Raw genomic sequence first — 89,380 nt, 5'->3', positions numbered from 1 at the left:
CCTTCATGGCTCCACCTTGCTTTTTGGGTTCTAGATGTCCTTGCACTCTATGAAGTTGGATTAGCTTTTGCACATAGCTTTTTGCTACACCAAATTGCACGGCAACCTTTCTTATTGAAGTACCACCCTTTTCGTAAGTATTTACTATTTTTTCTCGTAAATCGATTGAGTATGCTTTCATTTTAAGTCTTGATGCACCAATACTATGTGTACCTCATTTACCTCGAAATTGCTGTAAATCTTTTAAATGTAAGCTCTAGTTATATGATCACCGCTTAATTACTTGTACTTCAAAATTTTTTGTGTCTTTGCGTCTTTGTATAAGTCCTAATTATAAATATTCAACCGGACATGATTAGTCAATCGTCACTTTCTTGCTGCTTTTAGTTTTTGCAAGCATCTCGGCTCAATGCTCTATTTCTTAAAAGTTTTGTCTTTTTGCTTACCAAACTTGACTTAAATCTAAAACAAACCCAGCTAGCAATGGTTCCCTACTCAGCGTCTTAGGGTTATCTAATACCTCAACCGTAATATTAGGACGATAAATAAAAACTTGGCGTTGTTTTCTATCAATTAACCAACCAAGTTGTGTGCCATTATCAATATACTCTTGTATTTTGTCTTGCAAAATTCGTAAGTTATCAGTCTCAGAACGCAATTCAATCACAAATTCCGGACAAATCGGTGCAAATTTTTTTCGTAGTTGTGCTGGTATTGCTTCCCAACACGTGCGTTTTATCCACGCGGCATCAGGCGATCTGACTGCACCGTTAGGTAAAGTAAACCCACCACTGGAACCAAAGCCTACACCTGTACCATCTTGCTTTGTCCACACCCACAACTGCCCAACTAAATTAAAATTGCGTTCATCGCTTTCAGAACCAGTAGGGGGCATAATCATTAATTCTCCAACAGCATTGCGTTCGATGCGAAAATCACGGTTGAGTTGACAAAAATCATAAAACTGATTGTCAGTCATGGCGATCGCAGGTTGCAATTGCAAAACAATTGGTACAATCTCTGTGACTACAGGTAAGTTGGTGGTCATAATTGCTTTGTGGCTACTTCACCTGCCTTAACTATAATCTCTTGGCAATCTAGGGTGGAATCAGGTTAACTTATGAAAACTGGAATTGTTGGCAGTGGTAATTTAAATATTAATTTTTCAAGACAGACAAATAATTAGTCAATCGACAMAGTTTCATCCAAATTTTGCAAACCGATCGCAATCTTACTATGTTTCTCAATTTGCCCCATTACTTGTTTTGCTCGTTGAATCACTACCGCTGGTAAACCCGCCAATCTTCCGGCTTCAATTCCATAGGATTTATCAGCACCTCCTGGTTGGACTTGGTGCAAAAAGATAATTTGGTCGGGTAATTCTTTGACTGTCACTTGATAGTTAGCCACATTCGACAAAATGCTGGCTAGTTCATTTAACTCGTGGTAATGAGTGGCAAAAATTGTTCGCGCCCGAATTTCTACTGCAATATATTCTGCCACCGCCCAAGCAATGGAAAGACCATCAAATGTTGCCGTTCCCCGGCCAATTTCATCTAACAATACTAATGACCTAGATGTAGCATGGTTGAGAATATTTGCCGTTTCATTCATTTCCACCATAAACGTTGATTGACCAGTTGCCAAATCATCCACTGCACCGACACGGGTGAAAATGCGATCGCAGATTCCCAATCTGGCAAATCTAGCTGAGACAAAACTACCAATTTGTGCCATTAACTGAATCAATCCCACCTGACGCAAATAACAACTTTTGCCGCTAGCGTTTGGCCCAGTGAGGATGATTAAATCAGGATTGTCATTTGTTATTTGTCCTTGGTCTTCTGCTAATGACAAATGACTAATTACTGATGACTCTTGACCCAATTGCGTCGAATTCGGTACAAAGAACCCCGCAGGTAAAGACTGTTCTACCACCGGATGACGACCATCAACTATGTTGATTTCTCTTCCTGACAAGATTTCTGGACGACAATAACCTTGCTGCACGGCCAATTCAGCTAGACCACACAACACATCTGCCGCCGCGACTGCACGAGATAAATGCCGAATTACTTCCGCCTGCGCTGCTACTTCTTCCCGTAATGCTATAAAAATCTCATATTCCAACTGATTTAAATCATCTCGGGCTGTGAGAATTCGTGCTTCCCGTTCTTTCAAGTCAGGAGTGATATAACGTTCTTCATTGGTCAGCGTTTGCTTGCGGATATAATTGGCGGGTACTTGGTCGGCTTTGGCGCGGGAAATACTGATATAATAACCAAAGGTTTTATTGAATCCTACTTTTAATGTGGGAATTCCCGTCTTTGCTCTTTCGTCAACTTCCAAATTAGCAATCCATTGTTGGTCTGCTTCTACAGTCACTTTCCTGTCATCTAACGAGGAATTTACGCCAGAACGAATCAATCCGCCTTCTTTTATATGTATTGGTGGCGACTCCACAAGATGGGCGTGTAACTTTTGTGCCAATTCTTCTAAAATTGACGGTACTTTTTGTAAAGCTTTCAAGAAAGGAGAACGCGTATCAGCAACTAAGTCGGATAGTTGCGGTAAGCGTGAGAGAGAATCTGCCAAAGCTGCTAAATCTCTAGCGTTAGCAGTACCAGAACCCGCCCTTCCCGTCAGCCGTTCTAAATCATAAATTTGCCGCAACAACTGGCGTAAATCTTGGCGTAGGGGTGTATTTTCCATCAATTCTTCGATGGTGTCTTGCCGCGCCCGAATGCCTTTAATATCGATTAGTGGTTGCAATAACCATCGTCGCAAAGCCCGCCCACCCATTGCTGTACTAGTTCTATCTAATGCCCAGAGTAGGGAACCGTGAAATGTGCCATCACGTACAGTTTGAGTAATTTCCAGGTTACGCCGAGTTTGATTATCTACTATTAAATAATCAGTAACCGTGTAAGTGCGGAGTCTTTGCAGGCAGACTGGGTTTTCTTTTTGGGTATCTTCCAAGTATTCTAGAAGACCACCAGCCGCACGAACGGCGAGGGGAAGATGGTCGCAACCGAGTCCTTCGAGCGATCGCACTTTAAATTTCTGTAATAATCTTGGTCTAGCCTCGCCTTGAGCAAAGGGAAGTTGCGATCGCAAACTATAACAAAATGATGGCGGCAAACACTCCGGTAGATGCGGCGAAGTTTCTCCTGGACGCAGCAAACTACCCAAATCAGGTGCATTTGTCGGAACTAACACTTCTGAAGGTTGCAAGCGCATTAATTCTTGTGTCAAATGTTCCAAATCGCTGCCTTGAGTGGTGAGGAATTCTCCTGTGGAGATGTCTGCATAGGCTAAGCCCCAATGATTTGCGGCAATTACTACTGCTGCCAAGTAATTATTGCGACTTGATTTGAGCATTCCCTCTTCCAACAAAGTGCCAGGAGTGAGGACGCGCGTTACCTCCCGCCGCACCAATCTCCCAGTAGCTTCTGCTGCATCTTCTACTTGGTCACAAATTACTACTGCATAGCCTTTTTCGACTAGCATCGTCGCGTAGCGTTCCCAAGCGTGATGCGGAACACCAGACATCGCCACCCGTCCTTGTTCCCCAGCTTGCTTGCTGGTGAGGGCTAATTCTAATTCTTGCGCTAGTTTGACAGCATCTTGGAAATAACATTCAAAGAAATCTCCCACTCGATACAGCAACATCGCGTGAGGATATTTATCCTTCGTCTCGACATAATGCAGGTACATTTGACTTAGCTTACTGCGGTCTACCTGTCGATGGTCAGAAATAAAAGTACTGGCATCGGCTTTGGTAGATGGAGTTTCAGAGTGAGAGGCAGTCATAGATGCTATCGAGTTACGCAGGGAAATTCCACAATATCTGATGGTAGCGTGATGTTAGAGGCAAAGAGCGATCGCTCAAGGATATTTTACCCTTCGTTATATTAGCTTGCTGATGCACCCATGATTGTAGTTAGTGTAGTGAAAAAGCGATCGCAGTATGGCGAAGCTTGACGTACTCTATCAGCGTCCAACAACTCTAAAAGCTTGGAAGCGTGTTTGATTTCGTGATATTCACCCTTTATAGTGGGACAAGTGGCGGCTTTTAAGCTTGGTTTTAAACTATCTTTGTCAATAATCTCCACATTAGCATTCTTGGAAATAGCATTTTCTTTAAATCCCTTTCCGTAAAATATTTTGAGAGTTGCCATATCACTAATAAACCAAGCTTCTATTGTTTGTACCATTAAATGGCAATGGCTATCATCAATACCTGGTGGTGCATCCCAATTATCCCTAAACTTAAGATGTTCCCAAGGAGACTGTGTAGTAACAGATGCTTCTGCATCAACAAGCAACACATTAAAGGCTTCTGGATGAGATTTCAAAGCATTCCTAAAATCACGGAAAGCGTTATTACGAGAACCGCATATAGTAATATCCCATTTAATTTGTTGACTTTTAGCTATTTCCACAAGTGCTTTGAAAAGTTTGCTAAATCCTTGTCTGATTAAAGCTTTCGTATTCTTTCCATCTCCACCACCTTCTATATAAATTCTCACCTCTTTTACCATCGATTTCCCCCAATTTCACCCATCCGCCAGAGGTCACCAAGAGTATAATTTTCTAGCCAGTTTTTCAGTTTATCAGGTTCAAGGCGGCGGAGGTGAGAGCCTTTTTCATCGCGTTCGCATACCAACACTGATTCAGGATATTCACTCAAAGCAGAAACTAAAGCATCAGAATGCGTAGTTACTATGATTTGAGTACGCCGCGATGCTTCTATTAACATTTCTGCAATAGTAGGTAGAATATCTGGATGCAAACCTAATTCTGGTTCTTCAATACATATAAGTGGCGGTGGAGTTGGATCAAGTAATAAAACCATTAAAAATAAATAACGAAGTGTACCATCAGATAAACGATTTGCAGGAATTGGTTGAATATAACCTTCTTCACGAATAAATATCTGTACTGTACCTGCGTATATTATTACATCCAGTTCCTCTGCTGTTTCATAATTTTTTTTTAAATTTTCTATAAGTTTTCTAGTTCCAATTTTGGATTTTAAATCATTTAGAAATAAACTTAAATTACTTATATCTTCTAGTAAAGGATGTTGCGGTAAATCAGTTTTTTGAGCATTTCTAGGTTCTGAATATCGCCCAATTTGCCAGTAACGATATAAACAAATATTTGAAAATTCAGTACTGATATAAGAGAGTTCTGGATATAAATCTGGGTCTGTTTTCTGGGATAAAATAGACTGGTCTGATTTGACATTAAGTGGATTAACATATAATTCTCCTCTCCGTAAATCTGGGTAAACACTGTTATAATGATAGTAAGAAATTACAATATTTTCACCAGCAGTCAGAGATTTATTTTCTATTATTTCGTCTATCAAATCTAGTCTTTGTCTCGTGACTGTGAACTTTAACTCATAGTGTAACGGTTGAGGTATTTTAGGATAACTTAAAGTAGCTTTTATTTTAGCTATTGGATTTTCCTGTCCACCCTTCCACAGAAATTCGCCAACCCCTCCACCTTGCCGAAATGGGGCGGGTAAGTCTGTTGGTGTTGCTTTTAAAATTCCAATTGCTTCAATTAAATTCGATTTACCTGAAGTGTTAGCACCAATTAAAACATTAAGCGGTTCCAGTTCAATCTCTTCACCTTCACTTCCATAGGAAAGAAAATTCTCTAATCGCAAGGTATGGATAAATCTTTTACCTTCCATCGCATTTTCCTATTTAGCTAATCATCTATATTTTATTAATCTCATACTTGCTAGTAACTCTGGAGAGAATTACTACAGTATTTAATGGTAACATGATGTTAGAGGTAAAGGGCGATCGCTCAATGACCAGATCCAAAACTGTACCTACTTCAATTTAGCTTTTATCAGGGGCGATCGCCCAAACCTTAAGCACTCAGTCAAGAGGCGATCGCTCCGCTAAAGCTTGGCAAACCCTAGCTAGATTCAACTACGATCAAAGCTGCAAAGCGTGTTTTATTTGACGGTGTTTGCCCTTCTTGGTATTGTAAATAGCTAACGAATATTATCAGCAGCAAGAAAGGTAAAGTAATCTTCTTACATAATTTAATTACCCTGTTTATTTTGATTTAATGTAGATAGATAGTTCTTAAACCGATCGCTAAGTTGTTCCACTGTCAAATTTTGAGTCCAATATTCCACTAAAGCGTGACCAAATGCCCAAGCATTCCGCTCAGGTGAAGCAGAGTTTTCTAACAGCAACGGCCACAAAGATAGCAATTCAAAATTGAGCAGGTTAGAGTTACCTGTATTCAAAAGTGAGAACAAATCATAAGCCATTTGGAGTTTACCAATTACAATTGGTAGCTGTTCCACCGGGATTTGTTCTGCTAGCAGATAAGCCAAGGTTGGAGATCCAGTTGATAGCGTAGAAATAAACTGGAGGACAGGACTTTTGAGCAGTGACGTTAATCCCTGCGTTGTTGCCATTTGAAAAGTGTAATGGTCGATAATTTTTGCAGCAGCAACGGTGCGGGCTTCCAGGTTACGCAAAAACCGAGCCAAACGCAGTTGCTTGCTAGGAGCGATCGCATTTACTAATCCCAAGGATAGCGCTTCTACTCCCCAAGCGACTCGACGTGTTTTGTTGTCAGCTGTAACCAGAGGGAGAACTAAATTACAGAAGTTTTCCAGCTGCTTATTACGGTACTCAGTGGCTTCACGAATCGCAATTTCCTTAGGACGATCGCCCCATTGCCAATCATAAGGCGGTTGCCATTCGCGGATTGGACGCAGACGATCTACCTGGGTGACAACTGCGATCGCTGGTAAATCTGGAATTTCTGTTTTCACGTCTTCGAGAAAGTCTACATCCATTTGTAAGGCAGGATCTAAAGCTGGGGTTACTAACAGCAGCAAATCTGCGTTGTCAGCATAATCAAGCACTAAATTTCGTAAATCTCTACGCTTGACTTGTTCGTAACCAGGTGTATCCCAAAGCGTCAGGCTTTCCCCGCTTTGAGAGTGCCATTGGTAATTTTGAATGCGATCGGTACTGGGCAAAACATCAACGGCTGCCAGATCTGCTTGAAATAAGGTGTTAATCAAACTGCTTTTTCCCGAACCCGTGCGTCCCACCAGCAGAATACTTACGGGTTTTTGTTCAACCGCCTCCGCAGGTTGGGCTTGAGCCAGGATTTGTTTGAGTGTTTGAGTTTTGGCTTTGGGTAGAGTTTGTGTAGTCGAGGATACTGAAATCGGTAAAGTGCTACCTCCGTAGAGCGCGATCGCTTGTCGGCATAAGTTTCTCAGGGCAGCTTCCCGCAATAATTGACTCAAATTCACCAATAATTGCTCAGTTGCGCGGTTACTGGAACCTTGGCTAACTTGTTTTGCCACCGCCGCCACGGGATTTAACAGCCACTGCGCCCAGTTCCAAGCTTTCCAGAATTTCCGGGCAGATGGTTCCAACTTGCGGTAAACTTCGTAGGCTTGGTATGCTTGCCCAACCGTTACCTGATTTAGCACAGGGGATAACTTTTGCATCCACAGATCCACATCGTCCACCGTTCCGCGAATTAGTCCGTAAGCTTGGGGAACGTAGATATTTAACAAGGGATATTGAATTTGCGGATTGTAGATATGCGCGATCGCTGCAACCAAATCTTGGCATCGCGTCCAAAAAGTTTGCCAATCTTCCCAAATCGGGCGATCGCTTTGTGCGGTTTGGAGAATTTCTTGCAAGGCTGTTTCTGCAAGCTTTGTGGTGTCGCTTCCCGGTGGTAGTACTGTATCTTCTGCTGTCGATTCTAATTCTTGCTGGACTTCGGCTAATACAGCTTCTACCTGCTGTAGGGCGGGTTGAGTCCATTTTACTAGTAACCAACGCCAGCTAACGAATAAAAGAGTGAACACACCCCAAATCCAATTAATGCCCCAGGCATGGATTTGTAAACCAGCGGATACTAGTAAGAAAATAATAATGAAAGCGATCGGAATTACTAATACAACCCATTGCCACAGCTTTAATCGCACCATTGCCCCATACCTTTTGAGTTTTGCTAAAAAACTACTCCTATAAAGAGTTTATCGTTTCCAATCTGGGCAGAATAAAGCGATCGCACTTCACGACTACCCATAATGCGCCTACTTTTAAGGATTGACATTGCTTTGTGTGCAGAAGCCAGCGGGGGATTTGAGTCTGAGGCGCTCAAATGTATGATTAATCAGAAGATGCAAACATTGGCTTGACTACTATGCGAATAGTCATAGCTGGCGATTAATAGTATATTTAGATAATATTATTCTCAATAATTTTATAATAATTTCGAGAATTGAAATAATTTATCAAAATTCTTAGCGACTAAATTTACATACAGACACTAATTATGCTAATGTGACACATAATTGTCGGTTCTGATGGGGAGCAGCCATCAGACGCAAGGGGGAAAGTTCGGTGTAAATCCGGCACTGTCCCGCAGCTGTAAAGAGACGAAGACAACGTGTCTCTAAGTCAGAATGCCCGCCGACTCACTTTAGACACAAAATACTTATCTGCGAGGCACAGATGATACATTTGATTAACAAATTTTATGGGTACAGATATCGATTTAACAAAGTACCCTCTGCAAGTGTTACTAGTTCGCTTCGCTGTTAGTAACGATACTCAATTTTGAGTTGTTTTATAATAATTTGGGTATTTATAAAGAATACTACAGAGTCTTTTTTGCTATCCAAATAGTATCCACCATGATTTAGGTATGGCAATGCATTGTAGCAAGCTAATTTAAGCCTAAATCTCAAAACTAAATCGCACAAATTAATATCTGCATTTACTGAAAACGAGGAGTTTCATGTCCACTTATCGTGTCGTTACTTGTTGTGAGTTTCTCTCAAAAATCTTCGTTTTTACCGCAATCCATGGGATTGTATGTGGGGGAGGCTGTGCGTACGCTAATCAAGTCCAACAAATATCTGAGTTTCCCAAGTATAAAGGTACTGCAACAGACTTACAACAAGTTGCACAAACAACGCCTGAAAATACCCCAGCGTCCATAGAAGAAAAAGAACCAGATATTGAATTAACAGTTATCGATAAACTACTCAATGAACCTGTTTACTCACCCTTTCGCCGCGAGGGGACAGTGAAAGATTCCACCCGTCCGGTTTACGTGATTACAGGCGAAGAAATAGAAGCCCAAGGTGCTAAAACTGTCAGAGAAGCGCTCAAATTTCTTCCAGGAATCTTGCCGGATGGTACTGTTGGCACAGAAGTAAATGCTTTAAGCGGTCAATTTATCCGAGGTTCTAACTCTGCACAAGTTTTGATTTTGCTTGATGGTAGACCAATTAATGAACTTGGTTCTGGTGGTTTTGACCTTTCAGAATTTACTACCAATATTGTTGAAAGAATCGAAGTATTACCAGGTGGTGGTTCTACCCTTTATGGTTCTGATGCAATTGGAGGGGTGATTAACATTATCACTCGTCGTCCTACAGAAAAAGTGACGACACAAGCAGGTGTTAATTTTGGCGCGTATGGACTAAATCAGCAGACTATCAATAGTAGCGGAAAAATAGGAGATATTGGTTGGGTTGTAGGTTATAACCGTACCCAAGCTGAAAATAACTACTCTTTTTCGATTCCAGAGGCGAATTTCGAGGGAACCAGAGACAATAATGATGTTCTCTACAACAACTTCAACGTGAAGTTGGAGGCGGATTTAGGTTCTCGTAATACCCTAACTCTCTCTACTTTATACTTAGGCAAAGACCAAGGAGTACCAGGAGGAGTCCCGATTCCCGAACCATTATACGGTCAAGGCTATTTTAACTCGTTGACTGATAGCGATCGCAAATACACAGATCAAGTTCTCACGGATTTAATTTGGAACTCAAAACTTGGAGGTGGGAATGATTCATTGCTAACAGCCAGAGTGTATGCAGATTTCCTCAACACTCGTTTTGATAGTCGCAATTCATCCCAAGCACGATATGATAACAGGCAAGCTTCTTATGGATTGCAAGCACAACACAGTTGGAAATTTGCTCATAATCAAACCTTAGTTTACGGCTTTGATTACCGCAATGTCTCAGCTACTAATAGTACATTTGACTTTTCTGTTGATACAAAAACAGTCACTTACGACGATAGTATTAGTCAAGGAGCGCTATTTGCTAGATATGAAATTAATTTAACTCCTAGTTTCACTGCAAACTTAGGTTTACGTCAGGACTTTAGTAGCTTGACAAATGGCTCTTTTACATCACCAAGTATTGGGACAAAATTTGCACTTACAGATTCTACCACCCTGAGAGCTAATTATATCAATAATTTCCGTGCGCCGAATCTTTTCAGCTTATATGCGAATGGTAGCACTTACGTTGGTAATCCTAATCTCCGTCCAGAGAAAGGCGATAGTTATGATATTGGAATTGACCAGAAGCTAGGCAATTTTGGTTTGTTGCGCTTAACCTATTTCAACAATACAATATCAGATTTAATCGCTTATAACTTTGTTGTTCCGGTAGCTACTTACGAAAATATTGGTAAAGTTCGCACTACAGGAATCGAAGCAGTTTTAAATTTGCAGTTGGCGAAGAATATCTATGCTTTTGTTAGTTATACAGCAAACGATCCGCAGATTTTGAAAAGTACAAATTCAGCTGAAGTTGATAAAGAATTACGATTTGCAGGTGCAGATAGTTTAAATGCAGGACTTTCTTATGAAACTTCTCAAGGTTTATATACTGGAATACTAATACATTCTTTGGGTGCGTATCCAATAAATAACACTAATACAGAATCTTTGCCTGGGTACACTACTTTTGATTTCAAAATGCGTGTACCTCTAAGTGATAACTTAATACTCACAGGTAGTGTAGATAATCTCTTTGACCAACGTTATCAGTTGTTTCCAGGTTATCCTGATGGGGGGAGGGTTTTTCAAGTTGGGTTGAGTTCTACGTTTTAAGAAAAATAATTTTTTATTATGCAGAGGAGAGTTTCAAATGGCTGAGTTTAATTGTTGGGTAACTCCAGTAAATAAGGTTGTAAGTGAGATTTTATCTACGGGGGGGTCTATTGAATATGAATATTTTGATTCGAGTACTGATGTTTTATCGTCACTACTCTACACCTTATTTCAGCAAAATTGGCAACAGGTAGGGGTAGGGCACATTGTCCAAGGAGGTGTGTTAGAATTAGAATTTAATGCTCCACCTAAAATTTGTATTCTCTATGATGGATATCTCACAGTAGTTGCAGAAGGCTGGCATTTGCATCTATGTATAGAGGCAAATTTAGGTGGCCCTCATTGTAAGACTCCTTTAGAATTAAGGCAACAACGTCAAGTTAGTCGCGCTGCATTTTATCGACGGTTTAATGCAGAAGGTATCCCTAGAAGTTGGGGTATTGATTTTTGGAATGGTGCAGACGAAAACCTTATGACTATTTTCTTGCCAAATCCGTATGTAGAAGGTGAAAATTTATTACCAGAAGGTAAGCCTAATTTATCAAAGTTAGCTCTTTATCAGGAATTACGAGAAATTTATGTATTGGGAAACAAACCAATTCCTTTTACTAAAAACCCATTGAAACTTTCTTATATTTCTGTTTGCACTTCTACTCGCTGTCTTCCTTCCCGGAAATGGCAACCCACATTTGACGCTTTAAAATCAGCAGTTGAAAAAGCAGGTGTAGATGTGAAAGTAAGAACATCTGGTTGTTTGGAAGTTTGCCAATTAGGACCAGTAGTATTTTATTCAGATGATCGGACTTGGTACACTCGCGTTAACTCAAATGTCGCTAAAACTATCGTCAATGAACATTTGGTTAAAGGTAATAAAGTATCTGAAAATATATATCCACCGGAGTTGGTTTAAATTAGGACTTATATCATCACCTCTTCGAGTTGTACTTAGCTTCGCAGAAATTAAATAGAAATTCTATATGTAACAGCTACAGGGCTGAATCAAAAAAGTTATTGAACATCACTATTTACTAAATCTTGTTTGACGCGATCGCCCCCGTCTGTATTTCGATCAAAACCTCTGGATTAGCCCTGCCTAAACCATTGGTACAAGCCTTTTGCTAACCCAAAATTCGGACAAGGGCAACAGTAGATACAATGATTGTTAAAACTGCCACGAAACTGTCCCTAGTACTGTAAACGGCGCGCCAGGAAACACAGTGCTTCTACCATAGGCACTTTCAAAATAGTTTACATCAAACAAGTTCTTGATATTCAGCCCGACTCGCCAGTTGTCACGGCGGTAATAAATCAGTGCATCGGTTCGCACATAACTGGGCAATGTGAATGTATTCTCCAAGTCTCCCTGTCTGTCACCTACAAAAAATAATCCCCCACCAAATCCAAAACCTTTCAAATCTCCAGTTTGAATTTCATAGGTTGTCCATAAAGAAGCACTATTTCGGGCAATATTACTCGGTTGATTCCCCTTATACTCTGGTCTGGTATCTTCAGTAATTTCCGGATCGATATAGGTATAACTGGCAATGATTTTCCATCCCGGCGAGATTTCTCCAGCGACATCAAACTCAATGCCACGAGAGCGTTGTTCGCCCACCTGGAGGCTATTTAGCGGATTCACCGGATCGCTAACAACAAGATTTTGCTTGGTAAGTTGGTAAGCCGCCAGTGTTGCTGCAAGTTTGCCATCCAAAAATTCACTCTTGACCCCAACTTCAAATTGTTCGCCCCTAGTTGGCTCAAATGGAGTATCGTCGGCATTTGTGTAAAAAGCGATAGAGGGTTGAAATGAACGACTATAACTGGCGTATAACGAGATTGGTTTAATAGGTTGGTAAACAATGCCAATGCGAGGGCTGAAAGCTGAATCTTCTTGATCGTTTGAGATACCAGCTACTGCATCCTCATAGGAGGCTTGTGCAAAATCAAAGCGACCACCTAGCAAAATCTTGAACTGATCTCCAATTGAAATCAAATCCTGGCCATAGACACCAATCAAATTTTGAGGAAATTCTTGGTCTTGAACTATTGTATCAAATTGAAGTGAAGGTCGGTCATAATTTGGGTTAAAGAAATCGATGGGTGGCAAGGCGGGTGTTGAATAGAATATCTTGCGGGTGAAATTAATCCTACTTAAATCCAAGCCGAAGAGTAAATCGTGCTTAACTATGCCAGTCTGGATAGTTCCAAGAACATCAGTTTGCAAATAATAATTCTGTGACTTAGCTTTATCAAATCTAGCAACACGATCCAATGTCCGATTGTCTGCTTGCAGTCCTAAATTATAGTCAAAAGCTTCCTGATAATTTTCAAGCTCAGTTCTGAATCCATTACGGATTGACCAGCGATCGCTAAATTTGTGTTGAAAGCGATAGCCGAGTACAACAACATCACGTTCTAGTTTCAAATCTGGGTCATCGACATAGCGGGAGCGGGGGACTCGTCCAAAAGGGCTATCAAAAACCGAACCATCGGCAGGAATACCTGAGTACGATACTTTGGAGGTATTAAGATACTCAGCTTCCAATGTTAGGCTTGTATTCTTACCAAAATCAAAACTAATGACTGGCGCTACAAAGACTTGCTCCGTTTTCACAAAATCCACAAAGCTACCAGAGTTTTGATATGCTGCATTCAAACGATAGCGAATCGTTTTGTCGGCGTTGAGTGGACCGGAAATATCAAATGTCGGACGGTAAAAATCAAAGTTACCAATTGTTCCTTCAACAGCATAATAAGGTTCAGAAAGGGGTTGCTTGGTTGTAATATTGAGAATACCACCTGGTTCCCCCTGACCATAAAGGACTGATGCTGGTCCCTTGAGAATTTCGATTTGTTCAATGTTAGCGACATCTGACTGGTGACTATAAGGGTTGTATCTCCTAAAACCATTGACAAAAGTATTACCAGTGTCGCCCCCATCAAACCCTCGGAAAAAAAGCTTTMACCACCCCCAGTTTGAGAACCACCGATTCCAGGAGTCACACCACTGACATTCTGAACTGATTCCCTTAATTGCGTAATTCGTTGATCCTTTAGTACTTGGTTTGGGATAACCTGAATCGACTGAGGAATGTCACGGATGGGCGTATCAGTTTTCGTCGCAGTTGTCGCATTAGGGACTTTATACCCATCTTGCTCACCTGTCACCACCAACTCAATCGGCTGATCGCTCTCTGCCGATTGAGTTGGTTGTGTCTGGTTTTGGGGCAGCTGTGCTTGAGGTGTTTGAGATGGCTGTTGTGGAGAAGTTGCCGTTGCTGTAGTTGCTACTGCAAAAACTAGCCCTGCATCATCATCAAATAACTCAACCGTTGGTAAAACTGCAACACCCACCACTGTCACTCGCACAGTATTTGCATCAATATTAGTAACAGTTATTTCAGTAATTCCCTCAACTGGTTTTTGGGAACGGAATGTAAAAGCATTGCCATCAGCTAAACGTAACTGCCCACCAGCTACATCTACAATAAAATTATTGCCCGTACTCCGATTTGTTAGTTGTAGTTGAGTACCAACAGGTGTCTCTAAAATAACCTCCACACCTTTAGAGGTAGGATTGGCTTTTACCCCCGTTATTTGAATTGTCGGCGTGGGTGTAGTTTGCGGTGTGGGCGACTGCACTAATAAATTTTGAGCGCTGGTGAGAGGAATTTCTAACTCGCTGAGTTGTCGGATTTTTTGATTAAGACCATGTTCATTCAAAACAGAGGTTTTTTGACTATTATTCTCAACTTTCATCTCTGCGGAAGCTACTTGAGTTACTAGAGTAGAGATAATCCCCACTAAAGTTGCTGCCAGCCATAAAGAAATATTGGACTGCCGACTTTCCACGCCACTCTCCACCCAGTTTTAATTAAAAGGTTTATTGCAGATATTTATTAATTGCAATCAAGCTTAGTTTAGAAGAGCGATCGCAGGTTTGTCTATCCAAAAACAAGCACACTATCCCGAAACAAGCTTTTTGCCAAAAAGACATTCACTCGGTGTAATCCCAAACCTGCGCTTAAAGGCAGCACCAAAGTGTCCGAGGTGAGCATAACCTACCAAATTAGCTACTTCGGCAACACTCAGCCTACCACTTCGCAGTAATTGTTCTGCTCTTTCCATACGTTTATCAGTCAGATAACTAAATACTGTTGTGCCAAACAGTTGACGAAATCCGCGTTGCAGGGTACTCTCGCTCAACCCTACCAATTGCGCCAATTCCAGTATTGAAGGTGGATTCTCCAAACGGGAGAGTAAGATATCCTTAGCGTGATAAATGCAGGCGATAGTTTCAGGTTTCTGTCGTAGCGATAGTTGCATTCCACCTCGATCCACTAATAGAGGAGTTAACTGCAAGCGGATCAGTTCCAGCACTCTTACCTGCAAGAACATCAACTTGGTGATTCCTTGATAAGGACAATAGATAATTTGTTGCACCACAGAGTTGACAGCACTAGTCTTCTTAGGCTCTAGTATTGTCTGCAAATCATTATCTTTCGCCAATAGGCTGAACTGGGAAGGAATTTCACCGCCAGCTATCGGGAAAAAGGTTCCCAATAGCTCAGGTGGCAGATGAATATTCATGCCCACACTCCGTGATTTTGGAGTTATCGACATCCATGAGCGTTGAACGCCAGCACCAGAGATCAGTGTATTGTCTGCGTTATTTCCTAAAAGCTGGACATAAAATTGCAGTGGATGATTCGATTCCGGTTCTTTCTGCGATATATCATCGTGATATTCACAGTCCCACATTGAAAGTAACACTTGAGGATACACTTCAATATCTCGCTCATAGCCCTTGCCGACTTGTTTAGGTACTTGACGATATAATTCAAATGGCTCTAATGGATTTTGCAGACTATTTTTGGCAGCTTCTGCCCACCATTCTAGCCACTCTGCTGTTGTAGTAGTAATAGTCATAGTTGGCAACTAGTAGATGGTAAACATTGATGCTAATTAGTTTCAATAATCTTACCGCGATTTATCCCTAACTCAAGAGACATTGCCTCATCATGTACGAAAAACAAACGCGATCGCAGCAAGCGATGTTGAAGGCAACCCCACACATTCAAGGTTTGAGAGTACGTAGGCTAGCAAGCACCGCAGGCATCGCCTAAAAGTATATGAACAATAAGCATTGTAGTAAGCGATGCCAAAGGCATCGCCTACATCTGTTTTTGAGTAATGCGTAGGCTAGCAAGCACCGCAGGCATCGCCTACAAAGCTTGGTAACTCATGGCGGTTTGCTTGTTGAATCTACTGAAATTATGAAGCGATCGCGCTTTTTGTTTACTGAATTTATGGAAATGAGTGCGCGATCTACTCAAATGAGTAAATAAAATCAACTTTGACTTATTCAAACCTCAGTTTGCTTATTCATTTTGGTGTTTTCCGCAAGTAAAATCAACTTTGACTTATTCAAACCCCAGTTTGCTTACTCATTTTGGTGTTTTCCGCAAGTAAAATCAACTTTGACTTACTCAAACCCCAGTTTGCTTACTCATTTTGGTGTTTTCCGCAAGTAAAATCAACTTTGACTTACTCAAACCCCAGTTTGCTTACTCATTTTGGTGTTTTCCGCAAGCGAAAAGGTATATTGAAAGTGCTAAATAGCAGAAACGCAGCATCAGTGCGTACATAACTTGGCACAAATGAGTTGTTTAAGTCTCGGTAGCGTTAGCGCAGCTCGCCGCAGGCATCGCCGATGTAGAATAACCCTAAGCTAAAATTTCAACTTCTTCATCCCCTTATTCCCGTAACTCTTTACCGCAGACACTAAAACTCCCACGAAATTGTTCCCAACACCGTCAACGGCGCACCTGGATAGATGACAAGTCTTGTCTGGCTGGTTTCGTAATATCTCTCATCAAAGAGATTCTTGATATTGATTGCAGCCTTCCAGTTATTGCGTTTGTAATAAAGTGCTGCATCCGTGCGGAAGTAGCTGGGTAACACAAAAGTGTTAGCCAAATCGCCCTGTCTATCCCCTACATAATACAGTCCCAATCCAAATCCTAAACCTTGTAAACTCCCGCGTTGGATTTCATAAGTTGTCCACAGACTAACAGTATTTTTAGCAACGTTGTTCAACAAATTGCCAGCTAGCAGTGGATTGTTGTCTTCAGTAATTTCAGCATCGGTATAAGCGTAAGCGGCAATAATTTTCCAACCAGGCAAAATTTCGCCTGCAACATCTAGTTCAATGCCTTGACTGCGTTGCTCTCCGACTTGAATGGAAAAACTGGGATTGTTGAGATCGGTAGTCAGGACATTGGTTTTTGTAATCTGGTATGCTGCCAGTGTTGCAGACAGTCTGTTACTCAAATCTGCTTTGATACCCACCTCATATTGTGTGCCTTGTGTAGGTTCAAATGTAGAACCGTTAGCTGAATTCCCAATAGCTGGAACGAAAGAACTGCTATAGCTGGCATAAAGCGAGATTGGCGGTATCGGCTGGTAGACTATGCCAACTCGCGGGCTAAAGGCTTGGTCAGATTGACTGATGCTAGTTCCGGCAAGCAAATCGTCATTTTTCTGCTCGGTAAAGTCGAAACGCCCTCCGACCAGTAGCTTCAAATTATCCAGCAGAGTAACCTGATCTTGAAGATAAATCCCTAATCTGTCTGTACGAAGTCGTGCCTTGAAAGTAGCTTCTAGAGGATCGGTAGGGATAACGCTGTTATTCACCGAACTAAAAATATCGAGAGGTGGCAAAATAACATCTCTAAAAATTACCGGGCCGTCGCTTCGGTTTAGCTCTATTCCCAAAAGCGGTTGGTGGATAATTGACCCAGTTGCAAACTTTCCTATGACCTCTGTTTGGAGACTGTAGTTGTCAGTTTCAAATTTACTATTCTCATAATATCTGACAAAGAACCGATCATCGATTAAGCTATCTGGTTCGGTGTAGAAATTATTTGACTTGTTTATGGTAATGGAAACAGCATTGCGAAGCTGCCAATTTTCACTAAACTTATGTTCTAATCTGTAACCAGCTCTGTAAACTATGTTTTTTGAATCATTTTCTCCAGGAATTCCTAAGAACCGACTAATCGGAATTGGGGCAGGTCTGTTGCCAACAGTGACAAGGCCTCGATCAAATCCGGTATCATTATTTAGATACTCGAAATCAAAGTTTAATGTTGTCTTAGTGCCGATTTTCCAGGTTAGAGATGGCGCGATGAAGATACGTTCAGTGTCAACAAAGTCACGAAAACTCCCAGAGTTTTGGTAAGCAACATTCAAGCGATATAACAGAGTTTTGTCTGTATTCAACGGACCAGAGATGTCTAAAGTCGGTCGATAAAAATCGTAGCTTCCGGCAGTAAATTCAGCCGCGTAATAGGGTTCGCTTAACGGCTGCTTCGTCACAAGGTTAATAATCCCACCCGGTTCAGCCTGACCGAAAAGCACTGAGGCTGGTCCCTTAAGTATCTCAACTCGTTCCAAGTTTGCTACGTCTGATAATGTGAAGAAGTCGCTATCGCGGAATCCATTTCTAAAATTTCCATCCTGCCGGAAACCACGAATGATATAGCTACCTGCATTTAAGCCTCCGTAGTTACCCCCTTGAGTAACCCCACTCACGTTTTGCACTGCATCCTGTAACCGCACTGCTTTTTGGTCTTGTAACACCTGTCGAGGGATGACTTGAATTGAGGCAGGAATATCGCGTAGGGGGGTATCTGTTCGGGTAGCAGTGGAAGCATCCGGTACGCGATACCCATCTTGCTCGCCTGTGACTACTAACTCAATTGGTTTATCACTTTCTGCTGATGGTGGAGTTGATTGTGTCTGATTTTCTGGCTGAATAGCTTGGGGTGACTGTTGTGGAGAAGTCGCCGTTGCTTGTGAACTTATACCAAAAACCAGCCCGACATTATCATCAAACAATTCAACCGTGGGCAAAGCTTTCTCACCCACTACCGTCAACCGCACAGTCTTTGCATCAAGGTTTGTTACTGTTACTTGGCTAATTCCTGCAATTGGTTTTTCTTGCTGGAAGGAGTTACCGAGCAGTAAACGTAATTGTGCGTTGGGAATATCGGCAATGAAGCTGTTGGCATTACTTTTGTTGACAACTTGCAACGCCTGAGCTTGAGATGTTTGTAAAATTACCTCAATCCCCGTGGAAGTTGCATTAACTTTAACGCCAGTAACTTCTGTAACTCCAACATTGCTTTGTGCTAACAAATCAGCTGCATTTGTAGAAAAACCTCTTTGAGCTTGCTTGATACCCGGAAATTCATTTCCCCAAGCAGGTTGCATCATTGGTAAAACTAGAGCGATCGCCCACAATTGCAAACTAACATACCTACAACCCGCAAGCATCCTCTGTAATCTTCTCATAACTAGCTCTACCAATAGACAGATATTCTCAAGTACCTCTTGAAGTCACCTTACGGAGTTTCAATAACCGTGTCTATCTGTAAAGCTGCAATTTTTTGTCACTTCAGCAACTTTTTTCCAAGTTGACATTCTTTTGGCGTAACTCCAAATTTTTTCTTAAAAGCTTGAGCAAAATAACCTAAATGTGCATACCCTACAGCGTTTGATACTTCTGCTACTTGCATTTTTGTCCCATTTAGCATGATTTTTGCTTGTTCCATGCGATAGTCATGCAAATAGCCAAAAACAGTAGTCCCAAAAATTTCTTTAAAACCTTGTTGCAACTTTCGTTCTCCTAAATGAACCATCTCTGCTAAATCGAGCAATGAGGGAGGATTATCTACTCGATAGATTAAGATATCTCTAGCATGATAAACTTTTTCAATATCTGCTGCTTTCAGATTAACTAATAGATGAATTGTTTGTTCTTTATACAAAAGTTGATTGAATTGTAGCGCCAGTAGTTCAATCACTTTACTTTCTAAATACATCCGCTTCATCATTCCCTGATAAGGAGCATCTAATATTTGTCGTAAAACAACAAACATTGCCGAAGTGATTTCTCCAACAGTGTGATGAAATCTCAACGGGTATTTATCTTTTAAAAAGGATTGTAACGAAGTAGGTAGAAATTCAAAGTTTTTGCTGAAACTTCTCAGCCAATCAGGATAAATATATATAGTTATATCTAAGCGATGCTCACCAGCCGAATGCTGCTCAATCTCATCTAAGTTTGGTAAATAAAATAAATAATTTTTGCCAACATACTCTATATAATCATCTGGAATTTCTTTGATTCCTGGAGTAATTGTTCGCAAATTACTGGAAAGGTGAAAATGAGAAATTAAAGGAAAAGGTTGTTCGTCATGATGACCMCAGACGCTTAAATCATGCTCAAAATATTCGTCTATAATAACAAGCAAAAGTCCTGGACGTAGCTCAACAGCACAAACAAAACCAGTAGAAAACCTATCTTTAGATTTAACAGCATAGTCAAATCCATTACATTTAAAAAGTTCCTTTTCCGTTTTTTCTAAATATTCTTGAAATAAGTTATTACTTTCTTCAAATGTTAGGATTTCCATCAAAATATCTCATCAATAAACTTGACTTACGAGAAAAACTAAGAAATATTCTCAATAAGTAAATTATAAACTGTACCTAACAAATATAAATCTAAGTGTAGCGATGCCTTTGGCAACGTCTTCTCCTTCTCCTATCAAAGACGCTACGCGAACGGAGATGTTAACGCGTAGCGTCTCCGTAGGAGTACGACGAACGCAACCGTAAATATGACTTTTTTAATAAATTGAGGGCGATCGCTTTACCATTGGCGTGTATTCTCAAGCTGAGGAAGAAAAAGGCGATCGCCATGCAAGCCAACACAAAACTGCCAACAAATAGTTAAATTTATTTAGGTAGATTTTCAATCTCATCTGCTGCATGATTCGCCTAGATGAGAATAATTGTATCTTTATAGAATTGCCTGACTGGAGTATGAAAAGCAAGAGCGATCGCTTCTCGTAACCAAAGAACCATGCTAACCTCGCCTAGTATTCATTGGGCGATTTTCTGATGGAGATACTATGCACCCACTCGATGCCGAAATCATTACTCTTTCATAAAACTGCCATGAAACTGTCCCTAGTACTCTAAACAGCGCGCCAGGAAACACAGTGTTTCTATCACTAGCACTTTCAAAATAATTCACATCAAATAAGTTCTTGATATTCAGCCCGACTCGCTAATTGTCACGGTAGTAAAAAATTGCAGCATCTGTCCGTACATAGCTGGGTAATGTAAACGTATTGGGTAAGTCTCTCTGGCGATCGCCCCCGTCTGTATTTCGAGCAAAACCTCTGGGTTAGCCCTGCCTAAAGCATTGGTACAAGCCTTTTGCTAACTCGCACAAGGCAACAGTTCGTTAAAACTGCCACGAAACCGTGCCCAGTACTGTAAATGGCGCGCCAGGATACACGCTGGTTCTACCAGTGGAACTTTCAAAATAGTTCACATCAAACAAGTTTTGGATATTCAGCCCGACTCGCCAATTGTCACGGCGGTAAAAGATTGTAGCATCTGTCCGTACATAGCTGGGTAATGTAAACGTATTCTCTAAGTCTCCCTGGCGATCGCCCACAAAAAACAAGCCACTGCCAAATCCAAACCCTTTCCAACTTCCAGTTTGAATTTCATAGGTTGTCCATAAAGAAGCACTATTTCGGGCAACATTATTCGGCAGATTTCCCTTGAAAGCAGGTCTGGAATCTTCGGTGATTTCGGGATCAATATAGGCATAACTGGCAATGATGTTCCAACCGGGCAAGATTTGTCCTGCAAGATCAAACTCAATGCCCCGGCTGCGTTGTTCACCTATCTCGAGGCTGAATCCTGGTCGGGCTGGATCAGATACGGCAATGTTTTGCTTGGTGATTTGGTAAGCCGCTACGGTTGCTGCAAGTTTGCCATCCAGAAATTCTGTTTTCACCCCGACTTCAAAAGCTTCACCTGTAGTTGGCTTAAACGGTTTTTCACCTGGGCTTGCGTCGAACCCATTAGAGGGTTGGAATGATTGACTATAACTGGCATATAAAGAAACTGGCGGCAGGGGTTGGTAAACCACTCCTACACGAGGGCTAAAAGCACTGTCTTTTGGTTCATTTAAAAACCCATTTACCTTGTTCTCATAGGAAGCATCTACAAAATCGAAACGTCCACCTAGCAAAATTTTTAACTTGTCTCCAATAGAGATTAAATCTTGGGCGTAGACACCAATCGAATTTTGAGGAATTTGTGTGTCTGTTGTTTTATTCTCAAATCGAATTGAAGGTAGGTCGTAATTTGGGTTAAAGAAATCAATGGGTGGTAAAGCAGGTGTTGGGCTGAATGTTTTTCGTATGTAATTAGTTCGACCTAATTCCAAGCCGAAGAGTAAATCCTGCTTAACTATGCCAGTCTGGATCGTTCCAAGAACATCAGTTTGCAAAAAATAATTCCGTGACCTAGCTTTATCCAATCTAGCGCGACGATTTAATGTCCGATTGTCTGATTGGAATCCTAAATTATAGGCAAAAGCCTCCTGATAATCTTCAAGCTCAGCTCTGAACCCATTGCGGATTGACCAATTATCACTAAATTTGTGTTGAAAACGATAGCCGAGCGCAAGATAATCACGATCTAGTTTCAAATTTGAGTCATCGACATACCGGGAGCGGGGGACTCGTCCAAAGGGGCTATTAAGAACAGAACCAACCGCCGGAATACCCCCGTACTCTACTTTTAAGGTATTGAGATACTGAGCTTCCAATGTTAGACTAGTATCCTTACCAAAATCAAAACTAATGACTGGCGCTACAAAAACTTGCTCTGTTTTCACAAAATCAACAAAGCTACCAGAGTTTTGATATGCTGCGTTCAAGCGATAGCGAATCGTTTTGTCAGCGTTGAGTGGACCGGAAATATCAAATGTTGGACGGTAAAAATCAAAGTTACCAATTGTTCCTTCAACAGCATAAAAAGGCTCTCTTAGGGGTTGCTTGGTCACGATATTAAGAATGCCACCCGGTTCGCCTTGACCGTAAAGGACTGATGCTGGTCCCTTGAGAATTTCGATTTGTTCAATGTTAGCGACATCAATCTGGCGACCCAGGAAGTCGTGCCGCTTAAAACCATCGACAAAGACATTATTAGCATCGTCCTGAAACCCTCGAAAGATAAAAGTTTCACCAGTCGCAGTTTGAGAACCGTTTCCGCCTGGAGTCACCCCACTGACGTTCTGAACGGCTTCCCTGGGTCGAGTAATTCGTTGATCCTGTAAGACTTGACGAGGGATAACCTGAATCGACGCGGGAATGTCGCGGATGGGCGTGTCAGTTTTCGTCGCAGTTGTCGCATTAGGCACCTTATATCCATCTTGCTCACCTGTCACTACTAATTCAATTGGTTCATCACTAGATGCTGATGGTTGAGTTGGCTGTGTCTGGTTTTCAGCCTGCTCGGCTGGGGGCTGTTGTGCCGAAGGTACAGTACTCGCAACGGTGAAAATCAAACCCTCATTTGGACTGTCATACAATTCGACAATTGGTAGAGTCGTCTCACCTGTCACTGTCACCCGGATAGTCTTGGCATCAAAGTTAGTTACCGTTATTTCAGTAATACCCGCAAGTGGTTTTTCTGATCGGAATGTGAATACATCGCCTGATGGTAGGCGCAGTTGAGCATTAGGAATATCAACAATAAAGTTATTGCCAGCACTGCTATTTACCAGTTGTAATTGTTGTCCAAGAGTTGTTTGTAAAATAATATCCACACCTTTATCAGTGGGATTTGCCTTAACTCCAGTAACTTGCACAACTTCTGATGTTGGCAACTGCACTCTTGTTTCGGCGCTGGTGAGCGGAAGTTTTACCTCACGGATGCTAGGGATATTAGCGATATTTTTTTTAACAGTTTCTGCCCAGCAAGGCCCAACACCCAATACTAGTAGCGCACTTACCATCAACACCATTTGTTGCAACTGATTTATGCTCATACCATATAAAAACTGATAAGTATTCTCAAGAATATTACTGGACAGACTAGTATGAGTTAAAAGAATTTTGAACGCTAGACGGACTTTTTTGAACGTTAGACGGACTTTTTCTGCTGTATCTGATATTCTTTGGGACTAAGACCAAATTTCTTCTTAAATGCGGCTGCAAAGTAACTCCGATTAGCAAAGCCGATGCTATACGCCACCTCAATCACGTTCATTTCCCCAGTATTGAGGAGTTGTCGTGCTTTTTCCAGGCGATAGTCGTGGAGGTAGGCAAAGGCAGTTGTGCCAAACACTTGACGAAATCCTTGCTTGAGACTGCGATCGTTTAATCCTACTTGCCTTGCTAATTCTATTAACGATGGTGGATTGTCAAGATTTCCTAGTAAAATATTTCTTGCATGATGAATTCGCTCAATATCATATAGTTTCAGTACATTAGAATTCTGCCTACCCTCTTTGATTTCCAACTCTTCTTGAACTGTCAATGTCGTCAACTCCAACGCCTTGCTTTCGAGATACATCCGCTTGGTTATTCCATTGTAGGGACAGCGCAAAATTTGCTGTAAAATGTTTTGCATGACTACTGTAGTTGTTCTAATGCCGCCATAACTGGACTGTTCTGTTGGACTAACAAGACATTTTAACGCTGAAGGAATTTCCCCCTCTACATTGCCTGCAAATGAGCAAAGTAGCTCTGGTGCCATCCAAACAGACACAGCCAAATGATGTTCTGGTAAAGCTGCATTCAGTTGTCTAGGATCTACGCCACTACCCGCTAAAAAGTACTGTCCTGCCCCCTCTGTTCGATGCTTTCCCGTGGGAACATCCCAAGTTTCATTGCTTCCTGACAAAGTGAAGCAGTACTGTATATCGTTGCCGTTGCCTCCACGTTCTGGGACTTTTACAACTAGACGGTCATTAAGTAGGTAGTCGTTGATCAGCAGTCCCAATCCCTCTCGTAACTCGATGGTTCGGCTGTATCCTTCGCCAAACTGGGGTGGATATTGCCAGAGTATATCAAATTCGTCTGAAGGATCATAGCGTCGTTTGGTTTGTTCAACTTCAAAATACAGTCCCCAGAAAGAATTCCGTGAAATGGTGATGGTCATTTTGGCATTGATCGCACTACTTGCAATAGTTTCTCATAAAAGTGGGGTGTGGCAGCGATAAGCGAGCGATTAGCCTTTTCTTACCAGACGCGATCGCGTGATATCATGTCTGCCTAATTAGTTATAATTCCTGCATCTGTGCAAAAAGAAGGAAAACTCTTTTTCCCCTTTACCCAACGGCAATACCACCGCATCACCACACCCGTCACCATCAAAACAGTGGAGGCCAACCCCACAAAATAGAATCGCCTGACTGGAGTATAAAAGGCAAGGGCGATCGCTCAGGTAGTTGTGATTGCTCTTCGCCTGTAACTCTATCAACCCCTACAAGCGATACACTTGTTAAAAATTTGTTGCTTTTGCAGATAGCACGCTGCAAAATATGCTCCAATGCAGAGGTCGGTTCTGATGGGGAGCAGCCATCAGACGCAAGGGGGAAAGTTCGGTGTAAATCCGGCGCTGTCCCGCAACTGTGAAGAGACCTTGGTCTGTGAGTCAGGATGCCCGCCGATGGTTAACTTCTGGTTCACACCATCTGCGAGGTACGGATGATGGCTATAGTTGCGCGGCTTTTTCGCGATGCGTGCGGCGGGCGCTTACGCCATCGCAAGCTGGTTTTTGGTATTGCTGTAGGCGTGAGCCAATTCTTGTTAATTGTCACTTTAATCATTGCTTGCCATAACACAGCAATCAATACATCTACAAATAATATCAATAATTGTATTCAAAAATACGAGCAAAATACTGATTACTTTCCAACTAAAATCAAAATTACTCATGCCATAGGCTTGACAGTAGAATATTACAAACATTATAAAGTAGTCACCATTAAGAATCCTTGGCAGAATGCTAAAACAACATTTAAATATGCTTTAGTCCAATGTGGAACTCCCACACCAAAAGGATTTAATCAAGCACAAGTAATTACAGTTCCGATTAATTCCATTGTCTCTTTATCTACAACTCATTTACCACATTTAGCTAAGTTAGGAGTAGTTGATAAACTGATAGGAATTAGTAATAGTAAGCAAGTGAATACGCGTGAGGTGGTAGAAAGAATCAAAGCAGGGAAAGTCACACAAGTAGGTAATAATGCCAATGTGGATATCGAGAAATTATTAGAATTAAATCCTGACTTGGTAACAACTTTTGGTACGGGTGATTCCCAAACTGATAACTATGCCAAACTCACAGAGGCAGGCTTGAAAGTTGGAATTAATGCTGAATATATGGAAGATACGCCATTGGGAAGAAGTGAATGGTTGAAATTTACTGCTTTATTTTTTAATAAAGAAGAACAAGCAGAAAAGATATTTCAAGAAATTACTCATAAATATGAACAAGTATCTCAAAAAGTCAAATCTGTAAAAAACCGTCCCACAGTATTTGTCGGATTTAACTTTAAAGGTACTTGGTTTATGCCTGGTGGTAAAAGTTATGTAGCTAAATATCTTGCTGATGCGGGTGCAAACTATCTCTGGAGTGATAATAAATTCTCTGGTAGTCTACCTCTATCTTTTGAAGTTGTTTTAGAACGTGCGGCAAACGCTGACTACTGGTTGAATTTTAGTCAATCTTGGCTGAGTTTACAAGATTTATTGGCTGAAGATAATCGCTATGCTGATTTTAAGGCAGTGAAAACAGGGAATCTTTATAATAATAATGCTCGTGTCAATGAAAGTGGAGGTAATGATTACTGGGAAGGCGGAATTAGTAACCCAGATACAGTTTTATCTGACTTGAGTAAAATCTTACATCCAGAAATATTGCTTAATCATAAACTATTTTATTATCACAAAATTAGTAAATAATGTTAATTAAAAAAATTAACTTTCAAAGTTCCATATTTAACCAAAAATCACCGTTGTTAAAAAGTATTTTTTTCTCAAGTTTACTGATAGGTTTACTATGTGCATTTTTATTGGACTTAGCTTTAGGCTCAGTTCATATACCTATCAATGAAGTAGTCAAAATTTTACTTGGACAACAACCAGAAAAAGCAACATGGGCTAATATTATTCTCAAATTCCGCCTACCTAAAGCTTTAACTGCAACTTTAGCGGGTGCAGCTTTAGGTGTGAGTGGCTTACAAATGCAAACTTTATTTAAAAATCCCTTAGCAGGGCCTTTTGTATTGGGTATTAGTTCTGGTGCGAGTTTAGGTGTGGCGTTAGTTGTATTAACAGCAAGTGCTACAACACCAACATTATTAGCAGATTTGGGAATCATTAGTGATTTTGGTTTAGTCATAGCAGCAAGTCTCGGTGCAGCATTAGTTTTAGGGATGATGTTAGTTGTTTCTCGCCGAGTGCAAGACACAATGACGCTACTAATTTTAGGTTTATTGTTTGGCTATGCTACTAGTGCAATAGTAAGTATTTTGTTGCAGTTTAGCTCAAAAGAACGTATTCAAAGTTATATCATGTGGACTTTTGGGAGTTTTGCTGGGGTGACTTGGAGACAGTTAGTTGTTTTAATTCCAGTGATAGTTTTGAGTTTATTGGGAGCGTTGCTACAGTCAAAATCTCTGAATGCTCTTTTACTGGGTGAATCTTATGCACGTAGTTTAGGTTTAACGGTGGAGAAAGCTAGGTTTTCTATTATTTCTACTGCATCTATATTAGCAGGTGCAATTACTGCTTTTTGTGGCCCGATAGCGTTTCTAGGTGTGGCAATTCCCCATTTGTGTCGTAGTTTTTTCAATACTTCCGACCATCGGATGTTAATTCCTAGTGTAATAATCATGGGTGCAATCTTAGCCTTAATTGCTGATTTGTTTTCTCAACTTTGGGTAAGTCAGATGGTTTTACCTTTAAATGCAATTACTGCTTTAATTGGTACTCCTGTTGTTACTTGGGTAATTCTGCGGCGTAATTCTCAAAAATCTTTTCCATCATGATTGATACTATGTCAGTTTAAAAACTTATCATTTAGACTGAGGTGGGGACACAAAGAGATTTTGATCGCAAGTCATTAGCAGGACATGATATTATATCCTTATTTAGGAGACTTCAAGAAATAAAAATAACTACTTAAAGTTGCTGAATGATGACTAATGACTGTTTTTTATTCAGTCTAAGCAGTGCAATCTTTTTTATTAAAAAACTTCTTAATAATTTAAATATTCAATTTGATTTTACATGCGATCGCCACTAGATTAATCACTTTGATTTTTCAACTTCTTTATGTAAACAGTAAGTGAATAATTTCAAAAATTAAAGCTAATTATTACAGTTGATTTATCTCAAAATTGCTGTAGGGTTTATGCACTCATGACGAACAATTAAGTCTTTGCGATTACATCTACTACAAGACGCTCCACGTAGCTTGCTTCCACGTTCACGTAGCGTCCCGCAGGGAAGTGATATGCTTTACTCGTAATGACGTAAAATCGTAATCTATACGTAAGTCTTGTGCTGTAAATATGCTATTACCAAAGTTGATTAGTTAGAAGAATTAACGCTGATTTTAATAACCGGGTTAATAAAAATGCCTTTTCTCTAACTCAGTGAATATTTTGTGTTAATATGTATATTTTTATATTTACTTCACACAATATTGATAATTCTTGCAATTGAATTAACTAAACTTTATGTTTTCATAGTAAAATTTATTTCTTAACTGTTGATCCATAAATACGGCATTCGTCTTCATTGTTTCTTAAATGCAATTTCATTGATTATACCATTGTAGTAACAGCATAAAAAACGGATATTAGAGAAGTAGTTACAAAATATATTTTGTCTAATCATGAATAAAAAATGGGCTGTTAAACGATTTACAATTAACCTGGCAGCGGAGGAGGCACAAAAGCTTGAGCAATATTGCTCAACTACAGGGAGACCAGCAACCGACGTAATTCGGGAGTTAATTCGCACTCTTTCTATTAATGAGGAAAAACTTTCTCAAAAATAGAGCGTGTTTGTAGAGGCAGGCAATAGGCAATATGGAAAGATTGATTGCCTCTTGCCAGTTGCCCTTGCCTATATGTATCTAACTTTTCACGGCATCTAGAAAACCTCACTTCTATTCCTCTCCTCTCATAGGGGAGAGGCTTTGAATTTCCCCCTTTCCTAGCAAGGAAGGGACTAGGGGGTTGGTTTCGCGTTGGTTTTTCTAGATAACGTGAAAAGTCAGATATCTATCTATTGCCCTTCATCAATATTGACATTTCATTTACTCTCGCCAGCAAAAAACTTACGTAAAAATGTTATGTCCTTTGGTACGTCCAATCACTTAAAAAACTTTTGGTGGAAATGCGCCCAGACATCAAATAAAACTTACTGTCTCCATCTGCAACTTGGGAAATGCGATCGCTCAAAATCAAACTGAGTTAGATGAAGCTTATATTTGGGCAAAATATTGGAAATAAATGGCTGATTTCACAAGAGTCGATGGAACATGAATATAGCAATTGAGCCGAACGCCAAGCTTCTAAACTATCAAATTACCGAGCAACTTTATACAAGTTTTAGAACGCTGGTTTACCGCGCAATTCGAGAGGAGGATCGACTTCCAGTAATTATCAAACTGCTTCAACAAGAGTATCCTACTAGCTTCAGCGAACTCCTCCACTTGAGCAATCATTATACGATTGCTAAAAATCTCGACCTGCCAAATATTGTTCGCCCCTACAGCTTAGAACCATACGGTAACAGCTATGCCTTGGTAATGGAGGATTTTGGCGGGATTTCTCTTCGAGAATGGATGAAAGCAGCAATAGAGAGTAACCCAAATTTATTGGAAGAGTTTTTAGATATTGCGATCGCTTTGAGTGAAATTCTCGATGGACTTTACCGCCATCGCACAATCCATAAGGACATCACACCTGCGAACATTCTGATCAATCCGCAAACTAAGCAAGTCAAGTTAACAGATTTTAGTATTGCCTCGCTTTTGCCTAGAGAAACGCAGGAAATTCAGCATCCTAATGTCCTAGAAGGTACCCTGGTTTACCTTTCTCCCGAACAAACTGGACGGATGAATCGCCAAATTGACTACCGCTGCGATTACTACTCGCTAGGAATTACATTTTATGAATTATTGACTGGACAGCTACCTTTTCAATCTGACGATCCGATGGAGTTGGTTTATTCTCACATTGCTAAGCAGCCGCCTTCCCTTTGGGAAGTCAAAAGTCAAAAGTCAAAAGCAGCTAGTGCGTTGGGTGGCTTTGGTGACTTGAAGCAACTGGCTTTTAAAAGTGAGGAGATCCCTAAAATTCTGTGTGATATGACGATGAAATTGATGGCGAAAAATGCCGAAGAACGCTATCAGAGTGCATTAGGGCTGAAACATGATTTAGAAGTTTGTCGGCGTCAACTACAGGAAACTGGACGGATTGAAACATTTGTATTAAGTAAGCAGGATATTTGCGATCGCTTTATCATCCCTGAAAAACTTTACGGCCGCCAAGCTGAAGTTGAAACTTTATTGAGTGCATTCGAGAGAGTCAGCCAAGGAAGCACTGAAATTATTTTGCTAGCAGGCTGCTCTGGAATTGGCAAAACCAGTGTAGTTAACGAAGTTCAAAAGCCGATTGTCCGACAACGGGGTTATTTTATTAAAGGTAAATTTAACCAGTTCTGCCGCCATATCCCATTCGCTGTATTTGTACAAGTCTTTCGAGACTTGATGACACAATTGCTCGGTGAAAGTTACACCCAACTCGAACAGTGGAAGCCCAAGCTTCTCAAAGCCTTGGGTGAGAACGCACAACTAATAATTGAGGTGATTCCAGAACTAGAAAGTCTGATTGGTAAACAGCCTCCTGCACCAGAACTCTCAGCGAGTGCAGCAGAAAATCGCTTCAATTTGCTGTTCTTGAAGTTAACTCAAGTATTCGCTGCACCAGAACATCCGTTAGTAATCTTCATTGATGATTTGCAATGGGTGGATTCTGCTTCTTTAAAATTAATACAGTTGTTGACGAGTGAAGCTGACATTGGCCATCTACTATTAATTGGTGCATACCGTGAGAACGAAGTTAAAAACACACATCCCCTACTACTAACGTTAGATGAAATTCAGAAGTTAGGCGCTATAGTCAATACAATTATTTTAAATCCTCTTGATGAAATCTCTCTCAATCATTTAGTTGCAGACACATTGAATTGTTCCCTGGAGTTAGCAACACCGTTAACAGATTTTATATTAAGTAAAACTAAAGGCAATCCTTTCTTTTGCACCCAGTTTCTCAAAGCGCTACATCAAAATCAACTAATTATATTTAACCCCCGCTACAACGGAAAAGACCCCCGCAATGCTAATAAGGAAAGTCAAGGGTGGTGGGAATGCGATATTGCTCAGGTGCAAGCGCTCTCTTTTACTGATGATGTAGTGGAATTCATGGCAATTCAACTGCAAAAGTTGCCAAAGCAGACTCAAGAAGTTTTGAAGTTAGCAGCTTGTATAGGCAACCAATTTGATTTGATGACTCTGGCAATTGTCTATAAAAAATCCCAGTTAGAAACAGTCGCAGACTTATGGCAAGCCGTGGAAGATGGGTTGATTATTCCTATCAATGAAGTCTACAAATTTTATCATAATTCGTCATTGGTCACTAGTCATTTGCAAAGGGCAAATAACAGAGGACAAATGACAACTTACAAATTTTTTCATGATCGCGTCCAGCAAGCGGCTTATTCACTGATTCCTGACTTGGAAAAACAAGCTCTAAGCATGAGCAAATCAGCAACTTCTAGCAGCAATGCCTCATTCATGCTGGATATGACAACGGTTCTCAAAGCTTTTCAAAGTCTCTCTAGCGAAATCGAATTAGATAAATTACTGAATACATTGCTTTGTATAGTCATTGAAAATACTGGAGCCGATAAGTGTGTGTTGCTACTGCTCAAAGAAAATAGATTGGTCGTCGAGGCAATTGCTCAAATTGGGCAGCAATCAACTATACTACAATCCATCCCGATTGAGGATAGCACAGACGTGCCCCGTAGCCTGATTTACGCTGTCAAATGCAACCTGCAACCTAGCGTCATTATTGATACACCTATGTATTCTACGCCGATCGCCGATCCTTATATCATGCGTCAGCAACCCAAAAGCTTGCTATGTATGCCGATTCTACACCAAGAGAAACTATTGGGGATTTTGTATTTAGAGAACAATCTCAATACTGCGGCGTTTACAAGCGAACGCGTGGAAATTCTGAATCTATTATGCACTCAAGTTGCAATCTCCCTAGAAAATGCTCGAGTGAATCAACAGGTACAAGATACTTTAAAAAACCTTGGTCAAACCGAACAATTTTTGCAGCTAATTATTGATAATATTCCCCAATCTATTTTCTGGAAAGACCGCAATAGCTTTTATTTATGGTGTAACCGCAACTTTGCTAAGGCTGCGGGTTTAAAATTGCCAGAAAATATTGTCGGTAAAAACGATTACGAGCTTCCTTGGACTGAAGAAGAATCAGATTGGTATATAGAATGCGATCGCCGCATTATGGAGTCTGGACAAGCTGAACTCAACATTATTGAAACATCGCAGCAAGCAGACGGCAAACAAATCTGGGCAAATACAAACAAAATTCCCCTACGAGATAAAGAGGGAAACGTTTTAGGCATTCTTGGCACAATTGAAGATATCACCGAACGCCAGGAAGCAGAACAATTACTACAACAGCAAAAGCAACAATTAGAACAAGCATTGCAAGAACTCCAAATAATGCAATTACAATTAGTGCAGAGTGAAAAAATGTCTGCTTTGGGGAATCTCGTAGCAGGTGTTGCTCATGAAATTAATAACCCGATTGGCTTTATTGCTGGTAATATCGAACCAGCTAAAGATTATGTTAAAGAATTGTTTGGGCTAATTGACCTCTATCAAGAAAAATTTCCTCATCCTGGTTTAGAAATTGAAGACGAAATCAATGCGATGGATTTAAATTATTTACGCGAAGATTTGCCTAAATTGCTAGATTCAATGAGATTGGGTGTTAGCCGAATCCGCAGTATTAGCAATAGTTTGCGAAACTTCTCTAGAGCCGATCAAGATTACAAAGTTCCCTTTGATATTCACGAAGGCATTGATAGTACTATTTTGATTTTGAGACACCGTTTAAAAGCTAATCAGAACCGTCCGGGAATTGAAATAGTCAAAGATTATGGCAAGTTACCTTTAGTAGAATGCTTTGCTGGACAACTCAATCAAGTGTTTATGAACTTGTTAGCAAATGCCATTGATGCACTTGAAGAATACAATATAGGGCGAAGTTTAGATGAAATTTTAGCTAATCCCAATTGCATCACTATTAAAACTTCTATAGCTGCTGATAGTAATCACGTTTTGATTAAAATTGCTGATAATGGTGTGGGAATGTCATCAGAAGTTAAACAAAAAGTATTTGACCATCTTTTTACTACCAAACCAGTAGGAAAAGGTACAGGATTTGGATTAGCGATCGCTCGTCAGATTATAGTAGAAGGACACGGTGGTTTACTCTCCTGCTATTCCGAGCCAGGAGAGGGTACAGAGTTTATTATTCAAATCTCTAGTTAACAAACTTAAAAGATAATAAATCATCTTTGTTTGATATTTTCTTTGATAATTTTATTTTGATTTTTAAGTAGGATAAAAGCAAGGATATTGGTACTGTATATACTAGTGCTGTAAATGGTTTTGGTACATTACTACTTGACCTAAAAGATATTTTTATTCAACCAGAAAGTACTATTAGCGATGAAAGTCTCAGCTAAGCGTTAGCGCTGAATAATGTTAGTTTACAGGCTAATTAAGTACCAGATATAAAACAGCAACCACCACTAATAGAAGCTACTGGATGGATGATTAATCAACGAGGACAGATGGAGTTAGTAGCAAATACTACATAAGTAAGCTAAATCACATCTAGTTTGCATATCTAAAATTGATATAAGTCTTGTGGAGTGGGCATTTTGCCCGCTCTAATTATACAAGTTAAATGTGGAACAGCTTACAACCTGATGGTGCAAGAAATGAAAGTGACTGCGGGAATTTATCCAAGTAAAAACAATCCCCCGTGAGTAGCTGATTGAAGTCGATGTAGCTGCCAATTATACAAAGACTAGCAGTAAAAGTCTGAGGTACTTGATTTGGAAGGGTTGGACTTGTCAGAATTAGGCGTACCTGGTACTGCCCATTCCCCAATTCCCAATAGCTTGCTAGAGCGAATCTTCAATTCAAAATTCAGATAAATTTGCTTCCCCTAGTTTTCCCCGATTGTTTAGTAATCTACAAAATATCGAACAGAGGTTATTTTATGATTCACCATATTTCTATTGCTGTTAAAAACCCCAAACATGTTGCCCAAGTTCTTGGAGAAATTTTAAAAGCACAAGCTGTTCCTTTTCCTCCTAACCCAGGAAGTTACATGGTTCTACCTTTCGATGAACATGGTACAGGCATTGAACTTTATCCTCTGGGTTCTCAAATAGAACCTGGTGAAGGCGATGAGGGAGCCGTATTTGTGCATACTGCTATCAATTCGAGGTTTACAGATATTCATGCAGCTATTTCTGTACCCACCAGCCAGAACGAAATTGAACAAATTGCTGTCCGTGAAGGCTGGCGTGCAGTGCGCTGTAACCGCGATTCTTTCTTTGATGTGATTGAGTTCTGGGTAGAAAACAGATTAATGATTGAATTCCTCACACCAGAAATGGCGTCTCAGTATTTGAAATTTGCCACTCAGAAAGAAAATCTGAAATATTTTTTGGCAGAGCCGGCGTTAGCTACAGTTTAATAAATATTAAAAACAATCCTATTTTTTTAAATCCCTGGCTTCTTTAAGAATTCAGGGATTTTTTTGATGCCAATAGTGTTGATCTACTCATTAGCATTGTTAACTTTTCCCCAACCCCCACTCAGCCAGCATCCACGAGGGTCTTAAGACTTCTGGTAAAAAGTCAGGTAATTGCGAGAGATAATAGTCCGGGTGGTAAGCTGTTCTACATTTAACTTGCATAATTAGAGCGGGCAAGATGCGCACTCCACAAGAGTTATATAAATTTTAGATATGCAAACTAGATGTGGTTTAGCTTGACTTGGCGGCGGCGGTAACTCTGTTAGCGGAGCACCAAACTCGGGCGATCACTTTTCAACTATTGTTTTAGCCAGTCACCGATGCCAATTTTGATACTGAGTCATCAGTCATCAGTCAATAACTTCAAACGGGATAATTTATTTGTTAAAGTTCCCTAACACTTCTCTGATTAATGTTAAGAAATATTTCGTTAATAGTATTTCTGACTAATGACGCAGATCGCAAAGGAGAAAACGAGTTACATTTATTTACAATGTCTTCAGTAGAAATTAATATATCTAACTCTGTTTCATCACTCTAGAAAACGAAAAATCAGATACCATTTTTAATCTAAAACAAAAAATGGCTTTGAGTTTTTATTTTCTAATGCAATGCCCAAAATTCTGACTTTTTGACGAAAGCCACTTGTCAGAAGGATTTAAAATTATTTCGCACAAGTGATGATAGAGTGCTAAACACATTCAAAAGGAAATTGCATGTGGATCGTCAAAATTGCTTTACGCCTTCCGTATACATTCGCGATCGCTGCTTTGATGATTGTGATCCTGGGTGTAGTCACGATATTTGGTACACCAGTTGACATTTTTCCATCAATCAATATCCCAGTTGTCAGCGTAGTTTGGACTTACACTGGTACTACTTCTGAGGAAATGGCACAGCGAATCGTCACAATTAGCGAACGCGCCATGACCACAACAGTTGGGGACATCGAACATATCGAGTCTCAATCTTTGAGCGGTGTTAGTGTCGTCAAGGTTTTTTTCCAACCCAACGCTAATATAGCTTCAGCAGTCGCTCAAATTACCTCTGTTAGCCAAACAATTCTCCGCCCTTTGCCACCCGGTATCACACCGCCATTCATCATTCAATACAACGCTTCTAGCGTGCCGATTATCCAGATGAGTGTCAGTAGCAAAAACTTGCCGGAACAAGCGCTCAACGACTATGCTACCAACTTCGTCCGTACGCAGTTAGCAACAGTGCAAGGGGCGAGTGTACCTTTGCCTTATGGTGGTAAACCGCGGCAAATTATGGTTGATATCGATCCCCAAGCGATGTTGGCTAAAGGCGTTTCTGCCCAAGACGTAACTAACGCTGTCAGTGCCCAAAACTTAGTCTTGCCGGCAGGCGGTATGAAGATAGGCACTCGTGACTTCGCCGTCCAAATTAACAATAGTCCGGATGTGGTGGCAGCCCTCAACGACTTGCCAATTAAGCAAGTTAACGGTAACGTGACTTACATTCGTGATGTCGCCCAAGTGCGAGATGGCTTTGCCGTCCAGACGAATGTTGTCCGTCAGAATGGCAAGCGATCAAGCTTACTTAGTATCCTTAAGAGTGGCAGTGCCTCGACTATTGATGTCATTGATCGCGTTAAAAAAGCCTTGCCTCGCATCCAATCTACCTTGCCCCCAGGACTAAATTTATCGTTTTTATTCGATCAATCTGTATTTGTGAAAGCTTCTATTCAAGGTGTTCTCAAAGAAGGATTGATTGCAGCCTGTCTCACCGCGCTGATGATTCTGATTTTCCTGGGAAGTTGGCGCAGCACTGTAATTGTAGCTGTATCGATTCCCCTCTCGATGCTGGTTTCGATTATTGTGATGAGTCGTTTGGGACAAACTTTCAACATCATGACCTTGGGTGGTTTGTCCTTGGCTGTTGGTATTCTCGTAGATGATGCCACGGTAGAAATTGAAAATATCCACCGAAATCTCGCACAAGGCAAACCAATCAAGCGAGCAATCTTAGATGGAGCGCAGCAAATTGCAACTCCAGCACTTGTGGCAACATTATGTATTTGTATTGTCTTTGTGCCGGTCGTGTTTCTCAGTGGAGTGGCAAAGTATCTGTTTGTGCCGCTAGCAATGGCGGTAGTATTTGCCATGCTTGCTTCTTATCTGCTGTCTCGGACTGTAGTCCCGACGATGGCAAATTATCTCCTACCACATGAAGCGGACTTGCATAAAGAAAGCGAGGGGCATAATGGTCATGGCGATCGCCATCATCTAGATTCACCAGCCCAAAACAATAACGGTCATGACGATCACCATCATCTAGATTCGCCAGCCCAAAATAATAACGGTCATGACGATCACCATACTCATTCGCCAGTCGAAATTCACGATCGCCGCGATCGCCATAGTCATTCGTCAGTCCAAAACAATAATGGTCATGGCGATCGCCACCACACTTCAGAAGATACACAAAGCACGCAATCTGTCAAGAAAGATTGGATCTGGCGATTACACGAAAAGTTTAACCGACAATTTGAGAAATTTCGTAGTTGGTACTACGATGTTCTGACCTCTGCATTGAATCACCGCCGCATAGTGTTTGTACTGTTTGGCGCTTTTATAGTCAGTGCAGGAGTTTTATTCCCGTTCGTCGGTCAAGACTTTTTCCCTGAAGTCGATGGCGGTCAGTTTAGCCTCCATGTTCGAGCTTTACCCGGTACTCGTTTGGAAGAGACAGAAAGAATTGTCAGCCAAGTTGAAGGTGTTATTCGCCAGACTGTACCTCAAGAAAATCTCTCAATGATTCTGGATAATATCGGCTTACCCAACAGTGGTATTAACCTTACTTATGGTTACAACGGTGCGACAATTGGGCCTGCTGATGCTGATATTCTGGTGTCGCTCAAAAAATCTGGTTCAACTTTTTCTTATATCGAGCAACTCCGCCAGAAATTGAAAACGACATTTCCTAGTTATACCTTCTTTTTTGAGCCGGCTGATATTGTTACTCAAATTCTGAATTTTGGTTTGCCTGCTGCCGTTGACGTGCAAATATCCGGCCCTGGGCAAAACTCAAAAGCCAACTTTGAAATTGCCAAACAAATCGAAACACGGATGAAGCGTGTTCCTGGCGCTGTAGACGTACACATGCAGCAAGTTGTCGATGCTCCAAAGTTACGCCTTGATGTAGACCGCACAGAAGCTCAACAATTGGGTATGACCCAGCGTGATGTTGCTAATAGCGTCCTCACTTCCTTAAGTTCCAGCGGTCAAGCTGCAATCAACCAATGGCTCGATCCCAAAAAAGGCGTGAGTTACACTCTTGCTGTACAAGTTCCACAGTACAAACTTGACTCTATTGACAGCCTCAAGAATATGCCTGTCGGTAACGGTCAAACCCCACCCCAACTTTTGGGTAATTTGGCTACTGTCAGACGCGACACGGGGATGCAAGTTGTCAATCACTACAACATTCAGCCAGTTTTTGATATCTATGCTAACTCCTCTGGTCGTGACCTTGGCGGAGTTGCCCAGGATGTGAACCGAATCATCGCTGATTATCAGAAAAAATTGCCTCACGGTAGTCTGATTACTGTACGCGGGCAAGTACAAACGATGAACTCTTCCTTTCTGGGACTTGGTTTGGGACTTGTGTTTGCAATTGTGCTAGTTTACTGCTTAATGGTAGTCAACTTCCAATCTTGGCTCGATCCCCTGATTATTATGATGGCCTTGCCAAGTGCTTTAGCTGGGATTGTTTGGATACTGTTTGTCACCCGTACTACTCTCAGCGTTCCTTCGTTAATGGGCGCAATTATGAGTATAGGTGTGGCAACATCAAACAGTATTCTACTGATTACTTTTGCTAATGACCAGCGTCAAGAAGGGCAAAATGCTTATCAAGCAGCGCAAGCGGCAGGTCATACCCGGTTGCGTCCTGTGTTAATGACTGCCTTAGCGATGCTCATCGGTATGGTGCCAATGTCTCTCGGTCTTGGTGAAGGTGGCGAACAGAATGCACCCTTGGGTCGTGCTGTAATTGGGGGCTTGTCGGCTGCGACAATTGCTACTCTCATCTTCGTACCTGTTGTGTACAGCATGTTACGCCGTAAACAACCTCGTCCGATTGATGAAGATGACGACGATTTAAATTTCTCAGATCCACAGACTGCATACTCTTTGTCATCATCCCAAGGTAAGTCATAAGCTTTGGTAATAGGTAATGGGTAATGGGGAAAAATACCGTTTACCTTTTTCCCAATTACCTTTTTTCCAACTACCAATCACCAATTATCAATCACCAATTACCTATGAATTCTCAGCATCCTTCATCTCCTGATTCTGAACAACAAACAACTTCTAGAAAAAGGCGTGGCATTGGTCGAATTGGTTGGGCTATACTTGGTACTGTTTTTTTTGGTAGCCTACTAGCTATAGGTATTCTGCCCAGGTTAAACCAAAGGTCACAATTACAAGCAGCCGTCAAGGAAGCAAGCACCGTACCCTCAGTCGATGTGATTACTCCCCGTCGCGCTGCTGCTACTACCAATTTGGAGTTACCTGGCAGTGTTGTACCCCTGAACCAAACGACTATCTATGCTCGCAGTACTGGGTATTTGCGGCGGTGGTACGCAGACATTGGCGATCGCGTCCGGGCTGGTCAGTTGTTAGCAGAGATTGATTCACCAGATATAGATCAGCAAGTTTTGCAAGCAAAGGCAGAATCAGCACAAGCACAAGCCAACATACTTCAAAGCCGTGCTAGTCTCGCTAAAAGTGTTTCTGATTTAAAGCAAGCCCGCGCTAATTTATTGATAGCACGTCAGAGCTGGGAGCGCTGGCAAGTTCTTGTCAAGCAAGGTGCAGTGCCTCAACAAGATGCAGATACAAAATATGCCACATATCAAGCTAACCTTGCCAGCGTTGAGGCAGCACAAAATACTGTTAATTCTGACTCTGCCAATGTCAAAGCAGCACAAGCTAACGCCTACGCAAGTCAAGCAAACTTCCAGCGTAATATCGTATTGCAGTCTTACAAAAAAGTCACTGCTCCCTTCGCAGGAGTAATCACAGCACGTAATGTAAATACAGGTGTTTTAATTTCAGCAGGTAGTGGCAATAGCAATACTACCAGTAGCAACACTGGCAATAGCAACACTGGCAATAGCAGCCTTTATACCATTGCTGCTTACGATACCCTAGACGTTAATGTGAATGTTCCTCAGACTTCATCAGGTATACTCCAGACTGGTCAAACAGCACAAATTACTGTTAGAGAGTTACCACAACGAGTGTTTACGGGGAAAGTAGTGCGTACTAGCAATGCAATAGATCCCAATACTCGCACTTTGCTCACACAATTAGAAATACAGAATTCTGATGGGGCGTTGCGACCTGGAATGTATGCTAGTGTTAAATTTGCCATTAACCGTACTAATGCTCCCTTTGTGATCCCAGATAGTACCTTAGTCGTTAACGCCAAGGGTACGCAGGTAGCAACTGTAACTAAAGACCAAACCGTGCATTATCAAAAAGTTGCTGTTGGGCGAGATTACGGTACTGAAGTAGAAATTACATCAGGTCTGACTGGAAATGAATCGTTGATTGCTACTCCTACGGTAGATCAAACAGAGGGTTTGCGCGTGCAGCCAGTTGCACAAACAAAGTAGACTCAATGTTGTCAATTTACTACTTGACATACTCCCTTGAATACGGTTGCCTAACGGCACGCTACGCAAACGCTAAATTCAGGGGAGTATGTCAAAACTACTACTTACTTATCCCTCTTGAAACAAACAAGTCAAATCCTCTTCCCTTCTGCCTCCTCCCTTGTTTCTTCAAAGAGGGTTAATTTAGACCCAATTCTTGTCTAATCATTTGTTGTTGATCAGGAGGAAGTTCAGCAAAATCTGTTGAAGATATAATTGCTGATTTCTGCTCATTAGTAGAATTGCGATTCAGCACTGCAAGCATAGCGACACGAGGACGACCACCGTAAGAGCCATCATATAAATCTAGTCGGATTTTTAACTGTTTCTGAGCAGCAAGCCGACGTAATTCTTTGAGCATGTCTGACATTTGTAAGCCATTGAGCTTTTTGTAAAAGTCTGAAGCTTCTTCCTTGGCTACAACTTCATCAGCATAGGGTTTGTAGATGCCGCCACAAATTGGATAAAGCCAATATAATTGATTGATTTGCTTTAACTTCTTATAAATTGCACCTACCATTGCTTTCAAGTCGGGATTGTTGTTTTCTTGCCAGAAAGACCAAGGGAAAGTTGCGGATATTGCGTGGCGCGAGTGAACAGCCAAAGTCGCACTATCTAAGGGGTATTCTAAAATTTCTGGAGGAATGCCACTCATTGCATTTTCTAAAAATGTTGTCCACTGGGCGTCAACCATTGTCTGACGCTGTTTGACGCTTTCATCTTCGCTAGGTTCTTGTCCGGATTGATTCGTTTGATGACCTTGACTAACATTAATAATTAATGAAAGAAGCGGATGATTTGTTTGGATATAATTTGATGCATCTGTTCCATCCAAAATCCACGCTTTTTCTGTGTCAACAACTAAAAAACTTTTTGTCTTTTTATCAGCTATTAATCCAGCTTGAAAGGCTATACTCTTGACTTCTGGTAAAGCATCAAAACTTTGAGCTACTATCTGTTCTGCTTGCCTACCTGATGATGAAAAACCAACTCCAATGGTGAGAGTTTTATCAAAGGTTGTGATTGTACCAAGTCGTCCTTCTAGGGGGATCGTTTTTTTGAATATTTGCCACTTTTTTTGGTCTTCAGGATTTGAAGGATCAAACTTTTGGGTTGGTTGTGCGCCTTGACTCCATTGATTATATTGGGCTGCAATTGGATCGTTCTTAGCACGTGCTGGATCGTGAAAATTTCCTACAGCTTCTCCATAAGGACTTCGCCCAATCTCTCGTGCTGGAATAGCATTGCGGGCAACAACAATCTCAGCAATTATTTGGTTTTTCCTCGAATCATCAATTTCTTCACTATTTCTGGATGTAAGGTCTACATCTTCTTCCGAAGCATAAGTCAATGTTGGGTCAGTATTAGGTGTGTTTTCTACGCTTGTTAGCGTTAATTTACCTTTCTTTGCCCCCTTTTTTGCTCCTTTTTTTAAATGCGCGTGTGGTAAATCTAACCATGTAACAGATTGCTTGGTTTGAGTATCAGTACTTTGACCTCCAGAGTCTCCTGGCGCTCGTGATATTCGTAAATTTTGCTCTTTCGTCTGCGAAAGCTGTGACAATCTCTGTACTGGCTGTGTGCTAGGAGGGTTCCACATCACCTGATTTGCCATCGAATCGGCTTGTTGCTCGTACTGGTTGTTTGACTCTCCCACTGCTAGCTTTGCTTGGGGATCACGCAATGATATACGACTAATGTCATGACCAAAAGACCGTTGTTGAATGGCTTTTGATAATAAGGATTGCTCATCAACAGTCTGTGCTTCTTGAAGATTGGTTGATTCTGAAGTTTCTGTTTCGATGTCATTATTTGTTGGTAAACCAAAGCCGCGTATTGGGTTCGCCAGCGTTGGAGTAGTTGGTGAGACAAGTGATGGATTTGAAAAAGTTGATTTACCTGCTTTTTTGTGCCCAAACGTGCGATCGTTCATCTCACCCTTTCTCCATTGGTGGGTAAAGCCCTAATTTCTACTTCAGACATTTTTGATTAAAAATTTTACAATTTGTAGAAATCCGATTGCTATCGACTTTAGTCTAGTTAGGAGATTCCAGCATAGCTGCCTCCTGCTATAAGTTCAAAAATCAAAGCCAATTATTTTAGTTATCAGTCCTGTGTTAAGTCAATAATTTCATCGAAGCAGAAGTTACGGACTAAATTTGCTAATTCTTCGGCTAATTGAGACTGAGTTGGCTCAATTTGTGCAATTAATTGGGAAATTCGCTCACCATCTACTTCAACGGCTGCTTGATTCAATTCAGCTATCCATTCGCCAGGCATAACCTCAATTGCAGAGTGAAGATCGAAGATGGCAGATGGAAGGTTATCTGGGTTTTTATCTGTGGTATTTTCATTGCTTTGTTGGGCATAGATATAATGTACCTGCAAATATTCAGCTATCTTTTCAAAAATTACCTGTTCACGAAATGGTTTACGAACTAAATCGTCACAACCTGCGGCTAAGATACTTGCTTGTTGTTCTTCAAAAGCACTGGCAGTTAGGGCTATAATTACACTGCGGTGATTTAGATCTGTATTTCTTTCCCTAGCTCTAATTTCTTTAGTTGCATCATAGCCATTCATTACAGGCATTCGCATATCCATCCAAATTAGGTGGGGTTGCCAATTTTGCCAAATTGCGATCGCTTCTTGCCCATTATTTGCAGCCTGGATTTCAAAACCAATGCTGCCAAGAAGTTGCATAATTAAATCGCGGTTTTCTTTGCGGTCATCCACTACCAGAATTCGATACGCAGGTTGGTTTGCCGCCAACTGAATCACACGTCCTCTGCTCAACTTGGGTGTAGCTTTTAAGGCTGCAACTAAATTTACTTGGATGTCAAAGCTAAAAATAGATCCTTGCCCAACGCTACTGCTAATGTGAATATCGCCCCTCAACAACCGCACAAACTGTCGGCTAATAGTTAGTCCTAGTCCAGTTCCCTCTTTGGTTTGGATACCGCTTGTTGTCTGCACAAAAGGCTGAAATAAGTTATCCATTTCTTCTTGTGCTATTCCCCGTCCAGTATCTTCGATTTCAAAGATTAGAGATTGGGGACTGGGTATTGGGAGATGGTGATTGGGGACTGGAGATTGGAGATTAGTTGTTCCTGTGGTTGTTTTATCATTTTGTCCATTTATCTCCTTATCCCCAGTCCCCAGTTCCCAGTCTCCAGTCGCCATTCTCACTCGCAACGTTACTCCCCCAGTTTGGGTAAACTTGACAGCGTTACCCAAAAGGTTAATTAGGACTTGGCGGAGTTTACCTTCATCTGTTTGGATATAACGCGGCAGATCGGGGGACATTTCAAATTTGAGGAATAATTGCTTTGCTTGTGTCCGCACCTGAAACATTTCTTGTATTGTTTGCAACAACAAATAAAGGTCAAAGTCTTCAGGATTGAAAATGATTTGTCCTGCTTCAATTTTCGACATTTCCAGGACATCATTAATCAGGTTGAGTAAGTGTTCTCCACTACGGTTAATGGTAGCTAAAGATTCACGCTGATTGGAGTTGAGGCTAGTGTCTCGTTCCATCAACTGGGAAAAACCAAGAATCGCATTTAGAGGGGTACGCAGTTCGTGACTCATGTTAGCCAAAAAGGCACTTTTGGCTCGGCTGGCAGTTTCAGCGGCTTCTTTGGCAATTCTCAACGCTTCTTCTGCTTGATGTCTGGCTCGACCGATCGCGATTATTTCACCGACTAATTTCAATAGATTAATATCTTCTTGGTTCCAGGTTTTTGAGCGGTGAATCATTGCTGTACCGAGAAATCCCACTACTGTGCCAGCATGAAGCATGGGCACAGCTAATATAGACTGAAACGACATACTCTCAAACATTTGCCGTTCTGGTAGATCTGGCGGTAAATCTTGCACACAAGGGATTTGGCGATGTCCACCAACAAGAATCGGCTCGTAGAAATAGGGGAAAACTTCCACAGGCGAACCTCTGGCAATATCAATCAATGGTGTAACACCTCCAGCACACCATTCATGAATCAGGTAAAATTCGCTGCGGTCGTTGGAGCATTTAAAGATACAACTGTGTTCAGCATCAATAAATTGAGCGATCGCTTTGAGTGTAAAATTAATTGCTGTTGCTAAATCTTGGTCGATAAATTGCCGAGAAATGCTGCTAAGTAAAGTTTCTGCTTGAGTTCGACGTTGTAAGGCTGCTTCTGCTAATTTGCGATCACTAATATCACGAGCTACCCCAACAATCTGAAAGTTACCCTGGGCATCTTGGGTGCGGACTGCATTAGAAGTTAGCCAAACCCAACCTTGTGTACGATGTTTGGCGCGGTACTCAGTACCGGAAATTCCCTCGCCTGTTGCTAGGATAGTTTGGGCGACTTGTAGACATTTGGGCACATCGTCGGCATGAGTAAAGGATGCCAAGGAATTACCCTCCATTTCATTAGGGGCATATCCGGTAGTCTTCAAGATATTTGGAGAAATATAGTTGAAAACCCCATCAGGATTGAGTACAAATAATACATCGTTGGCTTTTTCAACGATAGTGCGAAACTTTAACTCGCTTTCTTGGAGGGCTGCTTGTGCTTGTAGACGTTCCAATTCAGCACCAGCACGGGCGGCAAAGATTTTCACAATCAGTTCCCGTCCCGGATCGGGCTTCATTGGTTTGACATCTATCACTGCTAGATGTCCGATGATGTCACCAGATGAACTAGTTAGAGGTACGCCAAAAAAACTCTCGGCATTCATACTCACTAAATCTGCATCTTCTGGAAAAGTGGCTTGCACTGCTTGGGAGTAGTGACACATGTCGCCTTGCAAAGCATGTTCACAAGGAGTACCGCGCAAATCATATTCCAAGTTCTCGCAAATCGCCCCAGAATACCAAAATGCCAAAGTGCGGACGCTAGTTTTTGACTCTGCGTCAAACTTTGTGACTAAGGCATATTGAACTTGCAACACTTCGGCAAGATAACGAACGCAGGAATTGAAAAATTCATTGCCTGTTTTAGCTGCTGTGCCCTCAAGAATTAAGCTTAAAGCTTGTTCTTGGCGTTTGCGATCGCTAATATCTGTAAATACGCAATCCAAACAAGATTCTTCAGAATTAAGCCTTAGTGATAATAATAGCCAAACCACAGAGCCATCAGAGCGACGCACTGCTAATTCATAATTGCATACTTCGCCGTAGTCTTCTATCTGTTTTAAAATTACTTCGCGTTCGCTGGGATTGAGATAAAAATCAGTTATCAGATAGTTACCAATTAAATCAGAAGCACAGGCAAAACCGACGATATGTGCGCCATGATCGTTAGCATCAAGAATTAATCCATCTTCTGGACGGGTGCGGAAAATCCCTACTTGAGAATTTTCAAAGATATTGCGGTACTTCATTTCACTACGACGCAAGGCTTCTTCTGCTTGTTTGCGTTCTGTGATGTCGCGTCCCACACCTGCGATCGCAATTTCACCACTGGAAGTAATAATTGTTGAAGTGTTAAAGTTGAACCATCGCCAACTATCGTCTTTGTGTCGCAATTGCACTTCAATATCAGTCAGCTTTTCGCCAGTTAAAGCCCTTTGTAAGACCGTGGCGTTAGTTGCTAAATCTTCAGGTTTGGTAAAGTCTACTATCGAGTGACCTTCAATTTCTGTCAAACTGTAACCCAGAATTGCAGTCACATTCGGCGAGTGATAGGTAAAAATTCCCTCTGGCGAGAGGATAAATATCAAATCATTGGCATTTTCAACAATGCTGCGGAATTTTAACTCATTTTCTTGCAGAGCTGCTTGGATGCGCTTGCGTTCTGTGGCATCGGTGCCTACTGAAAGAATTTCGATCAAGTTTCCTTGTTCGTCTAAAATCGGTTTATTTGCCCAAACTATCCAAACGCGATCGCCATTTTTGCATAAGTTCTCGTTTTCGTTAAATAGATAGTTTTCTGGATGCAGGCAAATATCCACCATTAACATCTGTAAGTCGCGTCCAGAAGTTTCGGTTTCTGGAACAATTGTACCGACAACATTGCTTCCTGTAATCTCATCTAAATCGAAACCAAACAGCCTTTGACCGTAGTCATTTAAAAATACAATGTCACCATTGCTGTCCCAACGCAGAATGATGCAATTGGCTGTTTGCACCAAATCGCGGTACTGTGCTTCGCTTTGGCGTAAAGCTTTTTCAGTGCGTTTGCGAGCGCTAATATCCCGCACTATTGCCAAGATGTGGCGCTTGCCATTATAAATGCAAGTCGTTCCTTTGACTTCCACATCGATTAAACTACCATCTTTGCAGACATCAACTGCTTGTCCGTAAAATTCCTCACCAGCTCGCGTTTTCTCGATAAACTCATAGAAAACAGAATGTGAATCTGGGTGAATGAAAGCAGATGGATGCAAAGTCATAAATTCTTCGTAGTTATAACCGTGCATTTGACAAGCCGCAGGATTGACTTCGGCGACTGTTTGAGTTTCTATTTCAGTAATAAATAGTCCATCATTGATAGCTTCAAAAACACTGCGGTATTGCAATTCACTTTGTCGCAGTGCTTCTTGTGCCCTTTGGCGTTGGGTGACATCGCGGAAGCACCACAATCTCCCAATAATCTGTTCACCGACGCGCTGAGGACAGGAGTAGCGCTCAAATATTCTGCCATCGAGCATTTCTAAGCAGTCGTAACTAACTACTTCCGGCTGTTGGTATAATTCTCGCACCCGTTGTAAAAATTCATCGGGTTTTTTTAGTTGGTTTGCTAGATGCGCTACTCGCCGACGATGACTTGGTTCCATTAAAAGTTCTGATGAAATTGACCACATTTCTAAGAACTTTTGGTTATAACTAGTGATATTACCGGAGCTATTTACTACTAAGATACCGTCTTGAATTGATTCTAAGATAGCGTTTAATAAAGATAAAGAATTTTCTAGAGCTAGTTGGGTTTGTTTGCGTTGGCTAATATCGCGCCCCAAAACCAGCATTGCCTTGCGTCTACCATCCTGGTGAAACAGAGAAGCTTTAACCATATCTAAACTGCTCACTGTCCCATCAGGGCGGGGAACAATTTCTTCTACCCGATGCACACCTCCTAACTGCCAAGATTGTTCATCTGTTTCGCTGCAATTAAGCAAAGCATCGCGATAAAAATTGCTAAATTCTGCCAATTCTGAGTCGGTTTTGCCTCGATAATCAACGCCTTGTAGTTCTAAAAATTCCAAGTTAGCTTGGTTTGACAGCAACCATTTTCCCTCACCGTCTTTTAAACAGATAATATCGGGTGTTGCGTTAATTAATGTGTATAACCGCTCCTCAATTTCTTGCAAGGATTCTTGAGCTTGTTTCGTCTCGGTGATATCCCGAATCACCAGTATTGCACATTTATCATCAGTCAATCCGATACAGTTACCGGAAATTTGTAACGTTAAAGTCCGCTCACCCTGCTGCAACTGATAATTTGTTGTGTCATATTCTCCATTGAGTAACCGTATGTGCGGATAGCAGGATAAAGCAACTAATTCTCCAGCGTGTGTTAAGGGTAGCAATTCAGTTAACATCAAGCCGCAGACAGTACCGTGGGCTTGGTTAACCAGAAATTCAAAGCTAGAATTGCACCATTGAATGCTTTGGTCTTCTCCCACCCAGACTACAGCATCAGCGATCGCATCCAGTGTAACTTCCATTTTGTTCAACGTGGCTTGCAATTGCTTCACCTGCTCTAGCTGTTGTGTAATCATCAACGACTCCCCCTTCAAACAATTCGTAATGACGCTCTCTACGAGACGCTGCGCGTAGCTTGCTTCTCTGTAAGAGTACGAAGACTCACTAACGCTGCGCTAACGTAATTCGTAATTTTTAGGAATTAGGTACTGCACAAACTAACAATCATGTGATGTCTAAGACATTAATAAATGTGTATAGTGATTGTATCGTTACTCCATGACTGGAATATTCGACTACAGTAAAACTACATATTCCCTTCAGATTTTACGGAAATGGCAGTAAAATTGGCGGTTAGAAACTGCGTTTAGACAAATAAGACTCACAGACCTAGCTTCAAATAAGGGGCTTAATACGAATTTAAAATGAGGCTACATATAATTATTAGAAGCAAATTTATACCGTTTGTTTATAAAGCTACGCCAAATTCTAGCTTTTTTTAACGCATAGGCGTTTCTCTACGAGACGCTACGCGAACGCCTTCCCGCAGGGTAGGTACGCAAAGTTGAGCGCAAAGGTACACAGAGGTTTTATGAGATAGTTCGCGATGTTCCAAAATAATTAGGCACATGTTCATAGAGAATTGATATTATATACCAACTCATACACGAACTTATATAGGTCTGGGAAAATTAAATTAACAGCAAAAATAATGGTCTTAGACGAGTAGGGGATAAAATTGCTCTGATCAAAGTTGAAAACTCTCTTACTCTCTGCGCCTGTGCGTTTCAAAACATTAGTTCTGTACCTCACTTAACTGGGAATTGCTATAATACCAATTTTAAAAAAGAATGTGACAGATACATATCTTCAAAACCTTGTCCTGTCTGGATTCTTAATTTTGAATTTGGAATTAGTATAATGTAGGTTGGGTTGAGGAACGAAATCCAATATTATCAAGGCTTTATTATGTTTCACTTCTTACCATTTTGTGGAAGCAAGTTACAACCCAACCTACGATTCTTCTTTGATATAGCGTATTGATTTTTAAGGAAAAGTTGAACCTCAATCAATATGGTTCGGTTTTTGGTAAATGTCTTCTATAATTAATTTATAAAGTGCCTAAGTAAAATGCAAGAAGTTCCGCTATTCAAGAGCAAATTGCGATTAATTTTTCAACATAAAATTAGTAACTTGATATAGCGATTGAATTGTTAATCCATCACTAGGGTATTCAACTACGGCAAAATTACATGTTACCTGAAAGCGATCGCCATCAAAAGCTGTGAATATTTGCTGGCGTAAAGTAGTTAAAATCTCGCTCAGGCGATGGTTGATTTCTGGTTTTGTTAACCCATAAATTCCCACGACAAAATCTCCGTTACCCCAATAACCTAGCACTTCACCACTACAAAATTCCGATTGGAATAAACGACTCCATCTTTGTAATACTTGGTTACCAGCTTCATGACCATACTTAATATTAATTTGACGTAAATCATTTACACTCAAAATCGCCAAACAAACAGATTGCTKATTTTTTTCGGCTTGAGTAATCAAATGTTCCAAGTTGCGGCGAGACTGAAACTGATTTGCTAGTCCAGTTAGGGAATCTTTGGTAGAAAGAGACTGAAGTAAACGACTKCGTTCTAGACGATGGGTAATGCGTGCTAACAATTCTGCGCCAACAACAGGTTTAATCACATAATCATCTCCCCCAACAGCAAACACTTGCTGGACAATTTTGATTTCTCGATGAGCAGTGAGAAACACAATCGGTAATTCTTGCCATTGCGGATCGGTACGAACTGCTTGACAAAGTTCAATACCACTGATTTGGGGCATATCCACATCTAAAATCAACAAATCAGGTGTAGTAGATTGCAGTACCTCCCAAAAACGTAAGGGATTGTCCAATGCTGTCATCCGCATACCCCAAGGTTCTAACATCGGCCGCAGTGCTGCTAAAATCAGGGGGTCGTCATCTACTACCAATACATTTATCCGCAAAGAACGAGTACGTTGTAATAGTTGAGACGAAACATCCCACACCTGAGCAGCTGTTACAGGTTGGGCTAGAAAACCCCGCGCCCCGCACTGAGCAAAAGTTACGCGTTCTACTAGCTCATCAGTTCCAGCTAACACCAGCACGGGTACGGGTGGGGTACGTGTTGCTAATTCTGACAACAGTGCTAAACTTTCTTGCCGCCACCCTACCTCCATAACATTTAATACTACTAAATCTGGAGATGTGGTTTGGAGAAAGTTTTTTGCATCCTTTAAGTTGGTTATTTGCTGCCAACACATTCCCATGCATTCAACGAGTTGTTGCAACTGAGAACCTAATTGGGGATTGGGATCAATTAATATTAATTGGCTACAAATTTCTGGGGCGATCGCACTAGTAGTTTGATTATCTACCTTTTGCCCCATCTGATTGATTAATTTACTCAAATCTTCAATCAATGACAGCAATTGCCGCTTTGGACTTGGAGATAAATCGCCCTCTTTGCCTAAAATCTGTTCAATTTCCCGCGCTATCTGAGTGCCATTGTCTTGTTCAAACATGCCCAAGACACCAGCTAGTTTGTGCGCCTCTCGTTCTGCGGATTTGCGTAACTCCTGAGTCAGCGTTTTACTTGATAGTGCTGCTGCTAATTCTTCCAGTACAGTCAACCGCTGTACCATTAACCCTTCATATTGCTTCCACAAGCCACCCATCGCTTCCTGAAACTGCTCCTCAACGGGAGGACTTGGGATTTGCGATTTTTCTTTCCCCCCCTGCTCCCTGCTCCCTGCTCCCCTGCCTTTCTCCACAGCAGAATTCAGCCGATATCCCAAACCATAAACATTTTCAATCCAGTCTACTGCTCCAGCGGCTTTCAACTTTTGTCGTAAGTATTTGATATGTGATTTTACCGTTTCTTCTTGGGGTGGATCGTCAAAAGTCCACAAATGCTCAATGATATCTCCGCGACTAAAAACACGCGATGGATTCCTGAGAAACAGCTCCACCAAACTGTATTCTTTAGCAGTTAATTCTAATAGTTTGTTGTTATAGGTGACTTCGCAACTACTAGGATCTAGTCGGAGTCCGCCTACTTCTAGTATCGGGGTAACAGGGCGATCGCCGCGACGTAACAGCGCCCGTATCCTTGCTTGCAGTTCTCCCAAGTCCAAAGGTTTGATCAGATAATCATCTGCACCTGCATCAAGTCCCTGAATCCGCTCTTTAGTACCATCTTTGGCAGTCATCAACAGAATCGGAGTGAAACACCCACCAGAACGTAATCGCTGACACAATGTAATCCCGTCTAGTTTCGGCAATCCTACATCTATCAGCAGCAAATCGTAGCTGGCATTTTGAGTGTATTCCCAGCCCATTTGTCCATCTTGTGCTATATCCACAACATAGTGTTGTTTAGCAAGAGATTTCAACAAGACACTTGCTAAAACTTCTTCATCTTCAATTAGCAAGATTCTCATCGCACCCGTCCAATATAAAACTTGCTACCTTACCCAAAAAAAATAGTAGACTAAATAACTAATTTTCTACAACAAAAAAATATAAATAAATAATTTCTTTAACATGTATTAAGTAGGTCTGTGTGAATGTTTATCGTTGGGATGAGGCAGGAGGCAGCTATGCTGGAGGCAGGAGGAAAGAGGGTTTAAGTCTATTTAATTTTTATTAAAATAGTTTTGTTTTTTCACACCATTCTACTTAGTTATGGTTTCAACTTCTCTGGAAGTCAGGTTTTTACTTGCGTCTTTACTAAATAACAAATCACGCTAATGTCAATTCAGTACGCACAACTCCAGCACGTTCGTGACGAGCCAGCAGTTTAACTGTACTACCTTGAGTCGCACGCACTAACCATTCCACCTTGGCGCGATCGCTGGTAGGATCGCCTTGTCGTCTACTAGGTGCTGAGGGCTTGTAGGTACGTCCTTCTAATTGACCTAATTCTTCTCGCGGCTTACCTGTTACCAATGTTGCATCAGCAGGCAATTCGATTTCACAAATACAGCCTCGTACCAGCTTCTTATCTAAGGCTTTTTGAGTGATGTAGGTGGGTAACCAACCTGTATTATGTATAACCATTTGCACTCGATAAATATCATTATTTAAGCTGTGAACGCTGGCTTGGTAAATTTCTAAACGGGGGGAAATTAACAAGTGCCATACCAGCCACTCAGGAAACAGGGCTATTTCTTTCTCTAAAAATTCTGGAGGTGGATTTGTCCAGGCATACATAGTATCCCAGCCGCCGAGTTCAATCTGACCGAGTTGGGGATGGTCGAAGGGATACCAATCTACGTAGCCTTTACCTGCGAGTTTTTCATCGTTCCAGCGCAGCAGTTTCAGGTCTTCTTCTACAGGGTGTTCCCGCGCCCAATCGACGTATTTGTAATCAGTAATTCCGGCTTGGCGCTGGGGACTCCATACTTCTACTGTCCACGCAAATAAACCTTGATATTCATAAGCCCAGTCATCGAATGTACCTGTAATTACGTCTTTGGGGTGATAGCGAAAATCATGAAAAGCAGAAATCGCTGGGTATTGCGTCAGTTCAGTACCTTTTTCGCCAATGCGTTGGTAGGTACGGAGGTCATTAACCGGGAATTCGTCATCGCCTAAGTGGGTATAGGGACGGATGAGGACACCACTAAAAGTATGAAAAGCGATCGCCCCGGTAATATTTGCATGTGTGGTGATAAACTCGACGAGCGATCGTACTTCTGTTTCCGATGTCGGATAAGAACCAGCCCCCGATTGCTCAAATTCTTGCCGCCACAAAAATGGAAAATTTCGGTTTAAGTCTAATCCTTCTTTGGTTGGCTGAATTTGAATCTGAACTCCGTCATAATTTTCTATCAGTCCTTCTGGTAGTAAACGATAATATTGACCACCTGTTTCTGTGGGTTCGCGTCGCACTAATAAGCGTGGTTCGCTGGGGCAGACTTTCCAAGCACCATTGGTATCAGGGATTCGCATTAGTAAAATCCGGCCATTGCCATCGATGTCTGACATCACTAACCCGTCGTTACCTTCCTCATCGTGGGGATAGGGACGAGTGCTTGAGCGAATAAATTTCGGCTTGTCAGCTAATGCCAACTCGGCACCATCAGGGTTAACACGCGGACAAATGTAAAAGGTGCGCGTGTCTAAACAACGGGTAATTTCTGGGTGGGTGCCGTAAGATGTGACTAATGTTTGCAAAAAGTACAGGCAAACACTCGACGGTGCAAGCTCAGTAGCGTGGATGTTGCCATCAATCCAGAGAGCAGGTTTTTCAACATCCAAACCAGTGGCAAAATTAGTAACTGTTAATAGCCAGATATCGCGTTGTTCGTAACTCTTGCCGATACTTTGGATGCGTATTAATTGCGGGAATTCCTTGGCGTAACTGTGGAGAATGCCTGTTAGATCTTCGTAACGGTAGTATTTATCAAACCGAACGTCTGGCATAACTAAACCTCACATATCCACCCGTCGATTCTAATCTACAATATCACTGATGCAGAAAGGATAGGCGATCGCGACGAGAAATCTCCAGTCATTACTAATTGAGCGATGCTCTATTTCAACTGGAAAACAATTTTACAGTGTGTACTTCCCATCTTGAAATATTTTTAAACCACAACTATGTCCGAATTCCACAAACCCCAACCCTTACCGCCATTAGATTCCAATTTGGATGTTACTCAAAATCACTACTGGAATTATCACAATATTGAAGCACTCATTGCTTGTAAAAAACCTCTCACAGTCTCCAAAGACGAAGATTTATTTATTACCGTGCATCAAATTTGTGAACTCGCTTTTCACCAAATGATTATTGATATGGAACGAGTTTTAGATGCTTTCGCTACGGCGCTACAAGATACCCGAGATGCAGTGATTGGTGATACAGCAGAGGCATGTTATTTTTTAGAGCGCATTTTGCGTTTTTATGAAGTAGTGAATACAACTATGCCAATTTTGATGACAATGCGGGCATTTGCTGAGTTTAGAACAACTATCGGTCCGACTAGCGGTTTCCAGTCTTTTCAGTTTCGCCATCTGGAGATTATGAGTGGTGTTCGCAAGTATTGGGATGGCGGTACGAAGGATACAGAAGGTAAGCTACACATTGCAGAAGTTGAGTTTAATTCGCGCTATGGCGAGGAAGTAACAAAGTGGTTTGAGTTATACCAAAAACGCAATCTTGCTGATTATTATCAAACTCTCACTAGCCGCGTTCCTGGTAACTCTTATCAAGAAAGCATCGCCTATCTACAAAATTATCCCTATGCTAGTGCAATTCTGAAGCATCTGCGTGCTTACGATCGCTTGCAAACACAGTTTCATCAATCTCATTTGGGACTGGCAATTCAACAACTAAAGATAGTCGGCGTTGATATCGGTACTGGTGGTACATCTTTTCGAGATTATCTTGGTAAATACGACACCGAAGAAGCCCCACTTTTTCCTGGTCTGAATTAGCTTTTCCTTGTTCGCTATTTCAGCTAAAACAATAATCTAATTGAGGCGGCATAGGCATCGCTATCATCGGTAAGTAAGGATATTCAAAAATCTATATACTACTGATGCTATAACCAACAAATAACCAGCAGATAACGCTGCTACTTTGTTTTTGCCAGCCATAAAAAATTTTATTAAATAATTATTAAAAATATATATAATCTATAAAGTTATGCTTGAGACTTATTAATAACAAGTCTCATAATTAAATAAAATTTAGCACTAGCAAGCTTTGAGTGCTAAATTTTAACAGAAGTTTAATACCTATAAGCTAGACATAAATTCTACTTTTTCTAGATAACTTAGGTATTTTTTAGGCATTATTTTAAGATAAAAAGCTTGATTGATAGTAATTAAAAGCTGGGAGAATCTATATGAAATACACTTTTGATATTGTAGGAGTATCTCCACTTTTACAATTTTTTAGTCACCAACAACAGATTTATCAACAAGTACCCCATCAAAGTGTTGAATATTTGGGAATGCATACCTGTACGCTAGATACATTTCTCAAATCTGTAGAATCAGTTCGACCACAGCACGGCTGGAATCTAGATCGAGTTGTAGATACAGTAATTCAGTTTTGGTTGAATAACTCAGATAGTATTCGTTATTGGAAAGTATGTTTAAATGATGCTGGTAAAGATAATTTATTAGTCACAAGGTTGGCGGATATAACCGCCTTACAAGCTGAATTTGAGTCTCTATTAGATAAAGAGATATAGCACCTAAATCATTCCGAAACAACAAGCTCCCTGACTTATAATCAGAAGTTGGGGAACTGAGCTTTGGGACTTATTCGACACCTAACTACTGATACAGATTTTACTTACGTGTATCAAGCAAAATTTCTCAGCTTAATACTTCTTTGGACTTTGGGCTTGAGTATTCTTATTACCCGAAAAATAGTTGCAAATTCAAGGTTTAAAGGTAATAAATACCTGGAATTTACAACTTAGTTCGTCTAAAATATTGCGCTAAGTATTGACAATTTATCAATAATCGAATAACAAGGTGGCAGTAGCTTTAAAAAAAAGCGTTAGTGCATTTCTACCTAGAAACTAATTAATGCCCTTCATGAAACTTCATACGGAAAAGATAATTATGCCAGAAAATACCGAATACAAAGCTGACAAATCAGGCAATCAAGCTATTGCTTACAAAGAGCGTCTGAATTCTTGGGCGATCGCTCGTTTACTTCCCGATACCCAACGGGAAATTGTTGCTCGCTTCCGTAATCGTTCTGATGCAGATGGTTATATCCAGCATTTGCGTCAGGAAATCCCGAACGCTTGTTTTATGGTTGTCTTTGATTGTCAACGTGAAGAAGCTGTGATTTAAATCACAGGTTGGCTTTGAGTTTTTGGATGGAGGAAACCTCCATCTAAAAAAATTTTGCTTTTGTGTGCGCTTTTGAGGTTTAAAATCCGATATGGAAGTAGGAGTCAAAAGATTTTCCGATTGAGTGCGATCGCTGCTAAAATGTCACAACTCTTGATTGCAATCCAGGCTTCACTTCAAAATTCTGGATTTAGTCAACAAAGACGACAAGCAGACATACAAACATAGGATTCTTATTTGAATGTATCAAAAAACTCACTACACTTAAGGCGAAGGGCAACAGACAATAGGCAATGGATAACAAAGGAATATGCTTTACTCGTTCCCTACGCTGTAGAAGTTCCAACGTTTTTGTCAACAAGTAGCTGATAGGTGCGAAAATCATGAATTGGAATACCGAATGTTAACAGCCGACGGGCGAGTTGTTTGGCTGCGACAGATTGTGACGGTAGTTCACGAAACCCGAACTCCTACAATGCTGAGGAGATTTATGTTTGAGATCACAGATTTTGGGCTGAAATCCATGCTCTGTGTCCGCACTTATTATAAGGGAGAACCAAATAGTGCTATAATTATCCACCAATGCAGCTATTTTGGCCAGTGGACACAAGATGAAATTGAATTACTAGAAGCAGTGGCCGCTCAGTTGGGTATTGCTTTAGCACAAGCTCAATTACTGGAACAAGAAACCCGCCAACATCAAGAACTCACCTTGAAGAACTTTGCCTTGGATCAAGCAAAACATCAGGCAAAAGCCGCAAATCTAGCGAAAAGTGAGTTTTTGGCGATGATCAGCCACGAAATTCGTACTCCCATGAATGCTGTTATTGCCATGACAGGTCTACTGTTGGATACTCACCTGACGCATCAACAGCAAGATTTTGTGGAAACAATTCGCAGCAGCAAAGATGCCCTTTGGGTTGAAAGTCAGGGGTTTGTTGGTAGCAATCCTAATTCTACATGGCAAAGTAAAAAATTATCTTCTTACTCTGGCGAAGGTTCAACATTTTACTTCACCATTACAGCCAAAGTGATCCCTTTAGGTAAACTAGAAACTTCCCTTGATTTTGGTGATGTGCAGTTTGCTGCTTTTTTGAGCAAACTAATTAAACAGACTCAACTCTACGATGTTATGACCCGTGTTCTGGTTAATCAGCCGACCAAAGCTAGTATTTCTCATTCTCATTCACCCTTGGTCGATCCGCATTTGGCACATCGATTGCCACTGCGGATTCTTTTAGCAGAGGACACGGTTGTCAATCAGAAAGTTGCTCTTTTGATGCTACAGAAAATGAGTTATCAGGCAGATGTAGTAACTAATGGACTAGAAGTGTTGCAAGCGTTGCAAAAACAGCCCTATGACGTAGTGTTGATGGATATCCACATGCCTGAAATGGATGGTTTAGAGGCAACTCGGAGAATTTGTCAACAATGGGAAGTTGGTTTTCGTCCCTACATCATTGCGATCACTGCCAATGCCATGCGCTGTGATCGCGAAGCTTGTCTGGCTGCTGGGATGAATGACTACATTAGTAAACCTATTCAAATCGAGGAGTTAGCCCAAGCACTTAGCAATTGCCCACCACTAACAAGTAAACAACGTCGAGTAATACCTCAAGAATTGCAACCGTCGCTAGATATCCTCCAGGTTCGTCAAAACCAGACATTCAATAGTGCCAAGATAGATGCCAAAATTCTCAAATCCTTGCAGAATATCCTCAAAGGAGATCATACGGCATTTGCGGAACTGATTGAGTGTTATCTTACACAAACTCCTAGAATGTTGCAAAATATCAGCACAGCGATCGCAACTGAGGACGCCCAGACTCTATGGAAGACAGCACATCAACTCAAATCTAGTAGTGCCTCTGTAGGAGCGATCGCCTTGGCACAACTTTGCAAGCAATTAGAAACACAGGGACGCAGCAACAAGTTACAAAATAGCCAACAAGTTATATCACAACTAAACCAAGAATATGAACAGGTCAAAACTGCCCTACAAAAAGAACTTGCCAAGGAAGGACAATGAAAGCCACCTCTCAACAAACCCAATCATTAGCTTTAATTGTTGATGATGAGCCATTCATCCGCATGATTTTGCGAAATTTCTTGGAGCGGGAAGGGTATAAAATTGTCGAAGCTCAAAATGGCATAGAAGCTTTAACTGTTTTTAACCAACTGCATCCTGATATAGTACTTCTTGATGCCATTATGCCCGATATGGATGGGTTTGAGTGTTGCACTCAGTTGCAAATTCTGGATTGTAGTAAGCATATTCCAGTATTAATGATTACAGGACTGGAGGATGAAGAGTCAGTTGACCGTGCATTTGAAGTGGGTGCAATTGACTATATTACCAAACCGATTCACTGGCCAGTTTTGCGACAACGGGTAAAACGCTTAATTCAGCAATCTCAGTTACAACAAAAACTCGAAGCTGTGAATTTAGAATTGCTGCGATTAGTTACTATCGATGGATTAACCGAAGTGGCAAACCGCCGGGGGTTTGAAGAGTATTTTTCCCAAGAGTGGCAACGGATGAAACGGGAACAACGCCCACTTTCTCTGATTCTTTGCGATGTTGATTATTTCAAATCATACAATGATACCTATGGTCATCGAGTGGGCGATCGCTGTCTATTAAAAATTGCTCAAGCCATCAAAGATATTGTCAAACGTCCTGGAGATTTGGTTGCCCGTTATGGTGGAGAAGAATTTGCCATAGTTTTACCTCACACAGACACCCAAGGGGCAACTTATATTGCCGAAAAAATTTGCGATGTTGTCCGCACATTGGCTATTCCTCATGGGAATTCACAAGTTAGTCCTTATGTAACCTTGAGTGCCGGCTTCACTACAGAAATTCCCCAACCAAATTCTGACTTGGAAGAAATGATTGCCGCAGCAGATCGGGCATTGTATCAAGCAAAAACAGCAGGACGCGATCGCTTTGTGCAAAATACTCTAGCTACCCAAATGCAATGAAAACAATACAACAGATCAGGGAGATGGGGAAGGTGGGGTCCCCTAAGGGGATAAGGGGAAAGAATTTCATCCCACCACCCCACCTCTTCCACGCTCCTAACGCCCCATATCAAAATTTAAAAATCTACCCCTCGTTTTAGTTCTACACCTTGGTTGGCATAATGTTTGTGACAGTAAACCTCTGAATGGACGCTAGCTAAGTCGAAGTATGCTGGTTGGTTTTGGCAACGGCCAGTGATGATAATTTCAGTGTCGCGGGGTTTGCGGAGCAAAGCTTGAACAATGGGTTCAACGGGGAGTAGTTCCAAGTCAACTGTGGGATTGAGTTCATCGAGAATAATCGTTTTATACAGCCCAGAGGCGATCGCAACTTTGGCAATTTCCCAACCACGTTCGGCTTCTACATAATCTAATTCTTGGCGAGAATTGCGCCAGACAATTGCATCTCGACCGCAGCGTTGATGATCCACCACTTCTGGATATGACTGCTGCAAAGCGGCGATCGCTGCGTCTTCTGTGTAGCCAGTACCACCTTTGAGCCACTGCATAATTAATACACGGGTAGACCCTGGATGATTGATTCCCCTACCAATTGCCTGCAAGGCTTTGCCCAAGGCACTCGTAGACTTACCTTTGCCAGCACCAGTATAAATTTCAATACCATTGAGTAAGAGTGCTGTGGCAGTTGGGTGATGGTGCGGTTTCATTTCAGAGTGCAAATCTGCAATATCGAGTAACTTTTGTGGCGCGGCGCGTCCGGTAGCAATAATTTCCAACTCTTGGGGTTTAGATTTTAATGTCCGCACCACTTCATCCACTGGTAGTAAACCCAAATCGAGGACTGGGTTAATTTCATCTAAAACCACAACTGAATATAAACCACTGGCGATCGCACCTTTGGCAACATCCCAACCCCGCGCCGCTTCATTTTTGTCAAAGGCAGTAATTTCTTCTGGGCCAAAAAATTCGGCTCTCCCAGTCCGAACCTGGTCAATTAAATGGGGAAAACCACGTTGCAAAGCTGTGATCGCCCCATCTTCATCATAATCACGTTCCGGCCCCTTTAAAAACCGCAGCAGTAAAACCCGGTTGCAATTACTAGGTGTATTTATTCCCAAACCAATCGAACGCAAAACCACCCCTAAAGCTGCTTGGGACTTACCTTTACCCGCACCATCATAGACGTGAATTTGACCAATGAGCCGTTCTTGACGCACTTGCGCCGTCCGAATACCGATGCTGTTCCTTATCATTTCTCGAAAATTTATAATATAACAGTTTATGAACTATCACAACTAACCCCAAGTGGTATAATTGGGGATTGCGTATAGAAGACAACAAACCTTGCCTCTTAGCGGTCTTACATTCCCTTCATTAGGCGTATCGCTAGTTTCTAAAAACAATACCCCCAAGGCTTCATTTTTGATAATTAAAGTCAGTCAAAGAGTCACTTTCTTAACTGCTCTCCAAAACGGGACGTGATAGTTTTCCATCATTTTGCTCCTCAGTAAAAGGGCTACTGTCATCAAAAGGTGATTCCCAACATCTCGTTTTCCCCATTAAATTACCAGGTTCTACTGATGGCTTAGGTTTAGCAGTTGTATTTTCAACATCAATGTACGCCATTAATATCTAGAATAAGCTATGAAAATGTCATTGTTTAAAGAGAATTAATCATGTCTGCAACCGGATCTAGTAAAACACGAGACAGATTAACAGCAATCAATTTGATGAAAACTATCTTCAGCCGTGCAGTTGTAATCTGCACAATTTGTATTTTCCCGATTAAGACATTAGCAGTGTCAAAACCCACTGCGATTTTCCATGCATTCGATCAACAATATAGTGATATCGAAAACGTTGTATGTGAAATCGGGAAGCAAGGATATTCTCACATTCAAATTCCTCCAGCCCAAAAATCTAATCCTGCCCCAGAATGGTGGGCGCGATATCAACCTTTAGACTATACCATTATTGAAGGTAGAGGTTCGCTTTTTAATTTAAAAAAACTGGTTAATCAAGCCCACAGTTGTCATGTGAAAGTGATTGCTGATGTTGTTTTTAATCATCTAGCTAATTTAGATAGTAATGATAATTTTGAAGATTTAACTAAATTTCCTGGTTTTTCTCCAAGTGACTTTAATTCAGACTCAAATCGTCCGGGGAAAAAACCCTGTGACATTAATTATAACGATGGCAACAGAAATTCAGAAATTAATTGTTGGTTGGGTGGACTTCCTGATCTGATATTTACTAATAACGTTAAAACAATTCAAAAAGCTTATTTAAAGAAATTGCTAGATTTAGGGATTGATGGATTTCGATTTGATGCTGCCAAGCATATGCCAGCAGATGTTGTTAAAGAGTATATCAGCTATGTGGATCAAGAAAGTCAAGGAAAAGCATGGAATTATCTTGAGGTAATCACAGATAGCGACACTAGTGCAGAAAATTATAACTGGATTGCCGCTGTTACAGATTATGTTCTCTACAACTCAATAAAAAATGCCTTCAGTTCCGATGGAGATTTGCGATCGCTGCGAATTCCCATAGCCATAAACGATCCGCGTAGTGTCACCTTTGGCAGAAACCACGATAATATCCGCGAGATTAATTCAAGTGCCATCAACCCCTATAGCGATCGTTCTGATTCTTTCCTAGCAACAGCTTACGTCCTAGCAAGAGAAAGCGGTACTCCTCTAATACTAAACTGGGATCATAGAGATGCTTCTTTTATTAAATATGGTGTCAAATTTCGCCAGATTATGGAGCAACGAGGAAATCAGGGAAAAAATATCAAAGAAAATGTTTTAGCAGCCGTTGATAGTCCGACTGTATTGCTAATGGAGCGAGGCAGTGAAGGATTTTTTGTTGTGAATAAAGGTGAGAATAAATTTAATATTCCAGTACTGGATTTGACCTTGACAAATTTGTCAGGATGTTATCGGGAACTGCGTAATAACTTTACTGTTGCGATTGAGCGTCGTGAGCGTACTAAAAAATTTATAACTCGTTGGGTAAGCTGGAATAGAGGTGGTATGGAAGTTCAAAAACGCGATGCACTTTATTTTATTCGAGAACCTTTTAATCAATGTCAAAATAATTCGTAATTGATAATGACGCTCGTTCACCCTTGGCGTCTCGCCTTGGGAGAGGACACGGCTTAGCTGCGCTAACATTATTCGTAATTACCCTATAACTGAAGTTATGGGCTTGAAAATAAGGAATAAATTTTTTATTGTTGTCCATAACTGAAGTTAGAGGTTTGTATCCCCAATTACGAATTACGTAGCTTGCTTCTCGCCGGAGGCGAGTATTACGAATTACGAATTAGTAATTATTTGGTAAAGGCTAAAGCTCCTTCTTACTAGTCGTACAATTCTCAATTTTATGGATTGATGTGGTGGAGCGAACGCTGACTCATATTGCTCTTCAATTACTCTGGTCAAAGAAAAATCTTAGTCAATTTTTAAACAACAGACATAAACGGGGTTTGGAGCTTTATTTTCTAACATTATACTTAAAATCATCTTTTTGGGCTGAAAGTCCTGTGTAGTAAGGATTATTGCTTTTTTATCTGGAGAAAGCGATTAAAGAGCGATAGGTAAGAATCCACCTGCCTGCATTTTCCATAATCTGTGGTAGGCACCGCCTTGGGCCAAGAGTTTGGCGTGGGTACCATCTTCGATAATCCGACCTTGGTCGAACACCAAAATCCGGTCTAAATGGGCAATGGTGGATAGGCGATGAGCTACCACAATCACAGTTTTGCCATCCATTGCTAAATCTAAGGTTTCCTGGATCGCTTTTTCAGTAATCGAATCCAGACTAGAGGTGGCTTCATCCAAAATTAGGATTGGCGCATCTTTAAGGATTACCCGCGCGATCGCAATCCGCTGTCTCTGCCCTCCTGATAATTTAACACCACGTTCACCTACCAAAGAATCATAACCCTCTTTCATCTTGACGATAAAATCGTGAGCATAAGCCTTCCGTGCGGCTTCAATTACTTCCTCATCCGTTGCATCTATGCGTCCGTAACGAATATTTTCGATCAATGTGCGATGAAACAGAGATGGATCTTGGGGAATTAAGCCGATCTGGGCATGTAGGGCATTCTGAGTCATATCTCGAATATCGACTCCATCAATGAGAATTTGTCCTGATTGGGAATCAAAAAGACGCAAAATTAAATTGACAAAAGTAGATTTTCCAGAGCCGGAAAAGCCCACTAAGCCGACACGCTCACCTGGTTGGATAGTGATAGAGAGGTTTTCAAAGACTTGTTTGCCTAACGTGTAGCTGAAATTCACTTGCCGAAACTCGATTTTACCTTGGGTGATGGAATGAGCGATCGCTCGATCCTGATCGATCAACTCATGCGGTTGAACAATTATGGAGACACCATTGACGACATTGCCGATATGTTCAAAGAATTCTATAAATCGTCGGCTCAAATTGCGGGCTTCACTAACGATCAACAGCGACAGGCTAGTTGCCACAACAAAGTCAGCAGGAGCGAGCACTCCTTGACTCCACAGGGAGACGGAGTAATACAAAACGCCGATTTTCAGAATGGCTGCTGAGATGAACTGAAACCAGCGAATTCGCTCCGAGTACCAGTTGGACTTTCTCACCTCATTGATTTCGCGTTTTAATTGCTCATTCAAATAACGTCGTTCAAAACCCAGGCGAGCAAACAGTCGGCTACTGCTGAGATTTGTCACCGCATCTACAATCATGCCAGTCGTGTCACTTCTTGCGGCTGCGGCTTTGCGGGAATAAATTCGGCAGCGAGTTGCTAGCCAGAACGAAATACTTACGAACATAACTGCCCACACACCCACGAATGCAGCAAGCGGAGGATAAGCACGATACAGTAATATCGCAGAGACAATATACACAACGATCAAGGACATAAATTCAGTAATCAGCATTTGCATCGTCTGGGTTACACCTAGAGAGGTTTCGCCGATGCGATGCGCCAATGCCCCAGCAAAACTACTGCTCAAGTAGCGATGCGAATGGTGCTGCAAGTAGGCATATAGGGAGCGGACGATGTGCTGTCGGTGGATCGGATGGAGAATGGTCTGCAATAGTCCAGCTGATCGCCCGAATATTACTTCACCTACACTCAAAGCTGTGAATAGCATCAGCGGTTGGCTGATAGCATCAAGAATGGGCTTAATGTCACCAGTCGATCGCGTCACGCTCCTGATGATCTGGCCAATGGCATAGGGCAACATAATACCACAGGTTGCGTGTATTGTCTCCAGGATCACCATTGCTAGATACCACCAGCGGAACTGGTTGACGAAATAACAAATGAACCTGAATGGAGTATCAGGTAAATTTGGTGCATCGGCAGCACGTTGAAAAGATTTGGAAAGTCTGACCTTTTTTCTCATAAAAGTTGTTGTGGTAGTAGCAACCTGTTATGTAAAATAAAAATGGACGGCTGCTTTAGCCGCCCTATGGAGTTAAATTAAGTAGGAGAGTGAAAAATCCTACTCTGTAGTTTCTAAACCATAATTTCAGGCGGTGTGATTGCAGCATATAAATCCGGCGGAAGTAATGCATCGTGAATGTTAATTTTCTTCGGTATAACACCTTCTTGAAAGAATAAATCTGCCACGCGTTGTTGTTCGGCAATCAGTGTGGGGCTAAGGCCTCTGCGTCCTGCGAAAGTGCGACGAGACATAATCTTTGCTACCACATCCTCATCGAGCTTTTGTAGCTTTGTTATCAATTTAGCTACTTCATCTCGATGCTTGTCTGCCCACTGATCGAGTTTCTGAAGCTCCTCAATGATAATTTTTAGTATGCCAGGATTCTCTTCGGCAAACTTCCTGTCAGCCATATAGTAGCCACCAGGAGAGTCTAGCCCTACAGAATCTCTAAGGATGCGAATTCGATTCTGCTTTTCGGCGATCGCATAGTATGGATCGCTTGTCATCCAAACAGGAATTTTACCTTCAATAAAAGCCGCCGATGCCTCAACAGTTGGTAGACTTTTGATTTTAATATCTTTGATGGTCAAGCCGATTGACTGCAATGCTCTAAGAATAAAATAGTGCGAGGCCGAGCCTTTTTGAAAACATACTTCTTGCCCCTTAATATCCTCAAACCTCTTGAGTGGAGACTCTGGTGGCACGGCAATTACAGTACTTTTCCCTGTTGTTTGGGTTCTTTGTGTACCGACAACATAAACCAGGTCAGCCCCAGCCACTTGAGCAAAAATTGGTGGTGTTTCTCCTACTGATCCCACGTCAACCTTGCCTGCACGCATTCCTTCCATGAGTTGGGGACCTTGGACAAATTGTGCCCATTCCACCTTGACACCCAATGGTTCTAAGCGTTTCTCTAAAACTTTCTGATTTCTAAACAGATCCCCCGAACTCTGATAACCCATGTGTAAAACTTTAGTTTTTATACCAAGGGAACTAGAACTGGCAGAAGATGTTTTTACATTCTGTTGGCTTTGTTCACTACAACTTCCTAACAGATACGCCATAGATAAACCACATAAACTAGATGTAGCAAAATGGAGAAAACGACGACGTTCCATCCTAGCTATTTTATTTATGAGATATCTCTGATTTGAAGGAATTCTAGTTGTCATTGACAAAAACTCTAGGTGTTAAGATGCTTAAGTTTTGGGGTTGGCAATTAATTGTTCCTAACGCAGAGAATCTCCCCTGCGATATTCTGCGGTGAGGTCGTCTAGTTTTTGTTTCAAATTGTCGTCAAGTTTTACTTCCAAAGCCTTTAAGGTGTCAGCAAGCTGTTCTGGACGACTAGCACCAACAATCGGGGCAGTGATAATCGGATTAGCCAGAACCCAAGCTACAGCTAGGGTAGTGAGAGACAATCCGGCCAAGTCCGCCACTGTGCGTAATTCTTCCACAGTATTAAACTCGCGATCGCGCCAATAGCGTTCTTGATAACGTTCTGCAACAGCACCCAGAGTAAAACGCGTGCCTGCGGTAGGGCCTTGACCGAGATTGTGTTTACCGGTGAGCAGACCACCCGCCAAGGGATTATAGGAAATTACACCCAGTCCTTCTTCTTTTGTCAAAGGCAGTAGTTCTCGCTCAATTTCGCGGAACAGCAGGTTATAGCGAGGCTGAATCGAGACAAAGCGAGTCAGATTACGCACATCAGCGCGACCCAAGGCACGGCTAAGTCGATAAGCTAAGAAGTTAGAAACCCCGATATAGCGTGCTTTACCAGCACGAACTACTGTATCCAATGCTTCTAGAGTTTCATCAAGGGGGGTTGAGGCATCGTCGGAGTGCAATTGATACAAGTCTACATAATCTGTTTGCAGCCGTCTTAGAGAAGCATCGATCGCATCTAGAATATGTTTGCGTGAAGCACCCCGATCCCAAAGCGCAGGGCCAACCTGGCCGACGCACTTTGTAGCCACAATAAAATGTTCGCGTTTGCCTTTGAGCCAGCGCCCAACTATTTCTTCAGTACGCCCAGCAGTGGTTAGTCCACCCCCAAGTGGATAAACATCGGCTGTATCTAAAAAGTTGATTCCAGCATCAGCAGCAATGTTAAGGATCTGCTTGGAAGTTTCTTCATCAATCTGGAATCCGAAGGTCATGGTGCCTAGACAAAGGCGAGAAACAGTCAATCCGGTATTACCGAGTTTAGTGCTTGGTAAGGTCATGGTGTTCGTTGTTGAGTTAAAGGGATTGGGGAATTCAATTTTAGATTTTGGATTAAAATTCAAAATCTAAAATTGAATTCCCCCTTATCCAGCAAAGTTATTTACACTAATGCTAAGTTCCGATCCACTTGTTGGGATTCGATGTTAGCTACCTTAGATTCAACCGCTGTTCCCTTGAAGAAGTCTCTTTTGGCTTGAGTATAGAACTTGTAGGGATTAGCAAATACATAAGACTTGAAGTCGGCTTCGGAAATCACGCCTTCTGTTACGAGATCCCAGCTTTCAGCCAAGGGAGAGGTGAGATCAGGCACATCCCAGTGACCAACATCTGAGGAATAGATGGCATTGATTTTCACACCCAACGGATTGGCTTTATCATTGAATGCTGCGGCGATGGTGCGATCGTCGGACTCGGAACCAAAGAAGAAACTATTCACCCAGCGATCGCGGATGTCTTCAATTGTTTCAATCCCTGCTGCACCAAAATCGTTGAGTTCACTAGCAACTGGCTGGCGGCTATGACGACTGAATGAAGAACCTAATACACTCTTGGTTAATTCTTCTTTGCTCAGGGAGTACCCTTGAGTAATTTCGCCACCGAAACGCTCAAACAACTCGAACAACTCATCAGAATTTGTAAATTCTGGGTTGTAGTTTTCTAGTCCCTTGAGATTGCGCTTGGAAAAGCGATCCACTAAATGAATGTAGACGTGGGCACCCCAGTCTGCACCCCCTTCTAGCATACCGAGACGCAACTGTGGAAAACGCTTGGTGACACCACCAAAGAACAACGCTTTGGCAAATGCTTGGGAACCATCGGCGAAGTGACCGATGTGGTTGTTCATGTAATTACTGATGGAGGAGCGTCCAGTCCAACCCTGACTGCCGTAGTGGGTAGTAATAGGTACACCGAGTTCGACAGCCTTAGCCCAGAATGGATCGTAATCATATTCACTATCCAAACCGTAAAAGTCGATATAAGAGGCATACTTAGCGATTTCCGGGAATTGATCTGCTGGATATTTTTCAGCGATCGCCTTAATCGGTCGTTTCACACCACCAGGAATATTTGCCACCTTCAAACCCAGTGTTTTCACTGCAAATTCTAGCTCCTCAATGGCTTCTTGAGGATTACTCATGGGGATACCAGCCACCGGTGTCAGGCGATCGCTATATTTCCGGTAGATATCAGCATGATAGTGATTCACCGCACGTTGCAGTGCTTGACGGTTCTCTGGACTTGCGCCAGCCGGTGCTAAGACGTTGTTGGGAAACAGCACCGAATAGTCTGACCCCTGCTCTGCTTGACGCTCATAGAGTAATGCCGGGAGGGTGTAAGTAGCAAGATCCAGCGTATTGCGAGTGACTCTTGCCCACCAAGGCGATCGAATTGTGCGGTTTTGTTGACGTTCTTGGGGAGTTTGCTGATACCAATCTTTACCATTGCTCTTGGAGTTAAGACGCGAAGCTTCCGCCTTGCGTAATTCATCTACGAGTTTTGCACCGCCATAATTAGCGATGTAATCCTCAAAAGCTGGCGTGAAATCATTAGTATGAACATCAGTATCGATTACCGGATAATCAAGAGTTGCTCTGATTCCAGCAGAGCGCGAAGTCTTTAATCGGCTATATTCAGTCATGATTTTTCCTGACAAAAATTACAAATTTTAATCCAATGTCTTTGGAAATTGAGAGCGCTCAGTTAAGAGTTATTCTCCCTTTGCCCCCTGCCCCCTGCCCCCCTGCCTCTTCTCTAGGGTGGAGATCTACAGAAATTAGGTTTTAAAAGGTATGGCTTAAGCATCTGTAAAAAATTCCTTTACGCCAACACTAATCTTTCATTCACTTGTTTGATGGCAAAACGATTGCTCGGCCGACCCAATCCCAAATTTTCACGTAAGGTACTGCCTTCGTATTCGGTACGAAATAGTCCGCGTTTTTGGAGGACAGGAATCACTAGGTTAACGAAATCATCTAATCCTGTAGGTAGGATTGGCGGCATGATATTAAACCCGTCTGCTGCATTGTTGTTGAACCATTCTTCTAATTGGTCAGCAATAGTTTCGGGAGTACCAAGGATGGTGCGATGACCTCTGGCAGTAGCAAGAGAGAGATATAACTGGCGCAGCGTCAGAGTGCCACGAGTAGCTAAATCCTTGACTAGTTTCAGACGACTCTTGTTGGTGTTGGTGTCGCTAGGTAGTTCGGGAGCTATATCATCTAGAGAATATTTGGATAAATCGACACCTTTGTAATAGTTTTCTAAAATACCCCAGGCTACATCGGGGTGAATCAACGATTGTAGAAATTCGTACTTTTCTTGAGCTTCTGATTCAGTACGGCCAATGATTGGGAAAGCACCAGGCATAATTTTTAGTTCGTCTGGCGAACGCCCATATTTAGCCAGCCGACCTTTGAGATCGGTATAAAATTCCTGGGCATCGGCTAGGGTTTGATTAGCGGTGAAGATGACTTCGGCAGTACGCGCAGCTAAGTCCCGTCCGGCTTCAGAGGCTCCAGCCTGCACAATCACCGGGTAGCCTTGGGGTGGACGACCAACGTTCAAGGGGCCTTTTACAGAAAAGTGTTTGCCCTTATGATTGAGTATATGCAGTTTGTCCGGATCGAAATAGATACCAGATTCTTTATCACTGATGAAGGCGTCGTCTTCCCAGCTATCCCATAGTCCTTTCACTACTTCTACAAACTCTTCAGCACGTTCATAACGTTGGCTGTGTTCCGGGTGTTGGTCGTGGCCGAAATTACGAGCAGCATTCTCATTGCCTGTGGTGACTACATTCCAACCCGCCCGACCGTTACTTAAATAGTCTAAAGAGGCAAACTTACGTGCTAAGGTGTAGGGTTCTTCGTAGGTGGTCGAGGCAGTAGCAATGAAGCCGATGTTTTGGGTGACGGAGGACAAAGCCGAAAATAGGGTGACCGGCTCGAAATGCACAAGTTTACCATTGCGTTTCTGAGTTTCCGGTGTGCCGCCCCAGATTCCTGGGCTGTCTGCTAGAAAAACTGCATCGAACAAGCCACGTTCAGCAGTCTGGGTAATTTCCTTGTAATGTTCAAAATTAAAGCCAGCATCCGCTTGTGAGTCGGGATGCCGCCAAGCAGAAATATGATGTCCGGTGGCTTGAATGAATGCACCTAACCGAAACTTACGTGTTTTGTTCATATATTTTGTTGTTTCCTTATAGTGCGTTAGTGCTAGCTCTACCGGAGGTATCGCTATGTGTATACCCAATGAGTTTTCATATCTGCGTTAGGTATGTCTAAAGCAGATATGAAAAGACAATGAATGTAATAATGGAATGCTTTGGCAACAACCAAATTTACTTGCAGAAGCTTATTAATTGCTTTACAAAAAATGAGATGACGGAACTGTAGGTCAGGTTGATACCACAGCAGAACTAAGAACGCTGCTACTTGGCAAACTAAATACCATAAATTTTTATAGCAATTTGACTTAGCAGATACACTTTACACAATAGACACAAAAAAAGATGTGTTGGAAATCACAATTGCATGATAAACGAATTATTAGTTTTTCAAACATTAAGTATTGCAAATTTGGTGCTGGCCATTGGGAGTGTTGACTGTTGAGAAGGCAGAAGGCAGAAGGTTTTATTCACAAGGGGATTCAGATTTCTCCTTAATAAGAGCAACCTTTGTTAAAATTTGGTCGGGGTTTTAAACCGCAGGTTCGCTTCCGTTACGGCAGAGGGTAGGAGGCAAAATTTCCTTGTGCTTTCTTCCTTTCWCCAATAACTGTTGACTGTTTAATCAGGAGTTAAGAGTTATTCTCACCCTACCCCCTGCCTCTTGCTCCCCTGTTCCCCCTGCCTCTGCCTCATCCCCTAGTTTCCACTCATAGAATAATTTCCCCCATCACCGTCACTATCCCGGTTATACTCTCTACAGTTAACCCTTACCATTGACTTTTATGCGTGAAAATTGGATGCTTCCGAGGATTTTTCCCATTGGTGGAATTCTGTTTGACTTTTTATTTGTACTGATTGCCATTCCTATCGAAGCATACGTTTTGCACAGACGGCTAAAATTTGATAAAAAAACTAGCATTTTTTATGCTATTTCTATTAATTTATTTTCTAGCGTAATTGGTTGGATGGTATTTTTTTTCTCAGAACCAATGCTGCCAATACAGTTAAAATCAGAATTAATTAATTATTTATTTTTTAATACTTTTAAATCATCTGGTACACAAACTTTAATAATTTTAACTGCGTTTATAATTTTCTTCGCTAATTTTATACTGAAGTTTTTTCTATTGAAAGTTTTACTTTTATCTTTAGTCAAAGAACCATTTGTTAAAAAAGAGGAAGATATTGAAGTACCTCTGAGGCAGAAATGGCGAGGTTTTAGAAGTATAAAATTTCAAAATACAAACTTAGTCACTACTATATTGATAGCCAACTCTCTGAGCTATAGTGCAATAACTATTATTTTATTGTTTCGCTCAAAGTAGAAAATTTAATTTCTTATCCAGCAATACTATTAATTAAGTGTAGGTAAAAAGGTGAATACACTACTTAAAGATTTATTCGGAGCTTACAAATTTATTGAAGGGCTTTATGCAGGAATTAGAAAGATATTAGTTCCAGCCAAAGCTTATTCTTGGCAAACATTTATTTATCTGAGTGTTTTTTCTTGGTTACTTTCATATTTTGCTACAGGTTATATCAGAGATATCATTGCATTTTTTGGTTGGATGTTTTTAATTGCTGGTACATCTTGGTATACAACAGAAGATCCTTTAAGGGTTCCTGGTACTTTTATGCCAGTGGGAGCAGTAATCACTGGATTTTTAGTTAGTATTTTTGCATTTGGAAATCAAAAGGATGGAGTTACACCAACAACAATTGTTTTATGGCCAACAATTTCAGCACTAATTACGGCAATTCCAGAATTTATCGAAGGAAGTGATACAGATGCCAAAGCTCAAATTCCTAAGCCCGAAGACCGCCAAAAAATCATAGTTTTACTTGCTAGTTGTATGTTGCTAAGCTGCTGGATTCAGTTTTATTTTGTGGTGGATAATTGGTTAGAACAATATCCCAGTATGCAGACAGATAGTTTTAGGCGTAATACCTTTGTTGTCAGAACTCAAGAACCAACTAAAGTACCACAAAATGGAATTATAATTTTAAACAAACTTCAACCAATAGTAGAAGGACAAATAACTCAAACACCTTGGTCAGAAGTAGAAAAATGGTTGCTAGATGCAAAACAGCGAGTAGGAAGCTTGGGTGGAGAAGTAATTGAAAAAAACCTGGGAAAATATCAAGAGAAGGAATTATGGCATGTTGAACCGCGTGTATCTAATACTAAGTCTGGGTATATATTAGATTTACTAAGTATCTGGACAGGACCGAGTTCTAACCCACGGGGATATTATTTAAAGAAATCTTGTCGGATTGAACCAGTTGCAGCAACTAATAAATCAGGGAATAAAATCACAGTTGGAGAAATTGAATGCGATCGCTTAAATAAATTTCTCGCTGGTTCGCCACCTCCGCAGCAGTGAAGAGTTGGGAGATAAGGAGATGGGGTGGTGGGGTGATGAGCGAGAAATGACTAATGATAAATGATAAATGACAAATAACAAATGACAACCAGAATTTTTGTACTCGCTAAGAATGTGTTTCAGGAAGTGATACGCGATCGCATCCTATATATTATTGGTTTTTATGCATTAATACTCGCTGCTGCTTTCGGTATACTTCCTCAATTTGCGGCTACTACCGAAGACAAAATATTTTTAGATTTTGGCATGGCAGCGATGAATGCGATCGGATTAATTGTGACGATATTTATTGGTACGGGACTAGTTAATAAAGAAATTGAAAAACGTACTATATTAGTATTAATTGCTAAACCTGTTAGCCGCAGTGAAATTATTGTTGGCAAGTATTTGGGGTTATCCGCAGTGCTAGCGGTATTGATAGCTACGATGACAGTGATCTATTTGTTATTTCTGCAATTTGGGAAAGTTGCTCATCCAACAGCAAGCATTTTAATTGCGGCAATTTTCTTATTTTTGCAGTTGTCATTAATTACCGCTGTGGCTATTACCTTCGGTGTTTTTACAGCTTCACTCTTGGCGACTGTTTTAACTTTTGCTGTGTATTTAATGGGGAATATTAGCCAAGATTTAGTACAACTTGGGCGGCTTAGTCGCAATCTTGGGATAGAACGTTTAACTCAAGCTTTGTTTCTCATTTTCCCAGATTTATCACGATTAGATTTGAAAAATGATGCTGTTTATGGTTTGCAAGCACTACCTGATACGACGGCACTGATTATCAATGCTGGCTATGGCTTACTCTACAGTGTCATGTTGTTAGCGATCGCTACTGTAATTTTCTCACAACGTGAGTTTTAATCATTGGCCAAACAAGGCATTGGGAAAAAATAACAAATTACCAATGACCAATGACCAATGACTTAATAACTAATGACTATTGATGGTTCTTTAACTGTAGCATCAGGCATGATTGTATCTCTGAATTTTGCATAAATTAAATTCGTCTGATAAAGGTTTGCTTTACTCAAGTTGGTCTTAGTTAAGTTTGCCCATGTCAAGTCTGCACTTGTTAAATTGGCTTCAGTTAAATTAGCTTCTAGTAAGATTGCCCCACATAGCTTTACTTTTGTCAGATTTGCTCTAACTAAATTTGCTTCAATTAGCGATGTTTCAATTAATTTGGCTTCAGTTAAGTCTGCTTCTCTCAAATCCGCAGCACATAAAGAAGTACCCCAAAGGTTACTATTTATTAATTTCACTCGCCATAAAAAACTTCCACACAAATTTGCTTGCCTTAAATCGGTATTGCTTAAATTAGCTTCACATAAAGAGGCTTCATACAAATTAGCTTCGCATAAACTAGCCTGCATCAAATTTGCGCCACTTAAATTAGCACGAGTTAGTATACAACCAGATAGATTAGTACCACGCAAATCTGCTCCTATGAAGTTAACTCCACTTAAATCTAATCCTTTCAGGTCAATTTCACTCAAATCATATCCACTGAAATTGTGACGCTGAAAATATTTATTTGTGATTTGATTTAAGATAAATTCCTGCTTGTTAGCATAATCTTTCATGGTATTCACCTCTGGGTGTAATTCATCTCAAATGGCGATTGCAAAGTTACCGTATATTGAGAGTACACCTCAAATGGAAATAAAAGCGATCAATAATCAAGAATAAATTTCTAAAAAATCGTCAAGAACCTGAAAATACGCTCTTAAAGTCTTTTTTAAGACAAAAAATGCTGACATAAGTCAGGAAATATTGATATGCTACTGTAATCAACTTAGAGATATTTGTTTATTTGTCTAAGCCTATACTTTTGCTTCTACATTTCTGGTAGGTAGCCTCAACTATCAACTAAACTTCGTGCCATTGTATTTCAGCCAAAAGTTTGAGTCGGTTAAATATGGGGCTTGATATTAAGGCAAACTGTGACGTTGAAAAAAGTTCCAAATTGTTTCACTGGCGTTCAGTCCTAGCTTAGCATTGAATTTATTTAGGCTCTTGTCAGTTGAAGCACCACCAGGCCAGAAATGTCCACCGTTTACTACCGCTAAGTGCCAAACTTCTGAATTGTTACTACAACCTGCGTAGAGGGAGGTTTTGACTTTATCTTCAGAAAACTGCGAAGATTTATTTGATAAGGTACATTGGTCGTGCGATTGCCAAAAGTTTACCATGTCTGACACCGAAACCAACGCTCCTCGTTGAGTGCGATCATCACCTTGATAAAGTACATCGCGATCGTTTGTACCGTTAATTGTTAACATCGATATCGGAGTTTGAGGTTGGCAATTAGGTTTAAGTTTAACTGGGAGTGAACCGGCTACTGATGCAAAACCAGCAATTTTATTAGGTAACTTACAAGCCAGTGCTTGGGTAAGTATTCCACCTCTAGAAAAACCGGTAGCATAAACTTTATGAGTATTAATATTCATTTGCTGCTGAAGATGATCGATTAATGCACTGACAAACAAAACATCATCTGCCTTTCCTTTAGTATTAACTCTAACATTCCATTTTTGGTTAATCCCATCTGGATAAACAACAATAAATCCTTTTTTCTCTGCTAATTGATTGAAGCGAGTCACATTACTTATAGATTGACCACTACCATCATCTCCATGAAACACTAAAACTAAGGGCATCTGGCGGTTGGGATTATAAGATTTTGGAGTGTAAAAATAGTATGTGCGTAATTTTCCTTGGTCGTATAGCTCTCCATAATTCTCACCTTTGACAATTTTTTTAGATATGCTTCTTTCTTCAGCTTGGCTCGAATTGCATGCTATGACGAAAGTAATAGTACATATGGATATAAAAATATTTTTTAAAAATCGAGAACTTTGAGATTTTTGATAAGTATTCATATTAATTAAATTTACTTTATCAAAATGTTATCATTAAAAGCGGTGAGACACCCCATCCTCAAAGTAGGTATTTGAGGTTGCTCACCGCTACTTCCGGCATAGAGCATTGGTAAATTCTTCCTCATCCTCTATGCCTAAAAACTGCATCTTCTTTGTAGGTGGAGTTTTTAATTTTTACTTGAGAAATGGCCTTTTACTAAATAGAGACTAATAAATTAAGTGTGATTTAGTCTCTATTAAAGATATTAAACTCTTACATTTACATAATGAGCAGGAACTCGAACTTTAACTAACCTGTTACCACGTCGTACTGTTTCCCAGTGTGCAGGAATTAACTTACGTCGATATCGGGCAGCAACAACAGGTCTATGCACAACAACAGTTTTATGCATGTTAGGTTTAATAATGATCTCTGCTGCGGATGCTTGTGATGGCATGGAAGAAATGGCAAATGGTAGAGCAAGTAATGTACCTAAAAGAATACGTTTCATCTTCAAATCTCTATCGGTTAATTGGCTAGATTTTCTACAGTATTCATCGTTAAGTTGTAAACATATTTTCTTACCTAATCTCAAAGATTGTAGTAAGTTTTTTATTGTTATCAGACTTAATTCAGTTCGCTGTATAGTTCTCAGTTTAAAATCATAAATAGCAATAGACAGTGGAATAAAGTCACAATTTGAATCTAACTAAAGTCATATTAAGCAATTAAAATATCTTTGAGCTCACTGTTTTACTCTTCTTTAGCAGTTTGCAATTGCAAATACACGACTACCAAAGTTACTGCTAACAGCAGCGTTATGCTGGCTACATAACCAAAATTAAATTGAGCAAACGCATCATGGTAAATGTAGTAAACCAGCGAATTAGTCAAATTTAATCTACCGCCGCCGATTATTAGGGACTGATAAATAAAAAAATATCCCATCCCTGCGGGACGCTACGCGAACGCTTTTAGGGCAAGGATCTCTATTGCAGGGGGGAGAGAAAGTCGTTTTGATGGGCGTGAAATTGGATAATTTATTTCTTGGAAGTCCCTTAGATAAGGTTGTTCAAAACTCTGGAATCTAAAAATATCCGTGGTAATTGTTCTAAATATGACAGGAGAACGCAATCTGGGTAGTATAATATGCCAAAATTGTTGCCAAACATTTGCGCCATCTAAATCTCACGACTTACTATATATTTTTGGCATTGATAATTTTCCCTTTTTGCTGTTATGACCATCCGCCCTGATTATACTTCTAGCTTGATTTCTCCAAATATTAACGATGTCTGCCGACAAGACACTTGTTTAAAACTCGGAATTATGGCTTCTGGAAATGGCAGCAATTTTGATGTTGTTGCCCAAGCTATTGAAGATAAACAGCTAAATGCCAAAATTCAAGTTTTGATTTATAATAATCCAACGGCTAAAGCAGCGGTAAGAGCAGCTAATCGAGGAGTAGAAGCTGTGTTGTTGAATCACCGTGACTACAAAAGCCGAGAAAAGTTTGATGAGAAAATTGTGCAAGCATTACGGCAGTATGATGTCGAATGGGTGATTATGGCAGGCTGGATGCGACTTGTGACATCAGTCTTTATTAATGCTTTTCCTCACAGAATTATTAATATACATCCGAGTTTGTTACCTAGTTTTAAGGGAATTAATGCTGTAGAGCAAGCTTTGGCATCTGGGGTAAAAATCACTGGCTGTAGTGTGCATATCGCTTGTTTAGAAATGGACAGTGGGCCAATATTGATGCAAGCCGCAGTACCAGTGCTGCCAGATGATACGCCAGAAACACTCCATGCTAGAATTCAAATTCAAGAACATCGGATTTTGCCAATGGCGATCGCTTTAGCAGGCTCTACTAATTTTTAGTCACAGTAAATAATAGTGTGATATCTGTGAGGGTTGGTAATGGGTAATCGTCAGTTATTTATTCCCTTTCTCCTAATTCGCAATTACCAATTCGCAATTACCAACTACACCAACCATATTGTAAGTAATAAGCTAGACTTGGTATAATTCGCTCCGTTGAGGTGATTTTCAGATAGTTATCTAGGCAAAGTGACAAGTCACCATTTGAGCATTTAGCAACGTCTTATTTTTTACTTCCTGATAATTGCCAGGTTTTCCACATATAGCTAGAAACCCAATTCGTCGTAATATGAGCAGCGATGGGCACTAGTAAGTTGCCAGTGAGCAAGGCGCTATATGCTAATATCATCCCGACAATCGTTGCCCAAACTACATAAGGCCATTGTTGAGAACCGCTCAGATGCAAGACGCCAAAGCAAACACTAGATACAATCACAGCCAAATGATTGAAACCTAAAGCTGGTAGCATCACGCCTCGAAATAACAATTCTTCACTCAAACCAGGTAGTAACCCTAACCAAATTAAGTCTGGTAAGGCTAAAGGCTTCAATACTACTTCTAGATAAAAATCTGCACTTTGACGGTAGGAATTCCAAAGGCGATAAGTTAAACCACTTAATGCGGTAATCACAAATCCCAAGCCTACACCCAACAGTAAATCTCTTTGGTTCAATTTCCAGGATAATAGGGTAAAGTTGCCAAAGTGCAACGACACTTTGGCGACTATCAGCAAAATGATTGCAGTCGCTCCCATCGCCCCAAGTACTTGGATGCGTGTCAGATATGGAATTTCTGGTTCTTGCTTTTGTTGTTCAATCACGGATTTTTCGGGAATGGGGAGGTGGAGAGATCAAGGAGATGTGGTTCGGCTTGGCGGTAGTTGAGCGTAGTCAAAACTCACTAACCGAGAGAAGAGGGAGCGTCTTTAGTGAGGCTCCTAACTTTTGGAAAGACTTGGGTTAATCGCGTCTCTACTCTCAACTCAGCACTCCTAACTTATAACTTCTAATGACTAATGATTAGTGACTACTGGTTGCAAAGATGATAATTTGGGACAAAGAGCAGAGGGATTAATGCCTGCTTTATGTGCCACTAATACACCCACTGCCTCTAAATATGAGTTTACCTGTATGGATTTGATCCCCAACGGTTGGGGAGGAACTTTGATCGCAGTTTTATTTTCTTCTACTGTAATTATTTGGCATCGTGTTTGACTTAAACTCAATAAAGCACTACCACCACAGGCATTTGCAGGTACAACAAGAGCATCTACTCCTTCGGCCCAAATATCTTCTTGTTCTAATGCTATCGTTTTTCTCTCTACTATAAATTGTGGGGCACGACTCAAGCCGACGAGAACGCATGGTAAAAATGTGTAGCCCAATTCTTCAGCAGCAGAACGCGGTGCTAAGTCCGGTTCTGGAGGGGTGCTAGCCAGAGCAGGAGAATGGGCACAAGGAATTTGAAAGGTTCGCACTAGCAAATGGCTAATTACGGCTTCTGCACCTGCTAGGGAATCAACTCCTTCGCCGTGGCGGTATTTCTGTACTGCCTCTTCATCCATATCATCTCTGAAACAGGCGACAACTGCGATCGCTTCTGCTCCAGCTTTTTTAACCAGTATTTCGGCTGCCCTTAACAAGCTATCGGGGTTTCCAATTGTCCCCCAACTTGCACCCGATAGAGTAGTCCGTAATTCTACATTTAGAGGGGCATCAGTGATGACATAATCTGTTAAGGTCAATCCCAGAGTAGCTCTCGCTGCATCCGCTGCTTGCAGGTGTCTTAGCTGCAACTCCGGCTCAATACCTTGGTCTAAAAGCAAACCTATCTTGTTGTTCCTGACTGGACGCAAACCCCAGCATCCAGCGGCGAATTTGTCAAGTCCAAAACCTTCAACGTAGAAAGTATTGGGGAGATTCCAGTACAAGCTTGCGCCATTGAGGACATTGGGGTGAGTAATCAGGCGATCGCAAACCTGTGCTATAACTCTGGCAACAGGCAAAGCATCTCCAGCGTAACCGCCAATCGCAGCCCCAACCCCAGTTGGTACAATTAAAATAGCAGTGTATGGATGCATATTGAATGCTGAGTGGTGAGAGACGCGATTAACCCAAGTCTTTCCAAGAGTTAGAAGTTTAGAGTTCTTATCCCCCATCTCCCCATCTCCCTACTTTTAACTCTTAACTGTTGTCACAACGGCTTCAACTGTAGCCTTTTGCTGGGCAACGTCCACAGAGGTAACTGCCCACCGCAGGGGTTCCCCTTGTTTTTTCAACTCTGTTTCAATTGTTTTGAGTAACTCTGCGGGAGTTTCTTGCAGGTCAATTTCTGCGGTAATAAAATGAGTTGTCATCGCCTAAATCCTATTGATTTTTAGTTTATAGAATAGCTTATCAGGTGCTATCAAATACCTATGTAATTTTCTAGTTTTTGTAATCATGTTAGCGAACAGTCATGGAGTTATGAATAAATCAACTCATATACTGATAACTGTTGGCTTAATTATTGGTCTTTACCAAATTGCAACTGATAAAGTTTGTCTTCTTTTTCACTCTCAATTTTCAAATCAGAAAGGGGTTTAGCAATACAAAGCAATACATAACCTTGTTTTTGTAAATCTGGACTAACGCCCATACCATCAGTTTGATCGACAGTTCCTTGGCTGATTTGACCGGCGCAAGTTGTGCAAACCCCTGCATGACAGGAACTTGGCAAATCTAAACCAGCAGCATCAGCGACTGATAAAATGGTCTGATCCTCGGGGACTTGCAAAGTATGAATTTGACCCTGGTGATGAATTTCTACGGTGTAAGTTTTGGACATATACAAAAAAGCGTCAACCAACCGACAAAAAACTTATTTTATCTGAACGAGAGGCCGAGTACCAAATCAATAAAACCAAAAAGAGAATTATTTTCAAACAGCTAGATTGGGAAAAATAGCTATACAGTAATAATTATAAGTCCTTGCCAGACAAAAAACTTAAAGTAAGGAGACTCACTTCCTGTTAATTCCACCTGTAAAGACTTGTGAGGTTGAATGCTCCTGAAAATTGAGAAGTGATTATGAATACTTAAACAATGTTTGGCTGAAAATTTGGAGTGTAGAATGCTGGAATTATATCGTAAACATGTAGTAGAAAGAGCAGCACTAGGAATTCCCCCCTTACCACTAGATGCAAACCAAACATCCCAATTGTGCGAATTACTGAAGAATCCACCTAAAGGTGAAGAAGATACATTATTGCATTTATTGAGCGATCGCGTCCCTCCTGGTGTTGATGCAGCCGCTTATGTAAAAGCTGGATTTCTCACCGCTATTGCCAAGGAAGAAATTACCAGTCCTTTGATTTCGCCTATAGAAGCGGTGCAATTGCTGGGCACAATGGTAGGCGGTTATAATGTGCAAGCTTTAATTGATTTGCTGCAATTGCCCACTGTATCTGTATCAGATTCTTCCGAAACACCTCTGGTAATGGGAGGACAAGGAAAGGAACCCATCGCCGCTTACGCTGCCAATGCCTTAAGTAAAATCCTCTTGGTGTATGATGCTTTCCATGATGTTTTGGAATTGTCGAAAACCAATCCTTTTGCTAAGCAGGTAATTGACTCTTGGGCGGAAGCTGAGTGGTTTACTGTTCGCCCGACTGTACCACAAGCGATTACTGTTACCGTTTTTAAAGTTCCTGGCGAAACCAACACTGATGACTTATCCCCTGCCCAAAGCGCCACAACTCGCCCAGATATTCCCTTACACGCCCTAGTGATGTTAGAGTCACGCCAACCGGGAAGTTTACAAACCATTGCCGAACTGAAAAAGCAAGGACATCCTGTAGCTTACGTGGGAGATGTGGTTGGTACGGGTTCCTCACGGAAATCTGCTATCAATTCGGTGTTGTGGCACATGGGAAATAATATACCTTTTGTGCCCAATAAACGCGCTGGGGGATATATTTTAGGTAGTGCGATCGCGCCTATCTTCTTTAACACAGCTGAAGATGCCGGTGCTTTGCCTATCCAGTGCGATGTCACCAAACTAGAAACTGGCATGGTAATTACCATCCATCCCTACAAAGGCGAAATCACAAACGAAGCAGGCGAAGTTATTTCTACCTTCAGCCTCAAACCAGATACCATCCTCGATGAAGTCCGCGCCGGCGGACGCATCCCCCTACTTATCGGGCGTACCCTCACCGACAAAACCCGCCAAGCACTCGGTTTAGAACCCAGCACCGTTTTTATCCGTCCCCAACAACCCAGCGATACAGGCAAAGGCTACACCCTAGCCCAAAAAATCGTCGGTAAAGCTTGCGGATTAGCTGGTGTGCGTCCCGGTACATCTTGCGAACCAATTATGACCACCGTTGGTTCCCAGGATACCACAGGTCCCATGACGCGCGACGAATTGAAAGAACTCGCTTGTTTGGGTTTCAGTGCAGACTTAGTAATGCAGAGTTTTTGTCACACCGCAGCTTATCCCAAACCAGTAGACATTAAAACTCACCACGAACTCCCCGACTTCTTTGCCCAACGTGGTGGTGTCGCCTTGCGTCCCGGTGATGGTATCATCCACTCTTGGTTAAACCGGATGCTGCTACCCGACACCGTGGGAACTGGCGGCGACTCCCACACCCGTTTTCCTTTAGGAATTTCCTTCCCTGCCGGTTCTGGGTTAGTGGCGTTTGCTGCGGCGTTGGGCGTCATGCCTTTGGATATGCCAGAATCAGTTTTGGTAAGATTCAAAGGTGAATTACAACCCGGTGTCACCCTGCGAGATGTTGTGAATGCGATACCCTACGTCGCAATTCAAAAAGGTTTGCTGACAGTCGAGAAGCAAAACAAGAAAAATGTCTTCTCCGGGCGAATTTTAGAAATTGAAGGTTTGCCAGATTTAAAAGTGGAACAAGCCTTCGAACTCGCCGACGCTACCGCTGAACGTTCTTGTGCGGGTTCTACCATTAAGCTGAGTGTAGAGACAATTTCTGAATATCTGCGTTCTAACGTTGCACTTTTGAAAAACATGATTGCGCGGGGCTATCACGATGCGCGTACCATCCTCCGCCGCATTGCCAAAATGGAAGAATGGTTAGCAAATCCTGTGTTATTAGCAGCCGATACGGATGCGGAGTATGCCGAAATAATTGAAATTGATTTGAACGAAATCAAAGAACCAATTGTTGCTGCTCCCAATGACCCGGATAATGTTAAATTATTATCGTCAGTTGCGAATGACCCAGTGCAAGAAGTATTCGTCGGTTCATGTATGACGAATATCGGTCATTATCGAGCAACAGCGAAAGTTTTGGAAGGTGCTGGTGAAGTAAAAACCCGCCTGTGGATAGCACCACCAACCCGCATGGACGAACACCAATTAAAAGAAGAAGGAATGTATGCCATTTTTGGGGCTGCGGGTGCGAGGATAGAAATGGCAGGATGCAGCTTATGTATGGGAAATCAGGCGCGAGTTGCTGATGCTACAACAGTGTTTTCAACCTCTACCCGCAACTTCAATAATCGCATGGGTAAAGATGCGCGAGTGTATCTTGGTTCAGCGGAATTAGCCGCAGTTTGTGCGCTGTTAGGACGCATTCCCACAGTGCAGGAATATTTAGATATTGTGGCGAAGAAGATTAATCCTTTTGCTGATGATTTGTATCGCTATTTGAACTTTGATCAAATTGTCGGTTTTGAGGATGAAGGAAGAGTGATTGCGTTGGAAGATATGCCCAGGATTGAGGATATTTTGGGTATGCCAACTGCGGCGAGGTAGTTACAAATGATATCAAATGCCGCAGGCTAAAATCTGGGGCTATAGGAATAAAGCCCGCATTAGCGGGCTTTTTGAGCTAAATCAATTATATGTAATTCTTTGATAATACAAAAATTTAGTTATTATCGTATATGATACACAAAGCAAATGACAGGCATGAAAGCATCAGAAACAAGTCTCCGTAACTTACTAGAAGGTGGTAAACAGTTTCAAATACCTCTTTTTCAGCGACCATACTCTTGGAAAAAGGAGAACTGGGAGACTCTGTGGGAAGATTTGATGAGTCTTTATAATGATGATGAAAAAGGCTTTTATTTTCTTGGCCCTATAGTAACCCAAGCTGAACTGGGGACTGCTGATGGTATAAGTCGATATATTGTTATAGATGGACAACAACGTTTCACAACTCTTAGCATTCTCTTGGCGGCATTAAGAAATTATCTTAAGAAGTCTGACAAACAAATAGCAGAACAGATACACGAATTTTTTTTGATAAACAAGTATCAAAAGAATGATGATTTTTATAAAGTGCTGCCTACTCAGGATGATTGCGATGCATATAAAAGTATTATCGACAATAAGACACCCAAGGCAAGAAATAAAGAATCACAATCAGGAGCAATATATGAAGCATATAAATTTTTTGATGGCAAGCTGAAAAAGCCTTTTGCAAATGAAGATATCTTATTAGATTTTGCAAAATTTAAAAATATTATTTTAGAACGTTTAGTATTAGTAAATATTACTTCTGATAACAACGATAATCCATATCTTATTTTTGAAAGTTTGAACAATAAAGGAGAAGAATTAACACAGGCAGACTTAGTTCGTAACTATATATTTATGAAATTACCTATTGAAGAAAGAGATGAAGTTTATAACAGCGAATGGTTGCCTCTTCAAGAAAGTTTTAAATTAAACATGAAGCCAAAAGAATATGCAGACGAATTAACTAATGCTTTTTGGTTTTATTTACGTAAAGATGGAGAGGCAGTTAATGAAAAAGCTGTTTATAAATCAATTAAACAACACTTTGATGAATCTGCTAAACGCTTTGAAAAACCGGAATTAGGTATCAAGGCTGAGTTGGAGAACCTGATAAAATTTACTAATTACTATCTACGTCTTAATTTCGATCAAGAAGAACAAGAACCAAAACTAAAGCATTGGTTTCAGCGGCTAAAAAAATTGGATTTTACTACTTGTCATATATTTTTGCTGAATATTTATTATGAATATGAGGCTAAACACTTATCTGTTCAAGATTTTGAGAAAATCCTGCAATACTTAGAATCATACTTTGTACGCCGTTGGATTGTTGGAATTCCTACTAGAGCTTTAGGCATAACCTTTAACAATTTGTATAAGCAAGTAAAGGAAAAAAATCCTGAAGATTTAGTAGATGGATTACGTCAAGTTCTAATCAGCTTTGAGAAAACTCAAGTATTCCCTGACGACAAGTTATTCTGTCAACATATCATCAATGAACCTTTATATAATAACAAAAGCTCGACAGCAAATGAACGGGTAAAGTTTTTATTAGAAAGTATAGAACAATCTCTGAGCAAAGAGCGTGTTGATACTCAGCCTATGAGTCTTGAGCATATTATGCCCCAAAAGTCCCCTTTACGTAAAGAATGGCAAGAAATGTTAGGCACAAATCATAACAAGACACATAAGGAATTGCTTCACACTTTGGGTAATCTCACGCTGACACAATATAACTCTGAATTATCCAACAAATCCTTTGAGGAGAAATTGAAGATTTTAAGGACTAGTAATGTGACTTTGAACCAATATTTTCGAAACGTAGATGTTTGGAATGAAGAGGAAATCAAAAGTCGCGCTGAATATTTAGCTAAGATAGCGATAAAAGTATGGCCTCGATAAAATGAATTGTACGCGATCGCACCCGGAATTTGTGAGTGCGCTCGCTATACAATACTAAAGTCTAATTTGCTTGAGATTACCACCTTGTTTGATGAAATTTTACAACGGATGCGGGATAAAGTTTCTTCTTGTCAGTATTTAATGACACTACATGCTGAAGAAGAAATGAGCGATGACAATCTAACAATTTATGACATTGAACAAGGTATCCTCACAGGCGAAATATTGGAACGTCAAAAAGATAAAGTGACAGCAGAATCCAAATATCGTATCAGAGGTTTAACTCTTGATGCAGGGGAAATTGAAATCATTGCCAAGCTAAGTCCAACTGGAAAACTTGTTATCATTACTGTATAGATACCCTAATACCAGGAAAGCGGCAAATGCTGTGTGATATTTGTGGAAATGAAGGTGTCAAAATCCGTCGAATTACCAGAACTTACGGTAAGGGTAAAGACCTGCTAGTAATAGAAAATATTCCGGTGGTAACTTGTTCTCATTGCGGCGAAAACTATTTAACAGCTGAAACTATTCACAAAATTGAACAAATTAAAACTAACCGTAAAACATTAGCTGTTGAACGCCCTGTAGAAGTAGCTAGTTTTGGATAATGAATAATTGCCAAAATCCAATGTTATCTAAGCTATTATTTCAAAAACAAACGTCTATAAAATAGAGTTGAGTAAACAATAGTTTTAGAATTTTATAAGATAAATAACTAAAAAAAATGAAATTTTATCCTGTTGTACTAAGACAAAATTCTGGCTATTGGGTTGCTTTATGTTTAGAAAATGCTATTGTCGGCTAGGGGAATACTCAAGAAGATGCAATTAATAAACTAAAAGAAGCAATCAAATCCTTTGAAATAGTTTATGAGTCTAAAAGTAATATTTATAAATCCTTGATTTCAATAGAACAATTACATTAATTTTTATATTTTGAAGCAAAAGAACAAGATTCAGAAATATACGAATTAATGAAGGTTTATACCTAAAAATTGGGTTTTGCTGAAATTAGTGAATGGAGTCCGCTTTTACCTGCTTCTCAACCAGGCAAAGTGATGAAGATTTTAACCCGCAGTGTTCCCATAGACTAATAATTGTATTTATAATATTATGGAGCGATATCGTAGACATCACTCCATAAATTTCTAGCAAATAATATTCTGAATATAACCAGAAAAACTTGATAGTTATGCCTTACTCAAACTAGATAAACTTTCCTCTACTTCAGCACGATCGCTTGCATCGGGATTCAGCCGAAGATAAGTCTGGAGGTCGGCAGATGCAGCATCAGATTGACCTAAACTAATTAATACTATCGCCCGATTTTGATAGAAGTCTGGATTATCTGGTAATAAAGCGATCGCCGCTGATAAATCGCTCAAAGCTTCTGGTAGTTGTCCGAGTTCGTAGTGAAGTGTGGCTCGATTTGCTAATAATAAAGGTTGCTGTGAATTTAAAGCAAGTGCCGCATTATAATCTAATAAAGCTGCTTCCAGATGTCCCCAAGCTTCAAATGCTTGAGCGCGACCAATCAATGCTGGAGTTAGAGTAGGTTCTAAATCAAGAGCAACTGAATAAGCCTTAGTTGCTTCTTCCAGTAAACCTTTTGAGTAATAGCAATGTCCGATATTCATCCATACTTCATAGTATGGTGGGCTAAGCTCAATAGCTTGGTGGTAATCGTTCAAAGCATTTTCTAAAAGACCGAGGCGTTGGTAAACATTGCCGCGATCGTTGTAGTACTCTGAGTAGTTTGGATCGGCAGCGATCGCAGCTGTAAAATAAATCACAGCTTCTTCTAATTCACCCATTGCTGCGTAGACTTGAGCAATATTATAGTCCAAAACTGAGCGATGTAATCGATGTTTACCTTCACTCAAATGGTTTTTGAATTCTTCAATTGCAGACCGACAAAGTTCGATTGCTTCTTCAGGAAAACCTTGACGGTGTTTAACAAGTGCTAAACCATTCATATCAAAAGCAGTCATAAAATGTCTATCATCAGCTGGAATATCCGAAGTTGATTCTGCTAAGATACTCAGACTGCGATTGAGATAATCTTCGGCTAAAGCATGGTCATGTTCCGGTAAAAACCGAGTATGGAACATTGCCATTATGTAATAAGCTCGAACTAATTGCGCTGGTGCATCAAGTTTGAGGAGAGCTTCTTCTTGAACAATTTGATATGCTTTGGTAATATTTCCTGTTGTTGCGTAACAGTTAAAAAGATTCCCAACCATATTCCAGCGCATGTTATTGTCTTTTCCACAAAGCTGCTCAAGTTGAGTAGCAACAGGTTCACAGTATACTAACGCATCTTCATAAAAACCTTGGTGATTATAGGTTCCTAATAATCTTGCTTGCCAAATCAATGCTTTTTCAGGTTCGTCACTTTGTAACCAACAGGAAATTAATCGCGGCCCATGAATTTCAAGTTCAATAGAATCTCTACCAATTTGTTCTTCCAACTTTTGTGCTAGTTGGGACATTTTTTCGGGGAAAATTACTACTTCTGGTTCGGGTGGTAATTGTAAGCTAACCTTTTGTGCCAAAAACTGATGATTTAAGTGATTGATGGCAGTTTCACCAGTATTAGAAGCAGTAGCAAAGAGTAAACTTAACTTTAGCTTCTGTCCCCGACGACGAACGAGTTCAGCAAAAAAGCGGCGTACCAAAAATCCTGCTTGCTCATAATTATTACAAGCAATCAACCAAGGAGAACCATCGGTGTAATCATGCCAGGAATCTAGTAAATCGATTACCCCATGTATGATTCTATAAGCCCGATCTAAAGGATAGTTACGTACCCTTTCATCATCAAGAGAACTGTCTGTTAAATTTGGATTTCGTACCGATATTTGACGCCTTAAGGCAGGCAAAATCATTGCTAATTCATAGCTATGTTTGTCAATCAGATGTGGTGCTTTTGCTTGAATATCTGGTAAAAGTTGATTTAGCCATTGATTTAATCCAGCCCATAACCCATCTTCTTGGGGATTAAATGATAGTAACCAAGTTTTTGCTTTATTTTCTTGACCTAACTGTAACCATTGCTGCAAAATCTCTAACCTAGAACTACCCGATTCTGCCTCTAATAAAATTACCTTACCTATTTCTGGTTGTTGTAAAATAGCTTGTTCGAGAGTATTGTGACGCTTCATAATTTATCTCCTTTTAGTAAGACGTAAACTGTTAATCCAAAGAAAAATACCAATACCTTGAATTCCAAAAACCAGCAATCCCATTACTAGGGCATCGGTGAAGGCATAAGGATTTGATTGATACCCTGCACTCAACGTGCCTAAAAGTAGGGAAGCATAATTCCACATGGTTGGAATACCAATGAAGAACAGCGACGAAAATGCAGCGATGTGACCTAAAATGTAGACGACTGCGTAACAGCGAATCACTCGCATCTCACCTCTAGGAATAGAGGATTGGTCAGTGGGATGAGAAAATCTGAGTAATCGAAATATTTGGTTTTGTACGAAAATCTTTGTATCCTTCATCAGACTTCTACATCTGAAAAAGTTTGCAATGACGTAGTAAAAATCAGTCCGAACAAAGAAATAGCATTGCCAAAGTAAACCGAGTAGATAACTTAAAGCGATCGCTTGCATTAGCTGTGAAGCAATGGGAGATATTATTACCCATTTTTCTTGTTGAGCAAATAAAATCAATAGCAAAACAGAAGTTAATACAACATCTAGCAATGGCCCTGCAAGAAAAGGTAAATACCGCTGATTTCGTGGGACACCCCATATCCCAGTCATATCTGTTTCTGCTACAAGTATCCAAAGGCGATTGCTTAACCTTAATTGACAAGAAACACCTACTGCTTTAGCTGCAATTAAATGAGCCATCTCATGTAGAAAGACTGCAATAACATTAATTCCAGTTAAAATTAACGTCATCAAAGTGACATTTTTTGTAAATACAAAGGCTTGATAACCTGGCATAATTGCAGGTTTCAAGATAACAGCAGCTAAAGCTAATAATATGACTAATGCACAACCAATTAATACTTTATTGCTAAATAACTGTTTGGCAGAAGATTGGGAAATCCAAGTGAAGTGATTTTTTTGCTTTGGTTGCTTAGTATATGTTGGTAAAATGATTTGTTTAGAAGATTGAATATTAACAAAATCGTTTGCTTCTAAAACCTCTAGTAGACCTTCAATGTCTGGTAGCTCATTATACTTCTTTTGATAAAGTGATTGTGCTTGTCCAATAGTTTTACCAGCAGCTAAATAGTCTAATAACTCTATTGCATCAGAGGGTAATGCTAGAAAAATATTAGTATCTACTCTACCAATGATGAATTCATCTCCTTCAGGTTGGCGAGTAAATGGATAAATAGAAACCAGAGCATCGGCAGGATATCTTGTCACGTCAAGTTTCCTTGCTAATATAATGTTGTAATAATTTCAAATTCAGAAGTTAAAACTCAGGAGTTAGAATCAATATACTTATTTCAAAACTTCTAATTTTAAACTCTTTCTCGGTGGCTCGGCGTGAAATAAAAAATCTTTATTCATTAGTGGGGGATTATAGCCCACCACTAATTTCAGGAAAAGTATGTAGCTAGCTCACTGAACTACTTAAATGTAAAACTGAAATCAAATAGTTCATTTATTTTTTTACTACCAGCAATTACTACATATCCAACAAACATAAGCCGCTGCTCTGGTTGTTCTGAGTGTTTCCACTTCACGAATACATATCCAACAAACATAAGCCGCTGCTCTGGTTGTTCTGAGTGTTTCCACTTCACGAAT

Annotated in this window: 56 protein-coding genes, 3 pseudogenes and 2 riboswitches; of the genes and pseudogenes, 23 read left to right on the top strand and 36 right to left on the bottom strand. The window is 40.9% G+C overall.

Annotated elements, in window-relative coordinates:
- The 6 genes and pseudogenes from FCR06_RS22250 to FCR06_RS22225 all read right to left on the bottom strand — a co-directional run.
- A pseudogene (locus tag FCR06_RS22250) lies at positions 1 to 181 on the bottom strand (IS630 family transposase); the annotation flags it as partial.
- Between the two features lie 261 nt (positions 182 to 442).
- Positions 443 to 1,048 (bottom strand): Uma2 family endonuclease, encoded by a 606-nt coding sequence (locus FCR06_RS22245; protein ID WP_138503598.1) that lies wholly within the window; start codon positions 1,046 to 1,048, stop codon positions 443 to 445.
- A 134-nt stretch (positions 1,049 to 1,182) separates the two neighbouring features.
- Positions 1,183 to 3,813 carry a DNA mismatch repair protein MutS gene (mutS, locus tag FCR06_RS22240; RefSeq protein ID WP_138503596.1) on the bottom strand — a complete coding sequence of 877 codons (2,631 nt, stop codon included), beginning with the start codon at positions 3,811 to 3,813 and terminating at the stop codon, positions 1,183 to 1,185.
- A 101-nt stretch (positions 3,814 to 3,914) separates the two neighbouring features.
- A complete protein-coding gene (locus FCR06_RS22235) occupies positions 3,915 to 4,544 on the bottom strand; it encodes a DUF4276 family protein (RefSeq protein WP_138503594.1) in 630 nt (209 codons plus the stop codon).
- Positions 4,538 to 5,710 carry an AAA family ATPase gene (locus FCR06_RS22230; RefSeq protein ID WP_138503592.1) on the bottom strand — a complete coding sequence of 391 codons (1,173 nt, stop codon included), beginning with the start codon at positions 5,708 to 5,710 and terminating at the stop codon, positions 4,538 to 4,540. Before FCR06_RS22230 ends, FCR06_RS22235 begins: the two co-directional genes overlap by 7 nt.
- A 363-nt stretch (positions 5,711 to 6,073) precedes the next feature.
- A complete protein-coding gene (locus FCR06_RS22225; RefSeq protein WP_138503590.1) occupies positions 6,074 to 8,005 on the bottom strand; it encodes a GTPase family protein in 1,932 nt (643 codons plus the stop codon).
- A gap of 356 nt (positions 8,006 to 8,361) precedes the next feature.
- Positions 8,362 to 8,512: riboswitch (cobalamin riboswitch) on the top strand.
- Between the two features lie 308 nt (positions 8,513 to 8,820).
- On the opposite strand from FCR06_RS22225, the gene FCR06_RS22220 reads away from it, so the two are divergent.
- Together FCR06_RS22220 and FCR06_RS22215 are read left to right on the top strand one after the other, a co-directional pair.
- Positions 8,821 to 10,941, top strand: coding sequence for a TonB-dependent receptor plug domain-containing protein (locus FCR06_RS22220; protein WP_223280236.1), 2,121 nt, complete (start codon positions 8,821 to 8,823; stop codon positions 10,939 to 10,941).
- 37 nt (positions 10,942 to 10,978) lie between these two features.
- A complete protein-coding gene (locus tag FCR06_RS22215) occupies positions 10,979 to 11,851 on the top strand; it encodes a (2Fe-2S) ferredoxin domain-containing protein (protein ID WP_138503588.1) in 873 nt (290 codons plus the stop codon).
- Positions 11,852 to 12,103: 252 nt separating this feature from the next.
- Here FCR06_RS22215 and FCR06_RS22210 read toward each other — a convergent pair.
- From FCR06_RS22210 to FCR06_RS32870, 9 genes and pseudogenes are all read right to left on the bottom strand, one after another.
- A pseudogene (locus FCR06_RS22210) lies at positions 12,104 to 14,700 on the bottom strand (TonB-dependent siderophore receptor).
- A 204-nt stretch (positions 14,701 to 14,904) separates the two neighbouring features.
- Positions 14,905 to 15,870 (bottom strand): AraC family transcriptional regulator, encoded by a 966-nt coding sequence (locus tag FCR06_RS22205; RefSeq protein ID WP_138503586.1) that lies wholly within the window; start codon positions 15,868 to 15,870, stop codon positions 14,905 to 14,907.
- An 855-nt stretch (positions 15,871 to 16,725) separates the two neighbouring features.
- A complete protein-coding gene (locus FCR06_RS22200) occupies positions 16,726 to 19,299 on the bottom strand; it encodes a TonB-dependent siderophore receptor (RefSeq protein ID WP_138503584.1) in 2,574 nt (857 codons plus the stop codon).
- A gap of 98 nt (positions 19,300 to 19,397) precedes the next feature.
- Positions 19,398 to 20,423: a helix-turn-helix transcriptional regulator gene (locus FCR06_RS22195; protein ID WP_138503609.1), complete on the bottom strand. Its 1,026-nt coding sequence runs from the start codon at positions 20,421 to 20,423 to the stop codon at positions 19,398 to 19,400.
- 160 nt (positions 20,424 to 20,583) lie between these two features.
- A complete protein-coding gene (locus FCR06_RS32875; RefSeq protein WP_189523523.1) occupies positions 20,584 to 20,724 on the bottom strand; it encodes a hypothetical protein in 141 nt (46 codons plus the stop codon).
- A 345-nt stretch (positions 20,725 to 21,069) separates the two neighbouring features.
- Positions 21,070 to 21,192 carry a hypothetical protein gene (locus FCR06_RS34345; RefSeq protein ID WP_262984699.1) on the bottom strand — a complete coding sequence of 41 codons (123 nt, stop codon included), beginning with the start codon at positions 21,190 to 21,192 and terminating at the stop codon, positions 21,070 to 21,072.
- A gap of 70 nt (positions 21,193 to 21,262) precedes the next feature.
- Entirely contained in the window at positions 21,263 to 23,869 is a 2,607-nt protein-coding gene (locus tag FCR06_RS22190; RefSeq protein WP_138503581.1) for a TonB-dependent siderophore receptor, read from the bottom strand.
- A 95-nt stretch (positions 23,870 to 23,964) separates the two neighbouring features.
- A complete protein-coding gene (locus FCR06_RS22185) occupies positions 23,965 to 24,984 on the bottom strand; it encodes an AraC family transcriptional regulator (RefSeq protein ID WP_138503579.1) in 1,020 nt (339 codons plus the stop codon).
- A 211-nt stretch (positions 24,985 to 25,195) separates the two neighbouring features.
- The gene (locus FCR06_RS32870; protein WP_189523522.1) at positions 25,196 to 25,363 is read right to left on the bottom strand and encodes a hypothetical protein; all 168 of its coding nucleotides are present in this window, start codon (positions 25,361 to 25,363) and stop codon (positions 25,196 to 25,198) included.
- 4 nt (positions 25,364 to 25,367) lie between these two features.
- Positions 25,368 to 25,511, top strand: a riboswitch (cobalamin riboswitch).
- A gap of 21 nt (positions 25,512 to 25,532) precedes the next feature.
- Here FCR06_RS32870 and FCR06_RS22180 point away from each other — a divergent pair.
- From FCR06_RS22180 to FCR06_RS22145, 7 genes are all read left to right on the top strand, one after another.
- Positions 25,533 to 26,795 (top strand): ABC transporter substrate-binding protein, encoded by a 1,263-nt coding sequence (locus FCR06_RS22180; protein ID WP_411268015.1) that lies wholly within the window; start codon positions 25,533 to 25,535, stop codon positions 26,793 to 26,795.
- A complete protein-coding gene (locus FCR06_RS22175) occupies positions 26,795 to 27,883 on the top strand; it encodes a FecCD family ABC transporter permease (RefSeq protein ID WP_138503577.1) in 1,089 nt (362 codons plus the stop codon). Before FCR06_RS22180 ends, FCR06_RS22175 begins: the two co-directional genes overlap by 1 nt.
- Positions 27,884 to 28,731: 848 nt before the next feature.
- The gene (locus FCR06_RS22170; protein WP_138503575.1) at positions 28,732 to 28,899 is read left to right on the top strand and encodes a CopG family transcriptional regulator; all 168 of its coding nucleotides are present in this window, start codon (positions 28,732 to 28,734) and stop codon (positions 28,897 to 28,899) included.
- A 486-nt stretch (positions 28,900 to 29,385) separates the two neighbouring features.
- Positions 29,386 to 33,504, top strand: coding sequence for an AAA family ATPase (locus tag FCR06_RS22165; RefSeq protein WP_138503573.1), 4,119 nt, complete (start codon positions 29,386 to 29,388; stop codon positions 33,502 to 33,504).
- Positions 33,505 to 34,243: 739 nt separating this feature from the next.
- Positions 34,244 to 34,726, top strand: coding sequence for a hypothetical protein (locus FCR06_RS22160; RefSeq protein WP_138503571.1), 483 nt, complete (start codon positions 34,244 to 34,246; stop codon positions 34,724 to 34,726).
- Positions 34,727 to 35,502: 776 nt separating this feature from the next.
- Complete coding sequence (locus tag FCR06_RS32865; RefSeq protein WP_189523521.1) at positions 35,503 to 38,970, top strand: efflux RND transporter permease subunit; 3,468 nt, start codon at positions 35,503 to 35,505, stop codon at positions 38,968 to 38,970.
- A gap of 104 nt (positions 38,971 to 39,074) precedes the next feature.
- The gene (locus tag FCR06_RS22145; protein WP_189523520.1) at positions 39,075 to 40,433 is read left to right on the top strand and encodes an efflux RND transporter periplasmic adaptor subunit; all 1,359 of its coding nucleotides are present in this window, start codon (positions 39,075 to 39,077) and stop codon (positions 40,431 to 40,433) included.
- A gap of 178 nt (positions 40,434 to 40,611) precedes the next feature.
- On the opposite strand, the gene FCR06_RS22140 is transcribed toward FCR06_RS22145, so the two are convergent.
- From FCR06_RS22140 to FCR06_RS22125, 4 genes are all read right to left on the bottom strand, one after another.
- Positions 40,612 to 42,405 carry a hypothetical protein gene (locus tag FCR06_RS22140; protein WP_138503567.1) on the bottom strand — a complete coding sequence of 598 codons (1,794 nt, stop codon included), beginning with the start codon at positions 42,403 to 42,405 and terminating at the stop codon, positions 40,612 to 40,614.
- 173 nt (positions 42,406 to 42,578) lie between these two features.
- Positions 42,579 to 48,182 carry a PAS domain S-box protein gene (locus tag FCR06_RS22135; protein ID WP_138503565.1) on the bottom strand — a complete coding sequence of 1,868 codons (5,604 nt, stop codon included), beginning with the start codon at positions 48,180 to 48,182 and terminating at the stop codon, positions 42,579 to 42,581.
- 1,090 nt (positions 48,183 to 49,272) lie between these two features.
- Positions 49,273 to 51,591 carry a response regulator gene (locus tag FCR06_RS22130; RefSeq protein ID WP_138503563.1) on the bottom strand — a complete coding sequence of 773 codons (2,319 nt, stop codon included), beginning with the start codon at positions 51,589 to 51,591 and terminating at the stop codon, positions 49,273 to 49,275.
- A 301-nt stretch (positions 51,592 to 51,892) separates the two neighbouring features.
- Positions 51,893 to 53,578 (bottom strand): M14 family metallopeptidase, encoded by a 1,686-nt coding sequence (locus FCR06_RS22125; RefSeq protein ID WP_138503561.1) that lies wholly within the window; start codon positions 53,576 to 53,578, stop codon positions 51,893 to 51,895.
- A 177-nt stretch (positions 53,579 to 53,755) separates the two neighbouring features.
- On the opposite strand from FCR06_RS22125, the gene FCR06_RS22120 reads away from it, so the two are divergent.
- The 5 genes from FCR06_RS22120 to FCR06_RS22100 all read left to right on the top strand — a co-directional run bounded on the left by FCR06_RS22120 (position 53,756) and on the right by FCR06_RS22100 (position 58,960).
- Positions 53,756 to 54,595 carry a tryptophan 2,3-dioxygenase family protein gene (locus FCR06_RS22120; protein ID WP_138503559.1) on the top strand — a complete coding sequence of 280 codons (840 nt, stop codon included), beginning with the start codon at positions 53,756 to 53,758 and terminating at the stop codon, positions 54,593 to 54,595.
- A 413-nt stretch (positions 54,596 to 55,008) separates the two neighbouring features.
- Complete coding sequence (locus FCR06_RS22115) at positions 55,009 to 55,359, top strand: hypothetical protein (RefSeq protein ID WP_138503557.1); 351 nt, start codon at positions 55,009 to 55,011, stop codon at positions 55,357 to 55,359.
- A 379-nt stretch (positions 55,360 to 55,738) separates the two neighbouring features.
- A complete protein-coding gene (locus tag FCR06_RS22110; RefSeq protein WP_138503555.1) occupies positions 55,739 to 55,975 on the top strand; it encodes a hypothetical protein in 237 nt (78 codons plus the stop codon).
- Between the two features lie 400 nt (positions 55,976 to 56,375).
- A complete protein-coding gene (locus FCR06_RS22105) occupies positions 56,376 to 58,004 on the top strand; it encodes a response regulator (protein WP_138503553.1) in 1,629 nt (542 codons plus the stop codon).
- Complete coding sequence (locus FCR06_RS22100; protein WP_138503551.1) at positions 58,001 to 58,960, top strand: GGDEF domain-containing protein; 960 nt, start codon at positions 58,001 to 58,003, stop codon at positions 58,958 to 58,960. The genes FCR06_RS22105 and FCR06_RS22100 overlap by 4 nt, the downstream gene beginning before the upstream one ends.
- 116 nt (positions 58,961 to 59,076) lie before the next feature.
- Here the strand turns inward: FCR06_RS22100 and FCR06_RS22095 are convergent, their stop codons facing one another.
- A complete protein-coding gene (locus FCR06_RS22095; RefSeq protein ID WP_138503549.1) occupies positions 59,077 to 60,213 on the bottom strand; it encodes a cob(I)yrinic acid a,c-diamide adenosyltransferase in 1,137 nt (378 codons plus the stop codon).
- 202 nt (positions 60,214 to 60,415) lie between these two features.
- Positions 60,416 to 60,586 carry a hypothetical protein gene (locus FCR06_RS32860; RefSeq protein ID WP_189523519.1) on the bottom strand — a complete coding sequence of 57 codons (171 nt, stop codon included), beginning with the start codon at positions 60,584 to 60,586 and terminating at the stop codon, positions 60,416 to 60,418.
- Between the two features lie 50 nt (positions 60,587 to 60,636).
- Between FCR06_RS32860 and FCR06_RS22090 the strand changes: the two genes are divergently transcribed.
- The gene (locus tag FCR06_RS22090) at positions 60,637 to 62,070 is read left to right on the top strand and encodes an alpha-amylase family glycosyl hydrolase (protein WP_223280235.1); all 1,434 of its coding nucleotides are present in this window, start codon (positions 60,637 to 60,639) and stop codon (positions 62,068 to 62,070) included.
- 480 nt (positions 62,071 to 62,550) lie between these two features.
- On the opposite strand, the gene FCR06_RS22085 is transcribed toward FCR06_RS22090, so the two are convergent.
- From FCR06_RS22085 to FCR06_RS22065, 5 genes are all read right to left on the bottom strand, one after another.
- Entirely contained in the window at positions 62,551 to 64,368 is a 1,818-nt protein-coding gene (locus FCR06_RS22085; protein WP_138503547.1) for an ABC transporter ATP-binding protein, read from the bottom strand.
- Between the two features lie 113 nt (positions 64,369 to 64,481).
- On the bottom strand, positions 64,482 to 65,582 hold the full coding sequence (locus FCR06_RS22080) for an aliphatic sulfonate ABC transporter substrate-binding protein (protein ID WP_223280234.1): 1,101 nt from the start codon (positions 65,580 to 65,582) through the stop codon (positions 64,482 to 64,484).
- 57 nt (positions 65,583 to 65,639) lie between these two features.
- Entirely contained in the window at positions 65,640 to 66,638 is a 999-nt protein-coding gene (locus FCR06_RS22075; protein WP_138503545.1) for an aldo/keto reductase, read from the bottom strand.
- Between the two features lie 101 nt (positions 66,639 to 66,739).
- The gene (locus tag FCR06_RS22070) at positions 66,740 to 68,278 is read right to left on the bottom strand and encodes an amidohydrolase family protein (protein ID WP_138503543.1); all 1,539 of its coding nucleotides are present in this window, start codon (positions 68,276 to 68,278) and stop codon (positions 66,740 to 66,742) included.
- A gap of 179 nt (positions 68,279 to 68,457) precedes the next feature.
- Positions 68,458 to 69,822, bottom strand: a complete 1,365-nt coding sequence (locus FCR06_RS22065) for an LLM class flavin-dependent oxidoreductase (RefSeq protein WP_138503541.1) — start codon at positions 69,820 to 69,822, stop codon at positions 68,458 to 68,460.
- 768 nt (positions 69,823 to 70,590) lie between these two features.
- Here FCR06_RS22065 and fraC point away from each other — a divergent pair.
- The 3 genes from fraC to FCR06_RS22050 all read left to right on the top strand — a co-directional run bounded on the left by fraC (position 70,591) and on the right by FCR06_RS22050 (position 73,050).
- Positions 70,591 to 71,133 (top strand): filament integrity protein FraC, encoded by a 543-nt coding sequence (gene fraC, locus FCR06_RS22060; RefSeq protein WP_138503539.1) that lies wholly within the window; start codon positions 70,591 to 70,593, stop codon positions 71,131 to 71,133.
- Between the two features lie 51 nt (positions 71,134 to 71,184).
- Positions 71,185 to 72,192, top strand: a complete 1,008-nt coding sequence (fraD, locus tag FCR06_RS22055) for a septal junction protein FraD (RefSeq protein WP_138503526.1) — start codon at positions 71,185 to 71,187, stop codon at positions 72,190 to 72,192.
- A gap of 81 nt (positions 72,193 to 72,273) precedes the next feature.
- Positions 72,274 to 73,050 (top strand): ABC transporter permease, encoded by a 777-nt coding sequence (locus FCR06_RS22050; RefSeq protein WP_138503524.1) that lies wholly within the window; start codon positions 72,274 to 72,276, stop codon positions 73,048 to 73,050.
- A gap of 62 nt (positions 73,051 to 73,112) precedes the next feature.
- Here the strand turns inward: FCR06_RS22050 and FCR06_RS22045 are convergent, their stop codons facing one another.
- The 4 genes and pseudogenes from FCR06_RS22045 to FCR06_RS22030 all read right to left on the bottom strand — a co-directional run.
- A complete protein-coding gene (locus tag FCR06_RS22045; RefSeq protein ID WP_138503522.1) occupies positions 73,113 to 73,772 on the bottom strand; it encodes a pentapeptide repeat-containing protein in 660 nt (219 codons plus the stop codon).
- A gap of 348 nt (positions 73,773 to 74,120) precedes the next feature.
- On the bottom strand, positions 74,121 to 75,071 hold the full coding sequence (locus FCR06_RS22040) for an alpha/beta hydrolase family esterase (protein ID WP_138503520.1): 951 nt from the start codon (positions 75,069 to 75,071) through the stop codon (positions 74,121 to 74,123).
- Positions 75,072 to 75,316: 245 nt separating this feature from the next.
- Positions 75,317 to 75,562: a hypothetical protein gene (locus FCR06_RS22035; protein ID WP_138503518.1), complete on the bottom strand. Its 246-nt coding sequence runs from the start codon at positions 75,560 to 75,562 to the stop codon at positions 75,317 to 75,319.
- 242 nt (positions 75,563 to 75,804) lie between these two features.
- Positions 75,805 to 75,972, bottom strand: a pseudogene (locus FCR06_RS22030) (sugar ABC transporter permease); the annotation flags it as partial.
- Between the two features lie 318 nt (positions 75,973 to 76,290).
- On the opposite strand from FCR06_RS22030, the gene purN reads away from it, so the two are divergent.
- Positions 76,291 to 76,935, top strand: a complete 645-nt coding sequence (gene purN / locus FCR06_RS22025) for a phosphoribosylglycinamide formyltransferase (protein ID WP_138503514.1) — start codon at positions 76,291 to 76,293, stop codon at positions 76,933 to 76,935.
- 223 nt (positions 76,936 to 77,158) lie between these two features.
- On the opposite strand, the gene FCR06_RS22020 is transcribed toward purN, so the two are convergent.
- From FCR06_RS22020 to FCR06_RS22005, 4 genes are all read right to left on the bottom strand, one after another.
- Entirely contained in the window at positions 77,159 to 77,755 is a 597-nt protein-coding gene (locus FCR06_RS22020) for a CPBP family intramembrane glutamic endopeptidase (protein WP_138503512.1), read from the bottom strand.
- A gap of 192 nt (positions 77,756 to 77,947) precedes the next feature.
- A complete protein-coding gene (locus FCR06_RS22015; RefSeq protein ID WP_138503602.1) occupies positions 77,948 to 79,015 on the bottom strand; it encodes a DUF3326 domain-containing protein in 1,068 nt (355 codons plus the stop codon).
- A 96-nt stretch (positions 79,016 to 79,111) separates the two neighbouring features.
- On the bottom strand, positions 79,112 to 79,291 hold the full coding sequence (locus FCR06_RS22010; RefSeq protein WP_138503510.1) for a hypothetical protein: 180 nt from the start codon (positions 79,289 to 79,291) through the stop codon (positions 79,112 to 79,114).
- A gap of 149 nt (positions 79,292 to 79,440) precedes the next feature.
- Positions 79,441 to 79,761 (bottom strand): 2Fe-2S iron-sulfur cluster-binding protein, encoded by a 321-nt coding sequence (locus FCR06_RS22005; protein ID WP_138503508.1) that lies wholly within the window; start codon positions 79,759 to 79,761, stop codon positions 79,441 to 79,443.
- A 285-nt stretch (positions 79,762 to 80,046) separates the two neighbouring features.
- Here FCR06_RS22005 and acnB point away from each other — a divergent pair, with 285 nt between their 5' ends.
- The 4 genes from acnB to FCR06_RS21985 all read left to right on the top strand — a co-directional run bounded on the left by acnB (position 80,047) and on the right by FCR06_RS21985 (position 85,208).
- Complete coding sequence (acnB, locus tag FCR06_RS22000; RefSeq protein ID WP_138503507.1) at positions 80,047 to 82,707, top strand: bifunctional aconitate hydratase 2/2-methylisocitrate dehydratase; 2,661 nt, start codon at positions 80,047 to 80,049, stop codon at positions 82,705 to 82,707.
- Positions 82,708 to 82,863: 156 nt separating this feature from the next.
- Positions 82,864 to 84,597, top strand: coding sequence for a DUF262 domain-containing protein (locus FCR06_RS21995; RefSeq protein WP_138503505.1), 1,734 nt, complete (start codon positions 82,864 to 82,866; stop codon positions 84,595 to 84,597).
- A gap of 66 nt (positions 84,598 to 84,663) precedes the next feature.
- The gene (locus tag FCR06_RS21990; protein ID WP_223280233.1) at positions 84,664 to 84,954 is read left to right on the top strand and encodes a DUF4258 domain-containing protein; all 291 of its coding nucleotides are present in this window, start codon (positions 84,664 to 84,666) and stop codon (positions 84,952 to 84,954) included.
- Positions 84,955 to 84,980: 26 nt separating this feature from the next.
- A complete protein-coding gene (locus FCR06_RS21985) occupies positions 84,981 to 85,208 on the top strand; it encodes a type II toxin-antitoxin system MqsA family antitoxin (RefSeq protein ID WP_138503503.1) in 228 nt (75 codons plus the stop codon).
- A gap of 581 nt (positions 85,209 to 85,789) precedes the next feature.
- Here the strand turns inward: FCR06_RS21985 and FCR06_RS21975 are convergent.
- Together FCR06_RS21975 and FCR06_RS21970 are read right to left on the bottom strand one after the other, a co-directional pair.
- Positions 85,790 to 87,763 carry a tetratricopeptide repeat protein gene (locus FCR06_RS21975; protein ID WP_138503501.1) on the bottom strand — a complete coding sequence of 658 codons (1,974 nt, stop codon included), beginning with the start codon at positions 87,761 to 87,763 and terminating at the stop codon, positions 85,790 to 85,792.
- Positions 87,764 to 87,766: 3 nt separating this feature from the next.
- Entirely contained in the window at positions 87,767 to 88,993 is a 1,227-nt protein-coding gene (locus tag FCR06_RS21970; protein ID WP_138503499.1) for a hypothetical protein, read from the bottom strand.
- Positions 88,994 to 89,380: the final 387 nt, after the last annotated feature.

It is taken from the genome of Nostoc sp. PA-18-2419 (genome assembly GCF_005869855.1).
Lineage (GTDB): Bacteria > Cyanobacteriota > Cyanobacteriia > Cyanobacteriales > Nostocaceae > Nostoc.
This window is presented reverse-complemented; position numbering and strand designations above follow the sequence as displayed.

Coding starts and splice junctions, on each gene's coding strand:
- FCR06_RS22090 (WP_223280235.1), top strand. CDS start 60,637: ATGTCTGCAACCGGATCTAGTAAAACACGAGACAGATTAACAGCAATC.
- FCR06_RS22010 (WP_138503510.1), bottom strand. CDS start 79,291: ATGACAACTCATTTTATTACCGCAGAAATTGACCTGCAAGAAACTCCC.
- FCR06_RS21995 (WP_138503505.1), top strand. CDS start 82,864: ATGAAAGCATCAGAAACAAGTCTCCGTAACTTACTAGAAGGTGGTAAA.
- FCR06_RS22180 (WP_411268015.1), top strand. CDS start 25,533: ATGATGGCTATAGTTGCGCGGCTTTTTCGCGATGCGTGCGGCGGGCGC.
- FCR06_RS22190 (WP_138503581.1), bottom strand. CDS start 23,869: ATGAGCATAAATCAGTTGCAACAAATGGTGTTGATGGTAAGTGCGCTA.
- FCR06_RS22005 (WP_138503508.1), bottom strand. CDS start 79,761: ATGTCCAAAACTTACACCGTAGAAATTCATCACCAGGGTCAAATTCAT.
- FCR06_RS21985 (WP_138503503.1), top strand. CDS start 84,981: ATGCTGTGTGATATTTGTGGAAATGAAGGTGTCAAAATCCGTCGAATT.
- FCR06_RS22040 (WP_138503520.1), bottom strand. CDS start 75,071: ATGAATACTTATCAAAAATCTCAAAGTTCTCGATTTTTAAAAAATATT.
- FCR06_RS22245 (WP_138503598.1), bottom strand. CDS start 1,048: ATGACCACCAACTTACCTGTAGTCACAGAGATTGTACCAATTGTTTTG.
- FCR06_RS22100 (WP_138503551.1), top strand. CDS start 58,001: ATGAAAGCCACCTCTCAACAAACCCAATCATTAGCTTTAATTGTTGAT.
- FCR06_RS22045 (WP_138503522.1), bottom strand. CDS start 73,772: ATGAAAGATTATGCTAACAAGCAGGAATTTATCTTAAATCAAATCACA.
- FCR06_RS22075 (WP_138503545.1), bottom strand. CDS start 66,638: ATGACCTTACCAAGCACTAAACTCGGTAATACCGGATTGACTGTTTCT.
- FCR06_RS22220 (WP_223280236.1), top strand. CDS start 8,821: ATGTCCACTTATCGTGTCGTTACTTGTTGTGAGTTTCTCTCAAAAATC.
- acnB (WP_138503507.1), top strand. CDS start 80,047: ATGCTGGAATTATATCGTAAACATGTAGTAGAAAGAGCAGCACTAGGA.
- FCR06_RS22085 (WP_138503547.1), bottom strand. CDS start 64,368: ATGAGAAAAAAGGTCAGACTTTCCAAATCTTTTCAACGTGCTGCCGAT.
- FCR06_RS22225 (WP_138503590.1), bottom strand. CDS start 8,005: ATGGTGCGATTAAAGCTGTGGCAATGGGTTGTATTAGTAATTCCGATC.
- FCR06_RS22215 (WP_138503588.1), top strand. CDS start 10,979: ATGGCTGAGTTTAATTGTTGGGTAACTCCAGTAAATAAGGTTGTAAGT.
- FCR06_RS32860 (WP_189523519.1), bottom strand. CDS start 60,586: ATGGCGTACATTGATGTTGAAAATACAACTGCTAAACCTAAGCCATCA.
- FCR06_RS22205 (WP_138503586.1), bottom strand. CDS start 15,870: ATGACTATTACTACTACAACAGCAGAGTGGCTAGAATGGTGGGCAGAA.
- FCR06_RS22070 (WP_138503543.1), bottom strand. CDS start 68,278: ATGACTGAATATAGCCGATTAAAGACTTCGCGCTCTGCTGGAATCAGA.
- FCR06_RS22230 (WP_138503592.1), bottom strand. CDS start 5,710: ATGGAAGGTAAAAGATTTATCCATACCTTGCGATTAGAGAATTTTCTT.
- FCR06_RS22145 (WP_189523520.1), top strand. CDS start 39,075: ATGAATTCTCAGCATCCTTCATCTCCTGATTCTGAACAACAAACAACT.
- FCR06_RS22080 (WP_223280234.1), bottom strand. CDS start 65,582: ATGACAACTAGAATTCCTTCAAATCAGAGATATCTCATAAATAAAATA.
- FCR06_RS22035 (WP_138503518.1), bottom strand. CDS start 75,562: ATGAAACGTATTCTTTTAGGTACATTACTTGCTCTACCATTTGCCATT.
- FCR06_RS22160 (WP_138503571.1), top strand. CDS start 34,244: ATGATTCACCATATTTCTATTGCTGTTAAAAACCCCAAACATGTTGCC.
- FCR06_RS22015 (WP_138503602.1), bottom strand. CDS start 79,015: ATGCATCCATACACTGCTATTTTAATTGTACCAACTGGGGTTGGGGCT.
- FCR06_RS21975 (WP_138503501.1), bottom strand. CDS start 87,763: ATGAAGCGTCACAATACTCTCGAACAAGCTATTTTACAACAACCAGAA.
- purN (WP_138503514.1), top strand. CDS start 76,291: ATGACCATCCGCCCTGATTATACTTCTAGCTTGATTTCTCCAAATATT.
- FCR06_RS22105 (WP_138503553.1), top strand. CDS start 56,376: ATGTTAACAGCCGACGGGCGAGTTGTTTGGCTGCGACAGATTGTGACG.
- FCR06_RS22165 (WP_138503573.1), top strand. CDS start 29,386: ATGAATATAGCAATTGAGCCGAACGCCAAGCTTCTAAACTATCAAATT.
- FCR06_RS22135 (WP_138503565.1), bottom strand. CDS start 48,182: ATGATTACACAACAGCTAGAGCAGGTGAAGCAATTGCAAGCCACGTTG.
- FCR06_RS22140 (WP_138503567.1), bottom strand. CDS start 42,405: ATGAACGATCGCACGTTTGGGCACAAAAAAGCAGGTAAATCAACTTTT.
- FCR06_RS22095 (WP_138503549.1), bottom strand. CDS start 60,213: ATGATAAGGAACAGCATCGGTATTCGGACGGCGCAAGTGCGTCAAGAA.
- FCR06_RS22110 (WP_138503555.1), top strand. CDS start 55,739: ATGCCAGAAAATACCGAATACAAAGCTGACAAATCAGGCAATCAAGCT.
- FCR06_RS22065 (WP_138503541.1), bottom strand. CDS start 69,822: ATGAACAAAACACGTAAGTTTCGGTTAGGTGCATTCATTCAAGCCACC.
- FCR06_RS22235 (WP_138503594.1), bottom strand. CDS start 4,544: ATGGTAAAAGAGGTGAGAATTTATATAGAAGGTGGTGGAGATGGAAAG.
- FCR06_RS32865 (WP_189523521.1), top strand. CDS start 35,503: ATGTGGATCGTCAAAATTGCTTTACGCCTTCCGTATACATTCGCGATC.
- fraC (WP_138503539.1), top strand. CDS start 70,591: ATGCGTGAAAATTGGATGCTTCCGAGGATTTTTCCCATTGGTGGAATT.
- FCR06_RS22125 (WP_138503561.1), bottom strand. CDS start 53,578: ATGCCAGACGTTCGGTTTGATAAATACTACCGTTACGAAGATCTAACA.
- FCR06_RS22050 (WP_138503524.1), top strand. CDS start 72,274: ATGACAACCAGAATTTTTGTACTCGCTAAGAATGTGTTTCAGGAAGTG.
- FCR06_RS22200 (WP_138503584.1), bottom strand. CDS start 19,299: ATGAGAAGATTACAGAGGATGCTTGCGGGTTGTAGGTATGTTAGTTTG.
- FCR06_RS22175 (WP_138503577.1), top strand. CDS start 26,795: ATGTTAATTAAAAAAATTAACTTTCAAAGTTCCATATTTAACCAAAAA.
- FCR06_RS22115 (WP_138503557.1), top strand. CDS start 55,009: ATGAAATACACTTTTGATATTGTAGGAGTATCTCCACTTTTACAATTT.
- FCR06_RS22185 (WP_138503579.1), bottom strand. CDS start 24,984: ATGACCATCACCATTTCACGGAATTCTTTCTGGGGACTGTATTTTGAA.
- FCR06_RS22120 (WP_138503559.1), top strand. CDS start 53,756: ATGTCCGAATTCCACAAACCCCAACCCTTACCGCCATTAGATTCCAAT.